The organism is Pseudomonas sp. H3_E07 (genome assembly GCF_054668895.1).
In genome coordinates this window covers 4,251,988-4,366,308 of the sequence record NZ_CP162795.1, presented here as the reverse complement: position 1 = coordinate 4,366,308, position 114,321 = coordinate 4,251,988, and the positions used below count along the sequence as shown (strand labels likewise).

Sequence of the window (114,321 nt, the reverse complement as noted above, 5' to 3'; positions counted from 1 at the left end):
GTCGAGACGAATATCGGCCTGCTGGCCTTCTTCATGGTCATCGCCGTGAGTATCGGCGGCCTGACCCAGATCGTTCCGCTGTTCTTCCAGGACGTGACCAACAAGCCGGTCGAAGGCATGAAGCCGCGCACCGCCCTTGAACTGGAAGGCCGCGACGTCTACATCGCCAACGGGTGTGTCGGCTGCCACTCGCAGATGATCCGCCCGTTCCGCGCCGAAACCGAACGCTACGGCCACTACTCGGTCGCCGGCGAAAGCGTGTGGGACCACCCGTTCCTGTGGGGTTCCAAGCGCACCGGCCCGGACCTGGCCCGTGTCGGTGGGCGTTACTCCGATGACTGGCAGCGCGCGCACTTGTACAACCCGCGCAACGTGGTGCCTGAATCGAAAATGCCGGCGTACCCGTTCCTCGTGGAAAACAAGCTCGACGGCAAGGACACCGCGAAGAAGATGGAAGTCTTGCGCACCCTGGGCGTGCCCTACACCGACGAAGACATCGCCGGTGCAGCCGCAGCCGTAAAGGGCAAGACCGAAATGGACGCACTGGTGGCCTACCTGCAAGGCCTGGGCACCATCATCAAAAGCAAACGGTGATTCTTCATGGATATCGGGATGATTCGTGGCCTGGGCACCGTTGTGGTGATGGTGGCCTTTATCGGCCTGGCGTTGTGGGTGTTCAGCCCCAAGCGCAAGTCGGAGTTTGAAGACGCGACCTTGCTGCCCTTTGCGGATGATCCCGAAGCCATCAAGCACGTCGAGCAAGCTTCTAGGAGTAACAAAGAATGACTACGTTCTGGAGTCTGTACGTCACAGTCCTCAGCCTGGGTACCATCTTCGCCCTGACCTGGCTGCTGCTGTCGACCCGCAAGGGCCAGCGCGCCGAGCAAACCGACGAGACCGTCGGCCACTCGTTCGACGGCATCGAGGAGTACGACAACCCCCTGCCCAAGTGGTGGTTCATGCTGTTCGTCGGCACCATCATCTTCGCCCTCGGCTACCTGGCGCTGTACCCCGGCCTGGGTAACTGGAAGGGCCTGCTGCCGGGCTACAGCTACCTCGACAACGACAAGCAAACCCCCTTCGCCAACGGCCAGACCGGCTGGACCGGCGTGCACGAATGGGAAAAGGAAATGGCCAAGTCGGACGCCAAGTTCGGCCCGATCTTCGCCAAATTCGCGTCGATGCCGATTGAAGAAGTCGCCAAGGACCCACAAGCCTTGAAGATGGGCGGCCGCCTGTTCGCCTCCAACTGCTCGGTGTGCCACGGTTCCGACGCCAAGGGTGCCTATGGCTTCCCCAACCTGACCGATGCCGACTGGCGCTGGGGGGGCGAGCCGGCCACCATCAAGGAAACCATCATGAAAGGCCGCCATGCGGTGATGCCGGCCTGGCTGGATATCCTCAAGGAGCAAGGCGTCAGTGATGTGGCGGCATTCGTCGTCACCAACCTCGACGGCCGCAAGCTGCCCGAAGGCGTGAAAGCCGATGTGGCCAACGGCGAGAAACTCTTCGCCGCCAACTGCGTGGCCTGCCACGGTCCTGCCGGCAAAGGCACCCCTGCCATGGGCGCGCCCGACCTGACCCATCCGGGCGCGTTCATCTACGGTTCGAGCTTTGCTCAACTGCAACAAACCATCCGCTGGGGCCGCCAGGGCCAGATGCCTGCTCAGGAGCAACTGCAAGGCAACGACAAAGTGCACTTGCTGGCAGCGTATGTGTACAGCTTGTCCCATGGGGATAAGAAGGCTGAAGAGCAGTAACCACTCGAAAAGACCAAAGCCCCGTGCAGCGCAAGCTGGCGGGGCTTTGGTCTTTCTGGCTCCCAGAAGCTGTCCAAATTGGAGCACATGACCGTTTGTAGCCTCCGACTTGCCGCCGTCGACTTCCAAGTAGTAACGTAACTACATGAAGTCTGACGGAGGGGGCCACCTCATGACCATCACAACCATTTCCAGCCGCGAATTCAACCAAGACACAAGTGGTGCCAAAAAAGCCGCCCGCCAGGGGCCGGTTTTTATCACCGATCGCGGCAAGCCTGCCCATGTACTGCTAAGTATTGAGGACTACCAGAAACTGACAGGGCTCAATGCCGATATCGTTGATCTGCTAGTGATGCCGGAAGCGGCCGATATCGACTTCGAAACCGAACGTGCCGTGATCACTCATCGACCCGTGGACCTCTCTTGATGTATCTGCTCGACACCAACGTTATCTCCGAACTGCGTAAACCCCACGCCGATGCAAAGGTGGTCGCCTGGGCCAAAAGTGTGATCGCTCCACGCATGTTTATTTCAGCGATTACGCTGAAAGAATTGGAAACCGGGGTCTTGCGTGTTGAGCGCCGAGACCCGGCACAAGGGAAGGTGCTGAGAACCTGGCTCAAGCGCCATGTAATGCCCGCTTTTGATGCCAGGATTCTGCCGGTGGATGCTGCGGTTGCACTGCGCTGTGCACATCTGCAGGTTCCTGACCGGGCCAATGAAAGCGATGCACTGATCGCCGCTACTGCTCTAGTACATGGGTTAACCGTCGTTACGCGCAATGTCAGTGATTTCAAATCCAGCGGCGTTTCACTGATTAACCCATGGGACGAATGACCGCCCTACCCGCAAAAACCGTCCATACTTGCCAAGTCAATTGATCCAGATCACGTACACCATCAATTGATTTTCCCCAACGCGACCAAAGGTCGCACCCCTGACATACCCTCAGGGGCGTATCATCAGGCCACTGCAACACCCTTAATTTGACCCCGGTTGGCACGTACTGGCCGAGGCAAATCTCCACCGCCGTGGGATGCAATGATGAGCAACCAGATACCGGTACATGACGTTACCCCGCCTGCCAAACACACAAACGGTTCCGACAGTAAAACCGTCGACCTCTACGCCTCGCGAGAGAAAATCTACACCCGTGCCTTCACCGGCCTGTTCCGCAATCTGCGCATGCTCGGTGGTGCCGGTCTTTTCCTGCTCTACTTCGGCACCGTGTGGCTGAACTGGGGTGGCCACCAGGCCGTGTGGTGGAACCTGCCGGAGCGTAAGTTCTTTATTTTTGGCGCGACCTTCTGGCCCCAGGACTTCATCCTGCTCTCGGGCATTCTTATCGTCGCGGCGTTTGGCCTGTTCTTTATCACGGTGTATGCCGGTCGTGTATGGTGCGGCTACACCTGTCCGCAAAGCGTGTGGACGTGGATCTTCATGTGGTGTGAAAAGGTCACCGAAGGCGACCGCAACCAGCGCATCAAGCTCGATAAAGCACCGATGGGTGCCAACAAATTCCTGCGCAAGTTCAGCAAACACACGCTGTGGCTGCTGATCGGTTTTGTCACCGGCATGACCTTTGTCGGCTATTTCTCGCCGATCCGCGAACTGGTGTTCGACTTCTTTACCGGCCAGGCCGATGGCTGGTCGTATTTCTGGGTGGGGTTCTTCACCCTCGCCACCTATGGCAACGCCGGCTGGCTGCGCGAACAGGTGTGCATCTACATGTGCCCGTATGCACGCTTCCAGAGCGTGATGTTCGACAAGGACACCCTGATCGTTTCCTACGATCCACGCCGTGGCGAACTGCGTGGCCCGCGCAAAAAAGGCGTCGACTACAAGGCCCAGGGCCTCGGCGATTGCATCGATTGCACGATGTGCGTGCAGGTGTGCCCCACCGGCATCGACATTCGCGACGGGCTGCAGATCGAGTGCATCGGCTGCGCCGCGTGTATCGACGCCTGCGACAACATCATGGATAAGATGGAGTACCCGCGCGGCCTGATCAGCTACACCACCGAGCACAACCTGTCGGGGCAGAAAACCCACAAGCTGCGCCCGCGCCTGATCGGTTATGCGCTGGTGCTGCTGGCGATGATCAGCCTGTTGGTGGCGGCGTTCTTCATGCGCTCTTTGGTGGGTTTCGACGTGAGCAAGGACCGTGTGCTGTATCGCGAAAACGCCGAAGGCCGCATCGAAAACGTCTACAGCCTGAAGATCATGAACAAGGATCAGCGCGACCACACCTACGTGCTCGACGCCGCCGGCCTGCCGGACCTCAAGCTGCAAGGCCGCCGCGAAATCAAGGTGGCTGCCGGTGATATCGTCAGCATGCCGGTCGAGCTGTCGAGTGCGCCGGAACAATTGCCGTCGAGCACCAACGAGGTGAAATTCATCCTCACCGATGCCGATGACGCCAGCGTCCACATTGAAGCCAAGAGCCGATTCATCGGCCCGCAAGTTCGTTAATCAAGAGAACCGAACAATGTCCGTAGCAACTGCCGCAAGCCCCTGGTACAAGCACCTCTGGCCCTGGATCATCATTGCCATCCTGGCCTGCTCGGTGACGCTGACCCTGTCCATGGTGACCATCGCAGTGAACAACCCGGACAACCTGGTCAACGACAACTACTACGAGGCCGGCAAAGGCATCAACCGCTCCCTGGACCGCGAACTGCTGGCCCAGACCCTGCAACTGCGCGCCAAGGTGCACCTGGATGAGCTGACCGGTGAAGTCGAGGTGAACCTCACCGGCAACAGCAACCCGACTACCCTGGAATTGAACCTGATTTCTCCGACCCAGCCGGAGAAGGATCGCAAGATCAACCTGGCCCGCAGCGCCAGCGAGCCTGGCCGCTACATCGGCCAAGTCACCGACAAGGTCGAAGGCCGTCGCTTCGTCGAGTTGCTCGGCGTGGAAGGCGACCGCACCTGGCGCATGTTCGAAGAAGAACAGGTCAGCCACGACAAGGACTTGCTGTTGGGCGATGAACCGTTGCAGGGTGCCGAAGACCTGAAGAAGTAACGAACCTGCGCTTCGCGCATCGCGGGCAAGCCCGCTCCCACATTGGATCGCGGTCCCCTGTGGGCGCCGGGCTTGCCCGCGATGAGGCCCTCACAGCCGACTAAGATCCATAACCATGACCAGCCCGATCCCCTGCTACCACTGCGCCCTGCCCGTCCCGCCCGGCAGCCGCTTCACCGCAGTGATCCTCGGCGAACGCCGCGAACTCTGCTGCCCCGGCTGCCAGGCAGTGGCCGAAGCGATTGTCGCCGGCGGCCTGGAAAGCTACTACCAGCACCGTAGCGAAGCCTCGGCCAACCCTGAGGCATTGCCGGTGCAACTGGTGGACGAGCTGGCGCTGTATGACCGCGCCGATGTGCAAAAACCTTTCGTGCGCCACGAAGGCGAACTGGCCGAAGCCACCTTGTTGATGGAAGGCATCAGCTGCGCGGCCTGCGGCTGGCTGATCGAAAAACACCTGCGCAGCCTGCCCGCCGTGGCCGAGGCGCGATTGAACCTGTCCAACCATCGACTGCAGGTGCGCTGGGCCGACGGGCAACTGCCGCTGAGCCAGCTGCTCAGCGAATTGCGCCATATCGGCTACGCTGCCCACCCCTATCAGCCGGACCGCGCCGCCGAGCAACTGGCCAGCGAAAACCGCCTGGCCCTGCGCCAATTGGGCGTGGCGGGTCTGCTGTGGTTCCAGGCGATGATGGCAACCATGGCCACCTGGCCGGAATTCAATATAGACCTCAGCCCGGAGCTGCACGTGATCCTGCGTTGGGTGGCGATGTTTCTTACAACACCCATCGTGTTCTACAGCTGCGCACCGTTTTTCAAGGGTGCTATGCGCGACTTGCGCACCCGCCACCTGACCATGGACGTTTCGGTGTCACTGGCCATCGGCGGTGCTTATCTGGCGGGGATCTGGACCGCGATCACCGGTGTGGGTGAGTTGTACTTCGACGCGGTGGGCATGTTCGCGCTGTTTCTGCTGGCCGGTCGCTACCTTGAGCGCCGCGCCCGTGAACGCACGGCCGCGGCCACCGCGCAGTTGGTCAACTTGCTGCCCGCGTCGTGCCTGCGGCTCAAGGCCGACGGCCAGAGCGAACGCATCCTGCTGCCCGAACTGGCGCTGGGCGATCGTGTGTTGGTGCATCCGGGCGCCGTGCTGCCAGCGGATGGCGTGATTCTGGAAGGCCAATCGAGCATTGATGAATCCCTGCTTACCGGCGAGTACCTGCCGCAACCCCGCCAGGCTGGCGACGCGGTCACGGCAGGCACGCTCAATGTCGAAGGCGCGCTGACCGTCGAAGTGCGCGCCTTGGGCCACGACACCCGCCTGTCCGCCATCGTGCGCCTGCTGGAACGGGCCCAGGCGGAGAAACCGCGCCTGGCGCAAATCGCCGACCGCGCCGCGCAGTGGTTCCTGTTGTGTTCGCTGATGGCCGCCGCGCTGATCGGCCTGCTGTGGTGGGAGCTGGACGCGTCGCGGGCGTTCTGGATTGTGCTGGCAATGCTGGTGGCGACCTGCCCTTGCGCGCTGTCCCTGGCCACCCCCACCGCCCTCACCGCCGCCACCGGCACCTTGCACAAACTCGGCCTGCTGTTGACCCGAGGCCATGTGCTGGAAGGGTTGAACCAGATCGACACGGTGATTTTCGACAAGACCGGCACCCTGACCGAAGGGCGCCTGGCATTAAGGGCGATCCGGCCCCTCGGCCCCCTGAGCACCGACCTGTGCCTGAGCCTCGCCGCCGCCCTGGAAAACCGTTCCGAACACCCGATTGCCCGCGCCTTTGGGCGAGCGCCACTGGCCGCTGATGAGGTCATCAGTTCGCCAGGGCTGGGCCTGGAAGGGCACGTCGGCGAGCGCGTATTGCGCATCGGCCAACCCGGTTTTGTGTGTGAACTCAGTGGCTGCCCGATTCCTGCCGAACCGCAAGTGTCGGGCCAGTGGCTACTGCTGGGCGATCGCGAAGGCGCCCTGGCCTGGTTCGTACTCGACGACCGCCTGCGCAGCGACGCCCCTGCATTGCTGGCCGCGTGCAAGGCACGCGGCTGGCGCACACTGTTGTTGTCCGGAGACAGCTCGCCGATGGTCGCCAGTGTCGCGGCTGAGCTGGGTATCGATGAAGCCCACGGCGGCCTGCGCCCCGATGACAAGCTGCAAGTCCTGCAACAACTGCACAAGGAAGGCCGCAAGGTGCTGATGCTCGGCGATGGGGTCAACGATGTACCGGTGCTTGCCGCCGCCGACATCAGCGTGGCAATGGGCACGGCCACCGACCTGGCCAAGACCAGCGCCGATGCCGTGCTGCTGTCCAACCGCCTGGACGCCTTGGTACAAGCCTTTACCCTGGCGCGGCGCACCCGTAGGGTGATCATTGAAAACCTGCTGTGGGCCGGGCTGTACAATGGCCTTATGCTGCCGTTTGCCGCCCTGGGTTGGATCACCCCGATCTGGGCCGCCGTGGGCATGTCCCTCAGTTCGTTGACCGTGGTGCTCAACGCCCTGCGCCTGACTCGCCTGCCGAGCGCGCCGGCGACCCGAGCCCCCTCAGTAACCCGCCCGCTGCCGGTGTGAGCCGCAGGGACATGGAGTGCAGATGCCAGCTTTATACGTGATGATTCCGGCGGCGCTGCTGTTAGTGGGCGTGGCCATCTACATCTTCTTCTGGGCGGTGGACAGCGGCCAGTACGACGACCTCGACGGCCCCGCCCATAGCGTGCTGTTCGACGATCAGGACCCGAACCACCTGGCCGGCGTCGAAGAAGCCAACCACCCCGAGCAACCGCCTAAAGACCCGCCCCATGCTTGAACTGGCGCCCCTGCTGGTCTCCGCACTGATCCTCGGCCTGCTGGGCGGCGGCCATTGCCTGGGCATGTGCGGCGGGCTGATGGGTGCGCTGACCCTGGCGATCCCCAAGGAACAGCGCGGTCGCAGGTTTCAACTGCTGCTGGCCTACAATCTGGGCCGCATCTTCAGCTATGCCGCGGCCGGGGTGTTGATCGGCCTGGCGGGTTGGGCAGTCGCCAACAGCCCGGCCGCCCTGTTCATGCGTGTACTGGCCGGGTTGTTGTTGATCTGCATGGGCTTGTACCTGGCCGGCTGGTGGAGTGGCCTCACCCGTATCGAAAGCCTCGGACGCGGCCTGTGGCGCTACATACAGCCCGTCGCCAACCGTTTGCTGCCCGTGTCCAGCGTGCCGCGCGCATTGCTGTTGGGCGCGCTGTGGGGTTGGTTGCCGTGTGGGTTGGTCTACAGCACCCTGCTGTGGGCGGCGAGCCAAGGCAATGCCTGGGACAGCGGGCTGCTGATGCTCGCATTTGGCCTGGGCACCTGGCCGGTCTTGCTGGCGACGGGGTTGGCCGCTGAACGGGTGACGGCGTTATTGCGAAAGCGCAGCGTGCGGATGGCGGGTGGTTTGCTGGTCATGCTTTTCGGTATCTGGACGTTACCCGGCCCACACCAGCACTGGCTAATGGGCCATTAAATCGCCATGTGGCATAGCGCCGCTCCCCGTTGATGCAAGTCAAGATGCCATCCCCGCCACGCCCCTAGACTCGGCCCACTAGCCTATCCGGGGGAACGCCCGCATGCTCGACGCCATTCGTTGGGACGCCAATCTGATTCACCGCTACGACTTGGCGGGACCGCGCTACACGTCCTACCCCACCGCCGTACAATTCGACAGCCAGGTCGGCACCTTCGACCTGCTCCACGCCCTGCGCGACAGCCGCAAGGCCGCGCGGCCGTTGTCGTTGTATGTGCATGTGCCATTCTGCGCGAACATCTGCTACTACTGCGCCTGCAACAAGGTCATCACCAAGGACCGGGGTCGCGCCCAGGCCTACCTGCAACGCCTGGAGCAGGAAATCCAGCTGATGGCCTGCCACCTCGACCCGAAACAGCGGGTTGAGCAACTGCACTTCGGCGGCGGCACCCCGACCTTTCTCAGTCACGACGAACTGCGCCAGGTCATGGGCTGCCTGCGCCAGCACTTCAATCTGCTGGATGACGACTCGGGCGACTACGGCATCGAAATCGACCCTCGCGAAGCCGACTGGGCCACCATGGGCCTGCTGCGTGAGCTGGGTTTCAACCGCGTGAGCATCGGCCTGCAAGACCTCGATCCCGAGGTGCAACGGGCGGTCAATCGCCTGCAAAGCCTGGAAGAAACCCGCGCGGTGATCGATGCGGCGCGCACGCTGCAATTTCGCTCGATCAATATCGACCTGATCTACGGCCTGCCCAAGCAAACGCCGATCAATTTTGCGCGTACCGTGGAAGAAGTCATCAAGCTGCAACCCGACCGGTTGTCGGTGTTCAACTACGCGCACCTGCCGGAGCGTTTCATGCCCCAGCGGCGCATCAACACCGAGGACCTGCCCTCCCCGGCCTCAAAGCTCTTGATGCTGCAAACCACTATCGAGCAACTGACCCAGGCCGGTTACCGTTACATCGGCATGGACCATTTCGCGCTGCCCGACGACGAGCTGGCCATCGCTCAGGAAGAAGGCACCCTGCAACGCAACTTCCAGGGCTACACCACCCACGGGCACTGCGACTTGATCGGGCTCGGGGTGTCGGCGATCAGCCAGATCGGCAACCTGTACTGCCAGAACAGCAGCGACCTCAACGGCTACCAGAACGCATTGGCCGGCGCACAGCTGGCTACCAGCCGTGGGCTGGTGTGCACCACGGATGATCGATTGCGGCGGGAGGTAATTCAGCAGTTGATCTGCAATTTCAGCCTGGCATTCGAAGCGATCGAGCAGGCCTTCAATATTGATTTTCGCGGGTATTTCGACGAACTATGGCCGCAGCTGGAGACGATGGCCGAGGATGGCCTGATCGAACTCGACGCCCAGGGCATTCGCGTACTGCCGGCGGGGCGCTTGTTGGTGCGCTCGGTGTGCATGGTGTTCGATGCCTATCTGGAACACCAGAACAGGCAACGATTTTCACGGGTGATCTGATTTACATCGACAGCGAGGCGGCTTTCATCGAGTCCTCGGCACTCATGCCTTTCATCGCCTTGGCCAACGAAGCCTGAGCTGACATCAGGCCCGCCTGCAGAGAGCTTATCTCGCTCTGCAAAGCACTGGTCTTGGCTCGGGCCTCTTCGGGGGAGAGGTTATTGGCCGCTGCAACGGCCGCCAGCTCGGCCTGTTTTTCGGCAATCTGTTGTTTCAACTGACGGATCATTTTCAGCACCTGCTTGACGTTGTCGTCCAGGCCACTGTCATCGATATCCGCATTGGAACTCTTGGCCGCACCTGCGGCCTTGAATGCATCGGCGGAAATAGTCACGGTCACACCTTCAACCACTTTGGTTTCAGTGGCAGCTTCAATGACCGGTGTTGTTGCCTTGGTCTCGGTAATCGGCTTTGCGTCCGGCACAGTCGGGATACGAATGGCAGGGTTGTAGGCCGCAATAACAGACATGATCCGAGCTCCGACGAATAGGTATGCCCGTTGTATCGGCCCCGATACAAAAAGCTTTATACCGCTGGCGGTTTTTTGTACACGCTGGCCTGATTGGCCCCCAGTGCGTTACCCTTACGTCTTATGTGTGTTTTCCCACAAGGATTTAAGAAATGTCCGAGCCAGTTAAACTGCGCGCTCACGGCCAGGCCCACTGCAAGGATTGCAGCCTGGCCCCCCTCTGCTTGCCACTTTCGTTGAATTTGGAAGACATGGATGCGCTGGACGACATCGTTAAACGTGGCCGCCCGTTGAAGAAAGGCGAGTTTTTGTTTCGCCAGGGCGACAAGTTCGATTCCGTTTATGCAGTACGTTCGGGTGCATTGAAGACGTTCAGCCTGAGCGACAGCGGCGAAGAGCAGATCACCGGCTTCCACCTGCCCAGCGAACTGGTCGGCTTGTCGGGCATGGACACCGAGATTCACCCGGTGTCGGCCCAGGCCCTTGAGACCACATCGGTGTGCGAAATCCCCTTCGAACGCTTGGATGAACTGGCCCTGCAATTGCCGCAACTGCGTCGCCAGTTGATGCGCGTGATGAGCCGCGAGATTCGCGACGACCAGCAAATGATGCTGCTGTTGTCCAAGAAAACTGCCGACGAGCGCATCGCCACCTTCCTGGTCAACCTGTCGGCGCGTTTCCGTGCCCGTGGTTTCTCGGCCAACCAGTTCCGACTGAGCATGTCGCGCAACGAAATCGGCAACTACCTGGGCCTCGCGGTGGAAACCGTGTCCCGTGTGTTTACGCGCTTTCAGCAGAACTCACTGCTGGCCGCCGAAGGCAAGGAAGTGCATATCCTCGACCCGATCCAGCTGTGTGCGCTGGCGGGTGGTTCGCTGGAGGGTTGATCCAGACACTTGCGGCCGCGCCAACCGGCGAGGCCGCAGGTATACTTCGAGTCCGTTTCCAGCCCCAGGACTCTTCGACGATGACCTTCGATTCGTTCGACATCAAATCCCTGATCCGCCCCGTCATCGACTTCCCCAAGCCTGGGGTGATCTTCCGTGACATTACGCCCCTGTTCCAATCGCCGCGCGCGCTGCGCCTGGTCGCGGACAGCTTTGCCCAGCGTTATGTCGAAGCCGATTTCACCCATATCGGCGCGATGGATGCCCGGGGTTTCCTGATCGGTTCGATCATCGCCTACCAGTTGAACAAGCCGCTGATCCTGTTCCGCAAGCAGGGCAAGCTGCCCGCAGACGTTTTGGCCGAGGGTTATCAAACCGAGTACGGCGAAGCGTTCCTGGAAGTGCATGCCGACAGCCTGTGCGAGGGCGATTCAGTGTTGATGTTCGATGACCTGATCGCCACCGGCGGCACCCTGATCGCGGCAGCGAACCTGGTACGACGCATGGGGGCGACGATCTTCGAAGCGGCGGCGATCATTGATCTGCCGGAGCTGGGCGGGTCGCAACGCCTGGAAGACATGGGGATTCCGACGTTTTGTTTGACGCAGTTTGCATTGACTGAACGTTAAGGTTGCCAGGGCCGGCCTCTTCGCGGGCAAGCCCGGCTCCCACATTTGATTGGGTTCACACATTCATATCTGTGAACGCTATCAGATGTGGGAGCCGGGCTTGCCCGCGATGAGGCCCACAAGAACAGCGCAGATCACAACCCCATCTGCTTGCTGATGATTTCATTCATCACCTCGCGGGTGCCACCACCGATGGACAGGATACGGTTGTCGCGATACAGCCGTTCCACCAGGCTACCGCGCATGTAACCCTGGCCCCCGAGGATCTGCACGGCGTCGTAGGTGACGCGGTCGGCGGTGTCGGTGGCGAGGTTCTTGGCCATCGAGATCTCTTTGATCACGCTGATGCCCACGGCCATCTTGGCCGCCTGGCGGTAGGTGAATTCCCGTGAAACCTCTACGGCGGTGGCCATCTCCGCCAGGCGATGCTTGATCACCTGGAATCTGCCGATGGGTTTGCCGAAGGCTTCGCGCTGAGCAGCCCATTTGAGGCTTTCCTCCAACGCCATCTGCGCCGTCATGTTGGCCATCAAGGCCAGGGCCAGGCGCTCGCTCTGGAAGTTGCCCATGATGCAGGCAAAGCCCATGTTCTCGGCGCCAATCAAATTGCCTACGGGTACTCGGCAATCATCGAAAAACAATTCAGCCGTATCCGACGCCCACCAGCCCATTTTCTTCAGGGGCTGGCCGACAGTAAAACCGGGGGTGCCTTTTTCGATCAGCAGCAGGCTGATGCCGGCAAAGCCCGGCGCGCCGGTGCGCACGGCCACGGTATAGAAATCGGCGCGGATGCCGCTGGTGATGAACGTCTTGCTGCCGCTGACGCGGTAATGCTCGCCGTCGCGAATGGCACGGGTCCGCAGACTGGCCACATCGGAGCCGCCGCCCGGTTCGGTGATCGCCAGGGCGATGATCTTTTCACCCGACAGCACCTGCGGCACCACACGCTCGCGCACTTCAAGCCGCGCCCATTTGACGACGGGCGGCAAGCCGATATCCAACGACCCCAACCCCGCCACGACGCCACCGGAGCCGCAACGCATCAGTGCTTCGCTGGCTGCCACCTTGGCGAACAGATCGCCCTCGTGGCTGCCGCCCAGCGCTTCGGGGTAACCGATGCCGAGGATTCCCGCCGCGCCGGCCTTGAGGTACAGCTCACGGGGGAAGCTTTCCGCCTCCTCCCACTGCTCGATGCCCGGCAACAGCTCGCGCTCGACGAAGCGAAGCACGCTGTCGCGGACCAATTGGTGGCTGGGGTCGAAGTAGTCCTGATAGGCAGACATCGGCAAGCTCCATGGCGAGATGGAGCGAACTTACCAAGCGCTTGCTTGGTTATCAAGCAAGACAAAACACTGAACACCCTACAAAATACAGTGGGAGCTGGTTTGCTCCCCCATTTGTATGGCGGTGTTCTTTAGAGTGCGATGGGTTTGCGGCCAGCGAAGGAATGCGCCAGCGTGCCGCCATCCACCAGCTCCAACTCGCCCCCCAGCGGCACGCCATGGGCGATGCGCGAGGTGATCAGGCCTTTATTGGTCAGCAGTTGGGCGATGTAGTGTGCGGTCGCCTCGCCTTCCACCGTCGGATTGGTGGCCAGGATCACTTCGGTAAAAGTGCCCTGTGCTTCGATGCGCGCCACCAGTTGCGGAATGCCGATGGCTTCCGGGCCCAGGCCGTCCAGCGGCGACAGATGGCCCTTGAGCACGAAGTAGCGGCCGCGGTAGCCGGTCTGCTCCACCGCGTACACATCCATCGGCCCTTCCACCACGCACAGCAGCGTGTCGTCGCGGCGCGGGTCGGCGCATTGCGGGCAGAGTTCTTCTTCGGTCAGCGTGCGGCACTGGCGGCAGTGACCCACACCGGTCATGGCCTGGCTCAGGGCCTGGGCCAACCGGGTGCCGCCGCTACGATCACGCTCCAGCAGTTGCAGCGCCATACGCTGGGCGGTTTTCTGGCCGACACCTGGCAAAGTGCGCAGGGCGTCGATCAGTTGGCGAATCAGGGGGCTGAAGCTCATGGGCGAAGGGTCCGACAAAACAACGAGACGCGGTTTATACCCGCGCCCCGGATTAGCGTCAAATGCGCACGACCAACTTGCCGAAGTTGCGTCCTTCCAGTAGACCGATAAAGGCCTCCGGCGCCTGCTCCAGGCCCTCGACCACATCCTCGCGGAACTTGATCTTGCCGTCTCGCACCCACGGCGCCATGGCGCTCAGGAACTCGGGCTGGCGATCGCCGTAGTCATCGAACACGATAAAGCCCTGGATGCGCACGCGCTTGGTCAGCAGCGTTCGCTGCAAGGCTGGCAGGCGATCAGGACCACTGGGGGCTTCATGGGCGTTGTAACCGGCGATCAACCCGCACAGTGGGATGCGCGCCTTGGGATTGAGCAGCGGCACCACGGCATCGAACACCTTGCCTCCGACGTTTTCAAAATAGATATCAACGCCCTTGAAGCACGCCAGGGCCAGGTCATTGGCAAAGGTCGCGCTCTTGTGATCGACGCAGACATCAAAGCCCAACTCATCTACCACGTAGCGGCACTTGTCTGCGCCCCCAGCGATCCCGACCACGCGCAAGCCCTTGAGCTTGGCCACCTGCCCCACCACCGAACCCACCGCGCCAGACGCTGCGGCGACTACCAGGGTTTCCCCGGCCTTGGGCTGGCCGATGTCCATCAAGCCCATGTAGGCGGTCATGCCCGGCATGCCCAGCACACCCAAGGCCATGGACGGGCTGGCCAGTCCCTTGGGCACTGGCATCAGGTTACGGCCATCGGAGATGCAGTGGCTCTGCCACCCCGTGGCACCCACCACCAGATCGCCCACTTCGAATTTCGGATTACGCGATTGTTCGATACGGCTGACAGCCCCACCGGTCATTACTTCGTCGATTTCCACCGGTGCTGCGTAGGACGGCGCGTCACTCATGCGCCCGCGCATGTAGGGGTCCAGGGACAGGTACAACGTCTTCAGCAGGACTTGGCCGTCCGCCAACTCCGGCAGATTCACGCGTTCCAAACGAAAGTTTTCCGGGGTCGGTGCGCCCTGCGGGCGTGAGACCAGGACAATGCGCTGGTTCAGGGTCGGTTCTTGAGGCATGAAGGGGCTCCTTTATCGAATCCATCGGTATAGGGTGCAGACCATGCGTGCTGTGCCAGGGTTCGATCAGATTTGGCACAAACAAAAATGCCAGGCACGAGGCCTGGCATTGGAGTCTAGCTAAAGCGACAGGATCAGAACGGCAGCTTCATGCCCGGAGGCAATTGCATGCCAGCGGTCACGCCGCCCATTTTTTCCTGGCTGTTGGCTTCGATTTTGCGCACGGCGTCGTTGACGGCCGCAGCGAACAAGGCCTCAAGCATTTCCAGATCATCTTCGCCGACGCCTGGCAGCACGCTTGGGTCGATGCTCACACGTTTGATGTCGTGACGACCGGTCATCACCACACTGACCATATCGCCACCGGCTTTACCGGTGACTTCGGCGTTGGCCAGTTCTTCCTGCATCTTGGCCATCTTTTCCTGCATCTGCTGCGCCTGCTTCATCAGGCCGGCCATGCCACCTTTCATCATGGGAATCACCTCAAAGTACGTGGATCAAATTAGTAGCCCGGTATCAGGACGCCTGAGGCACCGGAGCTTCGACAGGTTCAATAGTATCGTGACGGACGACCGCACCGAACTGTTGCATCATTTGCTGGATAAGCGGATCACCATGGATCGAGTCCTCGGCCTCACGCTGACGGTTGATGCGCCGGCGGGTCGCGGCCTGGGCCGGGGTTTCCTGCTCGGGCTTGATCAGCTCGATGGTAATGCTCAGCGTGCGCTCATGGTACTGGTTCAGCGCGTCATTCAAGCGGCGTTGCTGGGTCGCATTGAACAGGGCGCTGTGGGCCGGATCCAGGTGCAACAACCAGTGATCGCCGTCGATGGAAATCAGGGTGCAGTTGGCGGCGATGCTGCCGGTCATGCCGGAAATCGGCAGTTTCGGAAACAATTCCAGCCATTGCAGGGCCAGGCCGGTCGCCGGTGCGGCAGCGGGTTCCGCCTCGGGCTCGGGGGCCGGCTCGGCGGTGTGTTCGCTGGCCAAGTCGTCCAGGTAGCTGTAGGCCGAATCCATGTCCGGCTCGATGTAGTCTTCGTCCAGCGGCGGCTCGTCGTCGAGGTCGATACCCGGCGTCGCCGCTTCCACCTGGGCCACGGTCGGCTCGGGAACCGGCGCGCTGACCCATTCAGGGGCGTCAGGCACCACGCTGTCCGGGGTCGGGATAGGCATCGGAGTCAACTCGGGCTGCTCGCCGGTGGTATCCAGCACGGGCTCCACGGCGGGCAATTGCTCAGCTTCGACTTCAGCGTCAACCGGATCATTCCAGGGCAGGTCGACGACCGACTCAGGCACGACAACCGGTTCCGGCTCGACCACGGGTGCAGCGACCACAGGCTCAGGCTCTGGCACAGGTGCTACGGGCGCAGGCGCAGCAACCACTGGCGCTACCACCGCCGCGCCAGCCACTGGTTTGGCGGAATCAACTGTGGCCTGGCTGATCCCCACTGGCTTTAGCGGCTGTCTCGGCGCATCGGCCGAATCGGCGGGCCGGAACGCCAGCATCCGCAGCAGCACCATTTCAAAGCCACCACGCGGGTCGGGTGCCAGGGGCAGGTCGCGGCGGCCGATCAAACCCATCTGGTAATAGAACTGCACGTCTTCGGCCGGCAACGCCTGGGCCAGTGCCAACACGCGATCGCGGTCGCCATGGCCGTTGTCGACACCCTCAGGCAGGGCCTGGGCGATGGCGACGCGGTGCAGCACATTGAGGATTTCCGAAAGCACACCGTTCCAGTCAGGGCCTTGTTCCGACAGATGGCGCACGGCTTCGAGCAGCGCCTTGGCGTCGCCTTCGATCAGCGCGTGCAGCACGTCGAAAACCTGGCCGTGGTCGAGGGTGCCGAGCATGGCGCGCACGTCGGCGGCCATGACCTTGCCTTCACCAAAGGCGATGGCCTGGTCGGTGAGGCTCATGGCGTCACGCATCGAGCCATCGGCGGCGCGGCCGAGCAGCCACAATGCGTCGTCTTCGAACGGTACGTTCTCGACACCCAGCACGTGGGTCAAATGCTCCACCACGCGCTCGGGGGTCATGTTTTTCAGGGAGAACTGCAGGCACCGCGACAGAATCGTTGCAGGAAGTTTCTGCGGGTCGGTGGTGGCCAGGATGAATTTGACGTAGGGCGGCGGCTCTTCCAGGGTTTTCAACAGGGCGTTGAAGGAGTGGCTGGAGAGCATGTGCACTTCGTCGATCAGGTAAACCTTGAAGCGGCCACGGCTCGGCGCGTACTGCACGTTGTCGAGCAGCTCGCGGGTGTCTTCAACTTTGGTGCGGCTCGCGGCGTCGATTTCGATCAGGTCGACAAAACGTCCTTCGTCGATTTCCTTGCACACCGAACAGGTGCCGCAGGGCGTCGACGTGATCCCGGTTTCACAGTTCAGGCATTTGGCGATGATGCGCGCAATGGTGGTCTTGCCCACCCCCCGCGTACCGGTGAACAGGTACGCGTGGTGCAGCCGTTGGCTGTCCAAGGCATTGATCAGAGCCTTGAGCACATGGGTCTGGCCGACCATTTCGCGGAACGAGCGCGGACGCCATTTACGTGCAAGAACCTGATAACTCATCGAAAACCGTCGCAACTGGGAAACAGAAGCCGGTAATGCTAGCGGAGCAAGGGGGAAATTGCATCCGGCACGCTTGCCTATTCTGACTAAGCCCTTGTGACTGACCCCGAAAAGGCCTGAACCCGGAGAGCTTAGGCGCACACTTCTGGGCGTTTTATGGATGATGGCCACGGGCAGCCTTGCAGCGCCCCCACCGCTATGAAGATGTCGGGCGAGATCGAGCAAATCATCCAGCTCCACACCGATGAGACTCCTGACAGGAACTGACAGCACCGCCTTATAGACTCGGCCCCTCACAACACGCGCTTCCAAGGAGCCAACATGCACACCGTCGCCCATTACTTTTTGCTGTACGTCGACAGTCCGGCCACCAGCGCCAACTTCTATAGTCGCCTGTTGGACAAGCCGCCCGTGGAACTCAACCCGACCTTCGCCCTGTTCATGCTCGACAATGGCGTGAAGCTGGGATTGTGGTCACGTCATACCGTGCAGCCGGCGGCGCAGCTCACGGGCGGTGGGGGTGAAGTGGGCCTGTCTCTGGCCGACAAGGCCGCTGTGGACGCGTTGCACGACCAGTGGGTAGCGCGCGGCGCGACGATCATCCAGTCACCGACCACCCTGGATTTCGGCTACACCTTCGTCGCTCAGGACCTCGACGGCCACCGGCTGCGCGCGTTTTGCCTGAGCGACTGAGCGCCAGCGCCCTTCCAGGCTGATGGCGGCCACGCTGGCCAACACGATCACACCGCCCAGCACCACTTGCAGGGTGATGTGTTCACCCAACAGCGTCGCCGCCATCATCATGGCCACGGGCGGGATCAGGTACATCGCTACCGACGCACGGCTGACCTCGACATGTTTCAACACATAACCCCAGGCCAGGTACGCCAAGGCGCTGGGGAAAATCCCAAGCACCAGCACCGCAAGGTTTTCCGGCAACGGCGCCTGCACCACGGCAGACGACAGGCCCGGCAGGTTCACGCAAAGCATCAGGGTGCCGCCCCAGACCATGTAGCACGCCATCGTCAGCGGGCTGTAGCGGTGGGCGTAGTGCTTCTGGATGGCGAAGTACAGGCTCCACGACACCGCCGCCAACAGCAGCAGCAAGCCGCGCGGGTCGATATTCCCCACCCCGTGATCGCCCCAGATCACCACCAGCACACCGAGCAACCCCAGCAGCACACAGCTCCAGCGCCAGAGGCTGACCCGTTCCTTCAAGCAGAAAAACGCAATCAACACACTGAACAGCGGCGCCGATTGCGCAAGCACGCTGGACGCCCCCGCCGTCACGAATTGCTGTCCGTAATTGAGGCTGGTGTGGTGCAGGAATACCCCGAAAAAACTCAACACCAGCAGCCACGGTAGATCCCACAGGCGTGGCCGACCGATGCCCATCACCAGCGCCACACCGGCCATGAACACCGAAGCGATCAAGAACCGCAACAGCGCCAGCTGACCAGGGCCGTAGCTGAGCAGCCCCATGTGTACGCCAATCGGCGAATAGGCCCAACAAAGGATGACGCTGGCGATGACTAGCGTAAGCTTCAGGGGGGACGGGGTGTTCATCGACGGCATCCGAATACTGAGAAGGAATGCTGTCAGTCTTGGCCCGAGCAACGCGTAGGACAATTAACCGTTTCTGACTTCTGAAATCACTGGAACTGAGCAATGGAACTGGCCCAACTGAAAATGGTGCGAGCCGTGGCGCAAACCGGCAGCGTGGCCCAAGCCGCCGTGCAATTGCACTGCGTGCCGTCCAACATCACCACGCGGATCAAGCAGCTGGAGAGCGAGTTGGGCACGCCACTGTTCATCCGTGCCGGGCGCGGGTTGGCGATCAGTGCGGCGGGTGAGATTTTCCTGGAGTACTGCGAGCGTATCCTGGCCCTGGTGGACGAATCCAAACGCGCCGTGGACGCCAATGCCATTCCTCGTGGCACCCTGCGCATCGGCGCAGTGGAGTCCAGCGCCAGTGGCCGCCTGCCGCCGCTGCTGGCGGAGTATCACCGGCGCTACCCGGATGTCAGCCTGGAACTGGTGACCGGTGCCTGGGGCGAGCTGCTCGATGACCTGCAGCACCATCGCCTGGATGTGGCGCTGGTGGCCGCCGGCAACAAACGCGCAAAGCTCGAACACAGCGTGGTCTACAGCGAACGCCTGGTACTGATCGCCAGCGCCTCCAGCGAGCCGATCCGCAGCGCCGAAGACCTGGCCGGGCGCACCCTCCTGGTGTGGCCACCCGGCTGTCCCTATCGGGCGGCGCTGGAAAACTGGGTCAAGCCCCATGCCTTCAAACCGGCCATCGCCAGCTATGCCAGCTGGGGCACGATCATTGGTTGTGTGAGTGCAGGGATTGGTGTGGCGCTGGCACCGGAAGGCATCCTGGCCCGCTATGAGCAGGCCAACCAGCTGGCGTCGTACCGGTTCGAGGAACTGCAGGCGGTGGAAAACCTGCTGTTCTGGCACAAGGACACGCAGCGGCACCTGGCACGGGATGCGTTTGCCGGATTACTGCGCGAAACATTCGGTTAATGAAGATCCAACATGTGGGGACTGCCCCCACACTTAGATTGTTATCGTTGTCGAGATCAGCTCTGGGGGGCCGCTAACCGCGCGTACTGATCCTGGCTGATCCACCCCGTAAACGAGCGATCATCGGCATTGATGAACTCGACCTGGGCCCAGCCATCCTTGAATGCCAGGACACCGACCACGTCGTTCTTGACGATGTACGGGCGTTTAGCAGGCTTGGCATTTGGGTTTTTCAGCAGGTAAGCCTTGTCGGCGGAGACCTTCACCAAGCCAATCCATTTTTTGCTTGCGGTCTGGGTCAGGTCCAGGCCGGTGGCAATCTCCGGCATCAGCACGTTGAGGCAACCGGGATGCTGGCGGCCTTGCGCCACGGTCAGGGTCACGCCGTCGGAGGAAGGCGCCACGCTGCCGGGATAAGCGTCATCGAGCCAAGTGGTCAGCGCGGCGGGCTTGCCTTGCAGGTAGAAACTGCAGCTGCGGGTCACGCCCTCGCCCATTTCTTCCGAGTAGTAACCTTCCACCTGGTGCTCGGGCGTCACCGCGAGCATCAGCCCTTCGTACTTGCCGGAATGCAATGCAGGCGAGCCGGCGAAGACGGGGGCTACGGCGCACAACGACAACACACCCACTGCTAGATAACGCATCATTTTACTTTTTCCCTTCCAGTTTCTCGTAGGCTTTCTGCATAAGGACGTCATAGTTGCCGTAGTCCTCGCCGTTATAGTTACGTGCCATGCTGGTGAAATCTTTGCTTTTCATGGCCTTCATCAACGCCGGGCTCTTGCTGCAAAAACCAAGGAACGCCTTTAGTTGGTTGCCGGCATTCACTTTTAATGCCGCCGAGAATTCAAACACTGTCTTGTAACCACATGAGGCGTAATTGAAGCCCATGATCTGAAACATGCCCCAGGACGCCGACATCAACGCGGCTTCCTGATCCAGCGCAAAGGCAGTGGCCATGGTTTCCCAGGCCTTGGCCTGGTCCTTGTTATTGGTCTGCCACTGCGGCCCGGCCTTTTTCTTGTAGGGGTAGGACAGCAGCGGGTGCGCCTGGTCGTAGATGTGCTTGGTGTACTTGCGAAACAGGTGCCCTTCAAACGCGATCACCGGCAATTTGGCCGGACCGAACCCCGAACGTCCGCCGGACTCCACGGTGGCGAAGGCCTTGATGATGTTCACCGAAATACCGCCACCCAACTGCGTGGCGGCGTTCTGGAAGTCGGTCTCGCTGAGGGTCATCCCCCCGTCACACGTGGCCTGGAGCATCAATTGGCGGTTGCGTTTCTCGGCCTCGATCATCGCGCGCATGCGGTCCAGGTACACATTGACCGTGGCCTGCACCGCATCTGCCTGGTTATTGCCGAACACATTCAGGAAGGTCGGGATACGCATGCTCGGGAACGCCTTCACCGGTACCTTCACCGCTTCTTCGATGAGGCTGTTGAAGGTTTTACCGGTCGGGTCGATCACACCATCGGGGTGCGCATATTTGAGGTGACGGAACTGATACTGGCTGATGCACTGCACCAACTGACCGTCGCACTTACCGTTTTCAGCCAGTGGGAAGCCCAGTTTGGGAATGATCAGATTGAATAAATACTGAATGCACTGCACATCGGCGGGCAAGTTGCGGGCTTTACCGGGCGCGCCTACCGAAGCACTGATAAGACGGGGCAACCCTTGCAGGCTTTTCATCACAGACATCCTTGTTAGTTAAAGAAGTGATGGCACTTCAATATCAACTCCGCACCCTTGTCACACTCTGAAACAAGTGGCTGGCGGAAACTAACAAGGTGGTTTTAGGTTGTCCAGAGCGACCGCCGAAAGTTGTGAAACAGCCGAATTAATTAAATCAGTAACCGTGGAATTCACGGGTTTTCTGATAGGTGTGGAAATCAATCCACTCGACCACATCGTAAGGCAGGTAAAGCTGCATCCGCGCCCGGGAAATGGCGATGTATACCGCACACAGCCGCTGGTCGAACGCGTAGGCGTCCTTGAATTTCACGTTGGTCAGCAGTTCGGGCGTCAGCAGTACACGGTCGAACTCCATGCCGCCCGCCTCCTCCGCCAGCATCAGCAGGCAGCGTTTGCCAGGGACGCCGCTCAGGCGGTTCAAACGCGTGATATCGGCGACGTTGAAGCCTTTTTCCAGCTCGCTCTCGACCCACAGGAACGACTCGTCGTACTGGCTGGCATCGCGCACCTGTTGCCAATCGTCCATGTCACTGAAGTAAGCATGGGCGCCATTGTCGTTGTGCTCGTTGCTGTAGAACTCCGGCTTGAACAGCGCGATCACGCTGATCATGAAGCGCTGGAGATCCTGCTGCGCTGCACTGTCGAAGAAACCGAACGGGCAGTTGGCCTGCTGCAATTGAATCGCCCATTTCATGGTGTCCCAATGGGACGCGGTCAATACCGCGCAGCCTTCCGGCGGTACGAAGCCCTGAGGGTAATGCTCAATGCCAACGTCGGCATCCCGCGCGCCTTCGAAGGGCGTCTTGCCCTTCTGCGAGTGCACGCTGATCAACGGGTTGACCAGGCGCTCGACGTTGCGGCCCGAGCGCACGGAGTAATTGATGTCGGTGTGCCGGACTTCGCGCTTGCGCCTGACCATCACACCGCTGGCCAGCTGGTACTCATCGCCGAGGGTGATCAGCACCTGGCGGCCGCGTTCGATGATCTGCAACAACGAAGGTGGAATGTCCTGGGCTTCATCGATCAGCACATGAGTGTACCGGGGCGGCACCTCGCAGCCATCGAGGCTCGCACGCTTGATCAGCAACAGCGCTGCGAAGGCCGTCTGACCGGCCCATTGCGGATTGGCGTCCAGATACGTCCACAACCGGCTGGAGTACTCCAGCAACGCCTGGGCATCCACGTTGGACAAGGGTTGCTTGAAATGCGGCAAGTGCCGGGCCGACAGGCTGTGATGGTTGGAATGGCAATAGCTGTCGAGCACCTTCAGGCAGATATCGAGCGTCGCCGCGCCATCGTGACCGCGCCAGCCATGGATATTGAGGGTCTGCGACACTTCGTGTTTGCCGGGCAACCGGGCCGGCGAGGCCTGCACGGACGGTCGTTGCCCCTGTAACAGCGCTTTGGCGAAGGCGGCAAAGGTCGAGCCGGTCTTGCTGTCCCTGGCCAAACCCATGCGTTCACGCAAGGTGGCGAGCTTCGCCCCGGTACGCGCCAGTATCAAGGTCTGGGCGGGCCGCAGGCACTCCATCAAGGCGCCCAGCAGGTGGCTCTTACCGATGCCGGCGTAACCTTGGACATGCAGGTCTTCGTTGAGGTTGGCGCGGAAGGTCCGCACCAGCTTGTCCTGGGCCGGGCTGAGCCAGCGCTCGCGGTGCCGGGGCGTGACCATCTGCTGGCTGAACGGATCGTTGCTGCGCAGATGACGGACCTTGTAGCCAATATCCCATTTGCCGGTGGGCAGCAGGTAATCCCGCGCTGCGACTTCTTCAGGCGAGAGCAGGCGCAGATTGACCGTTTTAAGGGCGTTGAAACCGAAGTACAGCTTGCGGGGATCGAACAACCGCTGGGCTTCGGACAACAACGTCGCGGCGCCCTCTGCCCGGTTGTCCACCGCCCAGTCGAGCAGCTTGGCCAAAATGCGCTCGGCGCCAGCGCAGGTCAGGTCTTTTTCCGCCGCCTGGGCCAGGTTCTGGATGACCAGCACGGCAGCCAGCTCAGGGTCTGTCAGGCTCATCAGCGTCTTGGCGCCGTCCGCCCCGAGCAGGCCTGTGCAGGTTTCATCCGTGACGGGCAGGAAGACAGGACTGGATAAATCAAAATGTTCCGGTTGCATAGTGCCTCGCCGCCAGGGAATCAGGCATTGCCCTGACCGCCCAGTTCAAACCGATACTCCCCCAGGGAGCCTGACATACCGCCGCAATGGGGACCCGCGTCAGCCTTAGCGGCCATCGTATTGACCTGCTGCTGGAGTTCGAAGACCGCCATATCCAGCAACCGGCGCAGGTCCTCGGCACTTTGCGCGGCCACATTCAACTGCAGCGTGTAGGCGCCCGTGAGGGGCGGCGGCACGGCCTCGGCGGGCGGTGCGGGCTCGTGGGCCGCGTCCGCAGACCGGATCATTTCCGCCTGGCTGAGGATTTCCGCGTGCTCGTCGTCCATGAGGTCCAGCACCCTCGACAATTCCAGGGTCTGTTCAGGATGCGATTGAATGCGGTCCTTGATCTCCAGGCGCCGCATCTGCCACTCCCGCAGTTTTTCGCGAGTGAGGTCGTCGACTTTTTCCACGTGTGTTGTCTCCGGATGCCAGGCACTGGAGTATGCCGCCATGGACTGCCCGATGGCAGATGGCTTGAAAGCATTTTTTTGACTTGAATTTGAGGAGATGTTGCAAGGAAGAGCGTTATGGAGGCAACCCCACCAGCCACACCCCGGCACACAATGTTCCCGCTGTGGCTGCTGCCTTCCGGCTCTGACCAGGTTCACGGGTAATCGTTGCGGGGGGACCGATGGGGTCACCATAACGACGCCTGCCTCTCGGCAAGCGGGGCCATTGTACCGATCTCATCGGAAGTTACAACCGTTGGCGGCGGATTAAAAATATTCGATGGTTCAAGCACTTGCCTGGTGGATTCACATAATTCTCTGTAGGAGCGAGCTTGCTCGCGAAAAACTTGAGAGCGCCTCGATAAACCAGGAACACTGCGTCATCGTTGACGCTCTTCGCGAGCAAGCTCGCGCCTACAAAAGAACGGCTTCGTCGGCCCTGCCGCCTTCTTCCTGAATGACCAAGTGAATAAAGTGCAGTTTGGCAATCACCGCCGGTGGCAGCACGAAGGGATAGAAGTCCGGTTGGCCCATGCTGCGTGACAGTTCATTGAGCATGCCGGCCAGTTCGATCCAGGCGTTGACGAACGACAGGAAGGCCACGCCGCCGGGGTGTTCGGGGTCGTACAGGGTGGTGAGCGGGAATGGCTGGTAATCCAGGTCCATCTCACGGGCGCTCATGCCAAAGCCAAGGGCGGTGTCTACGGCGTCCATCATGTGCAGGTAGTGCGCCCAGGTTTCGGCCCAGTCTTCCCAGGGGTGCATGGTGGCGTAGGCGCTGACGCAGGTTTGCTGCCAGTCTGGGCGTGGGCCGTTTTGGTAATGCTGGTCGAGGGCGTCGGCGTAACTGGCGCGTTCGTCGCCGAACAGGTGGCGAAACGGTTCAAGCCAGTGGGTATTGGCGATCAGGCGATCCCAGTAGTAGTGGCCGACCTCATGGCGAAAGTGCCCGAGCAACGTTCGGTAGGGTTCGCGCATTTGTACGCGGACTTTCTCGCGGTGGGCGTCGTCGGCCTCCTTGATGTCCAGGGTTATCAGGCCGTTGGCGTGGCCGGTCATGGGCGCGTTGCCTTCCAGGTCGATGCCGACGAAGTCGAAGGCCAGGCCCGTGTCTTCGTCGACGCTTTTGGGGACCACTTGCAAACCCAGGCTGATGAGCTGTGCTACCAGGCGGCGCTTGGCGGTTTCGACTTTGCGCCAGCGTTCGTGGTTTTGCGCGATCGACAAGTCAGGAATGGTGCGGTTCAGGCTGCACGCCACGCACAGCGGCGCGGTGCTATGGGCCGGGATCAGCCAGTTGCAAGCGGCCGGTGTATCGAGGTTGGCGCAGCGGCGGAAAGCACCGGCGTCGAGGTTGCCGTCCTGCAGCCAGGTGCCTTCGACGGGGCCGGGTTGCAGGGAGGCGAGACGACTTTGTTGGGCTTGGTAGCCGAGCAGCGCCTGGCAGGCCAGGCATTGACTGTTGCGAAAGAACAGCGATTGGCCGCAACGGCACTGCCACACTTTGCTGTCGCGGGATGTGCCGGCTACGAACGGTGCAGCGATGCGCGAACTGAGTTGCTCGAAGTAGCGGAACATGGCGATCTCTCCCTGGGTGACTGAGACTAGATCATTTCTCGCTACCGATCGTTCAACATGGCTTCTGTGGGAGCGAGCTTGCTCGCGAAGAACGTCAACGATGACGCAGCGTTCCTGGTTTATCGAGACGCTCTCAAGTTTTTCGCGAGCAAGCTCGCTCCTACAGTGGGATCGGTTCAGACCTTGATGTTGTTCCTGGCGAGGAAGGCGACGAAGGCTTCTTCATCCAGCACCTTCAAGCCCAATTCGCTGGCCTTGGCCAGCTTGGAACCGGCGCCCGGCCCAGCCACCACGCAGTGGGTCTTCGCCGACACGGACCCCGCCACCTTAGCGCCCAGGCTTTCGAGCTTCTCCTTGGCCACGTCGCGGCTCATCAACTCCAGCGAACCGGTGAGTACCCAGGTGTGCCCGGCTTCGGGCAAGCCTTCGACCACCTTCTTCTCGCTGTCCCAATGCATACCGAAGTCTTTGAGCTGCTGCTCGATGGCCAGGGCGCGGTGGGCGTTGTCGGCATTATCGAAGAACTCGCGCACGGCCTTGGCCTGTTTCTCCGGCAGGGCCTGGCGCATGTCCAGCCAGTCGGCCTTGATTACGCCTTCGAGGGTGACGAACTTGTCCGCCAGCTTTTGCGCGGCGCCCGGGCCGACGCTCGGTACGTGCAGCTTGTCGAGCAACCCGCCCAAGGTGGTGCTGGCGGCGAATTCGGCACTCAGGTCACCCTGATCCTGCAATTGCAGGCCGCACTCTTCCGGCGACAGCAGCGCGCCGATCACGTCCTGGTTATGGCTGTCTTCAAAGAAACTGTGGATCTCATGCGCCACTTCCAGGCCCACGTCCGGCAAGTACGTCAGCACTTCGGGCAAGGCCTTCTGCACGCGCTCCAGGGAGGCCAGGGAGCGCGCCAGCACCTTGGCGGTCTCCTCGCCTACATCAGGAATGCCCAGCGCATAGATAAAGCGCGCCAGGGTCGGGGATTTGCTGTTTTCGATGGCGGTGATCAGCTTCTTGCTGGAAATGTCGGCAAAGCCTTCCAGGTCGATGATGTGTTCGTACTTGAGTTTGTAGAGGTCGGCCGGCGAGCCGATGAGGTTTTCATCCACCAGTTGTTCGATGGTTTTGTCGCCCAGGCCGTCAATGTCCATGGCGCGGCGTGAGACGAAATGGATAATCGCCTGCTTGAGCTGCGCGCCACAGGCCAGACGCCCGACGCAACGGTACACCGCGCCCTCGCTGACGGTTTCCTTGCCCTTGCTGCGTTTGACCAGTTGCGTACGCTCCACGTGGGAACCACACACCGGGCAGCTCTGCGGGATCGGCACCGCACGGGCGTTTTCCGGACGACGCTCAAGCACCACCGAGACCACCTGCGGGATCACATCCCCGGCGCGGCGGATGATCACGGTATCGCCGATCATCACGCCCAGGCGCGCCACTTCATCCATGTTGTGCAGGGTCGCGTTGGACACGGTGACACCCGCGACCTTGACCGGCTTGAGGCGTGCCACCGGCGTGACGGCGCCAGTACGGCCAACCTGGAATTCCACGTCTAGCAGCTCAGTCAGCTCCTCCATGGCCGGGAATTTATGCGCGATGGCCCAGCGCGGTTCACGGGCGCGGAAGCCCAGTTCTCGCTGGGAAGCGATGCTGTTGACCTTGAACACCACGCCGTCGATCTCATATGGCAGGCTGTTACGCCGCTCGCCGATATCGCGGTAGTACTCCAGGCAATCCTGGATGCCCTTTGCCAGCTTCAACTCACGGCTGATGGGCATGCCCCATTTCTGCAACTGTTGCAGGTTGCCGATATGGGTGTCGCTGATATCAGTGGTCACACCGTAGCAGCAGAATTCCAGCGGACGGCTGGCGGTGATCTTCGAATCCAGCTGACGCAAACTACCGGCAGCGGCGTTGCGCGGGTTGGCGAAGGTCTTGCCGCCGACTTCCAGCTGCGAGGCGTTGAGCCGTTCGAAACCGGCCTTGGACATGAACACTTCACCGCGCACTTCCAGGTTCGCCGGCCAACCGCTGCCGTGCAGCTTCAACGGAATATTGCGCACGGTGCGCACGTTGACGCTGATGTCTTCGCCGGTGGTGCCGTCGCCACGGGTGGCGCCGCGAACCAGTTCGCCGTCCTGATACAGCAGGCTGACCGCCAGGCCATCCAGCTTCGGTTCGCAGCTGTACTCCACCGCCGCGCCACCGCCAAACAGATCGCCGGCCGGCAGGTCGAGGCCTTCGGTGACCCGGCGATCGAATTCCAGCATGGTGGTTTCGTCAAAAGCGTTGCCAAGGCTGAGCATGGGGATCTCATGCTTGACCTGGGTGAACGCCGACAACGCCGCACTGCCGACCCGCTGCGTCGGAGAATCGCGCGTGACCAGGTCCGGATGCTCGGCTTCCAGGGCCTTGAGCTCATGGAACAGACGGTCGTACTCGGCGTCCGGAATGCTCGGCTCGTCGAGGACGTGGTAACGGTAGTTGTGCTGATCCAGTTCAGCGCGCAGTTCGAGGATGCGGGTGTGGGCGGCGGTCATGGGTGTTCTCTCATAAAGCAAAAGAGCAGCCGAAGCTGCTCAATATGTTAGTGCACGGATTCTACAGACAACGCTTAAGATCGAACCTCAGCGTTTCTGTGTCAGGGCGCGACGCTCGAACTCGACGATGCGCTGACGGTAATGCTCGATGGTCTGGGCGGTGAGGACGCTGCGTTGGTCGTCCTTGAGTTCGCCGTTCAGTTCCTGGGACAGCTTGCGGGCTGCGGCCACCATCACGTCGAAAGCCTGTTTCGGGTGACGCGGACCTGGCAGGCCGAGGAAGAAGCTCACCGCCGGGGTGCTGAACAGGTCGATATCGTCCAGATCGAAGGTGCCTGGCTTGACCGCGTTGGCCATGGAGAACAGCACTTCGCCGTTACCCGCCATGCTTTCGTGACGATGGAAAATATCCATCTCGCCGAAGCGCAGGCCGCTTTCCAGAATATTTTGCAACAAAGCCGGGCCCTTGAAGCCGGCGGCGTCGCGGCAGATCACGCTGATCACCAACACTTCTTCGGCGGCAGGCTGGTCGTTCACGGATTGGCGCGGGGCGTTCTTGCCAGCGTTTTCGTCCGGGAAATCATCGTCGCGGCTGCTGAAGCTCGGGCCGTCATCGACGTCCAGGTCCAAATCAGCCTGACGTGACTCTGCCACCACCGGCGCGGCGCGCTTGCCGCGTTTGGAAGACGGCTCGCGCGCTTCTCGCACCGGCGCGCTCATGGACGGCAAGTCGTGCTCGTCCAGCTGCGGTTCTTTATGGGTATCCAGCACACGGGGCGGCCCCAGCAGCTCGGCGCTGCCGTCGTCGTCAGGCAAGTTGGACAGGTTGCGGTCCAGACGGAATTTGAGCTTGCCCTTGCCACCGCGCATGCGGCGCCAGCCATCAAAAAGAATACCGGCAATGACAATAATGCCGATGACGATCAGCCACTCGCGCAGACCGATTTCCATGTAATCCCGTGCCTCTAATAAAAAATGCTGAAAAATAAGGGGTTTAGCAACGTGCAAACCGCTTTAAAACGTGGCGCCAACTCTATGTTCTGACTGACGTTTTGCCCACGCATACGAAAATTTGACATTAAACTAGCACGACCAAAGATAACTTTACACCGTCTGTCAAAAAGCCTTGAACAAATATGTCCATTTGCCACTTTCGCCAGACCGGTAAAGCGTCTTACCGCGCGCTATAAAAATTCTGTCCCAACAAGGATCAAGACTCCACCATCGCCATCGCTTCTTCCACATCCACCGCGACCAAACGCGAACAGCCCGGCTCGTGCATCGTTACCCCCATCAATTGGTCAGCCATCTCCATGGCGATCTTGTTGTGGGTGATATAGATGAACTGCACGGTCTGGGACATCTCTTTGACCAACCGCGCATACCGTCCAACGTTAGCGTCATCCAACGGGGCGTCAACTTCGTCGAGCATGCAGAACGGTGCCGGGTTCAACTTGAAGATGGCAAATACCAGAGCCAATGCGGTCAGGGCTTTCTCGCCGCCGGACAACAAATGGATGGTGCTGTTCTTCTTGCCCGGAGGCCGCGCCATGATCGTTACCCCTGTATCGAGTAGATCTTCGCCCGTCAGTTCCAAGTAAGCGCTGCCACCGCCGAAAACTTTTGGGAATAACGCCTGTAAACCGCTATTAATCTGATCAAAGGTATCTTTGAAGCGGTTTCGGGTTTCCTTGTCGATCTTGCGGATCACGTTTTCCAGGGTGTCCAGGGCTTCGACCAAATCAGCGTCCTGGGCATCCAGATAACGTTTACGCTCGGATTGTTGCTGGTATTCGTCGATGGCCGCCAAGTTGATCGCGCCGAGGCGTTGGATACGCGCAGCAATTCGCTCAAGCTCTTCTTCGGCTTCTTTCTCGTTGGCCTGGGCGGTCAGGGTATTGAGCACGCCGTGCAAGTCGTAGCCGTCTTCCAGCAATTGGTCTTGCAGGGTCTTGCGGCGCACGGTCAGGGCTTGCCATTCCATGCGCTGTTGTTCGAGCTGACCGCGGATCAGCTGGGATTGCTGCTCGGCCTGGGTCCGACGTTTTTCGGCGTCGCGTAATTCGCGGTCGGCGTCTTCCAGAGCGATTTGCGCGGTCTTGAGTTCTTCGTCGACGGTCATGCGCTTGTCGAGCAGTTCTTCCAGCTTGAGACGCAACTCCTCCAGCGGCGCTTCGCCCTCTTCCAGGTTGAGGCTCAGTTGCTCGCGCTTTTCAGTGAGGCGTTCGGACTGCATCTCCAGGCGTTCAAGGGCCTGGGCCGTGGACGCGTGCTGGGCCTTGAGCGAACCCAGGCGCACCGCCAACTGGTGGGCATGATCCTTGTGCTGACGGGCTTCCTGGCGCACGCGGTCGAGGCGTTCGCGCAGGCTGTCGCGCTGGGCCAGCAGCAATTCACGCTGCTCGGTGTCGAGCGCCATGCTGTCGAGGGCTTCCTGCAGGTGCAGACGCGCTTCGCCGATCTGTTCGTGTTCCAGGGCGCGCTGCTCGCCCATCTCGGCGACTTCTTCGTCGAGGCGGGTGCGGCGCAAGGTCAATTGCTCGACCTTGGCTTTGCTCGCGGAGAGTTGGGCTTTCAATTCGCCTTGCTGGCGCGCTTCGTCCTGCAACAGGCGGCGCAGGTGTTCGCGGCCGGTCTCTTGCTGACGCTGGGTGGCGCGCAGGGTTTGCAGTTCGGTTTCCAGGCTTTCGAGGGTGGCTTCGCGCTCTTCGCGTTCGGCGATCAGATTGACGATTTCCTGGCCACGGGCCAGGACGCCACTTTCGGCTTCACTGGCGCGGCGTACGCGCAGGAAATGGCGGCCGACCCAGTAGCCGTCGCGGCTGATCAGGCTTTCGCCGGCCGCCAGTTGGCCGCGCTGGGCCAGGGCCTGCTCAAGTGATTCAACCGGTTTGACCTGGCCCAGCCACGGCGACAGATCAATCGCCGCCTCAACCTTATCCAGCAAACTGCCTGGCACCCGCGTGCCATCCGCCGCAGGGCTGAGCAAACGCAAATCGCCCTGGGCAAAACCGGCCAGGTCGAAGCCGCCAAAATCATCCACCAAGACGGCTTGGAGATCGGCACCCAGGACAGTTTCAACCGCCAACTCCCAACCCGCCTCGACCTTCAAGCCTTCCGCCAGGCGCGGGCGCTCGGCCAAATGCTGGTCACGCAGCCATTCAGCGGTGCCGGTGCCGGGGTCCAAGGCGGCTTGCTGCAAGGCTTCCAGGGACGCCAGGCGGCCATTAAGCCGCTGCAAATCACCCTGGGCCTGTTGCTGTGCCTGGGTCGCCTGTTGCAGTTGCTGACGCAATTGCTCCAGGCGCTCCACTTGTTGCTCTTCACTGGCTTCCAGCTCTTCCAGCGTCATTTCGCTTTCAGCCAGCTGCTCGCTCAATTCCATGATCGCCGCGTCTTCCGGGTCGGCGGCAAGCAACACACGCTCTTCCTGCAGACGACGCTGGCGCTCGGCCAGGCGCTCCATACTGGTTTCCAGCTGCTGGATACGCGACTGCTGCACCTCGGCCTGGCGCCGTGGTTCGGCAGACTTCAGGTTGAAGGTGTCCCATTGCTCCTGCCAGCCGTGCATGGTGGTTTCGGATTCTTCCAGCGCGGCAGCGGCTTCTTCGGCGGCGGCGCTGGTGATTTCCTGTTCGGGGGTGAGCATGTCCAGCTCTTCACCGAGGGTCAGCAGCAAGGTGCGGTCGTGGCCCAGGTGCGATTCAGTTTCCAGCCGCGCGCGTTCGGCTTCCTTCAAGTCATCCTGCAACTGACGCAGGCGCTGCTGGCCGTGCTGGATGCTTTGCTCGACGCGGGCAATGTCGCCGCCCACCGAATAGAAGCGACCCTGCACCAGATTGAAGCGTTCGGACAGGTCATGGTGGCCGTCACGCAAGCGTTCGATGCTGGCGTCGGCGTTGCGCTGCTCGGCCACCAGGGCTTCAAAGCTGATTTCCTGGGTGCCGATGATCGCTTCGCGCTGCCCCACCTGGTCATTCAACGCCTGCCAACGCAAAGCCGACAATTGCGCCTTGAGCTGGCGCTCCTCGCCCTTGTACTCCTGGTACTTCTCGGCAGCCTGGGCCTGGCGGTGCAGGCGCTCCAACTGGCGCTCCAGCTCTTCGCGCAGGTCGGTCAGGCGAGCGAGGTTCTCATGGGTGCGGCGGATACGGTTTTCGGTCTCGCGGCGGCGCTCCTTGTACTTGGAGATGCCGGCCGCCTCCTCGATAAAGTTACGCAGGTCTTCGGGCTTGGCTTCGATCAGCTTGGAGATCATGCCCTGCTCGATGATCGAGTAGCTGCGCGGGCCGAGGCCGGTGCCGAGGAAAATATCCGTGATGTCGCGGCGTCGGCACTTGGTGCCGTTGAGGAAGTAGCTGTTCTGGCTGTCGCGGGTCACTTTGCGGCGGATCGAGATTTCCGCGTAGGCCGCGTACTCGCCGATCAAGGTGCCGTCGGAGTTGTCGAACACCAGTTCGATACTGGCCTGGCTCACCGGCTTGCGGCTGGTGGAGCCATTGAAGATGACGTCGGTCATCGACTCGCCACGCAGGTTTTTGGCCGAGCTCTCGCCCATCACCCAGCGGACGGCGTCGATGATGTTCGACTTGCCGCAACCGTTGGGCCCGACCACCGCCGCCATGTTACTGGGGAAGTTCACCGTGGTCGGGTCGACGAAGGATTTGAACCCCGCCAGTTTGATGCACTTGAGCCGCACGCTTAGGCGTCCGCCAACGCAGCGATGACCAGCGCGCAACTGCGCTCGCCGTAGGTCGACAGCACTTGACGAATGTGCGGCAGGTCACGGGCCAGTACCGCGGCGAGCAGTTGCTCGAACAGCGCCAGGTACTCGCTCATGGACGCCTTGCGCTGATCCAGCGCCAGGTAATAGGCGCGGTTCATCGCCGGTTGCAGGTTCTCGACGGTTTCCTGCAGGTACGGGTTGTTAGCGAAAGGATAGGCGGCGCGCATTACATTGAAGCTTTCTTCAACGAAGGCGCGGATGTCCTGACGCTCGAAATTGGTGACCAGGCGCTGCTGGATCTGCACGAACGGCGCCATGTCGGCCTGCGTCTGCCAGCCTTGGGCAACCGCATTGCCGAGCAGGATGTACAGCTCGCCCATCAAGGTGCACAGGCTCTGCACCTTGTGCGCAGTGAGCTCTGTGACGTGGGCGCCACGGCGCGGCAGGATCGCGATCAGGTGGCGGCGTTCGAGAATCAGCAAGGCTTCGCGCACGGAGCCACGGCTGACATTGAGCGCCAGCGTGACCTTTTGCTCCTGGATCCGCTCTCCAGGCTTGAGATCGCCGCGAATGATGCGTTCGGCGAGGTGGTGAGCAATTTGCTCGGCGAGACTGTCCGGCGCCTTGAACGTCATGTTTTACCTTCAAAATCTTCTATCGGTACAAGCGCGGCAGTGTAGCGCATTGGCTGGCTGATGGCGCTACGCCCACCTTTCAGAATTTGGCACGGAATAAGCACAGATGAACACCCAGAAGCCCCTAAAAACGCCGGTTCCAGAAGACTGGACCATAATTGAAAGTGTTGCGACCGCATTTTCTTGACCTTCTGGTCAGAAAATCGTTGACCGAAAAGTCAGACATGACTAGATTCGGCGCAAAGCGGTTAACAACAATAATGAGTCTGCGAGGCCTTCCGTGATCCAGTTTTTACTTAACCAGGAACTCCGTAGCGAGCACGCCCTGGACCCCAACCTGACTGTGCTCAACTATTTGCGTGAGCACCTGGGCAAATCCGGTACCAAGGAAGGCTGCGCCAGCGGCGATTGCGGTGCCTGCACTGTGGTGGTGGGCGAGCTGCACACGGATGACACCGGCGCCGAGCAGATTCGTTATCGCAGTCTCAATTCGTGCCTGACCTTTGTGTCGTCGTTGCACGGCAAGCAACTGATCAGCGTCGAAGACCTCAAGCACCAGGGTCAACTGCACAGCGTCCAGAAGGCCATGGTCGAATGCCACGGTTCGCAGTGCGGCTTTTGCACCCCCGGTTTCGTGATGTCGTTGTTCGCCCTGCAAAAGAACAGCGACGCCCCCGACAACCAAAAGGCGCATGAAGCCCTGGCCGGCAACCTGTGCCGCTGCACCGGTTATCGCCCGATTCTCGCCGCCGCCGAACAGGCCTGCTGCAACAAACCCCAGGATCAGTTCGACAGCCGCCAAGCCGAGACCATCGCCCGCCTCAAGGCCATTGCGCCGACGCAAACCGGTGAACTCAACAGCGGCGACAAGCGCTGCCTGGTGCCGCTGACCGTCGCCGACCTCGCCGATCTCTACGACGCCTACCCGCAAGCCCGGCTGCTGGCCGGCGGCACCGACCTGGCGCTGGAAGTCACTCAGTTCCACCGCACGCTGCCGGTGATGATCTACGTCGGCAATATTGAAGAAATGAAGCGTATCGACGACTTCGACGACCGCCTGGAAATCGGCGCTGCCGCCGCCCTCTCCGATTGCTACACCGCGCTGCACCACGCATACCCGGACTTCGGTGAACTGCTGCACCGTTTCGCTTCCCTGCAGATCCGTAACCAGGGCACCCTGGGCGGCAACATCGGCAACGCCTCGCCGATCGGTGACTCGCCGCCGCTGCTGATTGCCCTCGGCGCGCAGATCGTACTGTGCAAGGGCGAAACCCGCCGCACCTTGGCGCTGGAGGATTACTTCATCGACTACCGCGTCACGGCGCGCCAGGACAGCGAGTTCATCGAGAAGATCATCGTTCCGAAGGGCCACGCCTTGTTCCGTGCCTACAAGGTCTCCAAGCGCCTGGACGATGATATTTCCGCCGTCTGCGCCGCGTTCAACCTGAAGATCGATAACGGTGTGATCGGCGAGGCTCGCGTCGCGTTCGGCGGTATGGCCGCCACGCCAAAACGCGCCAAGAACTGCGAGGCGGCGTTGGTCGGCGCCACCTGGAACTGCGCCACCGTGGAAAAGGCCTGCGCCGCCCTCGCCGAGGATTTCACCCCGCTGTCGGACTTCCGCGCCAGCAAGGAATACCGACTGCTCAGCGCCCAGAACCTGCTGCGCAAATACTTCATCGAACTGCAAACGCCGCACATCGAGACTCGGGTGACCGCTTATGTCTAACCATCACGCCGTCGTTAAAACCCAGGCCGAACTCGCCGAGCTGTTCGCACAGGACCTCACCTCTGGCGTGGGCCGCAGCGTCAAGCACGACAGCGCCGCCAAACATGTGTGCGGCGAAGCGCAGTACATCGATGACCGCCTGGAATTCCCCAACCAATTGCACCTGTATGCGCGCATGTCCGACCGTGCCCATGCCCGGATCATCAGCATCGACACCGCGCCCTGCTACGCCTTTGAAGGCGTGCGGATTGTCATCACCCATGAAGACGTGCCGGGCCTGAAGGACATCGGCCCATTGATGCCGGGCGATCCATTGTTGGCGATCGATACGGTGCAGTTCGTCGGCCAGGTCGTGCTGGCGGTAGCCGCCCGCGATCTGGAAACCGCGCGTAAAGCCGCGATGGCCGCCGTGATCGAATACGAAGACCTGGAACCCGTGCTGGACGTGGTCGAGGCGTTTCGCAAGAAGCATTTCGTGCTCGACAGCCACACCCATCAGCGCGGTGATTCGGCAGGCGCACTGGCGACCGCGAAAAACCGCATCCAAGGCACCCTGCATATCGGCGGCCAGGAACACTTCTACCTGGAAACCCAGATTTCTTCGGTAATGCCCACCGAAGACGGCGGCATGATCGTCTATTGCTCCACGCAGAACCCCACCGAAGTGCAGAAACTGGTGGCCGAAGTGCTGGACGTGTCGATGAACAAAATCGTCGTGGACATGCGTCGCATGGGGGGTGGTTTCGGCGGCAAGGAAACCCAGGCCGCAAGCCCGGCGTGCCTGTGCGCGGTGGTCGCGCGCCTCACCGGCCAGCCGACCAAGATGCGCCTGCCGCGCGTCGAAGACATGTTGATGACCGGCAAGCGCCACCCCTTCTACATCGAATACGACGTGGGCTTCGACGACACGGGCCGCCTGCACGGAATCAACCTGGAATTGGCGGGCAACTGCGGCTGTTCGCCGGACCTGTCCAACTCGATTGTCGACCGCGCGATGTTCCACTCCGACAACTCGTATTACCTGGGCGATGCCACGGTCAACGGCCATCGCTGCAAGACCAACACGGCGTCCAACACCGCCTATCGCGGTTTCGGCGGCCCGCAAGGCATGGTCGCCATCGAGGAAGTGATGGACGCCATCGCCCGCCATCTGGGCCTCGACCCGCTGGCGGTGCGCAAGATCAATTACTACGGCAAGAACGAGCGCAACGTCACGCACTACTACCAGACCGTCGAGCACAACATGCTCGAAGAGATGACCGCCGAGCTTGAAGCCAGCAGCCAATACGCCGAGCGTCGCGAAGCGATCCGCCTGTACAACGCCCACAGCCCGATCCTGAAAAAAGGCTTGGCGCTGACCCCGGTGAAATTCGGCATTTCGTTTACGGCCAGCTTTCTCAACCAGGCCGGTGCGCTGATCCATATCTACACCGACGGCAGCATCCACCTGAACCACGGCGGCACCGAGATGGGCCAGGGCTTGAACACCAAGGTCGCGCAGGTTGTGGCCGAAGTGTTCCAAGTGGAAATCGACCGCGTTCAAATCACCGCCACCAACACCGACAAGGTACCCAACACCTCGCCGACCGCCGCTTCCAGCGGTGCCGACTTGAACGGCAAGGCTGCGCAGAATGCCGCCGAAACCATCAAGCAGCGCCTGGTGGAGTTCGCCGCACGCAAATACGACGTGAGCGAAGCGGATGTGGCGTTCCACAACGGTCATGTGCGCGTGCGCGATCAGATCCTCACCTTCGAGGCGTTGATCCAGCAGGCGTATTTCGCCCAGGTCTCGCTGTCGAGCACCGGCTTCTACAAGACCCCGAAAATCTACTACGACCGCAGCCAGTCGCGCGGTCGGCCGTTCTACTACTTCGCGTTCGGCGCGGCGTGCTGCGAAGTGATCGTCGACACCCTGACCGGCGAATACAAGATGCTGCGCACCGACATCCTGCACGACGTCGGCGCCTCGCTGAACCCGGCCATCGACATCGGCCAGGTGGAGGGCGGCTTTATCCAGGGCATGGGGTGGCTGACCATGGAAGAACTGGTGTGGAACGACAAAGGCAAGCTGGTGACCAACGGCCCGGCCAGCTACAAGATCCCGGCCGTGGCCGACATGCCGCTGGACCTGCGGGTGAAGCTGGTGGAAAACCGCAAGAACCCGGAAGACACGGTGTTCCATTCCAAGGCCGTGGGCGAACCGCCGTTCATGCTCGGCATCGCGTCGTGGTGCGCGATCAAGGATGCGGTGGCGAGCCTGGGTGACTATCGCCATCAGCCCAAGATCGATGCGCCGGCGACACCGGAGCGGGTGTTGTGGGGGTGTGAGCAGATGCGGCAGTTGAATGCGGCCAGGGCCGTTGAGATTGAAACCGAGATGGCTTCGCTCTAGACCGAGGCGCTGCCATCGCGGGCAAGCCCGGCGCCCACATTTTGATGTGTGCCCCCATGGGAGCTGGCTTGCCTGCGAAGACGGCCGAACTGACAACAGAAAGGTTGAGGTAGACATGAACAACTGGATCAGCGCCCTCGCCGACCTGCAAAACAGGGGCGAACCCTGCGTCCTGGTAACCATCATCGAAGAGCTCGGCTCCACGCCACGCAATGCCGGTTCCAAAATGGTGATCAGCGCCGCGCAGAGTTTCGACACCATCGGTGGCGGGCACTTGGAATACAAGGCAATGCAGATCGCCCGCGACATGCTCGTACGCGGTCAGCAGAACACTCATCTGGAGCGCTTCAGCCTGGGCGCCAGCCTGGGTCAGTGCTGCGGTGGCGTGACCGTGCTGCTCTTCGAACCCATGGGCCAAGTGCAGGCGCAGATCGCGGTATTTGGCGCTGGCCATGTCGGCCGTGCACTGGTGCCGTTGCTGGCCAGCCTGCCGTGCCGGGTGCGCTGGATCGATTCCCGTGACCAGGAGTTTCCGGCACATATACCCCAGGGCGTGCGTAAAATCGTCAGCGAAGAGCCGGTCGACGAAATTGCTGACCTGCCAGTGGGCAGTTACTGCATCGTCATGACCCACAATCATGCGCTGGACTTGGAACTCACCGCCGCCCTGCTCAAACGCAATGACTTTGCCTACTTCGGCCTGATCGGTTCGAAGACCAAACGCGTCAAGTTCGAACACCGCCTGCGAGATCGCGGCTTCGACACCGCGCACTTGCAACGGATGCGCTGCCCCATGGGCCTCACCGAGGTGAAGGGCAAGTTGCCGGTGGAAATCGCCATCTCCATCGCCGGCGAAATCATCGCCACCTATAACGCCAATTTCGGCCAGCACACCGCCAGCGCCGAACCTATTGCCAAACTGCTGCCGGCTTCACGCCGCAGCCAAGCCATTTGAATTGAGATCGCCATGCCTTTAACGCGTAAAGCCTACCGTGCCGCCCTCCTGCACAGCATCGCCGACCCTGCTGAAGTGGGGATCGAAGCCTCCTATGAGTATTTCGAAGACGGCCTGCTGGTGATCGAAAACGGCCAGATCAGCGCTGTCGGCCATGCCAGCGACTTGCTGCCGACCCTGCCTGCCGATATCGACATCACCCACTACCAGGACGCGCTGATCACCCCCGGCCTGATCGACACCCACATCCACCTGCCGCAAACCGGCATGGTCGGCGCCTATGGCGAGCAGTTGCTGGATTGGCTCAACACCTACACCTTCCCGTGCGAAAGCCAGTTCGCCGACAAGGCCCACGCCGAAGAAGTCGCGGATATTTTCATCAAGGAACTGCTGCGCAACGGCACCACCACCGCGCTGGTGTTTGGCAGCGTGCATCCGCAATCGGTGAACGCGTTCTTTGAAGCCGCTGAGAAACTCGATCTGCGCATGATCGCCGGCAAGGTGATGATGGATCGCAACGCGCCGGACTACCTGACCGACACCGCCGAATCCGGCTACCAGGAAAGCAAGGCGCTGATCGAGCGCTGGCACGGCAAGGGCCGCCTGCATTACGCGGTGACGCCGCGCTTTGCGCCGACCAGCACGCCGGAACAACTGGCACTGGCCGGGCAACTGCTGGGCGAATACCCAGACCTGTACATGCAGACGCACATCAGCGAGAACAAGCAGGAAGTGGAATGGGTGAAGGAACTGTTCCCGGAGCGCAACGGCTACCTGGATGTGTATGACCATTACAAATTGCTCGGCGAACGCTCGGTGTTTGCCCATGGCGTGCACCTGTGCGATGACGAGTGCGCGCGGTTGGCGGAGACCGGCTCGGCGGTCGCATTCTGCCCGACCTCGAACTTCTTCCTCGGCAGCGGCTTGTTCAACCTGCCGATGGCCGAGAAGCACAAACTGAATGTGGGCCTGGGCACCGACGTGGGCGGCGGCACCAGCTTCTCGCTGCTGCAGACCCTGAACGAAGCCTACAAGGTCATGCAACTGCAGGGTGCGCGCTTGAGCCCGTTCAAGTCGCTGTACCTGGCCACCCTGGGCGGTGCGCGGGCGCTGCGGTTGGAAGACAAGATCGGCACGCTGCAACCGGGCACCGATGCGGACTTCCTAGTGCTGGATTACAACGCGACACCGCTGCTGAGCTATCGCTTGAAGCAGGCGAAGACCATCGCCGAGACGTTGTTCGTGCTGATGACGCTGGGGGATGATCGGACGGTGTTGCAGACCTATGCGGCCGGCCAGTTGGTGCATCAGCGCTGATCTGAAGCACGCCGGAACCAAATGTGGGAGCGGGCTTGCTCGCGAATGCGCTGGATCAGTCAATACATCGGGTGACTGACACTCAGCATTCGCGAGCAAGCCCGCTCCCACATTTTTAGTCCCAGGTGAACCAGGGTAACTACAGTTTTACCGAGGAGCGCCCCGGCTTCTTGGTCTGCAACAGGTGCGAGAACACCGCATGCAGATCATCCGACGCGCTCTCTTCGTCGAGGTTGAGCTTGCTGTCGATATGATCCATGTGATGCATCATCAAGTTCACCGCCAACGCCGCGTCCCGTGCTTCGATCGCGTCGATCAACTGGGTGTGCTCATCGTAGGAACAGTGCGAGCGGTTGCCGCTTTCGTACTGGGCGATGATCAATGAAGTCTGGGACACCAGGCTACGCTGGAAACTGATCAGCGGCGCGTTCTTCGCCGCTTCGGCCAGCTTGAGGTGGAATTCACCGGAGAGGCGGATACCCGCGCCGCGGTCGCCACGGGAAAAGCTGTCGCGCTCGTCGTTGACCATCTGACGCAACTCGGCCAATTGTTCGGCCGTGGCGTGCTGGACTGCCAACTCGGTAATTGCCCGCTCCACCAGACGCCGCGCGAGAAATACCTGGCGTGCTTCCTCGACGCTCGGGCTGGCCACGACCGCGCCGCGATTGGGCCGCAGCAGCACCACACCTTCATGGGCCAGGCGCGACAGGGCGCGGCGGATGATGGTGCGGCTGACGCCGAAGATTTCGCCCAGTGCCTCTTCACTCAATTTGGTACCGGGTGCCAGGCGTTGTTCGAGGATCGCTTCGAAGATATGCGCGTAGACGATATCGTCCTGGGTTCCGCTGCGACCGGCCTTGCCGGCTCGCGGTTGTTTCTTGAGAGGTTGCAACTGTTCGTTCATGGGCACTCGGGTTTGGAGAACGGCGGCGAATTAACGGTAATACGGCAACAGCGGGTCGCTGGCAAGTATCACCTAAAAACAGGGCACATTGTACACAACCCAGTGCGCCAACACACTGTACGGCTGTTTGCGCCGTCGGCTGTATTGCAATGAGTCGTTACGTTTGAGTTTAGGCTTGAATCCGCGCCGTCACCGGCTAAAACCCAGGTAAAAGGAACACCTCTCCATGAACGACGCCACCCAAGCGCCTTTGCGCCCGCTGGCCGACACGTCTGCGTCGGCCGTTGTCGCTGGCTTCATCGCCATGATGACCGGCTACACCAGCTCCCTGGTCCTGATGTTCCAGGCCGGGCAAGCCGCCGGTTTGACCACGGCGCAGATTTCGTCATGGATCTGGGCGATTTCCATCGGCATGGCAGTGTGCAGCATCGGCCTGTCGCTGCGCTATCGCACCCCCATCACCATTGCCTGGTCGACACCGGGTGCCGCGCTGCTGATCACCAGCCTGGGCGGTGTGAGTTATGGCGAGGCCATCGGTGCCTATATCACCTGCGCCGTACTGGTGACGATTTGCGGGATGACCGGCAGCTTTGAAAAATTGGTCAAGCGCATCCCGGCATCGTTGGCGGCCGCCTTGCTGGCGGGGATTCTGTTCAAGATCGGCAGCGAAATCTTCGTCGCCGCGCAGCATCGCACCGGGCTGGTGCTGGGGATGTTCTTCACGTACCTGGTGATCAAGCGCCTGTCGCCGCGTTATGCGGTGCTGGCCGCGCTGCTGATCGGCACCACATTGTCGGGGTTGATGGGGCTGCTGGACTTCAGCGGTTTTCACCTGGAAGTCGCAACGCCCGTGTGGACCACGCCGCACTTCTCGTTGGCGGCGACCATCAGCATCGGCATTCCGCTGTTCGTGGTCGCGATGACCTCGCAGAACATGCCCGGCGTCGCCGTGCTCAGGGCCGACGGTTACAACGTGCCCGCCTCCCCCTTGATCACCGCCACCGGCCTGGCGTCCCTGGTGCTGGCGCCGTTCGGCTCCCACGGCATCAACCTGGCAGCGATCAGTGCGGCCATCTGCACCGGGCCGCATGCCCATGAAGACCGTAACAAGCGCTACACGGCAGCGGTGTGGTGTGGGGTGTTCTACGGGATTGCCGGGGTGTTCGGCGCGACCTTGGCGGCGTTGTTCGCAGCCTTGCCCAAAGAGCTGGTGCTGTCGATTGCGGCCCTGGCGTTGTTTGGCTCGATCATCAATGGGCTGAGCGTCGCCATGAATGAGCCGAAGGAGCGGGAAGCGGCGCTGATCACCTTTATGGTCACGGCGTCTGGTTTGACGCTGTTTTCCATCGGGTCGGCGTTCTGGGGGATTGTGGCGGGGGTGTTGACGCTGCTGATTCTGAATTGGCGCAAGGCATAAAAAAACGGCGACCCTCAGGTCGCCGTTTTATTTAGTATCACTTAGCCGCGTTGATCGGCTTTTCCGGATACCACACGTCCAGCAGCGGGCTGACTTCAGCCTTGGTCAGCTCGGAACGGGTTTTCAGCCAGGCTTCAACAGCAGCACGTTGCTCTTCGGAGACCGAGCCACGCTTCTGCAGGCAGACCAGACCGTAGTCATCACCGCCAACATAGCCCAGGCCGTTGGCTTCCATGGCTTCTTTGATGAATGCTTCGAGGAAAGCGTCGATAGCTTCTTCACTCAGGCCTTCTTTGAAGTCCAGGTTCAGTTCGAAACCCAGCTCTTGAAATTCATCAACGCACAGTTTTTTGCGCAGACGCTGGGAACGGTTAGTCGCCATTGGAACAATCCTCATAAGTAATAACGGGCGGCACTTTAGCAGTTTAAGGCGACGATTGCCCGACTCTCTGGGACAGGCGGCACAATGCCTGTAAAAAAAACGCCGAATACCCGCTATGGTTCAGCTACAAGTGACTCTACCTTGGGGCATAATGCCGACACTTTCATGACCATTGAGGGATTTTTCTTATTTCCCCCTCAACTTTTTCACCCTCCTCAGCAGTAGGGTTTTACTTCTTATGATCAAATCGTTGCGTTCAATCTTTTTTGCCGGCCTTATTCTGCCAGTGGCCTTTTCCGTCTCCGCTGCCCCCGTCAACACCACCCTGCCGCCGAGTGTTCAACAGGCGCTGACCAAAGCCAAAATGCAAAACACAGCGCTGTCCCTGGTGATGATCCCCCTGAACGGCCCGGGTACGCCTACCGTCTTCAATGCCGACGTCTCGGTGAACCCCGCCTCTACCATGAAGCTGGTCACCACCTACGCGGCCCTGGAAATGCTCGGCCCCAACCACCAGTGGAAAACCGAGTTCTATACCGACGGCACCCTCAGCGGTGGCGTGCTGCACGGCAACCTGTACCTCAAGGGCGGCGGCGACCCCAAGCTGAACATGGAAAAACTCTGGCTGCTGATGCGCGACCTGCGCGCCAACGGCGTGCAGCAAGTTACCGGCGACCTGGTGCTGGACCGCAGTTTCTTCAACCAGCCGCTGTTGCCGGAATTCAATGACGACGGCAACGATGAGAACAAACCGTTCCTGGTCAAGCCGGACGCGCTGCTGGTCAACCTCAAAGCCCTGCGTTTTGTGACCCGCAATGATTCCGGCCGGGTGCTGGTGTCGGTCGAGCCGCCGATTGCCAGCATCCGCATCGACAACCAGGTCAAGGTCTCCAACGCCAAGCAGTGCACCGGCGACGTGCGCTACAACCCGGTCACCGCCGCCGATGGCAGCGTGACGGTCACGGTCAGCGGCCAATTGGCCGATGGCTGCAGTTCGCAGACCTACCTGTCGTTGCTGGACCACGCCACCTACACCGCTGGCGCCGTGCGCGCGATCTGGAAGGAACTGGGCGGCACCATCCAGGGCCGGGATATCCAGGCGCCAGTGCCCAAGGATGCCAAGGTGCTGGCCCGGGCGTTCTCGCCGGACCTGGCTGAAATCATCCGCGACATCAATAAATACAGTAACAACACCATGGCCCAGCAGTTGTTCCTGAGCCTGGGTGCGCAGTTCCGCAACGATGCCGATGGCGACGACGCCAAGGCTGCACAACGCGTCGTGCGCCAGTGGCTGGCGAAGAAAGGCATCACCGCGCCGCACCTGGTGATGGAGAACGGTTCCGGCCTGTCCCGTGCCGAACGCGTCAGCGCCCGCGAAATGGCGACGATGCTGCAAGCCGCGTGGAAAAGCCCTTACGCCGCGGAATACATCAGCTCGATGCCGATCACCGGCACCGACGGCACCATGCGCAAACGCCTGAAAACCACCGCCATGCGCGGCGAAGCCCACGTCAAGACAGGTACGTTGAACACCGTACGTGCCATCGCCGGGTTCAGCCGTGACAACAATGGCAATACCTGGGCCGTGGTGGCGATCCTCAACGATCCAAAGCCATGGGGCGCTTCGTCGGTGCTGGATCAGGTGCTGCTGGATTTGTATCGCCAGCCTAAGGCAGTGGCGACCGCTCCCGTCCTTTAAGACGGTAACGCAGTCCCCCTGTGGGAGCGGGCTTGCTCGCGAATGCCGCGTATCAGTCGCCAAATGGAGTGGCTGGTCTACCGCATTCGCGAGCAAGCCCGCTCCCACATTGGCCTGCGGCGGTCTCAAGCACGCAAGCGCTCGGCTTCCACCCGGTCCCTGCCCGCCAGCTTGGCGACGTACACGGCCGAGTCGGCGCGCAACAAAAGCCCGTCGATGCCTTCATCGACCCGCCAACTGGCCACGCCAAAGCTGGCAGTGACGATACCGACTGGGTCCATCGGCGCACTGCGCAGCGACGCCCATAATTCCATGGCCAGGCTGTAGGCCTGTTCGCCATCGGTGTGCGGGCACAGCACCATGAATTCCTCGCCGCCCAGGCGACAGAACACGTCGGTGCGGCGCAGGCGCTGGCTGATGCGCCTGCACAGTTCCTGCAATACGCCATCGCCGACGGCGTGCCCGTGCTGGTCGTTGATGCGTTTGAAGTGATCGATATCAAGCATGATCACCGACAAGTTTCCCGAAGTGCGGTTGAGCCTCACCATCTCCGCCTTGAGACGATCCTGGAAATAGCGTCGGTTATGGATTCCGGTCAGGGAGTCGGTGATGGAGAGCGCACGCAGTTCTTCTTCCACCCGCTTAAGATCGGAAATATCCGACACGTACCCATGCCACAACGTACCGCCTGCTGGTAACTCTTCCGGAGTCGCTTCACCCCGAATCCAACGCAGGCCCCGTTGCGGCAACACCACGCGGTATTCCTCGCGCCAATGGCTCAACTGCAACGCTGACAAGCGAATCGAAGCACGCACCCGCTCCGCATCCAACGGGTGGATACGCTCGAAGACCCGCTTCGCATCCTGCTGCAATATATTGGGTTCGATTTCATAGATGTCGCGCATGCCGTCGCTGGCATAGATGAATTTCCAGTTGTCCTGGGGTTCCAGGGTGAACTGGAAGATCCCTCCGGGCACATGGGCGCTGAGTTTTTTGAGCAGGCGGTCGCGGGCCGCCAATGCCTCGTAGGCACGTTTCTGTTCGGTGATGTCCAGGTAAATCGCCAGGTGGCCGATCCATAAACCATGGTCGTCCAGCAACACCGTGGCCAGCATATTGACGGTCAACTGGCTGCCATCTTCGCGGATCAGGGTCCACTCGTGGGCTTCATGCAGGTTGTCAGGGCTTTCCACCAGCATGGCTTGGCTCGCCGGGATGCGCTTGCCCAACGCCATACTCAGGCTCGCCGAGCGCGCTTCCAGCTCCGCCGCCACGTGCAGGCTTTCCAGGGTGTGCGTGCCCACCACTTGCTCGGCCTTGAAGCCCAGCATCTGCTCGGCACCGGCGTTGAAGGTATTGATGACGCCGCGCAGGTCGGTGGCAATGATCGCCACCTGGGTCGCGGCATTCAGCACGCTGCGCAATTGGCCATGGGCGCCGCGCAACTCCTGCTCGCGCAGGCGCAACTGGGCAGTGCGCTGCTCCACCAGCTTCAATGCGCGCTGACGCTGGCTCACCAGCACATAGAGCAAAGCACTGAGGAGCAGGCTCAGCAGGCCGCCCATGAACAGGATCGTGTTCAGCGAGGAGTGGTTGGCATGGTCGAATACCTGGCTCGGGCGCAGATTCAAGGCATACACGTGGTCACCCAGCGTCAGACGACGTGCGCCGACAAGGTCGCTGTCGCCCACCACATTGCTGGACTCGAAGAGCACGCGCTTCTGCAGGTCGGACGTGTCGATGATCTGCATCACCAGGTTGTCCCGGTCCGGCTTGGGCAAACCGTCGGCCACTAGCTGGCGTATGCTGATCACGGCCATCACATAACCAAAGGGCTCGTGCTGGGACTGATCAGAAGTGCCCAGGTGGCTGACCGGCGCCACCAGTAAAACCCCAGTGGCATAGACCGGCTCCACCCCCACCAATTGCATGGGCTGGGACACCGCCAGCCTGCCGGTCTTTTGTGCACGCTCAAGGGTTGAACGCCGCAGGGGCTGGGCCAGAAGATCAAAGCCGAAGGGCGCGCCCAACAAGCTTTGAGTCTGGCTGTACAACACCGGTACGTATTCGTCGCGCTCGGGCGCTGGGGCCAGCTCACCGGCCGAATTCAACTCACGGATGACAAAGGGTGTGCCGAGCTGGCTGGATACGTCTTGCTCGAACTGGCTGCGCTGTTCGCGATACACCCGTGGCGCCCAGGAGTAAGCGCGGGCACGCAGCGACAGGGGCTGGGCAAACCCGTCGAATTCTTCGCGGGACACAGTGTCGGAGTTGACGAAGAAGCGCCGCAGGCTGTTCAGCCGTTGCTCCTGGTCTTCGAAACGTTCCTGCAGGCGGGTGTAGCGCTCATTGACCAGCAACTGAAAGCGCTGGCGCACCTGCTGCTGATAGAGGTCGGAAGCTGCCCAGGCGACAATCGCCGTCAAGGTAAACCCTGCCAGTAACACCACTATTGCCACCAGCCAAGCCGACGCCTGCTCACTGATAAAGCCTAGGATTTTCGGGCGGACGGCTTGCAACGGCATAGGCAACACTCACAACGCCAGCGTGCGGGGGTGTCACTTTGGCTGGACCTTAAGTTATAGCCATCAGCCCCGTATTTGACCAGCCAAAAGAACTGTAGGAGCGAGCTTGCTCGCGAATAACTTGAAGACGCCGCGTTTATTCATGAAAACGCGTCGACAGTGAGTTTTTCGCGAGCAAGCTCGCTCCTACAGGGGGCGATCAGCGTGCGGTGATTTTCCATGCCCGATGGATCTTCGCATTGCGCGCAAAATCCGGGTCGATGGTCTTGTCGCTGATTTCCTCGACCGCATAACGTTCGCTGAGGTTGTCCTCCAGCGCGAACTTGCGGAAGTTGTTCGAGAAATACAGCACGCCGCCCGGTGCCAGGCGGGCCATGGCCAGGTCGAGCAACTGCACGTGGTCTCGTTGCACGTCGAAGATGCCTTCCATGCGCTTGGAGTTGGAGAAGGTCGGCGGGTCGATGAAGATCAGGTCGAACTCATCGCGGCTGGTCTCCAGCCACGCCATCACGTCACCCTGCTCCAGGCGGTTCTTGTCGGAGAAACCGTTGAGAGAGAAGTTGCGACGCGCCCAGTCCAGGTAGGTCTTGGACAGGTCGACACTGGTGGTGCTGCGTGCACCGCCCTTGGCCGCGTGCACACTGGCGGTCGCGGTGTAGCAGTACAGGTTGAGGAAACGCTTGCCGGCCGCTTCTTTCTGGATGCGCAGGCGCATCGGACGGTGGTCGAGGAACAGGCCGGTGTCCAGGTAGTCGGTGAGGTTGACCAGCAACTTCACGCCGCCTTCGCTGACTTCAGTGAACTTGCCCTGCGCACTCTGACGCTCGTACTGCTTGGTGCCGCTCTGACGCTCGCGACGCTTGACCACCACGCGGCTCTTGTCGATGTTCAGCGCTTGGGGAATCGCCGCCAAGGCATCGAACATGCGTGCGGAGGCTTTTTCCGGATCGATGGATTTCGGCGCCGCGTATTCCTGCACGTGCACCCAATCGTGATACAGGTCGATCGCCATGGAGTATTCCGGCATGTCGGCGTCGTACACACGGTAGCAATCCACACCTTCGCGCTTGGCCCACTTGCCTAGCAGCTTCAGATTTTTTTGCAGGCGGTTGGCAAACATCTGCCCGCCCTCGCTCAGGCGCGCCTGCTCGACGACAGGGGCCGGTGCGGGTTTGATCGGGTTGCCGTTCTTGTTGTACTGGCGCTCCTGCGGCTCAGCCGGGGCTTGGTCGTAAGCGGCTTGCTCACGCTCAGCCTGGCGCTGCTCCGGGGTGCGACGCTCGCCGGTGACGAATTGGTCCGGATTGACCTTGATCAGCAGCAGCTTGCACGGCAACGCGCCGTTCCAGAACGAATACTGTTTGTGGCTGCGGATGCCCATGCGCTTGCCCAGGTCCGGCGCGCCAGTGAACACCGCCGCCTCCCAGCCCATGCACGCCTGGCGCAGACGCTCGCCGAGGTTCTGGTAGAGGTACAACAGGCTGGCTTCGTCACCCAGACGCTCGCCATAAGGCGGGTTACAGATGACCAGGCCTTTCTGGTTCTGGTCCGGGCGTGGCTCGAAGGTGCCGACTTCGCCCTGGTACACCTTGATCCAATGGCTTAAGCCTGCGCGCTCGATGTTGTTGCGCGCGGGTTGGATCAGCCGTGGGTCGGCTTCGTAGCCACGGATCCACAGCGGCGGCTTGTTCATGCCGACGGCGGCGCGTTCAGCCGCTTCCGCGTGCAGTTTCTTCCACAGCGCCGGGACGTGCCCAAGCCAGGTGGTGAAGCCCCACAGTTCACGATTCAGGTTGGGCGCCATGTCGGCGGCGATCATTGCGCCTTCCACCAGGAAGGTGCCCACGCCGCACATCGGGTCGCTCAGCGCGCCGCCTTCAGCAGCAATGCGCGGCCAGCCGGCACGGATCAGGATCGCGGCCGCCAGGTTTTCCTTCAACGGTGCAGCACCCTGCTGCAAACGATAACCACGCTGGTGCAGGCTGTGGCCGGACAGGTCGAGGGACAGGATCGCTTCGCCACGGTCCAGGCGCAGGTGGATGCGCAGGTCCGGGTTGATCTTGTCGATGGACGGGCGTTCGCCGGTCGGCGTACGCAGCTTGTCGACGATCGCATCCTTGACCTTCAGCGCGCCGAAGTGGGTGTTGTCGATGCCCGAGCCGTGGCCGCTGAATTCAACCGCCAGGGTACCGTCCGGCACCATATGGTCGGCCCACTCGATGTCCAGGACGCCGTGGTAGAGGTCTTCGGCGTCCTTCATCGGGAAGCGCTTGAGTACCAGCAGCACGCGGTTGGCCAGGCGCGACCAGAGGCACAGGCGGTAGGCGGTTTCCATGTCGGCCATGCCGCGCACGGCCGAGGTGTGCTCACGGGCTTCCTCAAGGCCAAGCCCGACGGCTTCCTCGATCAGCAGGCCTTCGAGGCCCTTGGGGCAGGTGAGGAAGAGTTCAAAACGGTCCGACATGGGGCATTCCAGGCTTTTCAGCAATAAATGAACGGGCGACGCATCGCCGGCTCGGTTTTCAATCAAGCACTTTTCTTGAAGAGTGCTCGCGTGGCACGAATGTGCCGTCCCACCCCTTTCCAACAGGCGCTTGGGCCTTTATTGACGGGGCAGATAAACAATTAGCCGTAACAAAAAGAAATATTCCGACCCTTCGTCGAATAATAACCGACTGCAACGGGCGGGTATTCTCACTAAAGGATTAAACCCATCCTCTATGCAGGGTGCATCATAGCTGGCTTTGCCCAACAAATGGGGCGAAAAGCCATCCCAGCTTATGGCTATAGCATCGTTATCGTTACGTGCTTATGACAAAACGATCATTGAATCCATGTGACCTATTGGTTAGAACTCAACACAGGTTGGCGCCGTAACGACGCCGACACTCAGGCTCGCCACGCCGGCAGCGAGCCCACCAACGGCAGAAAAACTCTGCCCGGCCTCAGACGAGACCGAAGGATATCAAGACAGTCAACAAGTGAGGGAAACACCCTATGAGAAGACTTAAGCGTGATCCGTTGGAAAGAGCATTTTTACGCGGATATCAATATGGCGTTCATGGCAAATCCCGTGAGCTTTGCCCATTTACTCTACCGTCGGTACGCCAAGCCTGGATCAACGGCTGGCGAGAAGGACGCGGCGACAACTGGGACGGTATGACTGGCACTGCGGGCATCCACAGACTCAACGAACTTCACGCCGTCGGCTAATCAAGGGCAATTAATTCCGACATCACCACTTCTGAATATGTAACGACTTACCATGCACGCCCCATCCGGGCGGCGGGCTTCGGCCCAGGGGGCTCCTTAATGGAGCCCTTTTTATTGGCTGGAGAATAATCTGTGTGGGAGCGGGCTCACGAAAGCGGTGGGTCAGCCAGCCTATCTGTTACTGAAACACCGCTTTCGCGAACACGACCGCTCCTACATGAGAGGCATCAGCGCAGGGCGGCAATCGCATCCACCGACTGGCGGATCAGGGCCGGCCCTTTGTAAATGAAACCGGAGTACAACTGCACCAGGCTGGCACCCGCGGCGATCTTCTCGGCCGCGTGCTTACCTTCGGTGATGCCACCGGCGGCGATGATCGGCAAGCGTCCAGCCAGTTCGGCGGCCAGCACCTTGACGATATGAGTGCTTTGCTCGCGCACCGGAGCACCCGACAGACCGCCCGCCTCGTCACCATGGGCCAGGCCTTCGACACCTACGCGGCTGAGGGTAGTGTTGGTCGCAATCACCGCGTCCATGCCCGAATCCACCAGGGCCTGGGCGACCAATACGGTTTCTTCGTCGCTCATGTCCGGGGCAATCTTGATGGCCAGCGGCACGCGCTTGCCATGGCGCACGGCCAGGTCTTCCTGGCGCTGACGCAGGGCTTCGAGCAGTTGCTTGAGCGAGTCCCCGAACTGCAGGCTGCGCAGGCCCGGGGTGTTGGGCGAGCTGACGTTGACCGTGACGTAGCTGGCGTGCGCGTAGACTTTGTCCAGGCAGATCAGGTAATCGTCGACGGCACGCTCGACCGGCGTATCGAAGTTCTTGCCGATATTGATACCGAGGATGCCCTTGTACTTCGCCGCCTGAACCCGCGACAGCAGATGATCAACGCCCAGGTTGTTGAAGCCCATGCGGTTGATGATCGCCTCGGCTTCCGGCAGGCGGAAAATGCGCGGCTTGGGGTTGCCCGGCTGCGGTCGCGGGGTCACGGTGCCGATTTCGACGAAACCGAAACCCAGCTGTGCAAAGCCATCGATGGCCGCGCCGTTTTTATCCAGGCCAGCCGCCAACCCGACCGGGTTGGGGAAATCGAGCCCCATCACCGAGACCGGCATTTTCGCCGGTGCCTTGCATACCAGGCCATTGAGCCCCAGGCGTCCACCGGCACCGATCAGGTCCAGGGACAGATCGTGGGAAGTTTCCGGGGAGAGTTTGAACAACAGCTGGCGGGCCAGGGTATACATGGGTGGGCTAGACTCGAAGGCGGCGAAAGGTGGCGGCGATTATAGCCGGGGTGAGAGGGCACGCGCGAGGCGTGAACCTCAATGTCAGTAACGGTGCGCGACCAACTGCTCGTAATACGCCCAGATTTTCTGTGCATATTGCAGGCGCAGCGCCTCACGCTCGGGCCCGCCGCCTGTTCCCACGTTATAGGAACCCACAGCTGTCCAGTTGTAACCAAAACGCTGAATGAACTCGGCCAGGATCGAAGCCCCCACCTCAACCGACAAGCATGGCTCATTGATCAAGCGGTCCTCGGTAATACCTTGCTTGAGCAGACGTGGCAGATGAATGCTGTTGATCTGCATCAGCCCGATGTCCCGGGTGCCGTTACGGTTGGCATGATTCATCGCTTGCGCACGATTACCCGACTCCACGACGGCGATTGCTTGCAGCAACTCCGGCTCGATTTGGTAGTGGCTGGCGGCCTCCTCCCAGCAGTAGGCCAACGCCTGATTACTGACCATCACAGCGCCCAGCAACAAGCCCTTCCTCCAGAACCTAGCCACGTTTCAACACACCCTGGCTGACGTGGCCGCAGGCCGAACACACTTGTTCCGCACAACCCGACACTGTGCTCACCGGACAGATAAAGCGATACCCCCGGCCGTAGATCGTCTTGATAAACCCCTTGTCGGCACCGAGGTACTTGCGCAGCGAATAAATGCAGCGCGTCAACGACTCCTCGGCAACCTCCCCCTGCGGCCAGCCCAGTTCCAGCAAGCGATCCTTGGTCATCAAGGCACCACCAGACACCAACAATAGCCGCAACACCTGCCATTCCTTAGGAGGTAACTGCACATCCGACCCTTCACCCGTCAGGCGACCGTGGTCATGCAGCTTCCAACGCGCAAAAACCAGGGTAGTCGTCGCCCCTCCATCATCCTTGACAGCCATTGCTACCCCGACCTCCGACTAATGACATTGACGTCCTCATTCCAATCACTGGCCCATGTGCCCATGTCACCACTATAAAAACCTGCCTCATGGCTCGCCCTAGGAAAAAACCCATACATCAGGCGGCGTTTGAAAAAGCACTGTAGGAGGTTTCGCTACCCTGCTCCTCCAGGCAGCCACGCCTGATACACCTCATGCAGTTCAACCCCTAGCCGGTCCTCTAACTGCACCAACTCGCCCAACGCCAGCAATTGCCCATTCACCCGAACCTCCACGCAGTGGATGATCTCTGGCATCAACGGCAACACCTTTCCGGGCGCAAAGGCTGCCAGGCGCCTGCGGCTGATCAGTTGTTCCTGTAGAAGAATTTCCAGATGCATGGGTTAACACCTTGTTTACGGTGAGACATCGCGCTGCGGCCTTACAAACGCACGCTGGACACGCTCATATTGCGCCGCAGTCATGGGCGGTGGTCCTCCCGCCTCTTCCAGCCCCTTCGACTCACTACCCACCGCCGTGGCCTGGATCACAAACAGGCGCGCCTGGGCCGGACGACCAGCCCCCAGCCCTTCTGATTCCCGTTGAAACGCCCCCAGCCACAGGCGCCTGGCCTGAGGCACTCGGACCACGCTGTTGATGCCGACTTGCCTCACCGCCGCGTTTTTCTCACGCTGGCTCGCCTCACTCATCAGGCGCCCTTCTTCCACCTCAAGACGCATCTCGATCTGGTTAGCCTCGACAAAACGCGGCAGTACGCTGACCTGGGTGCCATAACGCAGCGGTTTCCAGTCAGCGCGATCATCTCCGCGGGGTGGCAGGTAAAACGTATGGTTGTCCTGGAACACCGCCGGCACATTCTCCTGAGTGAGGATCACCGGCAATGTCGTTACCTTCGCTCGTCGACGGCGCTCCAATGCACCGACCTTTGCCATAAGGTGGCTATCGTCCAAAGGAGCCAGGACTCGCGTGGTCGACGCCTTCGTTTCTTCGTCCCAGGCCAGGCCCAGCTTCTTCAATTCTTCGCGCTCAACATCCACCAGCCACAGCGAGACCTCGATCGCTCGCTTGGGGATGTCGAGTTCCGCCACCAGTTTCTGGATGAAGTTCACCTGGGCCGGCTTGCCCTTGATCAACAGACTGTTGCTATCCGGGTAAGCGATCACGCCGAGGCTCTTGTCCGAGAGCAACCCCTTGTGTTCGCCGGCCAGGAAGGTTTCGATCATCGACGCCATCCCCGGCACGGTGACCGGGTTAGCGCGCGTACCGTACTGCCGGTCTGCCACATCGGTGTTGAGCACCTGGACGACGGCAAAGGACTGAGCGCCTACCCGCAACTCCGCTCTTTGCCGGTCCATCAACTGGGCCAGACGCAACACCTGATCGACATAATTCGGTGGACCGGACACATAGAACGTGCGCGCTCCGCTTTCCCGCAACGGATAGCGTGACTCATCGAGGCCCGAGCGGCGCATGAGGCTACGCAGCCTGTCGACGGAAATGTGTCGCAAGGTGACCGCAGAGTTTTTGGCTTCGCCCGCGTCATAGACGTACAGCGCCTGCCCGTCGCTGTACCAGATCAACCCTTGTTGAAGTGCAAGCGCCTCCAGGGTCTGTTGTGGCGCATTGAAATCCAGGGCGGCGCTGAGACGTTTGCGTGCGACTTCGCGACTGACGACGATGGGTAACCCCAGTGGCTCCGAGAGTGCGGTGAGCACCGTGTACAGACTTTCGTCCTGAGCCTGGTAAAGCGTGCCCCAGGCCAGCGCACTTCCCAGCAACAGCGCAGAAAACAGCATCCAACGGCAGTACCGGCGGAAGGAAATCGTCGCGAGAAAGTCGGCGTGCACCGTGGGGAGTTCCTGGGTGATCGGGCATTGAAGGTGTGGCCATACTGAGAGCCCGCCCGCTTTCAATCTTGATGAAAAGTTGATGACTTTCCAGGCCCACTCACCCGTGGCATGTGCCTTGCTATGAACTCTGTATCAGAGCACGCGCCAATGGCGGAGCGAGCTTACGGACAAAGGCGTCGTTACCCGCATTGGCTTACACCGCCATCTGAGGGAACGACGCTTTTTTTTGAAAGAAAAGGTAGGTGTTGATGAACGATTCGGATGGCAACAGCCCGATGAACGACCCGCTGGCCTGGGTCAACGGCAGTGATGCACCGGAAAAAAGCAGTCTCGACCTGGGCTTCATGGCTTTGAGCGACTGCGCCTCAATGGTGGTGGCAGCCACCCAGGGCTTCGCTCAACCCTACGGCCTGACCTTGAACCTCAAGCGCCAAACGTCCTGGGCCAACCTGCGCGACAAACTGGTCAGCGGCGAGCTGGACGCCGCCCACAGCCTGTACGGGCTGATCTACGCCGTGCACTTGGGCATCGGCGGTGTCGCCCCCACCGACATGGCCGTGCTGATGGGGCTCAACCAGAACGGCCAGAGCATCAACCTGTCCCGCGGCTTGCAGCAACAAGGGGTGATCACTCCTGAGGCACTGGATCGCCACGTGCACCAAAGCCGAACAAAACTGACCTTCGCCCAGACGTTTCCCACAGGCACCCACGCCATGTGGTTGTATTACTGGCTGGCGAGCCAGGGCATTCACCCGTTGCAGGACGTGGACAGCGTGGTGGTCCCGCCGCCGCAAATGGTTGCGCACTTGCAAGCCGGACGCATCGATGGTTTTTGTGTCGGCGAGCCCTGGTGCGCCAGCGCGGTAAAGCAGAACCAAGGGTTTACCCTGGCGACGACCCAGGCGATCTGGCCGGATCATCCGGAAAAGGTGCTCGGCTGCACTCAGGCTTTCGTGGACCAGTATCCCAACACTGCACGCGTGCTGGTGATGGCGATCCTGGAGGCCAGCCGCTTTATCGAAGAAAGCAGCGAAAACCGCCGCTCCACCGCACAATTGCTCAGTGGCCGCGAATACCTCGACGCCCCGCTTGACTGCATCGAGCCGCGCCTGCTGGGGGCCTATGACGACGGCCTGGGCAATCACTGGCAGGATCCCCACGCGCTGCGATTTTTTGCCGACGGTGAAGTGAACCTGCCCTACCTCTCTGACGGCATGTGGTTCATGACCCAGTTCCGGCGGTGGGGTCTATTGCGCGAAGACCCCGACTACCTCGGCGTTGCGCGCCAGGTGCAGCAACTGCCGCTGTATCGCCAGGCCGCCGCTGCGCTGGGTATCGCCACAAAACACCCGGACATGCGCAGCAGCCAACTGATCGACGGCAAAGTCTGGGACGGCTCCGACCCCGCCGACTATGCCCGCAGTTTCCGCCTGCACGCCCTGGCCGATACCACCCACCGCCAAGCCTTGCGCTGACAGGAGGACGTCCATGCTGCGAATCCTGCTGATCAACGACACGCCGCGCAAAGTAGGCCGACTCAGGACTGCGCTGATCGAAGCCGGTTTTGACGTCATCGATGAGTCGGGCCTGACCATCGACCTGCCCGCGCGCGTCGAAACGGTGCGCCCGGATGTGATCCTGATCGATACCGAGTCACCGGGCCGCGATGTAATGGAGCAAGTGGTGCTGGTCAGTCGTGACCAACCCCGGCCTATCGTGATGTTCACCGACGAACACGACCCGAACGTGATGCGCCAGGCGATCAAGTCCGGCGTCAGCGCCTATATCGTCGAAGGCATCCAGGCCCAGCGCCTGCAGCCGATCCTTGACGTGGCCATGGCCCGATTCGAAAGCGATCAGGCCTTGCGCGCGCAGCTCCAGGCGCGGGACCAACAGTTGGCCGAGCGCAAGCGCATCGAGTTGGCCAAGGGCATGCTGATGAAAATGAAGGACTGCAATGAGGAAGAGGCCTACACCCTGATGCGCCGCCAAGCCATGAGCCGCCAGCAGAAACTGATTCAGGTGGCAGAGCAGATTATCGCCATGAGTGAGCTGCTTGGCTGATGTGGCGCAGCTCTTGCTAAGGATTGATCACAGGTAGCCAACGGCGGTTGCCCCTCCACGACAAAGACGTCGCACACCCGGTTTGCTCACGCGAACCCGGTGGCGGCGTTTTTTCGTTTTGGCCTTCTTACAAGACTCCCAACCGTTGAGGTGCGTGATGAAATCAAGCTTCTGGAAATCCGGGCACACCCCGACCCTGTTTGCCGCGTTCCTGTATTTCGACCTGAGCTTTATGGTCTGGTACCTGCTGGGCCCACTGGCCGTGCAGATTGCCGCCGACCTGCACCTGACCACTCAACAACGCGGCCTGGTGGTCGCTACACCGATTCTCGCGGGCGCGGTGTTGCGCTTTCTGATGGGCATGCTGGCGGATAAGCTGTCGCCGAAGACGGCCGGCCTGATTGGCCAGGTGATTGTCATCTGCGCCCTGTTCGGCGCCTGGAAACTTGGGATCCACAGCTACGAACAAGCGCTGTTGCTGGGCTTGTTTCTCGGCATGGCCGGTGCATCGTTTGCGGTCGCACTGCCGCTGGCCTCCCAATGGTATCCAGCGGAACACCAGGGCAAAGCCATGGGCATCGCGGGCGCGGGCAACTCCGGCACGGTGTTCGCCGCGTTGCTGGCACCGGTATTGGCGGCCGCCTTTGGCTGGAGCAACGTGTTCGGCTTCGCGCTGATCCCCTTGGTGCTGACCCTGATTGTCTTTGCCTGGCTGGCGCGCAATGCACCAGAACGGCCGAAGGCGAAGTCCATGGCCGACTACTTCAAGGCCCTGGGCGACCGTGACAGCTGGTGGTTCATGTTTTTCTACAGCGTTACCTTTGGGGGCTTTATCGGCCTGGCCAGCGCCCTGCCCGGTTATTTCAACGACCAATACGGCCTGAGCCCGGTGACCGCTGGTTACTACACCGCCGCCTGTGTCTTTGGCGGTAGCCTGATGCGCCCACTGGGCGGCGCGCTGGCGGACCGCTTCGGCGGGATCCGTACGCTGCTGGGCATGTACAGCGTGGCGGCGATCTGTATCGCAGCGGTGGGTTTCAACCTACCGAGTCCCGTTGCGGCGCTCGCGCTCTTCGTCTGCACCATGCTGGGTCTCGGCGCAGGAAACGGCGCAGTGTTCCAACTCGTGCCGCAGCGTTTCCGCCGTGAAATCGGCGTGATGACCGGCCTGATCGGCATGGCCGGCGGTATCGGCGGCTTTGCCTTGGCGGCGGGCATGGGTGCGATCAAGCAAAGCACCGGCAGCTATCAGCTGGCGTTGTGGTTGTTCGCCAGCCTGGGCGTGCTGGCCTGGTTCGGCCTGCACGGCGTGAAGCGTCGCTGGAGAACCACCTGGGGCTCGGCTGCCGTCACGGCTGCGCGGGTCTGATGAGCCTGCAACTGAGCGTCGCCCAGGCCAGTGCCATCGGGCCACGGACGGAAAATCAGGACGCACTGCGGGTGGTCACGCCTGTGGCCGAACTGGCGGCGAGCAAAGGCTACTTATGTGCCATCGCCGATGGGGTGAGCCAGTGCGCCGACGGCGGCCTGGCTGCGCGCTCGACCTTGCAGGCGCTGGCCCTGGACTACTACGCCACGCCGCAAACCTGGGGCGTGGCCCAGGCCCTGGAGCGGTTGCTACTGGCACAGAATCGCTGGCTGCAAGCCAATGGCGGTGGCCAGCCTCTGTTGACCACCCTGAGTGCGCTGGTGTTTCGCGGCCAGCGTTTTACCCTGGCGCATGTCGGCGATTGTCGGGCGTATCGTTGGTTCGCTGGCCAATTACAGCGCATCACCGAGGATCACGTGTGGGAGCAACCGGGCATGCAGCACGTGCTCAAGCGCGCCCTTGGCCTGGATCAGCATCTGGTGGTGGATTTTCTCGACGGTCAGCTGCGTGAAGGCGAATGTTTCCTGTTGGTCAGTGATGGCGTGTGGGCAACCCTGGGTGATCCCAGTATCCAGACGATTTTGCGCGAACAAACAGACATGGAATTGGCGGTCAACACCCTGGTGAATGCCGCGCACCTGGCAGGCAGCCAGGACAATGCCAGCGCGCTGCTCGTGCGTATCGACGCCCTCGGCGCAGCCACCCTCGGCGATGCGCTGGTGCAGTTGCAGCAATGGCCACTGCCGCCCTTGTTGAAAGCCGGGCAACACTTTGAAGGCTGGCAGGTGGAAAGCGTATTGGCGCAAAGCCGGCAGTCATTGCTCTACCGGGTGCGCGATGCCCAGCAGCAACCCTGGCTGCTGAAAACCCTGCCCTTGAGCCGCGACGATGATCACGACGCCGGCCAGGCCTTACTGTCGGAGGAATGGTTTCTGCGGCGGGTTGCGGGGCGGGCGTTCCCTGAGGTCCATGCCGGTAGCGCGCGTCAGCATTTGTATTATGTGATGCGTGAGTATTCGGGCCAGACCCTGGCCGAACTGTTCCAGCGTCAAGGCCCACTGCCCTTGGCACAATGGCAGGCAATAGCCGAACGTCTGCTGCGGGCCGTGGGCATTTTGCACCGTCGGCAGATCCTGCATCGCGACCTCAAGCCCGAAAACCTGCTGCTGGGGGAAGACGGCGAATTACGTGTGTTGGATTTCGGCCTGGCGTATTGCCCAGGCCTGTCTGAAGACCACGTCCATGCGCTGCCGGGCACGCCTAGCTTTATTGCACCTGAAGCCTTCAACGGCGAGCGCCCTACGACTCAACAGGACTTATACAGCGTAGGCGTAACCTTGTATTACCTGCTGACCGGACATTACCCCTACGGCGAAATCGAGGCCTTCCAACGGCCCCGGTTCACTCAGCCTGTCAGCGCCAGCCGCTACCGCCCCGACCTGCCGGATTGGCTTCCCCTCAGCCTGGAACGGGCCGTGGCCGCCCATCCAGCCCATCGCTATGAAACCGCCGAAGAGTGGTTGCGCGTGCTGGAACAGGCTGACCGGCAGGAACTGAGTGTCCGCCCCAAGCCATTGCTGGAGCGTGAACCCTTGAAGGTCTGGCGCACGCTGGCGCTGCTTTCGCTGTTGATCAATCTGGTGCTGTTGTACTCACTCTTTCACCGCTGATGTCATCCCTGGACGAGGAACACCCTATGAATGCAAAAGTCTGGCTGGTGGGCGCGGGTCCGGGTGACCCGGAGTTGCTGACCCTCAAGGCGGTACGCGCCCTGCGTGAGGCCGATGTGGTGCTGATCGATGACTTGGTCAACCCGGCCGTGCTGGAACATTGCACGAACGCGCGGGTGGTCACCGTGGGGAAACGCGGTGGCTGCCGGTCGACCCCGCAAGATTTCATCCACCGGCTGATGCTGCGCTATACGCGCCAGGGCAAGTGCGTGGTACGCCTCAAAGGCGGCGACCCGTGCATTTTCGGACGCGGCGGTGAAGAGGCGATGTGGTTGCGTGAACGGGGCGTCGAGGTGGAGTTGGTCAACGGCATTACCGCAGGGTTGGCAGGCGCGACGAATTGCGCGGTGCCACTGACCTTGCGCGGCGTGAGTCGGGGCGTGACGCTGGTCACGGCGCATACCCAGGACGACAGCAGCCTGAATTGGCGTGCGCTGGCAGAAGGTGGGACAACCCTGGTGGTGTACATGGGCGTGGCGAAGCTGGAGGAAATTTGCCAGCAACTGCTGGACGGCGGGATGGCGGCGGATATGCCAGTGGCGATGATCGAGAACGCATCGCTGCCCCAGCAAAGGGAATGTCGCAGCGCGCTGTGGCGTATGCACGAAGATGCACAGGCATTTGCCTTGAAAAGCCCGGCCATCCTGGTGATTGGCCGTGTTGCAGCCCCAGGCCAGGCCGCTTGCCTCGCTCAGGCCGTGAGCGCCTGAGGCAAATCACAGGCGAAAAAAAGCCCGGCCTAAGCCGGGCTTTTTTCTACCACTCAGTAATTACTGAGCTTGAGCTTCAACCGACGCTTCTACGCGACGGTTAACAGCGCGACCAGCTTCAGTTGCGTTGTCAGCAACTGGGCGGGACTCACCGTAACCTACTGCGGTGATACGGCTAGGAGCAACGCCGTCTTTAACCAGGACTTGCTTAACAGCGTCAGCACGACGCTGGGACAGCTTCTGGTTGTAAGCGTCTGGACCTACGGAGTCAGTGTGACCAGCAACTTCTACGTTGGTAGCTGGGTACTGAGCCATGAAGTCGGCCAGGTTTTTCACGTCGCCGTAGCTGTTAGGCTTAACAACGGATTTGTCGAAGTCGAACTTGACGTCCAGCTCAACACGAACAACCTGAGCAACTGGAGCTTCTGGCTCTGGAGTTGGCTCTGGAGCTGGTGCTGGGGTAGGAGCTGGAGCAACTGCGCCAGCGTTACCGCCGAAGTTCACGCCCAGGCCGACCAGTGCGGAGTAGTCCCACTTGCCGTTGTCCAGACCGTAGTCAGCTTCAACACCGGCACGAGCGTACAGGTTGTTGGTGAAGTAGTACTTCACGCCAGTACCAACGGTAGCGAAGGTAGTCTGGTCGCGACCGCTGTGGCCGTCAGCTTGAACGTTGGTACGGCTCTGGTGGCCGAAACCGCCCTCTACGTATGGACGCAGGCTGTCTACGCCAGCTTGACCGAAGTGATACTGGGCAACCAGGCTGCCGGTATCGCCTTTGATCTTCTGGTTACCAGTACCGTCGTTCGAACGGGTGTGGTTGGTCTTGTCGTAGGACAGGTTCAAGGACAGGTCGTCGGTCAGGAAGTAACCGATGCGAGCGCCAGGATTGAAGCCGTCTTCGATGTGCTTGACGCTATCGTTGTACTGCTTCTTGTAGAACAGCTCGCCTTCAACTGCGCCTTGGCCTTGTGCCAGAACGCCGAAAGAAGTAGCGGCAATAAGAGAACCAATGGCCAAGCCCAAGGTGTTTTTCAGTTTCATCCGTTAAATCCCCATCTGGTGATTGTAAAGCAGTCCCACAAACCGGGGGACAACTCGGCGACAAGTCTAACAGAACTTGCCTACACGTAAGAGATATTTGCCACGCACTAAGTTTCAGTCTCGCCCGCAAATTTCTCACGTAATTTATCAAGAGCACGTTTGTAACGCATTTTTGTAGCACTCAAACCCATGTGCATGATGTCAGCGATTTCCTGGAATTCTAGCTCTGCGACAAATCGTAGCACCAGAATTTCCCGGTCAATCGGGTTCACATACACCAACCAGCGATCAAGTCCACCCTTCTCCTCGGGTGCCGGCGCCTTTTCTTCAGACGCCTCCTCAAGGGGGTCAAGACTCAACGCGTCCATCAAGCGACGCTTTCGCCGTTCCTTCCGATACTGCGTGATGCACTCGTTGTACGTGATGCTGTATAGCCATGTCTTGAACTTCGATTTGCCCTCGAAGTTCTTCAGGCCGTACAGCACCTTGAGCATCACTTCCTGACAGACATCATCCGCATCTCTATCGTTCCCTAAATACCTTGAACAAACGTTGAACAAAGTGCGTTGATATCTGCGCATCAATTCTTCGTACGCGCGAGTTACGTGAAACAGCTCCGTGTGCGAGCGCGCGACCAACTCCTCATCAGAGAGCTCACGGGGGTCATAGCGCGTGGACAACGTTTGGGCTTTATTCAAAACAAGTCGTGCCGACAGTCAGGTCAATGTCCGCCACAACCCGGTCAGCCGGGCCAGCGGCGGCGTACATTAGCAGGGTTTGCCGGTTTAGCGGCTACTGACCTGCTGCTCCAGGAGAATCCGATTGGACAGCGACACCAGGTCTCCGTCATCGGTCAGCACCGTCGTCTTGACCGTACCGATCTCCTCAATTTGCCCTTCGACCTCGCCCACACGCACCTGTTGCCCAACCTGATATAACTCACGCACATAGATTCCCGCAAGAATCTGACCGGCAATTTCCCGGCTTCCCAAGCCCATGGCCAGCGCAACGGCCAGACCAACGGTAATCAAAACGATCACAATCACATGGTTGAGCAGGTCAGTCTTGACCTCCAACTGGCTGATCGCGACCGAAATACTGATGATGATCACCAGTCCCTGGGCGATTCGTCCCAGGCCGGCAGCATAATCCAAACCCACGCCTTCGGCAGCGCCGCGCACCAGCCCATTGGCCAGTTGCGCCAGCAAAACACCTACCAGCAATACCAGCGCGCCGCCGAAAACCTTCGGCAAATACAGCGCCAGCATGTCGAGCGTAGCTGAAACTCGCTCAAGTCCAAGCGATTGAGCCGCAGAAACCAGAAAAATCAGCAAAACAAACCAATAAACGATCTTGCCGATCAAGGTGGAGATCGGCACCTGCAACCCTGCGCGACCCAGCAGCTTGGTCAGGCCGGTGCCTGCCATCAAGCGATCCAGGCCCAGTTTTGCGAGCAATTTGGACAGCAGGGTGTCGAGCAACTTGGCCACAACAAAGCCCAGCAACACCAGCACCAGGGCACCAAACAGGTTGGGAATGAAATTCGCCACCTTGGTCCACAATGCGGTCATCGCGGTGACCAGGCTCTGGGTCCAGAGATCAAGTTCCATATTCAATCAGCCTTATCAGCAGTGCGAGCAAGAGATTTACGACGGGACACGGGCGATACATGGGCCGAACCATTGTTCAGGGCCATCATCAGTGCCGGCACCCAACGGCCGAGCAGACCGAACAGGTCACCCGCCCCCACCTGACGGTTGGCGGTTTTCAACACGCGGCCCAGGCAAGCATCGTCGTCGCGGTTGGACGGCGAGGCATTGAGCATGTCACGCAAAGACTGTTCGAACGGATCGTGCATAAAAACCTCTCGCAAGTGTTTTAAAAGACGAGGGTAAAATTATTGGGGTCACATACGCCCCTTCCTACGTTCAGGTCATATTCAGCTCAAACCCAGCGCAGTCGTCGAAAAAGCCACCATTGTCCGAGCGCCACCGAGACCATTAACAGGCACGCAACCATGAATCCATAGGGGCTGGAGGAGAACGGAATCCCCCCCACATTGATCCCCAGCAGACCGGTCAAAAAACTCATCGGCAGAAAGATCCCGGTGATGATCCCGAAGCGGTACATGGTGCGATTCATGCGCACGCTCAAACGCCGGTCTTCAGCCTCCAGCACAAGCCCCACGCGCTCTCGGGTCAATTCGAGCTCTTCCAGATAGCGGGTCAGGCTGTTGTTCAATTCGTTCCAGTAGTCGGCATCGTCGTCACAGAACCACGGCAATTTGATCCGCGTGAGCTGGGCAAAAATATCCCGTTGCGGCGCCAAAAATCGCTTCAGCCCTGCGGCTCGTCGACGGATCTGCAGAACGCTGCCATGTTCCGGGGTATACCGTTCGTCGGTATCGAGTTTTTCTTCCTCTGCGTCGACGATTTCAGACAGGTCGGAGACCAAATCCTGCACTTTATTGGTCAGGTACTGCGCCATATAAAGGATGAGTTCCGACGCGGTCTTAGGCCCCTTGCCGTCCGCCAATTGCACCAACAGCTCATCAGTGGCGCGCAACGGCCGCAGGCGCAGGGAAATAACGCGGCTGGCGGCAGCAAAGATGCGCACCGAGACCATGTCTTCCGGCTCTGCACCGGGGTTGAGGTTGACCCCGCGCAGGAACAGCAGCAATTCGGAGTCCGGCAGCGCCAACAGGCGCGGGCGGGTGTTCTCCTCCAGCAACAAGTCACAGGCAAATTCGCTCAAGCCGCTGGATTTGCGCAGCCAGGTCTGGGTTTGCGGGTGACTGCGATCCCAATGCAGCCACAGGCTTTCCTGGGGCTGCAGTTGCAATTCGTCGAGCTCAGTCCGGGCAATCGAACGCGCACCGCCTTTACCGTCCAGCACCAGGGCATGCACCAGGCCCCATTGCGCGTTTTCTTCCTCGAACATCCTTACTCCTGTCTTATTCAGGCATTTTCAGCGGGCTGGGGGAAACGATCACGCCATTGTTATCGGCGTAGATGTATTCACCCGGACGAAAGGTCACACCTGCGAACGTGACGACCACGTTCAGGTCGCCAATACCGCGCTTGTCAGTCTTCATCGGATGGCTGGCGAGGGCCTGTACGCCCAGATCTGTCTGGGCAATGACGTCAACATCACGGATGCAACCGTAGATCACCAGCCCTTCCCAGCCGTTCTTCGCCGCTTTCTCGGCAATCATATCGCCCAGCAGCGCGCGACGCAGGGAACCACCGCCGTCGACCACCAGCACCTTGCCGGCACCCGCCTGATCGGCTTGTTCCTTGACCAGGGAATTATCTTCGAAGCACTTGATGGTGACGATCTCGCCGCCGAAGGAGTCCCGGCCGCCGAAATTGCTGAACATCGGTTCGAGCACCTGCACCAGGTCTGGGTAGGCGTCGCACAGGTCGGGGGTCACGTAATGGTTCATTGAAAAATTCCTTTCTGTCAAAGAAGTGTCTTTCGAAAGAAGCGCCAGCCCAAGCAGGTGCGAAACATCCCATCCGCCTCGCCGCAACGCAATAGCCACTGCGCGACTGAATATGACCAGAAGCGTTTAACGCGTCATATCTTAGCCGCAACCACACACAAGCGAAACGCCCTTGGCAGCGCACCGCCTCAAACCGCGGCCCGCACCTCGGCCTGTGCGCCTGACAGCGGTGTGAGCGGATCTTTCAGCCACTGCGCCACCAACGGCCACACTTCGGACTGGGCAGCTTTGCTGACGAGCATCTCCACATGCCCGAAATCCCCGGTAAAGCCTTGTTGTCGGCCCAGGCACAGGTACTGACGGTGCTCGGAGCCCATTTGCTCGAACAGCTTGCGACAGGCCCAGTCGGGGTCTTGATGATCCCCGGCTGCGCTGACGGCCAACAGCGGCACATCGACCTCGGCCAAGCCTTTCCACCAATCATTCTTGCCTTCGCCAAAGCGGCCAAACAGGCCATTCCAGCGCATAGCTTCGATCATCACGCCCGCCGGTTCGTCCTCGGGGCCCCGCTTCAGGCGCGAGCCAGAGACTTCGCCGAAGCGTTTCAACAGCAAGCGGCCTGTCCACTCCACCGGTGGCAGTTTCAACGGCCAATGAGTGCGACTGACCTGGCAGCCAAACAGCGCCACCGACGCCACTGCCGGCGCACCAAGGTGCTGCCCGCCAAGAGCGGCCGCCAAGCTGGTACCGCCCAGCGAATGGCCGATCCAATGGGGAACCTGCCCGCTTTGCTCACGCACGAATGCACCGATGGCCGGCAAATCGTAACGCGCATAGTCAGCGACGCGGTTGCGCGCGTAGTCATGATTGCGCTTGGACAGACCATGGCCGCGCATTTCCGGGATCCAGACATCAAACCCCTCGCGCGCCAAGTAAGCGCCCAGGCCGATACCCTTGGGCGAGTACCAGAACCGCCGATTGGAAAAACTGCCATGCAACAAAATGACCGGGATGCCCCGGTTTTCCGGGACATCGGCCAGGCCCAAACGGGTAACCGCCAGCTCGACGGTACCGTCGGGACTGTTACCGGGTTTGAGCCGGTACACGTCTTCACTCAGGTCGCCACGACGTTCAGCGCTGATCAGGGCGACGGGAAACAGGTTGCTGCTGCTTTGCATAATGCTCTTGCACAAAAAAGGGCGGCGTCCGGAAGGAATTCCGCCCTGCACAGATAAGAATGCCGGTCACCCACAACGGGTGACCGGCACTTTTGACGTGACGGTCTTAGACGGACGCTTGGCCTTCCGCCAGGAAGAACCAGGTTTCCAGCACGGAATCGGGGTTCAGCGAAACGCTTTCGATGCCCTGCTCCATCAACCATTTGGCCAGGTCAGGGTGATCGGAAGGGCCTTGGCCGCAGATACCGATGTACTTGCCGGCCTTGTTGCAGGCCTGGATGGCATTGGCCAGCAGCTTCTTGACCGCAGGATTTCGCTCGTCGAACAGGTGCGCAATGATCCCGGAGTCACGGTCCAGGCCCAGGGTGAGCTGGGTCAGGTCGTTGGAGCCGATGGAGAAACCGTCGAAGAATTCCAGGAACTCCTCGGCCAGGATGGCGTTGGACGGCAGTTCACACATCATGATTACGCGCAGGCCGTTTTCGCCACGGGACAGGCCGTTTTCAGCCAGCAAGTCGACCACTTGGCTCGCCTCGCCCAGGGTACGCACGAACGGCACCATGATCTCGACGTTGGTCAGGCCCATCTCGTTGCGCACACGCTTGAGGGCGCGGCATTCCAGTTCGAAGCAGTCGCGGAACGCTTCGCTGATGTAACGCGAGGCGCCACGGAAACCCAGCATCGGGTTTTCTTCTTCCGGCTCATAGAGCTTGCCGCCGATCAGGTTGGCGTATTCGTTGGACTTGAAGTCCGACAGGCGCACGATGACCTTTTTCGGGTAGAACGCCGCCGCGAGGGTGCTGATGCCTTCCACCAGTTTCTCGACGTAGAAACCTACCGGGTCGTTGTAGCCGGCGATGCGCTTGTCGACGCTTTCCTTGATGTCCAGCGGCAGGCCGTCGTAGTTCAACAGGGCCTTGGGGTGCACGCCGATCATGCGATTGATGATGAACTCCAGGCGGGCCAGGCCCACACCGGCGTTCGGCAACTGCGCGAAGTCAAAGGCGCGGTCCGGGTTGCCGACGTTCATCATGATTTTGAACGGCAGGTCCGGCATGGCGTCGATGGAGTTTTGCTTGATATCGAAGCCCAGCTCGCCTTCGAAGATGAAACCGGTGTCGCCTTCGGCACAGGAAACGGTGACGCCCTGGCCATCTTTGAGCAGTTGGGTCGCGTTGCCGCAGCCCACGACCGCAGGAATCCCAAGTTCACGGGCGATGATCGCCGCATGGCAGGTACGCCCGCCACGGTTGGTGACGATGGCGCTGGCGCGCTTCATCACCGGTTCCCAGTCCGGGTCGGTCATGTCGGAGACCAGTACGTCGCCTGGCTGGACTTTGTCCATCTCGGACACGTCCTTGATGATCCGCACCTTGCCGGCACCGATACGCTGGCCGATGGCACGGCCTTCCACCAGCACAGTGCCGGTTTCTTTGAGCAGGTAGCGCTCCATGACATTGGCCGAGGTACGGCTTTTCACGGTTTCCGGACGGGCCTGCACGATGTACAGCTTGCCGTCGTCACCGTCTTTGGCCCACTCGATGTCCATCGGGCACTTGTAGTGCTTTTCGATGATCATCGCTTGTTTGGCCAATTCGCTGACTTCAGCGTCGGTCAGGCAGAAACGCGCGCGTTCAGCCTTGTCGACTTCAACGGTTTTCACCGAGCGACCGGCCTTGGCCTCGTCGCCGTAGATCATTTTGATGGCTTTGCTGCCCAGGTTGCGGCGCAGGATGGCCGGGCGGCCCGCTTCGAGGGTGCCCTTGTGTACGTAGAATTCGTCGGGGTTGACCGCGCCTTGTACGACGGTTTCGCCCAGGCCGTAGGCGCCGGTGATGAACACCACATCACGGAAGCCCGATTCGGTATCGAGGGTGAACATCACGCCGGCGGTGCCGGTTTCCGAACGCACCATGCGCTGCACACCGGCAGACAGGGCCACCAGCTTGTGGTCGAAACCCTGGTGTACGCGGTAGGAAATGGCGCGATCGTTGAACAGCGAAGCGAATACTTCCTTGGCCGCGCGGATCACGTTTTCCACGCCGCGGATGTTCAGGAAAGTTTCTTGCTGGCCGGCGAAGGAGGCGTCCGGCAAGTCTTCGGCGGTGGCCGAGGAGCGCACGGCAACGGCGACGTCCGGGTTACCGGCCGACAGCGTGGCGAAGGCGGTGCGGATTTCTTCGTTGAGCTTCTCTGGGAACTCGGCTTCCATGATCCATTGGCGGATCTGGGCACCGGTCTTGGCCAGGGCATTGACGTCATCGACGTCCAGGGCGTCCAGCGCGGCGTGGATCTGAGCATTGAGGCCGCTCAGTTCGAGGAAATCGCGGTAAGCCTGGGCCGTGGTGGCGAAACCACCGGGCACCGACACACCAGCGCCTGCAAGATTACTGATCATCTCGCCGAGGGATGCGTTCTTGCCCCCCACGTGCTCTACATCATGGACGCCGAGCTTATCGAGGGAAACTACGTACTCTACCAAGGTGATCTCTCCACTAACTGTGTTGGAAAAGCTCAGGACGCCGGCTGCTCAGTAGGAGCGAGTACCAGCGCTTGTGGCCTGGACCTGGAAAATAAGTGAGAATGCGGCCCACTGCGGGACGGCAAAATCGCGCCTATCATATCCAAGATTCGCCATCAGCTTAAGGCCCAGGGCTCAAATGAAACGATCTGCTTTCTTTATCTCCGACGGCACGGGCATCACAGCCGAAACATTGGGTCAAAGCCTGCTCGCGCAGTTCGAAAACATTACCTTCGCCAAATTTACGCGGCCGTACATCGACAGCGTGGATAAAGCGCGGGCCATGGTACAACAAATCAATCTGGCGGCTGAAAAAGACGGTTTTCGTCCGATCATTTTCGACACCATCGTCAATCAAGACATTCGTGAGATTCTCGCAACGTCGAATGGTTTCATGATCGACATTTTCTCGACATTCCTGGCGCCACTGGAACAAGAGCTGAGTGAGCATTCGTCGTACTCGGTAGGAAAGTCCCATTCCATTGGGCACAACTCCAACTATATGGAGCGTATCGAGGCGGTGAACTTCGCCCTCGACAACGACGACGGCGCCCGCACCCACTACTACGACAAGGCCGACCTGATCCTGGTGGGCGTGTCCCGCTGCGGCAAAACGCCCACCTGTCTGTACATGGCCATGCAATTCGGCATCCGCGCGGCAAACTACCCGCTGACCGAAGACGACATGGAGCATTTGACGCTGCCGGCCGCCCTGCGTGCGCATTCGCATAAGCTGTTTGGGCTGACCATCGACCCGGACCGGCTGACGGCGATCCGCAATGAGCGCAAGCCCAACAGCCGGTATTCCAGCTATGCACAGTGCGAGTTCGAAGTCCGCGAAGTAGAAAATCTGTTCCGCCGCGAGAATATTGCGCATATCAATTCCACGCATTTTTCGGTGGAAGAGATTTCCGCGAAGATTCTGGTGGAGAAAGGCGTGGAGCGTAGATTCAAATAGTTGTGTCGTCCGGACCGGCCCTTCGCAGGCAAGCCAGCTCCCACATTTGACCGTACTCCAGCCTACAACGCAGTCGAATGTGGGCGGGTTTGCTCGCGAAGAACGATCACGCAGTTATAGGTGAAACCTTCCACCGCCCTGCCCCAACGCGGTCGCCAGCGCATCAAACCCCGCCCTCAGCAACTGATCATCCCCCGACGTATTGCAGATACTCGCCCGAATGAACTGCGGCACCGCCGTCTGTCCCACGGCGAACGCCTCGGCGGTGGCGATCAGGTAATTATTCTGCTTGAGCTCCGCCTCAATTTCCGACGCCCGCCATGGCTCCGGCACTTCAATCCAGAAATGTGGGCTGTTGAGGTGGGTGCGGTATTCCAGCCCGGTCAGCAAGTCGCGCACCAAGGCTTTGCGTCGGCTGATCTCGTTGATTTGTTGGCGCAGCAGGTATTCCGCCGTGCCGTTTTCGATCCACTGGGTAGCCAGTTCCAGGGTGACGGGCGTGGCCATCCAGCAAGTCGAACGCAGCGCCGCCGAAATACGGCTGACCAACGCCGGTGGCGCATGCACATAGCCCACACGCAGCCCGGCTGACACGGCTTTGCTGAGGCTGCTGATCAAAATCGTCCGTTCCGGGGCGAAATGACTGAGGGGCGGCGGCCGGTCTTCGACCAGTACACCGTGGGCTTCGTCTTCAAGAATCAGCAGATTGTGCTCGCGACACACTTTGACCAATGCTTCGCGGCGCGCCACCGAAAGTACCGCCGTGGTGGGGTTCTGAATAGTCGGGGTGCAGTACAGCGCTGAAACCCGGTGATTTCGACAGACTTCGTCCAGCGCACTCGGCAGCACGCCTTCTTCGTCCATCTCCAGGCCGATCAACCGGATACCCAGCATCCGCGCAGCGGTGATCAGGCCCGGATACGTCAGTTGCTCGGTGACCACCGTATCGCCGGCCCGCAACAGCGCCATCATCGAGCACAGCAAGCCGTGCTGGCCGCCATTGACGCAAATAACTTGTTCGGGGATCGGGTGAAAATCACGCTGCACCAGCCATTGCGCGCCCGCTTCACGGTAGCGCGGCAGGCCGGCATCCGGGGTGTAGGCACTGATGTCCTGGAGGAATTTGGTGTTGGTCGACAGGGTCTGGAAGCTCTGGGCCAGGAAAACGGTCTCTTGACCCGGAATGTGCATATTGCGGCTCATGTCGAAGTACTGGCGCGGCTCTTCGCTGAAATTGCGAAAGCCTTCGTCGCGCTGGCGCTCCATTCCACGCTTGCGCACGAAGGTGCCGTCACCGACGCGCGCCACAACCAGCCCCAGGCGTTCCAGTTCGCCGTAGGCTCGGCTGATGGTGCCGATCGTCACACCCAGGTTGTCGGACAGCACCCGATGGGGCGGCAGTTTTCGTCCTGGTTCAATCAAGCCTTCAAGGATGCCCCGTTCCATGACATCGGACAGGCGCTTGTACTTCACGCCCTGACCGTTGGACAACCCCTCACGCATAATTGACACCATGTCAATATTTGTTTTGACAGCCATCTTTCGCCCTAATAGTGTGCTTTTACGGGTTCAATCGCCGAATTTTACAACTCATTACAAGCTCAATATAGAGTTCAATTCCGGCTCAGGGAAGCAATAAACGATGCCAATGTCCGCCGTTCTCGAAAACACCGCCAAGACCAAAACCCAAAAACAGTGGTTGGCCGGGCTGATCACCAGCGTGATGTTCCTGATCGTGTGCCTGAGTTGGGGCACCACGTGGCTGGGGATCAAGATCGCGGTGGAGAGCGTGCCGCCACTGACGTCCGCCGGTCTGCGCTTCCTGATCGCCTTCCCGTTGTTCCTGTGTTTTGCCATGGTGCGTCGCGAGCCGATCCTGTTCCCCCGTGAAAGCCGCTGGTTCTTCGTGTTCGTGACCCTGTCCTACTTCAGCGTGCCCTACTACCTGCTCAACTACGGCGAGATGCACGTGTCGTCCGGCCTTACGGCGCTGCTGTTCAGCTGCATGCCGGTGTTCATCCTGATCTTCTCCGCATTGTTCCTGCGCGAGCGCATCTACCTTTCCCAGGTGGTTGGCATCGGCATCGGTTTCGGCAGCCTCTACATGATCATCAAGAGCCAGGGCCTGCACCTGGACCATGCGGAGTTCTTCGGCGTACTGGCAATCCTCACCGCCGCGATCATGCATGCCCTGTGCTACGTGATTACCAAGCAGAAAGGCAGCGCGATCAGTGTGATCACCTACAACACCCTGCCCATCGGCATTGCCGGGCTGATGCTGTTCGTCGCCGGACTGTGGTTTGAAACGCCGACCTTCGAAGCCATCACTCTCCGTTCCTGGGGCGCGCTGTTCTACCTGGGCCTGGTGGCTTCGGTGGGCGGCTTCATCGTTTACTTCATGCTGCTCAAGCGCTTGAGCCCGATCATCCTGTCGTTTGTGTTCATCATCTTTCCGGTGTTCGCGGTCATCATCGGCGCCTGGTACGAAGGCGTATCGATTTCCCGCGACCTGATGCTGTATTCGGCCATCCTGCTGGCCGGTTTTGCGATCACCAAATTGCCGGTAGAAAAACTCCTGGCCAAGAAAAATTGACCCTTCTACAACCCTGCGAGAGAAACATGGACGTCCTCCGCCCAAAAGCCCTGGAACAGATCTACGCCCACGCCAGCCGCAGCTACCCCGAAGAATGCTGTGGCTTCGTCTTCGCCGACGGCAGCGTGTACCTGGGCAGCAATATCCAGAATGAGCTGCACCGCAAGCACCCCGAGATGTACCCGCGCAGCGCGGCCAACGGCTACACGTTTTCGGTGGCCGACACCCTGCTGATGAACAAGGCGTTTCGCAGCGACAACCCAGTGGTGGTGATCTACCACTCGCACCCGGATGTGGGTGCCTATTTCAGCGACGAAGACCAAGACAAGGCGCTGTTCATGGGTGAGCCGATCTACCCCGTCAGCTACCTGGTGGTCGACGTTCGCCGGGGCCAGGCGCTGGGCTCCAAGCTGTTTGCCTGGGATGGCAAGCATTTCGCTCTTCAACCTTTCAACGACCTGCACACGGAGTTGTCCATGAACGCTGTCTCTTTCCCCGACATTCTGGTTCGCGTGGCCAAGCTGCCGGAATCGACCCTTGAGGGCTCCGGATCGACATTGCGCGAAGTCATTGAAAACCTCTGCAGCAGTCACCCGCAGCTGCGCCCCCACCTGTTTCACGAAAAAAACCACCAGCTCAAGGAGCACTTCCTGTTCACTGCCGAGGAAGCATTGATCGGTGCTGATGACCCACTGCCGGAAAAAGCCAAAATCGAAGTGCTCCTGGCCACGTCCGGCGGCATGGACGTCGACGCGCTGAGTAATGAAGAAGTACAACGCTATGTGCGCCACATCACCCTGCCAGGCGTGGGTCGCGAAGGTCAGTTGAACCTCAAGAAAGCCAAGGTGCTGATCATCGGCACCGGCGGTCTGGGTTCGCCCATCAGCCTTTACCTTGCGGCTGCCGGCGTAGGCACCCTGGGACTGGTGGACTTCGATGTGGTCGAAAGCAGCAACCTGCAACGCCAGATCGTCCACGGCAACAGCACCCTCGGCATGCCCAAGGTGGAATCCGCCAGGCAGCGCTTGCAGGACCTGAACCGCCATATTCAGATCAACGCCCACGACACCGCCCTGAACGCCGACAACGCGCTGGAGCTGGTGGGCGCCTACGACCTGGTGATCGACGGCACCGACAATTTCGATACCCGCTACTTGGTCAACGACGCATGCGTGCAACTGGGTAAGCCCTTGGTGTACGGCGCGATCTACCGCTTCGACGGGCAGATCAGCGTGCTCAACTACAAAGGCGGGCCGTGCTACCGCTGCCTGTTCCCCAGCGCACCGCCTGCAGAACTCGCGCCCAATTGCAGTGCCGGTGGGGTGATCGGCGTGCTGCCCGGTGTGGTCGGGATGATCCAGGCCACCGAGGCCATCAAGCTACTGATCGGTATTGGTGAACCGTTATCCGGTCGTCTGATGCGCTTCGACGCGCTGGCGATGAAATTCAGTGAAATCCGCTTCAAGCGCCGCGCCGACTGCCCGTGCTGCTCAGAGCTGCGCCACAGCGAGACCCGGGCACCGGCCGCCTGCGCAGATACCATGCCCAGCCCACCGTCGCTGGCCGAAGAGCGCTATATCAAGCCGCAGGTACTCAAACAAGTACTCGAACACCACAGCAGCGCCGATGTGCTGTTGGATGTGCGCGACGCCAGCGAACTGGAAGTGTGCAAATTGCCGGGCGTGGTGCATATCCCGTTGGCCGAGCTGGACGGCCACCTGGACCGCCTCAGCCGGGACAACACCCACTACCTGATTTGCTACGCCGGCACCCGCGCGGAGCAAGCCGCAAGTACCTTGCTGGCAGCCGGTTTCGCCAATACCAAAGTCCTGCAGGGCGGCATGAAGCACTGGGTTCGCGATGTCGAACCCGACATGCCGTTGTATTGAGGCGAGGGCTGAATGATGTTGCATAACTCCATTCTCGACGTGATCGGCCAAACGCCGATCGTGCGCCTGGCGCAGTTTTCCGAAGACCTCGGCATCGAGGTCTACGCCAAGCTTGAGTCCCTTAACCCCGGTGGCAGCCACAAGGCGCGCATCGCCCTGGGCATGATCCTCGACGCCGAGCGCCGGGGCGTGCTGATCCGCGATTCCGGGCAGACCATCATCGAACCCAGTGGTGGCAACACCGGCATCGGCCTGGTGATGGCCGGCAATGTACTGGGCTACAAAGTGGTGTTGGTGATCCCCGATAACTACAGCCCCGAAAAGCAGAAGCTGCTGCGTTTATATGGGGCCAAGGTGGTGCTGTCGGACAGTCGCCTGGGTAACAATTCCCATGGCGAAAAGTGCATGGAACTGCAGCTGGAAAACCCCAGCTACGTGATGCTCAACCAGCAACGCAATGGCGCAAACCCACAGACCCATCGCGACACCACCGCACCGGAAATCCTGCGTGCCTTTGGCGAGAAACGCGCCGACTACTTTGTCTGCGGCATCGGCACTGGGGGGCATATCACCGGCATCGGCGAAACCCTGAAAACCGCCTGGCCGGAGCTGCGCGTCATGGGCGTGGAACCGGAAGAGTGCGACCTGCTGAAAAACCAGCACGCGCCGCATCACATCCAGGGCCTGTCGATCGGTTTGATCCCGAGCATCCTCAACCTGGACGTGATCGACGGCATGCTCAAGGTCTCGCGCCAGGACTGCATCGACATGATGAAACGCATCATGCGCACCGACGCCATCAGCCTGGGCCTGTCGTCCGCCGCCAACATGGTGGCCATCGCCAGGCTCGCCCCCGAACTACCACCCGAAACGGTGGTGCTGACCATGGTCTACGACAATGCCGACAGCTACCTGCCCAGTTTCGAATAAACGGGTGTCCAGCCAACCAGAATGCGGGGGTGCCCCCATGGGCGGTTTTATCGACATGCAACAGCTGCACGATGAGTTGCTCACCCACCTCATCAAGACCCTCACACCCGCCCAAATGAAACAACTGGAACCGCACCTGGCCCCGCTGATCCAGAACGCCGCCCAGGCGGTGGCTGAGGACCTGATCGCCTATGCCTACCGTGATCCGGCCTCACGCGGGCGTGGCGATTTAATCCTGGAGTCCTACGCCTCGTTCAAGGCGGTACTGTATTACCGCCTGGCGCACCTGGTATGGCATTTCCCGAACCAGACCAATAGCGTGTTTTCGCGCATTGCCCTCAAGCTGAGCAACCAGGGCAAGGTGCTTTCCGGTGCCGAGATCCACCCAGCGGCACGCATCGGCCGACGCTTCGTGCTGGACCACGGCTACGGCACGGTGATCGGCGAAACCTGCGAGATCGGCAACGACTGCTACATCCTCTGCGGCGTGACCCTGGGAGCTCGAGGCATCGCCAACAACCCCGACGGCAAGCGCCACCCACGCCTGGGCAACAACGTCGAGGTAGGCTCCGGTGCCCGCGTGCTGGGCTATGTGCTGATCGGCGATAACGTGTTTATCAGCCCGTCCTGCGTGATCACCCAGGACGTCCCCGCCGGCACCAAGGTGAAGGTGGTGAACCAGATCCAGCTGCAAAAAAACGATGAATCGGACCACAGCAACTACCTCGGAGCCTTCGCCCTGGAAGAGCGATTGCATGTGGTGGGCGAGATCAACGCCAGCCATAAGGTGACAGTGCTGGACGCCGACTTCCACCCTTTGCCGGGGCTGATGCTGGAGCCCACGGTAAAGGAGCGCCACCACCTGCAATTTCGCTTGCATCGCGTCGAGTCGGGCAGCCATTTACCGCGCTTGCCGCTGAACCTGAAAGTCTGCGGCCCGGAATTTGAAATTACCCTGCTCTCCCCCCCTGGCTTGAGTGCAATGGTGCGCTCCCTGCTGCAAGCCAGCCCACTGATTGTCGGAGGTTGAACATGTCCGTGCACACCATGGAAACCCTGGCGCTGTTCGACAGCGCGCCCTACCAGAATGCCTTCAGCGCCCGGGTGATTGCCGTCAGCGAACACGGCATCGCCCTGGAGCACACGTTGTTCTACCCCACTGGCGGCGGACAGCCAGGCGACACGGGCCATTTCACACTGGCGGACGGTACGCGAGTCGAGGTCACCGGCACTGTGCGCGATCCGGTACTGCGCTCGATCATCTGGCACCAGGTGGAACACTGCCCCACGCAGTTGACTGCAGGCGTACAAGTAGATGCCGGCCTCGATTGGGACCGGCGCTACCAGCACATGAAGATGCACACCTGCCTGCACCTGCTGTGCTCGATCATCGACGCACCGGTCACCGGCTGCAGCATCAGTGCGGACAAGGGCCGACTGGATTTCGACCTGCCGGAAATGACCCTCGATAAAGACAGCATCACCCGCGACCTCAATGCGCTGATCGAACAGGCCCACCCGGTGAAAACCCTGTCGATGCCGGCTTCCGAATACTCGACTCTGCTACAGATCACCCGCACACAGGCCGTGGCCCCGCCGGTGATTCAGGGGTCGGTAAGGGTGATTGAAATCGCCGGCATTGATATCCAGCCGTGTGGGGGCACCCATGTGATCAACACCGAAGAAATCGGCCGGGTGTTCTGCGAGAAGATCGAGAAGAAGAGCAAGCATAACCGCCGGGTAATCCTGCGATTCGAGTGAACACGGTCAACTGTGGGAGGGGGCTTGCCCCCGATTGCAGTCTGTCAGTTGAGGCAGCGGGCACTGCCCCACTGCTATCGGGGGCAGGCCCCCTCCCACATTCATAGGGTTTACACAGATGAATACGGGGTGTCTGCTAGATCACGAACAGGTCCACGAAGCGGTTCACTGGCGTTGCTTCAAGCCGTGCCTGGTCCTTGCACAGTGCAAAAATCTCGGCACTGCGCTGCCCGGTGAACCGCGTCGCCAGGTTGGCCTTGAACTTGTCTTCCAGCAACGGAATGCCCTCCACCCGACGACGGCGATGGCCAATCGGGTATTCCACCGCCACCTGTTCCGTGCAGCTACCGTCCTTGAAAAACACCTGCACCGCATTGGCGATGGAACGCTTGTCGGCCTCCAGGTATTCGCGGCTGTAGCGTGGGTCTTCGACGATGACCATTTTGTCGCGCAACTGATCGATGATCGGATGGGCGGCGTGGAATTCGTCTTCGTACTGCTCGGCCACCAGGTTGCCGAACGCCAACGGCACGGCGGTCATGTATTGCAGGCAATGATCGCGGTCAGCGGCGTTGGCCAGTTGGCCGACCTTGGAGATGATGCGAATCGCCGATTCATGGGTGGTAATCACGATGCGGTCGATTTCATGCAGACGATCTTTCACCCATGGATGCAATGTCACCGCTGCTTCGCAGGCCGTTTGCGCATGGAATTCGGCGGGGAAGCTGATTTTGAACAGTACGTTTTCCATCACATAAGTGCCGTAAGGCTGGGACAGGCTGAACGCGCGTCTATCCTCCGGCTTGAGTGCCAGGTCCTTGTTGGTGTGGCTGAACAGCACGTCGTAGAACCCCCACTGCGGCGCGCTCAGTACGCCAGGAATCCCCATCTCGCCACGCATGGCGATATCCGCCAGACGTACGCCGCGACTCGACGCATCCCCCGCCGCCCAGGATTTTCGCGAGCCGGCATTCGGCGCATGCCGGTAAGTTCGCAATGCCTGCCCATCGACAAACGCATGGGACAAGGCTGCCAGCAATTGCTCACGGTTGGCGCCCATCAGCTTGGCGGTGACAGCCGTGGAGGCGACTTTCACCAGAAGTACATGGTCGAGGCCTACGCGGTTAAAAGAGTTTTCCAGGGCAATTACGCCCTGGATTTCGTGAGCCATGATCATCGCTTCCAGCACCGCGCGCACGGTCAACGGCACGTCGCCATTGGCCACGCGCTTTTGCGACAGATGATCAGCCACAGCGAGGATGCCGCCGAGGTTGTCCGAGGGGTGACCCCATTCGGCAGCGAGCCAGGTGTCGTTGTAGTCAAGCCAACGCACGATGCAGCCGATGTCCCACGCGGCCTTGACCGGATCCAACCGAAACGACGTGCCCGGCACCCGCGCGCCAAACGGCACCACCGTGCCCTCGACGATGGGCCCCAGGTGCTTGGTGCACTCGGGAAAGCGCAGGGCCAACAGGCCACAGCCCAGGGTGTCCATCAGGCAGTTGCGGGCGGTGTCCAGCGCATCCCGGGAGTCGATGCGGTAGTTGAGGACATAGTCAGCAATATCCTGCAGAAGCTGGTCGTAGTCCGGGCGGTTGTTCTGGTCGACGTTGGCGCTCATGGCAGTTCTCCAAAAGGTAGGTGGGGTGACAGTCCTCGGGCTAACGGTTGATGGGGTCATGGCCGGTCTGATCGCCAGCCTTGGGATAGAAGCCCCCACTGTGGGAGCAGTGTCGAACCTTAGAAAGCGTCGCCGGGAACGCGGACGAAACCTTCCATCAATACGCGCGCGCTGCGGCTCATGATGGCTTTCTTCACCACCCATTCGCCGTTGACCTGAGTGGCTTCAGCGCCCACGCGCAAGGTGCCGGACGGATGCCCGAACCGCACCGCGTTGCGCTCCACACCTCCGGCAGCCAGGTTGACCAAAGTCCCGGAAATCGCCGCCGCTGTGCCAATCGCCACCGCCGCCGTGCCCATCATCGCGTGGTGCAGCTTGCCCATGGACAGTGCGCGCACCAGCAGGTCGACATCCCCGGCATTGATTGCCTTGCCGCTGGACGCCACGTAGTCCGCAGGCTTGGCCACGAACGCCACCTTGGGGGTGTGCTGACGCTGGGCGGCTTCGTCCAGGTGTTTGATCAGGCCCATGCGCAAGGCGCCATACGCCCGCACGGTTTCAAACATGGCCAGGGCTTTCGGGTCGCTGTTGATCGCGCCTTGCAGCTCGGTGCCGGTGTAGCCGAGGTCTTCGGCGTTGATGAAGATCGTCGGGATACCAGCGTTGATCAGCGTGGCCTTGAAGGTGCCGACGCCGGGCACTTCCAGGTCGTCGATCAGATTGCCGGTGGGGAACATCGAACCACCGCCGCCCTCTTCTTCCGCCGCCGGGTCCATGAACTCCAACTGCACTTCGGCGGCCGGGAAGGTCACGCCGTCCAGTTCGAAATCACCGGTTTCCTGCACCGCGCCGTCGGTGATTGGCACGTGGGCGATGATGGTCTTGCCGATATTGGCCTGCCACACCCGCACCACCGCCACGCCGTTGTGGGGGACGCGGGCCGGGTCGACCAGGCCGGCGCTGATGGCAAAGGAACCGACCGCCGCCGACAAGTTGCCGCAGTTGCCGCTCCAGTCCACGAAGGGCTTGTCGATGGAGACCTGGCCGAACAGGTAGTCCACGTCATGATCGGCGCGGGTACTTTTGGCCAGGATCACCGTCTTGCTGGTGCTCGATGTCGCGCCGCCCATGCCGTCGATCTGTTTGTCGTAGGGATCGGGGCTGCCGATCACCCGCAACAGCAAGGCGTCGCGCGCAGCACCCGGCACCTGCGCCGATTCGGGCAGGTCCTGGAGGCTGAAAAACACGCCCTTGCTGGTGCCACCACGCATGTAGGTGGCGGGTATCTTGATTTGCGCTACGTGTGCCATGGTGTCCTCTCAGGCCGTCGCTGCCGATTCCAGGAAGTCCTGGGCAAAACGTTGCAACACGCCGCCCGCTTCGTAGATCGACACTTCTTCGGCGGTGTCCAGGCGGCAGGTCACCGGCACTTCGACACGTTCGCCATTCTTGCGGTTGATTACCAGGGTCAACTGCGCACGCGGAGTGCGTGCCCCCACCACGTCATAGGTTTCGCTGCCGTCGATCTTCAGGGTGTGGCGATCCGTGCCTGGCAGGAACTCCAGCGGCAGCACGCCCATGCCCACCAGGTTGGTGCGGTGGATGCGCTCGAAACCTTCGGCGGCAATCGCTTCCACACCCGCCAGGCGCACGCCCTTGGCCGCCCAGTCACGGGACGAGCCTTGGCCGTAGTCGGCGCCGGCGATGATGATCAGTGGCTGCTTGCGCTCCATGTAGGTTTCGATGGCTTCCCACATCCGCGTGACCTGGCCTTCCGGCTCGATCCGCGCCAGGGAACCCTGCTTGACCTTGCCGTTCTCAACCACCATTTCGTTGAACAGTTTCGGGTTGGCGAAGGTCGCGCGCTGCGCGGTCAAATGGTCGCCACGGTGCGTCGCGTAAGAGTTGAAGTCGACTTCCGGCAGGCCCATTTTCGCCAGGTATTCGCCGGCGGCGCTGTCGAGCATGATCGCATTCGACGGCGACAGATGGTCAGTGGTGATGTTGTCCGGCAGCACCGCCAGCGGGCGCATGCCCTTGAGCGGACGGGCACCGGCCAGCGCGCCTTCCCAGTAAGGCGGGCGACGGATGTAGGTGCTTTGCGGGCGCCAGTCATACAGCGGCGCGACTTTCGGGCCGGTGTCTTCGTGGATGGCAAACATCGGGATATACACCGCGCGGAACTGCTCCGGCTTGACCGAGGCCTTGACCACCGCGTCGATCTCTTCGTCGCTCGGCCAGATATCCTGCAGGCGGATTTCCTTGCCGTTGGCGTCGAGGCCGAGCACGTCTTTTTCGATGTCGAAACGGATGGTGCCGGCAATCGCATAGGCCACTACCAGCGGCGGCGAGGCGAGAAAGGCTTGCTTGGCATAGGGGTGGATACGCCCGTCGAAGTTGCGGTTACCCGAAAGCACGGCGGTGGCGTACAGGTCGCGGTCGATGATTTCCTGCTGGATCACGGGGTCGAGCGCACCGGACATGCCGTTGCAGGTGGTGCAGGCAAATGCGACGACACCGAAACCGAGTTTTTCCAGCTCATGACCCAGGCCCGCTTCTTCCAGGTACATGGCCACGGTTTTCGAGCCGGGTGCCAGAGACGATTTGACCCACGGCTTGCGCGTCAGCCCCAGCTTGTTGGCATTGCGCGCCAGCAGGCCGGCGGCAATCACGTTGCGTGGGTTGCTGGTGTTGGTGCAACTGGTGATGGCTGCGATGATCACCGCGCCGTCGGGCATTTGGCCCGGCACTTCATCCCACTGACCGGAAATGCCCTTGGACGCCAGGTCGCTGGTGGCAACGCGGGCATGCGGGTTGCTTGGACCGGCCATGTTGCGCACGACGCTGGACAGGTCGAAAGTGAGGCCGCGCTCGTATTGCGCACCTTTCAGATCATCGGCCCACAGGCCGGTGTGGCGAGCGTATTGCTCCACCAAGGTGACTTGTTCGTCTTCACGGCCAGTGAGCTTGAGGTAGGCGATAGTCTGCTGGTCGATGTAGAACATCGCCGCAGTGGCGCCGTACTCCGGGGCCATGTTGGAAATGGTTGCGCGGTCGCCCAGGGTCAGTGCCGAAGCACCTTCGCCGAAGAACTCCAGCCAGGCACCGACCACTTTCTGTTTACGCAAGAACTCAGTCAGCGCCAGCACCATGTCAGTCGCGGTGATACCCGGCAACAGCTTGCCGGTGAGCTCCACACCAACGCTTTCCGGCAGGCGCATCCATGAGGCGCGGCCGAGCATCACACTTTCCGCTTCCAGGCCGCCGACGCCAATGGCGATCACGCCCAGCGCGTCTACGTGAGGCGTGTGGCTGTCAGTGCCGACGCAGGTGTCCGGGAACGCCACGCCGTCGCGCACCTGGATCACCGGGGACATTTTCTCCAGGTTGATCTGGTGCATGATGCCGTTGCCGGGCGGGATCACGTCGACGTTCTTGAACGCCTTCTTGGTCCACTCGATAAAGTGGAAACGGTCTTCGTTGCGACGGTCTTCAATGGCGCGGTTTTTTTCGAACGCGTCCGGGTCAAAACCACCGGCTTCGACGGCCAGGGAGTGGTCGACGATCAGTTGGGTTGGCACCACCGGGTTCACCTGCGCCGGGTCACCGCCTTGCAGGGCAATGGCATCGCGCAGACCGGCGAGGTCGACCAGGGCGGTCTGGCCGAGGATGTCGTGGCACACCACACGCGCCGGGAACCACGGGAAGTCGAGGTCGCGCTTGCGCTCGATCAGTTGGCTCAGGGACGCGTTGAGGGTGGCCGGGTCGCAGCGACGCACCAGGTTTTCCGCGAGCACGCGGGAGGTGTAAGGCAACGTGGCGTAGGCGCCGGGACTGATTGCATCAACTGCCGCGCGGGCGTCGAAGTAATCCAGGCGGCTGCCGGGAAGCGGTTTGCGGAATTCAGTGTTCATCGTCAGGACTCGGTCACGGTGGTTGCAAAAGGAGCCCACGGATCCTGGGAGGCAATGCGATCAAAAGGTGGGAGCGGGCTTGCTCGCGAAAGCGGTTTAACAGTCGCCATGTGTGTTGAATGACACACCGCTTTCGCGAGCAAGCCCGCTCCCACATTTTTGATCCGGTTTCACCCCGGGATCAGCGGTTTCTCCATTCAGCGACGTTCGATTGGCACGAACTTGCGCTGCTCTACGCCGGTGTATTCGGCGCTTGGACGGATGATGCGGTTGTTGGCGCGCTGTTCAAATACATGCGCGGCCCAGCCGGTGAGGCGTGAGCAGACGAAGATCGGGGTGAAAAGCTTGGTCGGGATACCCATGAAGTGGTATGCCGAGGCATGGTAGAAGTCGGCATTGGGGAACAGTTTTTTCTGTTCCCACATGGTCTTGTCGATGGCTTCAGAGACCGGGAACAGCACCTTGTCACCCACCTCGTCAGCGAGTTTTTTCGACCAGCCTTTGATCACTTCATTACGCGGGTCGCTGTCTTTGTAGATCGCGTGGCCGAAGCCCATGATCTTGTCCTTGCGCGCCAGCATGCCGAGAGTGCCTTCGACCGCTTCTTCAGCGGATGAGAAGCGCTCGATCATCTCCATCGCCGCTTCGTTGGCGCCGCCGTGCAGCGGGCCACGCAGGGAGCCGATAGCGGCAGTGACGCAGGAATACAGGTCGGACAGGGTCGAAGCACACACCCGCGCGGTAAAGGTCGAGGCGTTGAATTCGTGTTCCGCGTAGAGGATCAACGACACGTTCATGACCTTGACGTGCAACTCGCTCGGCTTCTTGCCGTGCAGCAGGTGCAGGAAGTGGCCGCCGATGGAAGGCTCGTCGGTCACGCAGTCGATGCGTTTGCCGTCGTGGCTGAAGCGGTACCAGTAGCACATGATCGCCGGGAAAGCGGCCAGCAGGCGGTCGGTGACGTCGCGCTGCACACTGAAGTCTTTCTCAGGTTCGATGTTGCCCAGGAACGAACAACCGGTGCGCATCACGTCCATCGGGTGGGCGTCGGCGGGGATGCGTTCCAGGACTTCCTTCAGCGCTTGCGGCAGGTCGCGCAGCTTGCTCAGCTTGGCGCTGTAGGCGGCCAGTTCGGTCTGGGTCGGCAATTCGCCGTACAGCAGCAAGTAGGCGACTTCCTCAAACTGCGCATCGGCGGCCAGTTCGCGCACGTCATAGCCGCGATAGGTCAGGCCGGCACCGGCCTGGCCCACGGTGGACAATGCGGTCTGCCCGGCCACCTGGCCGCGCAGGCCGGCCCCACTCAATACTTTTGCTTCAGCCATGTCGGTTCTCCAATCTTGAATTTATTAGGGAGGCTGTTTGTTACTTCTTGGCTGCAAACAGCGCGTCGAGCTTTTGCTCGAAGGTGTGGTAATCGATGCGATCGTAAAGCTCCATGCGGGTTTGCATGGTGTCGATCACATTCTGTTGGGTGCCGTCGCGACGGATCGCGGTGTAGACGTTTTCGGCGGCCTTGTTCATGGCGCGGAAGGCCGAAAGCGGGTACAGCACGATGGAAACATCGGCAGATTTCAACTGTTCGGTGGTGTACAGCGGCGTGGCGCCGAACTCGGTGATGTTGGCCAGTATCGGCGCTTTCACACGGGACGCGAACAGCTTGTACATCTCAAGTTCAGTGATGGCTTCCGGGAATACCATGTCGGCGCCGGCCTCGATGCAAGCGGCGGCGCGCTCCAGGGCTGACTCCAAACCTTCGACGGCCAGGGCATCGGTGCGCGCCATGATCACGAAGCTGTCATCGGTGCGCGCATCCACGGCGGCCTTAATGCGGTCGACCATTTCCTGCTGGGACACGATTTCCTTGTTCGGACGGTGACCGCAGCGCTTGGCGCCCACCTGATCTTCGATATGGATCGCAGCCGCGCCGAACTTGATCATCGACTTGACGGTGCGCGCCACGTTGAACGCCGAGGAGCCGAAGCCGGTGTCGACGTCCACCAGCAGCGGCAGGTCGCACACGTCGGTGATGCGGCGTACGTCGGTCAGCACGTCATCCAGGCCGGTAATGCCCAGGTCCGGCACGCCGAGGGAACCGGCAGCTACGCCGCCACCCGACAGGTAGATCGCCTTGAACCCGGCGCGCTTGGCCAGCAGAGCGTGGTTGGCGTTGATCGCACCGACCACCTGCAAAGGATGCTCGCTGGCGACCGCGTCACGAAAACGCTGGCCTGGAGTCGTCTTATTATTGGAACTCATCATTCACCTCGTGATTGGGCAGTACCGTCCGGGAAGTGACGGGCAATGTTGCGTTTTGACGCGCCGATATGCCGGCGCATCAACAGTTCGGCCAGTTCACCGTCGCGATCGGCAATCGCGTCAAGAATGCGGTGGTGCTCGGCAAAGGCCTGGCGTGGACGATTGGGGGTGGCGGAAAACTGGATGCGGTACATGCGCACCAATTGGTACAGCTCGCCGCAGAGCATTTGGGTCAGAGTACGGTTACCGGCGCCTTGAATGATCCGGTAATGAAAGTCGAAGTCACCTTCCTGCTGGTAATAACCGAGGCCGGCCTGGAAGGCTTTGTCGCGTTCGTGGGTGTGCAGCACCTGGCGCAGCTCTTCGATTTCCGCGTCGGTCATGCGCTCGGCGGCCAGGCGACAGGCCATGCCTTCGAGGGATTCGCGGATTTCATAGAGTTCGACCAGCTCGGCATGGCTTAACGAAACCACGCGCGCGCCGACATGCGGCACGCGCACCAGCAGGCGCTGGCCTTCCAGGCGGTGAATCGCCTCGCGCAGCGGCCCACGGCTGATGCCGTAGGTGCGCGCCAGTTCCGGCTCGGAAATCTTGCTGCCGGGCGCGATCTCACCCTTGACGATGGCGGCCTGGATACGCCGGAAGACGTTCTCGGACATGGTCTGGGAATCGTCTTGCGCCACTACTGGGGATTCCAGCTGATCCAGCATATTGTCGACACCTTTAAAAGCAATGCCGCAAAAACTAGCCAATCAGCCCTGGATAGTCAAAGAATAAATGCACATTGTCGACAATCGTCTAATAACCGCTGTTGCACTCTTCCAGAGCATGGCCGCCTGCCAGCGCTGGCGCCAAAAAAGCATCATGTTAGAATGCACGCCACTTTTGCCTGACATCGCGAGATGAAACGGCGCACGAGGGAGCTTGCGCAGTAATGCCAGTCGCCTTGAATTGAACATCGCACTGCACCGCCTCGGGATTTATGAGACTCAAGCCCTTCCTTTTATTGACTTGCCTCCTGACCGCACCGGGCCTTGGCGTCGCCGCCGAGAAGACCGTGTATGGCCTCAACGAATATGCCCAACTGGCCGGGATCGACCTGGAAGTCGCCGCCAAACTGGACACCGGTGCCAAGACCGCCTCCCTCAGTGCCCGTGATATCAAGCGCTTCAAGCGCAACGGCGAATCCTGGGTGCGCTTCTACCTGGCCATCGACACCGCCCATTCCCACCCCATCGAACGCCCCCTGGCCCGCGTCAGCAAGATCAAGCGCCGCGCCGGTGACTACGACCCCGATGAGGACAAGAACTACACCGCCCGTCCGGTGATTGCCCTGGATATCTGCATGGGCACTGCTTTACGCAGCATCGAAGTGAACTTGACTGACCGCAGCGCTTTCCAATACCCGCTGCTGATCGGCTCCGAAGCGCTGAAACGCTTTGATGCGCTGGTCGACCCCAGTCTTAAATACGCAGCAGGCAAACCCGCCTGCGCCGCCGACGCTCATACCGCCGAGTAAACCGAATGCGCTCTCTGACCCTGCACCTGAAAATCCTGATCGCCATCCTGGTGGTGCTGGGTATTTCGGTCACCGCTTACCAGATCTTCGTGCTGGGGATCCCCGTCACCGAGGACGCCACCGACGACTTGTGGAACATCGACGCCAAGGTCGAGTTCGTCGCCAGCCCGAAAGACCCGGTGAAGATCCAGATGTTCGTGCCGCCCCTGAGCCGCGACTTCGTCAGCCTCAACGAGAGCTTCATCTCGAATAACTACGGCGTGAGCGTCAACCGCACCGATGGCAACCGCAAGGTGACCTGGTCGGCCCGCCGCGCCAAGGGCAACCAGACCCTGTATTACCGCTTGGTCCTCACCAAGCGTTACAGCGGTGAAAAGGTCAAGATCAAGGGCCCGACCTTCCGCGACAGCATTGCCGTGGAAGGCCCGGAAAAGATCGCTGCCGAAGCCCTGCTGGCGCCGATCCGCCAGCACTCGGCCGACGTCGAGACGTTTATCAGCGAAGCCATCAAGCGCACCAACAACCTCAACGATGACAACGTGAAGCTGTTGCTGGCGGGCGATCCGTCTACGCCGCACAAGGCCAAGATCGTCGAGTTGCTGCTGTCCATCGCCCACGTGCCGGTGGAAAAGGTCCACACCATCCGCCTGGTCGCCGACCAGCCGCAAACCCCGGAACTGTGGCTGCGCAGCTTCAACGGCAATGACTGGCTGTACTTCAACCCGGAAACCGGCGAACAAGGCCTGCCCGCCGACCGCCTGCTGTGGTGGACCGGCGATGAAAACCTGATCACCGTCGATGGCGGCAAGAAAGCCACGGTAACCTTCAGCCTGAACAACAGCGAGATGAACGCCATTCGCCTGGCCAAGCTGACCGACGAGAACACCGACGCCAACTTCCTCGAATACTCGCTGTATGGCCTGCCGCTGCAAACCCAGCAGACCTTCATGATTATGGTGATGATCCCGATCGGCGTGCTGGTGATCCTGGTCCTGCGCAACCTGATCGGCTTGCAGACGCTGGGCACGTTCACGCCGGTGCTGATCGCCCTGGCGTTCCGGGAGACGCAGTTGGGCTTCGGGATTGTGCTGTTTACGATTATCACGGCGCTGGGGCTGTCCCTCAGGTCGTACCTGGAACACTTGAAGCTGCAGATGCTGCCAAGACTGTCGGTGGTGCTGACGTTCGTGGTAGTGCTGATCGCGGCCATCAGCCTGTTCAGCCATAAACTGGGGCTGGAGCGCGGGCTGTCGGTGGCGCTGTTCCCGATGGTGATCTTGACCATGACCATCGAACGCCTGTCGATCACCTGGGAAGAGCGTGGCGCCAACCATGCACTGAAGGTGGCGATTGGCACGCTGTTCGCCGCGTCCCTGGCGCACCTGATCATGAGCGTGCCGGAGCTGATCTACTTTGTATTCACCTTCCCGGCGATCCTGCTGATTTTGGTGGGCTTCATGCTGGCCATGGGTCGTTATCGCGGCTACCGCTTGACCGAGCTGGTGCGTTTCAAGGCCTTCTTGAAGGCTGACCAGTAATGTTCGGTTTCTGGAAGACCTGGAAGGCGCTGGAAGCGCGGGGAATCATGGGCATCAACCGGCGTAATGCCGACTATGTGCTCAAGTACAACAAGCGCAGCCTGTACCCCATCGTGGATGACAAGATCATCACCAAGGAACGCGCACTGGCCGCCGGCATCCATGTGCCGGAAATGTACGGGGTGATTTCCACCGAGAAGGAAATCGACAAGCTCGACGAGATCATCGGCGGGCGCAGCGATTTCGTGATCAAACCAGCGCAAGGTGCCGGCGGTGACGGCATCCTGGTGGTGGCGGACCGCTTTGAAGGGCGCTATCGCACGGTGTCCGGCAAGATCATCAGCCACGAAGAGATCGAACATCAGATATCCAGCATCCTCACCGGCCTGTATTCACTCGGCGGCCACCGCGACCGCGCGTTGATTGAGTACCGCGTGGTGCCTGACCAGATCTTCAAGAGCATCAGCTATGAAGGCGTGCCGGACATCCGCATTATCGTGCTGATGGGCTACCCGGTGATGGCCATGCTGCGCTTGCCGACCCGTCAATCGGGCGGCAAGGCCAACCTGCACCAAGGCGCCATCGGCGTGGGTGTGGACCTCGCCACGGGCCTGACCCTGCGCGGCACCTGGCTCAACAACATCATCACCAAACACCCCGACACCACCAACGCGGTGGATGGCGTGCAACTGCCCAACTGGGACGGGTTCATGAAGCTTGCGGCGGGTTGCTATGAGTTGTGCGGGCTGGGGTACATCGGCGTGGACATGGTGCTGGACCAGGAAAAAGGTCCGCTGATTCTTGAGCTGAATGCGCGGCCGGGGCTGAATATCCAGATCGCCAACGACTGCGGTTTGACCCTGCGAACTCATGCAGTAGAGGCGCGGCTGGAAGAGCTGAACGCCGCTGGCGTGACGGAAACGCCGGAGGAGCGGGTGAAGTTTGCGCAGGAAATGTTTGGGCATATTCCGCCCGTAGAAGGTTAACGCGACTTTTCATCGCCTTATCCCCGACATCCCCTCTAGGAGCAAATCCTACGGGGGACTACAATCCCCTCCCCCGCGCCATTAGCTGATCCACCCCGCATGTCGACCTGCTCCGTATATACGCTGCCCTATCGGGCTAACCCCGCCGAGTATTTTGCGGCGATTCGCCATGCGCCTGGCGCGGTGCTGCTGGATAGCGGGCGACCGGCAGCCGAGCGTGGGCGGTATGACGTGCTGAGTGCCTGGCCACGCGCAACCTTGACGGTTTCACCTGACGAAAGTGGTAGTGATTTCCTGCAACGCTTGCGGAAAAGCCTTACCCAGTTGGGGAAAGCAGACCTGCCCACCGGGTGTGAACTGCCGTTTGCCGGCGGCCTGATCGGCTATTTGAGCTATGACTTCGGCCGGCACCTTGAGCAAATGCCACACCTTGCCGTGGACGATCTGCACCTGCCGGATGCGCGTTTCGGGCTGTATGCCTGGGCGCTGATCAGTGATCATCAGGCCCGGACCAGCCAGCTTGTGTTTCATCCCGCACTGGCGGAGACAGAGCGGCAACGCTTGATCACCCTGTTCGGCCGGCCGGTAGCCGACAACACGGCGACCTTCAAACTTAACGGCCCCATGGCCCCGGACCTCACCGGTGAGGCCTACCGCCAGGCAATCGTGCGCATCCAGGACTACATCCAGGCCGGCGACTGCTACCAGGTCAACTTTGCCCAGCGCTTCCGTGCGTCGTGTGTCGGCGATCCCTGGGTCGCCTACTGCGCCCTGCGCGAAGCCTGCCCAACGCCGTTCTCCGGGTTCCAGAGCCTGCCGGACGACGGCGCGGTGCTGAGCCTGTCGCCCGAGCGTTTCGTGCATGTCAGCGAGCGCCGCGTCGAGACCCGCCCCATCAAAGGCACTCGCCCACGCGGTCTGACGCCCGAAGAGGACGCCGCCAACGCCGCCGAACTGCTGGCCAGTCCCAAAGACCGCGCCGAAAACCTGATGATCGTCGACCTGCTGCGCAACGACCTCGGCCGTACCTGCCGCACCGGCTCGGTGAGCGTGCCGGAACTGTTCAACCTGGAAAGCTACCCCAACGTGCACCACCTGGTGAGCAGCGTTATCGGCGAATTGGCCGACGGCAAAGACGCCCTCGACCTCATCGCCGGCAGCTTTCCCGGCGGCTCCATCACCGGCGCGCCGAAGATCCGCGCGATGCAGATCATCGACGAGCTGGAGCCGACGCGACGCGGGTTGTACTGCGGTTCGCTGGTGTACCTGGACGTGCGTGGCGAGATGGACAGCTCCATCGCCATCCGCAGCCTGCTGGTCAAGGATGGGCAGGTATGTTGCTGGGGGGGCGGCGGGATTGTCGCGGACTCGCAGTGGGAAGCGGAGTACCAGGAGTCGCTGACCAAGGTGAAGGTGTTGTTACACACTTTGGAAAACCTGTAGTCGCCAAGCCCCTCCTGGCTCTCGGACGCAAAGCCGCCCGGCAGGAAAAAACCTGAATCAGAACGTCTATGGACGACATTCGAGCTGGACGATAGCGTCCGGCTCGGACCGTCCACTAGCCGTCTGTGAGGGATCACATGAACCGACTGCTTACTCTTAAGAAATTGTTTCCGAGATTGCATCTCGATCCAACCGCGCCTATATTCTCCCAAATTGGGAGGATGAAGCGATGCGCATAATCGCTCTCTCAACCCTACGAATATTCTGGGAAAGCCACTCAGCTTGTTCCGACGCCAAAACACCGCTGGTCGAACTGTACCGTCATTTGGAGAAAGCCACTTACCCAACGCCGCAAGCACTCAAAGCAGAGCTTAGAGCGGCAAGTATCCTGAAAGGTGGCAGGGTTGCCTTCAACGTGGGCGGCAACAAATATCGAGTGATCATGGCGATCGATTATCAGCGCCAGCTTGGGTTCATACGTTTCGTGGGGACGCATGCGCAGTACGACCAGATCAACGCGGAGACCGTGTGATGAACATCAAACCTATACATTCCCAGGAAGACCTGACCGCGGCACTCACGCGCGTCGAGCAGCTATGGGGAGCCGAAGTCGGCTCACCGGAAGGTGACGAGCTCGAAATTCTTGCAGTCCTCATAGAGAAATACGAGGCAGAACATTATCCGATGCCACCTTCGGATCCAGTGGAAGCGATTAAATTTCGCATGGAGCAGTTGGGCATGACCGCTCGGGATCTTGAGCCTTTCATCGGGACAAGCGGGCGTGTGTCCGAAGTATTGAATCACAAGCGCAAGCTGAGCTTGTCGATGATCAAGCGCCTGCATGAAGGCTTAAGTATTCCTTATGAGCGCTTGCTGGCTGGCGTCTGAGATTTACGGTGTTTGTAAGGACCTCATCGCGGGCAAGCCCGGCTCCCACATTTTGACGTGTAGACCCGTTCACGTGTGGGCGCTGGCTTGCCTGTGAAGGGGCCACCAGCCTTGGCGAAAACCTACAGGCTCAACGGCCGATTCGACGCCTTGATGAACGCCTGCTTCAGATCCTCGAACGTATGCACCGCCGGGAATTGCGGGAATTCGCGGATCACGTTCTCCGGCGCATGGAACAGAATCCCACAGTCGGCTTCGCCCAGCATGGTGGTGTCGTTGTAAGAGTCGCCGGCGGCGATCACCCGGTAGTACAGACTCTTGAAGGCCAGCACGGATTGGCGCTTCGGATCTTTCTGGCGCAGTTGGTAACTGACCACGCGATCGGTGTCGTCGGTAATCAGCCGATGGCACAGCAGGGTCGGGAAACCCAGTTGGCGCATCAGGGGTTGGGAAAATTCATAGAAGGTGTCGGACAGGATCACCACCTGGAAGCGCTCGCGCAGCCAGTTGACGAATTCGATGGCGCCGTCCAACGGCTTGAGAGTGGCGATCACTGCCTGGATGTCGGCGAGCTTGAGCCCGTGTTCGTCGAGGATGCGCAGGCGTTGCTTCATCAGCACGTCATAGTCGGGAATGTCCCGGGTAGTCGCCCGCAGGGATTCAATACCGGTTTTTTCGGCGAAGGCGATCCAGATTTCCGGAACCAGCACCCCTTCCAGGTCGAGACAGGCAATTTCCACAAGACACTCCCATTTGTAGTTTGTTGGTTGAGCGAGCAAAAGGACTGCCGAACTCTAGCGATTCAAGCTCACCGCCGCAACGCAGAGCGGATTTTGATACCATCGCTCCCCTATAGAGCGCTCAGCGCCACTGACCTGTAGGAACCGTCCTGATGAACCAAGCCTTCGACGTCGCTGAACTCGCCGCGACTTACGCCAACAAATCCGCCCAGGATATTCTCAAGCTGGCGTTCAGCCAGTTCGGTGATGACCTGTGGATTTCCTTCAGCGGTGCCGAGGACGTGGTGCTGGTCGACATGGCCTGGAAGCTGAACAAGAACGTCAAGGTATTCAGCCTCGACACCGGCCGCCTGCACCCGGAAACCTACCGGTTCATCGAGCAGGTACGCGAGTTCTACAAAATCGACATCGAGTTGATCTCGCCGGACCAGAGCAAGCTGGAACCCTTCGTCAAAGAGAAGGGCCTGTTCAGCTTCTATAAGGACGGCCATGGCGAATGCTGCGGCGTGCGCAAGATCGAGCCGCTGCGCCGCAAACTCGCAGGCGTGAATGCCTGGGCCACCGGCCAGCGCCGTGACCAGAGTCCCGGTACCCGCAGCCAAGTGGCGGCGCTGGAAATTGACACAGCCTTCTCCACCCCGGAACGCACGCTGTACAAGTTCAACCCGCTGGCGCAGATGACCAGTGAGGAAGTCTGGGGTTACATCCGCATGCTGGAGCTGCCGTACAACAGCCTGCATGAGCGCGGCTTTATCAGCATCGGCTGCGAGCCCTGCACCCGGCCGGTGCTGCCGAACCAGCATGAACGCGAAGGTCGCTGGTGGTGGGAAGAAGCCACGCAGAAGGAATGCGGTCTGCATGCCGGGAACATCATCAGCAAGGCCTAAGGGCTTCGCGATCAAATAATCAATGTGGGAGCGGGCTTGCCCGCGATCGCGGTGGATCAGTCGCTGTTGTCGTGACTGATACTCTGTCATCGCGGGCAAGCCCGCTCCCACATTTGTTATGTGTTTAACACTGAAGGTGTACACACAGATGTAACCATAGGTGGCATTTATGTGTGCAATTTTCTGTGATCCGCCCCCTAACGTAACACCTCTATCCACCCGCAGTTTCCCACCGTGCATCGCACGCTTCCCACAGCAAAATAAATAGCTGTTCAAACGGTCAATTTTTATCGTTTGTAATTCAGATAGTTATTTCAAGAACATGCAAATAGGAAATTACCTCCAGCTTTCATAGATCAAAAACTGGCACGTAAGTGGCTTAAGGTGAAATGCGCTTTGTATACAATAAATACAAAACATACATACACTTTGCCATCTGCGGCCTGGCTGCCGATGCGCTGGAGCCTGCCGGAATGCGTCCAAGCCTCTCGAACAATATCGCACTGGATCTGCCCTCCTCGCCCCTCAACCCCGAAGCGACAAGCCCCGGCCCCCTGGTGCTGAGCCCACGGCTGCACAACAAAGACCTGGCCCCGACCAAGGTCGAAGGCCGACGCTGGGGGCGCTACAGCATTTTTGCACTGTGGACCAACGACGTGCACAACATCGCCAACTATTCCTTCGCCATTGGCTTGTATGCCTTGGGTCTGGGCGGTTGGCAGATTCTGTTGTCCCTGGGTATCGGCGCGGCGCTGGTGTACTTCTTCATGAACCTGTCGGGTTATATGGGGCAGAAGACCGGTGTGCCGTTCCCAGTGATGAGTCGAATCAGCTTCGGCATCCATGGCGCGCAGATTCCGGCGTTGATCCGCGCAGTGATTGCGATTGCCTGGTTCGGTATCCAGACCTACCTGGCCTCGGTGGTTTTCCGCGTGTTGCTGACGGCAATTCATCCAGGTTTTGCCGACTATGACCACAACTCGATCCTGGGCCTGTCGTCCCTCGGCTGGGCCTGTTTTGTGACGATCTGGCTGGTGCAGCTGGTGATCCTGGCCTACGGCATGGAGATGGTGCGCCGCTACGAAGGCTTCGCCGGACCGGTGATTCTGCTGACGGTAGCGTCACTGGCCGGCTGGATGTACTTCCAGACGGGCGGGAACATCGCCTGGTCGATCCGCGACCCGCTGAGCGGCGGCGAGATGTGGCGCAATATCTTTGCCGGTGGCGCGCTGTGGCTGGCGATCTACGGCACGCTGATCCTCAATTTCTGCGACTTCGCCCGCTCTTCGCCGTGCCGCAAGACCATCCAGGTCGGCAATTTCTGGGGCCTGCCGGTGAATATCCTGGTGTTTGCCGCGATCACCGTGCTGCTGTGCGGCGGGCAATTCCAGCTTAACGGCCGGGTGATCGAAAGCCCCACTGAAATCATCGCGGCCATTCCCAGCACCTTTTTCCTGGTGCTCGGTTGCCTGGCGTTCCTGATCGTTACCGTGGCAGTGAACATCATGGCCAACTTCGTCGCACCAGCCTTTGTGCTGAGCAACCTGGCGCCCAAGTACCTGAACTTCCGCCGCGCCGGTTTGATCAGTGCCACCGTGGCGGTGCTGATCTTGCCGTGGAACCTCTACAACAGCCCGTTGGTGATCGTGTATTTCCTCTCCGGCCTGGGTGCCCTGCTGGGGCCGTTGTATGGGGTGATCATGGTTGATTACTGGCTGATCCGTAAAAGCCGGGTGGACGTGTTGCAGCTGTATAGCGAAGACCCAAATGGCGTTTATTACTACAGCCGTGGGGTCAATTTACGCGCGGTGGCAGCATTCATTCCCGCAGCCGTGATCGCCATTCTCCTGGCGCTGCTGCCCGGTTTCGCCAGTGTTTCACCGTTTTCCTGGATGTTTGGCGCTGGTATTGCAGGGTTGCTCTACCTGCTGATCGCCAAGCGTCAGCCGTTCTACGCCGATGTCAGCGGCGAAAGCATTGCAGTCGATAACGTCAGTCATTAATCAAGGACACTCCATGCGTATCCTCGTGGTCAACGTCAACACCACCGAATCCATCACTGAAACCATCGCCCAGCAGGCACGGGCTGTGGCTGCGCCGGGCACTGAGATTGTCGGGCTCACGCCCTACTTCGGCGCGGAGTCGGTGGAAGGCAACTTTGAAAGCTACCTGGCGGCCATCGCCGTGATGGACCGCGTGATGGCCTACGACCAGCCGTTCGACGCGGTGATCCAGGCCGGTTACGGTGAGCACGGCCGCGAAGGCTTGCAGGAGTTGCTCAACGTGCCGGTGGTGGACATCACCGAAGCGGCCGCCAGTACCGCGATGTTTCTGGGCCATGCCTATTCGGTGGTGACCACGCTGGACCGCACCGTGCCGCTGATCGAAGACCGCCTGAAACTGGCCGGCTTGTATCAACGCTGTGCCTCGGTACGGGCCAGCGGCATGGCAGTGCTGGAGTTGGAAGAGAACCCGCGGGCGGCGATGGAAGCCATCGTGCGCCAGGCGGAACTCGCCATCAGCGAAGACAAGGCTGAAGTGATCTGCCTGGGCTGCGGCGGCATGGCCGGGCTGGACGAGCAGATCCGCCAGCGCACCGGCGTGCCAGTGGTGGACGGCGTAACCGCCGCAGTGACCATCGCCGAATCGCTGGTGCGGTTGGGGTTGTCGACGTCGAAGATCAGGACTTATGCGACGCCAAGGCCGAAAAAAATCATCGGCTGGACGCGTTAAAACGCTGGCTCAACTGCTGTTCGGCAAACTGCTCGATGATGAAATCCACAAACGCGCGGGTCTTGCCGGGTAGCAGTTTATGTTCGGCGTAGTAAATGGAGATGTTGCCGTCGTCGACGTACCAGTCGGGCAGCACCCGCACCACCGCGCCGCTGTCCAGAAACGTCACGGCCATGGGCATGCTCACTAAGGCGATGCCCAGGCCCTGCGCGCTGGCGCAGCAGGCAGCTTCAGAGTCGCTCATGGTCATTCTCGGCTTGAGCACCAGCGGGCGGTGCTCACGCTCGGTGCTGGTCAACTGCCAGGAGCGTACGCGGCCGGTTTGGGGGGAGCGGATGAGAATCCCCGTGCAGCGCGCCAAGTCCTCTGGGGTCAATACCGGCGCGCGTCGCGCCAGGTAATCCGGCGACGCCACCAATACCCGATGTGCCGGTGTGAGTTTACGCGCCACGACCCCCTGGGGCAGTTCAAAACCGCCGCCGATGGCCGCATCGAAACCTTGGCCGATCAGGTCCACCTGACGGTTATCGAAATGCCAATCCGGGCTGATGTCTGGAAAGCGCTGCATGAACTCCCCCAGCAGTGGCACCACATAGCGATTGCCAAACACGGTGCCCATGCTGACCTTGAGCGTCCCTACCGGCCGCCCTTCAGCGCTCGCCAGGTTGGCCATGGCGTTCTGGATGGTGGTGAGGCTACCGCTGACCTCTTCCAGAAACAGTTTTCCGGCTTCGGTCAGGGTGAGACGCCGAGTGCTGCGCTGGAACAATCTCACCCCCAGGCGCGCCTCCAGCTTGGCGACACTTTTGCCGACGGCTGCCGGGGTCAGGCTCAGGTGCCGGGCAGCCTCCGCAAAGCTACCGCCTTCAGCGCTGCGCACGAAGCATTCGATACTGCCAAAGCTCTCCATATCGACTCACTCTAAACTTTTGGTTTACACAGACTATAGCAATCACGGTCTACCGGGAGGGACTGGCGAGGTCGATACTCGCCCCCAACAACAAGGCATCCTGCCTTGAACAGCTAGGAGATCGACATGACCACACAGAACCTCAGCGGCAAAGTCGCCTTGATCCAAGGCGGTTCCCGCGGCATCGGCGCCGCCATCGTCAAGCGCCTCGCAGCGCAGGGTGCAGCAGTCGCCTTTACTTACGTCAGCTCGGTCGCCAAGGCTGAAGAACTGCAGAACAGCGTGATCAGCGAGGGCGGCAAAGCCCTGGCGATCCACGCCGACAGCGCCGATGCCGGGGCGATCCGCAACGCCGTCAACGCCACCGTCGAAGCCTTTGGTCGCCTGGACATTCTGGTGAACAACGCCGGTGTACTGGCCATCGCGCCGCTGGAAGATTTCAAGCTGGAAGATTTTGACCAGACGTTAGCGATCAATGTACGCAGCGTGTTTATCGCGACCCAGGAAGCGGCCAAGCATATGGCTGACGGCGGTCGGGTGATCAACATTGGTAGCACCAATGCCGAGCGCATGCCGTTTGGCGGTGGCGGCCCGTACGCCATGAGCAAGGCGGCGCTGGTGGGGTTGACCAAGGGCCTGGCGCGAGATCTGGGGCCACGCGGCATTACCATCAACAACGTGCAGCCTGGGCCGGTGGACACCGATATGAACCCGGCGAACAGCGATTTTGCCGAAAGCTTGATCGGGCTGATGGCGGTGGGGCGTTACGGGCATGTGGAAGAGATCGCCAGCTTTGTGGCTTACCTCGCAGGGCCGGAAGCGGGTTACATCACAGGTGCCAGTTTGACCATCGATGGTGGCTTCAGCGCCTAGTACTTCTTAAACACTGCAAAACCCTGTGGGAGCGGGCTTGCTCGCGAAGGCTGAGTATCGGTCACTTAATACATCGACTGATACACCGCTTTCGCGAGCAAGACCGCTCCCACAGGGTTGACCTGTGTTTGATTCAGGGACGGGGCGGCAAGCCATAGGCCGCCAGGTCAAAGTCCGCGAGCTTGCGGATGATCTGGTCGGCATGGTGGTACTTGCTGTCGGCCATGGCTTCATCCGGCACGGCGATGGCGGTCATGTGCGCGGCCTTGGCGGCGGTGACGCCAAACGGCGAGTCTTCGAACACCAGGCAGTCCTCGGGCGCAACGCCCAGGCGGCGGGCGGCGGTGAGGAAGATGTCCGGCGCAGGCTTGGCGGCACCGACTTCCGGGTCGTCAGCGGTGACGATGGTATCGAACAGGCCAAACCATTCGCGGTGCAGCGTGGTCTTGTGGCCGAACGAATTGCGCGACGAACTGGTGCCCACCGCAATCGGGATATTGTGCGCTTTCAAGTGCCGCACCAAAGCTTCAGCGCCAGGCATGCCCAATGCCTTGGGGAAGCGCTCGCTCATCAGCGGCTCGCGTATTTCCAGGAACTGCGCCGGTGTGATCGGCAAATCCAGCGCCTTCACCACATAGTCAGCCAAGTCCTGGGCACCGCGCCCGATGATGTGCTGCTTGATGCCCCAATCGTAGGTACGGCCGTAGCGTTCGGCGATGATCTGCGTAACTTCGGTGTAGATGCCTTCGGTATCCAGCAACAACCCGTCCATATCGAAAATCACGGCCTTGATTGGACCGACTGCGGTACGCGGTGCATTCATCGCAACAGAACCTTGGGAGAGGACTAAAAGGATTCAGCACAATAACGGCCACGCTTGCCGGCAAGCAACCCTTTAGACTGTAGTCCCTTCCTTTCGAAGTACCCGCAATGCTCTTCCGTCTCGCTGCCGACAGCCTGGTGCTGTTTCACCTCACCTTTATTCTGTTCGTGCTGTTTGGCGGCTTGCTCGCGCTCAAGTGGCGCCGGGTAATCTGGCTGCATTTGCCGGCGGCCGCCTGGGGCGTGGCGGTGGAAGTGCTGCACCTGCCCTGCCCGTTGACCCGGTGGGAAAACCTGCTTCGTCACCTCGCCGGACAAGACGGTTACGGCGGTGGTTTTGTCGAGCATTACATCCTCACGCTGATCTACCCGGCGGGGCTGACCCCTGGGATTCAATTGGCGCTCGGGACGGTGGTGCTGCTGATCAATATCGCGGTGTATGCGTGCTTGATCAGGCGTGCGCAGGCAAGCAACCAAGGTTGGCCAACGTAGCTTCCACCGCGGCTTCGAGCGGCGTATGCGGCTCATGGCCCAGGGCCACCAACAGGCGTTGGTTATCCATGCGCAAGGGGGTTTGCCACAGGTAGCGCATCTCTTGCATCTCGCGCAGGGTGACGACAAAGGGTGCCGCCACTTTCAGCAACCACCACGGGAAACGATTGACGCGCGGTTGATGCCCCGTCCTACGCAGCATTACGCGCTGAATCGCTTGGACCATCTGTGTGCCATCCGCGTCCACGTGCCCGGCCATGTGGAAGCAGGCGAAGGCGTCGAGGGTTGCTCGACGCTCAATCAGCTCGACCATCGTGCGCGCTACATCGGGCAGATACGCCCACTGATGCATCACACCCGGGGCACCTGGGTAGTTGACGACCTGCACCGGCTTTCCGGGCTTGACCAAACCCTGGGCAAACCAGTTGTTAGCCACCCGCGCGCCGAAAAAGTCCCCGGCGCGCACGATCAGCGCCCGCGCCCCCTGACGGGAGGCGTCCAGCAAGCGCTGCTCCAAGTGCACGCGGATTGCGCCTTTGCGGGTCTGCGGGTGCTGAGGTGAATCCTCGTGCAACACCGGGAATGCATCCGGCCCGTAGTTATAGACCGTACCGGGCAATACGATAGTGGCGCCTTCGACGAGGGCTGCTGCGATGGTGTTGTCGATCATCGGCAGCACCTGCTCCGCCCAATTGCGATAACCGGGTGGGTTGACCCCGTGCACGATGACCGCGCAGCCACGGGCAGCCGCCAGTACCGCATCACGATTGAGCGCATCGCCTTCAACCCAGGTAAACGCTGCGTTCTGGCTGCGGGCTCTGTCGACATCACGGGTCAACGCACACACTTCCCAGCTTGCAGCACTCAGCTGTCGCGCCACTTCACCGCCTATCCCGCCGGTTGCACCCAGAACCAGAACCTTTTTCATGGCCTTCTCCCACAGAGGTTGATGTGGCCATTTTGTGTGCAGTCTCGCTATAGATAAATTGCCGAACACAATGCAGTCGCTATACATTTATGCATGGCATCGACTATTGGTTGGGAGCTTTACCGATCGTTCCTCGGTGTATTCAGGGAGGGATCGCTGTCGGGGGCCGCACGGCAGCTCGGCATTACACAGCCCACGGTCGGACGGCACATTGCCGCGCTGGAAACGGCGCTGGGCGTGGTGCTGTTTACCCGTTCACCGAACGGTTTGTTGCCCACAGCACTGGCCCGCACCCTGCGCGCCCACGCCGAAACCATGGAGCGCACGGCAGCGGCGCTTGAACGTGCGGCCTCTTCTCAAGGCGAAGAAGTGCGCGGCGTGGTGCGCGTGTCCGCCAGTGAAGTGGTCGGCGTAGAAGTGCTGCCGCCGATCCTCACGCAATTGCGCCAGACTCACCCGCACCTCAGGGTCGAACTGGTCCTGACCAACCGCCTGAGCGACCTGCTGCAACTGGAAGCCGATATCGCCGTGCGCATGGTCCGTCCCAGCCAGGAACAACTGCTGGCGCGACGCATTGGCCTGATCGAAATCGGCCTGCATGCCCGCGATGATTACCTGCTAAAACACGGCACGCCCCTGCACATGCAAGACCTGGCCAGCCACTCAGTGATCGGCTTCGATCAGGAAAATGCGTTTATCCGCAGCCTGGCCATCAAGGGCTTCGAACGCAACACCTTCGCCTGCAGCAGCGACAGCGACCTGGCGCAACTGGCCCTGATCCGCGCCGGCGCCGGCATCGGCGGCTGCCAGGTCCAACTGGCCAAGCGCGACCCACGCCTGCGCCGAGTCCTGCCGGAAGGCTTTGCACTCAGGCTGGACACCTGGGTGACGATGCACGAAGACCTGCGCAACAGCCCGCGCTGCCGCGTAATGTTCGACGCCCTGGTGGAAGGTTTGCAGCGTTACGTACAGGATTGAGACAGCTTCACTGGTGAAGAATCAGACTCCCTCAGTCCCTTCACAGACGCCACCATGTCCGAAGCCTTCGAAGTCCCCAGCCCCCACGAAAAACACCTCGAGCACACCACCGAACATGCCCACGGGCGAGGTGACAGTTTCGCCAGCCGCATCGCCGTGATGACCGCCCTCATGGCGACTCTCGGCGCCATGCTCAGCTACCAGGCCGGCTCCACCGAAAGTGAAGCGGCCATGGACAAAAACAACGCTGCCATCATCAAGACCGAAGCCGCGAACCAGTGGAACTACTACCAGGCCAAATCCAGCCGGCAGAACCTTGCGGAACTGGCCACTCACATTCCCGGCGTAGATGCAGCGCATTACAAGGACGAGATCGAACGCTACAAGCGCCAGAAGGAAGACGTGCGCAAACAAGCCGAAACGCTTGAAGCCACCTCAAAGGAATGGGATGAAAAATCGGAACAGGCGCTGCACCAGCATCACCGCTGGGCCCAGGCAATGACCGCGATTCAGATCGCGATCTCGTTGGCGGCGATTACGTTGTTGACGAGGCGGGAATGGTTGAAGCGCCTGTCGTATGCGGCAGCGGGTGTGGCAGTGGTATTGGGCAGCCTGGCGTGGCTGCATATCTGACGCGGTGCAGTCAAAAGGTGGGGGTGGCTGTGGGGTTGAGGGCTTGGGTGTACGTACAATCCTGACGCGCGGGGTGGTAGTCTTGCCCTCTCGAAAACGACAATGACAGGGAAGTACGAATGCGGAGTCTGTTTCTATTGCTGTGCTGTTTATTAATCACCGCCTGTTCAAGCAATCCGACAACACTGTTTGAAGAACAAGTCAAAAACAGCAGCACGCCGTTAGCGCGAACCCCCTCTGAGGCCATGCGTAACACTCAAGCGGTGCCCATGCCGATCGACCCAGGGTGGCGGCCGCCCCAGTGGAAGATCACGGCCGAAGAACCGCGCATCCTGATCAACGGGATCCCGTCGAACTACCGATTATTCAGCGTAGCCTTAATAAAAGATAAACCCTTCCATATCGACGTTAACTCTTGGTGCGTCAACGCGTGCCTGGGATTCAGCAAATACGCCCTGAACCCTTATTTGATCCTGATGGACGCCCAAGGCAATGTGCAGGCTGAAGGCTTTGGCAAGGCGTCTGGCATCGTGGGGGTCATCAGCCAGGTCTTGAAAGGCACGGTGAAAAACAGCGGAACCTACTACCTTATCGTCGCAGCGGATAACCGTGCGCCAGGGGAAACCATTGTCATCGACAATGTACTGCTGATGGGCGCCGCAGCGAACCCGATAGCGCCGTTGCGCATCGGGATGAGCAGTTATCCATTTGGGTCGGTTGGGCCGTTATTGAATACGGAAGAGACACCTTAGCCTGCGACGGTTGAGCGTGAAGAAAATAGGCCGGGCGTGTGTATCCACTGAATCGGCTGTACTGGCCCTGATAATTGATTTGGGCAATTTCCTACGGCCTATTCAGAAGCGCCACTCTCCCACTTCAAATTCACCCCGCCTATAGTCCAATGGTCGCTCACAGGGCGACCGGGTTTGGCGACTCGACTACAAGATGGCAAAAGCTTCCCGGCAGATTTGCGGGATGCCCCTGCACGCAATAAGCTGCTTCATGGTAGCTGTGCGTGGGAGACCTTCGGGTCTGCCGGTCTTTGTCCGTTCTTGTCCCGGTTCGCCAACCTGCGTACAGCTGCCACCTTTTGTTTGGCGACAAATGCGTGGCTCACATCCTCTAAGTGAACGGACTTAAGGCATGAACCAATACATAGCACTCACCAGCAACGACAGCGCCACACCCGCCCTTTTCGTCGACACAACCGTCCCGTTGGAAATCCTTCTTGATGCCGCGAACTATCGAATCCGCTCGGTGACGCAGGTGCTTGAGAATCTTGCGCTACGTAGTGAGATAGGCAGCGATGCGGTGGTACTCAGCGACTTTGCCTTGCTGTGCTCAATTCCAATGCGCGACGGGTGTGACTTGCTGGATGTCATAGGCCGGCGAATGGATGTTCCGCTACCCTAGAAAATACTGCAGGTCGCTTTAGAGCTTTAGCGACCAATTCCCCTGGCTTCGGAATAGCAATCCAGGGGGTTCTGGTTTACGAGGGCACACAAAAGGCCCCCGCACCTGGCTTAAGTGTGGGGGCCTTTTGAACATAAGTGGCGTTATTCGAAATATACATACTGACCCTCATCCTGCAGTTATCAAGGGCAAGTCGGACAGAACACTGTTACAAAACTTTTAGATTTGTGCACGAATACACTTTGACGGTTCTCTGCAGTCGCATGATGATGGCCCATTGCCAAAAGGAGAGAATCATGGACGACCTGATAGAAGACCAACCTGAAGAGTTAGTAACCGAGACTAAAACAAACGAGAGAACTGAAGCTGAGAAAATTCGTGTACTCTCTGCAATCGCAAGTAATAGCCCCGCTCGTCTTACTGATCGGGTTGGCTGGATATTGAATCACTATCCATCCGCACGCGACTCTGACATAAAGTGCCAATTCCTATATTGGAAAACATTTCAGTCTGACCTTTATTCGGGGGGAGCGATTCCAGAGGATAAGTATCCTGAACTGGAAAAGCTTAATTCCATTTCAAGAGCCCGGGCCACCGTCCAAAACACCCTTGGTTTATTTAAAGCTTCACCAGAAGTAAGGAAATATCGCGGAACATTAGAGGAGGAGGAAAAACAAAAGGCACTGGAGGTTCGCCCTTCTCACCCGGTGTACTGCATCTACGCAGATGAAAGCGGTAAGACTGGAAAATATCTAATGGTTGGCAGCCTATGGGTTCTGCGAAGCTACGAAACAATGAAAATAACCAGAGCAATAAACCAGAAGAAAAGCGATATAAATTTCAAAGGCGAAATGCACTTCAAGGAGATAGATAAAAACAATATAAATCAGTACCTTGCATTGCTTGGTGCAATCATAGAGAACTCAACTTCTATTTCATTTAAAGGACTAGGGGTTTTGAGATCCGGTCTTTATAGCGTAGACGACACATTAAACAAACTGTTCTACCACATGGTAATAAATGGAATTAAAGAGGAGAACGTATCCGGACGAGCTATTCTCCCAAGAAACCTTCAGTTCAGGAAAGATAGTGAAGAAGAATCCAAAGATAAATTATCCATAATGGAGATTAAGCTACAACTGCAGAATGCATCTACCGCTATATTCAACGGAAATGTCTATGTCGACGTGGTAGAGGCAGAAGACTCAGCTATATCGCCACTCATGCAAATATCTGACTTATTTGTAAGCTCGATTTCTAGAGTGCTAAATAGGGAAAAACCGAGCGATCACCCAAAAGACATTTTCGCGGATACTTTTCTCGCCTCGTTTGGCATGACATACAAAGATAAAAAGCTTGATGGACTAAGCGAGTGCGTTAGTTTCTCTTGAGCCTTCCCGCGTGTCGGACGCATTCCTCTCCCCCCGGGACTAGCCATATGCGGCGGCGTACCGAGCAGGGGCGGCCTGACACTCGCGAAACTGTCAGGACTCCAGAAATGGCTAGGGCGACAGTGCCCAAAGGGGTTGATTGCCAAGCCCCTAATGCCGAATAACAAAGCCTTCAATTTTCGCACCAAAATAGAGCACCAGTCCCATGGCGGTCCCATGGGGCTATTTTTTCGACGCAAAAAACCACAAACCCCCGACTTTCTCTAGGAAAATCAGGGGTTTGTGTTTACTTAATGTGGCGGTGAAGGAGAGATTCGAACTCTCGATACAATTTCTTGTATACACACTTTCCAGGCGTGCTCCTTAAGCCACTCGGACACTTCACCGTATCTCGGCAAACCAGTTCAGTCTGTCGAGGCGCGCTAATGTAGTCGAAAGCCTTTCTGATGGCAAAGGTTTTTTTCAGAATTTTCATGCGGTTAGCCGGTTATGCAGATCCACGCCCGGCAAGGGGCGGTGATTGTGCCATTCTCAGGCATCGGCAGGATGGGTCTGGGGCGGTGATTGCGCCCTGCCCCCGGCTTTTCAAACGCCTATATGCGGGAAAAGTCTGACTGGGCAGTCAGTCACAGCGCTTTACCGGGGCGGGCGTGGTGGGTAACGTCTGCGCATGCACGTCTATTAACTAGCCTTCTATAAAAAATCCTACAAGGAACCGCGTCATGAGTGAGTTGATTGCCTACCACCTCGAAGACGGTATCGCGACCCTGACCTTGAGCAACGGCAAGGTGAATGCCATTTCTCCGGCGGTGGTCAGTGCGTTTAATGAAGCGCTGGATCAGGCGGAGAAGGACCGGGCGGTGGTGGTGATCACCGGCACGCCGGGGATTCTGTCGGGTGGTTATGATTTGAAGGTGATGACCGCCGGCCCTAAAGAGGCGATCGGCCTGGTGACGTCCGGTTCGACCTTGGCACGCCGTCTGTTGTCGCACCCGTTCCCGGTGATTGTGGCGTGCCCTGGGCATGCGGTGGCCAAGGGTGCGTTCCTGCTGTTGTCAGCAGACTATCGGATTGGCGTGGAAGGCCCGTTCAGCATTGGCCTGAATGAAGTGGCGATCGGCATGACCATGCACCACGCCGGTATCGAGCTGGCGCGGGATCGTCTGCGTAAGTCGGCGTTCCATCGTTCGGTGATCAATGCCGAGATGTTTGACCCACAGGGCGCGTTGCAAGCCGGTTTCCTCGACAAGGTGGTGGCACCGGAAGAATTGCATGCGGCAGCCCTGGAAGCGGCGCGTCAGTTGAAGAAATTGAACATGAACGCTCACAAACACACCAAGTTGAAGGTGCGCAAAGCGCTGCTGGAAGCCCTGGACGATGCAATCATCCAGGACCAGGGGCATATCCTGAGCTAAGTCCTACCCTTGATACGCCAGAGCCCGACCTTGAGTCGGGCTTTTTCTTACAAACTAATCCGAATCCTATTGAGCCGCTCTAGCCTGCCCGTGTCGGTAGATGCTGAAACATGCTCTTAAACATCGCTTATCTCCTACCTCTACAGGGTTAATTGCCGAATACAGTGCACATCCGTACACTGCGCCACCTTTTGTCCGGATAGGCTGTGTCGATGCTTTTTCTGCTGCGTATGTTGTTGATGGGCCTGCACTTTATGCTCGCCGGTGTGCTGGGCGTGTTGGTCGGTCTGTGTCGACCGTTCAACCCGGACAACAGTCGCCTGTGTGCTCGCCTCTACGCGCTGCCGGCCATGTGGATTCTGGGGCTGAACGTAAAGGCCGATGTGGACTCGCTGCGCCACAAGCCCGGCACCTGCGTGGTTATCGCCAACCATCAGTCCAACTATGACCTGTTTGTGTTCGGTAACGTGGTGCCTTACCGCACCGTGTGTATCGCCAAGAAAAGCCTGAAATGGGTGCCGCTGTTCGGTCAGTTGTTCTGGCTGGCGGGTAACGTGCTGATCGACCGGGGCAATGCGTACAAGGCTCGCCGTGCGATGCTCACCACCACTCACACGTTGCAACATGAGGACACGTCGATCTGGGTGTTCCCGGAGGGCACGCGCAATTTGGGCAAGGGGTTGCTGCCGTTCAAGAAAGGCGCGTTCCATATGGCGATTGCGGCCGGTGTGCCGATCGTGCAGGTGTGTGTCAGCAATTACGTGACACATATGCAGCTCAATCGCTGGAACAGTGGGGATGTGCTCATACGGTCGTTGCCGCCGATTCCTACCATTGGGATGACTCCGGATGACATCCCCGCGTTGATGCAGGCGTGTCATGCGCAGATGGAGGCGTGCATAGAGGAGATGGATCGCGAATTGGCACCGGGCCCTCTTTAACGCTTTGGAGCGGTTCGCCCCCCAGCACGAGCAAGCTCGTTCACCACAAAAAAGCTTGCCGCAACGGTAGCTACAACGGAACGCCATTCAGGCTAAGCTGCCCAACACCTGTCCTCCCAATAAGAAGCGATCAGCACCATGGGTAGAGTTGTTGCGGCCGCTGTCTACAGTGCCGGTAAGAAAGTCACGGATATCACCCTCGATGAAGGGGCGGCCTGGGCCGCCAAACCCAACCACTTTGTATGGATCGGTCTGGAAGAGCCTGACGCTCAGGAGCTCTCCAACCTGCAACGCCAGTTCAACCTGCATGAATTGGCCATCGAAGACGCCCTGGAAAAACACAGCCGCCCGAAGCTGGAAACCTTCGGCGATGCGCTGTTTATCGTCACCTACTCACCGGTGCGCGAAAACGGCAAGCTGGAGTTTATCGAGACCCATATCTTTGCCGGCAACGGCTATATCATCACCGCACGCAACGGGCACTCGGCGTCCTACGGTTTTGTGCGCCAGCGTTGTGAGGCACGGCCTCTGTTGCTGGAGCATGGGGAAGATTTCGTACTCTATGCGCTGCTGGATTTCGTCACCGAGAACTACCAACCGGTGAGCGAGGCGATCCATGCCGAGATCGATGAGCTGGAGCGCAATGTGCTGTGCAGTTCGCTGAGCGAGCGGGATATCCAGAAGATTCACGGCCTGCGTCGCGATGTGTTGCGGCTCAAGCGCTATGTGGCGCCGATGGTGGAGATCAGCCAGGAGCTGCAGAAACTCAACTTCCCGTTCATCGACAAAAACATGCGCCCGTATTTCCGTGATGTGCAGATCCACGTGACACGGCAGATGGAAGATCTCACCACCCTGCGCGATATCGCCAGCCAGACCATCGAGATCGGTGTACTGCTGGAGGCGTCGCGCCAGAGTGTGGTGCAGCGCAAGTTTGCTGCATGGGCGGCGATTCTCGCGTTCCCCACCGCGGTGGCAGGGATCTACGGGATGAACTTCCAGAACATGCCCGAGCTGCAATGGCACTACGGCTATTTTGCGGTGCTCGGGTTTATCGCGGTGGGTTGCACCAGCCTGTGGGCCAGTTTCAAGCGTTCGGGCTGGCTTTAAACCTGGGCCTCGGGCTTGTGCGCCACGAAACGCATCATCCATTCCGCCACGGTTGCGCCGTGGTGGTCGCGCTCCAGGCTGGCCACGCCGTTCGTGTAGACCTTTTCGCCCAATGTGGTCTGCAGAATCTCCAGCAACTCGCGGGAATAGTCGTGGACAAACTCCGGGTGACCTTGGAAGCACAGGACCTGGTCGCCGATGTGGTACGCGGCAAACGGGCAAAAGGCGCTGGAGGCGATGACCGTGGCATTGTCCGGCAGCGTGGTGACTTGGTCCTGGTGGCTGATCAGTAGCGTCAGCTCCTCCACTTCAGGGCTCATCCACGGTGTCTTGGCATCCAGCTTGTAGTCGTGAATGCCCATGCCCCAGCCCTGGCCGGCGCGTTCAGTCTTGCCGCCGAGCAACAGTGCCAGCAGTTGGTGGCCGAAGCAGATCCCGAGCAGCTTGTCGCCGCGCTCGTAACGTTCGAGCAGGTAGGTCTTGAGGGTCTGGATCCATGGGTCGGTGCCAAAGGAATCGGCCTTGCTGCCGGTCACCAGGTAGGCATCGAACACTTCATCGTCCGACGGGTATTCGCCGTTCACCACGTTGTACACGACAAACTCAGCGGGTATGGGCTGCTTGGAGAACAGGCGCTTGAACATCTGCCCGTACCCTTGGTATTGATCGATCAAGCCTGGACGCAGGATATCGGTTTCCAGGATACAGACGCGTAGCGACATAAAAAATACCTGACACGGTGATGGGAATATTGCACACCCCAGAGCCTGCCTTGAAATGCCCCTTCAAGGCAAGCCCCTCTTAGTCACCGGAACACGTCACCTTGCGCGGCTTTCTCCAGCAACAACGCGGGCGGCATGAAGCGTTCGCCATATTGCTCGCCCAGGTAGCGGGCGCGGGCTATGAAGTCGTTCAGCCCATATTGGTTGATAAACTGCAACGCGCCACCGCTCCAGGCCGCGAAGCCAATGCCGAAGATCGACCCCACGTTGGCGTCCGCCGTGGACATCAACACCCCCTCCTCCACACACCGTACGGTCTCGATGGCTTGGATAAACAGCAGGCGGTCGCGCACATCCTGTGGCGAGATACGTTGGTCGGGCCGTTCAAAGCGGCTTTTCAGCTCCGGCCACAGGTACTTGTGCCCGCCGCTGGGATAGTCATAGAAGCCGCCGCCCGCCGCCTTGCCCATGCGCTGGTATTCGTTGACCAGCAGATCGATCACCGCTGTCGCCGGATGTGTCGGCACGGCCTTGCCTTCCGCCTGCAGATCCTTCGCCGCCTGCTGCCGGATATGGCTCATCAGGCTGAGGGAAACTTCATCCGACACCGCTAACGGCCCTACCGGCATGCCGGCTTTGCGCGCTTCAGTCTCGATCATCGGCGCCGCTACGCCTTCGCCGAGCATGGCGATACCTTCGTTGGTGAAGGTGCCGAACACCCGCGAGGTGAAGAAGCCACGGCTGTCGTTGACCACGATCGGGGTTTTCTTGATTTGCAGTACGAAATCGAAACCACGGGCCAGGGTTTCGTCGCTGGTGCGCGCACCCTTGATGATTTCCACCAGGGGCATCTTGTCCACCGGGCTGAAGAAGTGCAGGCCGATGAACCGGGTTTGATCCGGCACTGCCGTGGCCAGGCCGCTGATGGGCAAGGTGGAGGTGTTGGAGGCGATCACGGCGTCGGCACCGACCACACTTTGCGCGGCGGCTGAGACTTTGGCCTTGAGTTCGCGGTCTTCGAACACCGCTTCGATAATCAGGTCGCAACCGGCCAGGTCTTCATCGGTGGCCGTAGGATGAATCCGCGCCAAGAAGGTTTCCCGCTGTTCGGCGGTCAGTTGCCCACGGCTGACTTTCTTGTCCAGCAGCGCCGCCGAATGCGCCTTGCCCTTCTCGGCGGCCGCCAGGTTGATGTCCTTGAGCACCACCTCGATGCCTGCGCTGGCACTGACGTAGGCGATGCCTGCGCCCATCATCCCTGCGCCGAGCACGCCGACTTTGCGCGTGACGTACGGCGCAAAACCTTGCGGCCGGGAGCTACCCGCGTTGATCTCATTGAGCTGGAACCAGAACGTGCCGATCATGTTCTTCGCCACCTGCCCCGTCACCAGTTCGGTGAAATAGCGGGTTTCAATCAGGTGCGCAGTATCAAAATCCACTTGGGCACCTTCGACGGCGGCACAGAGGATCTTCTCGGGCGCGGGGAAACAGCCCTGGGTCTTACTGCGCAGAATCGACGGCGCAATCGCCAGCATCTGCGCCACTTTGGGGCTCGACGGTGTACCGCCTGGGATCTGGTAGCCCTTATTGTCCCACGGTTGCTTGGCGTCCGGATTGGCCAGGATCCAGGCGCGGGACTTGGCCAGCAGCTCGTCGCGATCCGCCGCCAGCTCATTTACCAGGCCGGCTTGCAGCGCCTGCTGCGGCCGCACTTTCTTGCCTTCGAGCAAATACGGCAAAGCCTTTTCCAACCCAAGCATGCGCACCATACGCACCACCCCGCCGCCGCCCGGCAGCAAGCCCAGGGTGACTTCCGGCAGGCCAAGCTGCACCGATTTGTCGTCCAGCGCCACGCGGTAATGACACGCCAGGCAAATCTCCCAGCCGCCCCCCAGCGCCGCGCCATTGATGGCGGCCACCACGGGTTTACCGAGGGTTTCCAGGCGGCGCAGTTGCGCTTTCAGTTCCCGTACGCTGTCGTAGAAATCCTTGGCGTGGGCCTTGTCGACCTTGATCAGTTCATTCAGGTCGCCACCGGCAAAAAATGTCTTCTTGGCCGAGGTGATTACCACGCCGGCAAGGTCATCTTTTTGCGCTTCCAGACGCTCGACCATCGCCGCCATGGCCTCGCGGTACGCGCCGTTCATGGTGTTGGCGCTTTGGCCGGGCATGTCGAGGGTCAGCACCACGATGCCGTCCTGGCCTTTTTCGTAACGAATAGCTTGGGTCATGACAAATTCCTTGGGCTCAGAGGCGTTCGATAATGGTGGCGATGCCCATGCCACCGCCGACACACAAGGTGGCCAGGCCGTAGCGCTGCTGGCGCACTTCCAGTTCGTCGAGCAAGGTGCCGAGAATCGCGCAACCGGTGGCGCCCAGTGGGTGGCCCATGGCGATGGAGCCGCCATTCACGTTGACCCGCGCCGCGTCGATGCCCATGTCCTTGATGAACTTGAGCACCACCGAGGCAAAGGCTTCATTGACCTCAAACAAGTCGATGTCTTCGATTCGCAAGCCAGCCTTGGCCAGGGCCTTGCGCGTGGCGGGCGCAGGGCCGGTGAGCATGATGGTCGGGTCGGTACTGGTGACCGCCGTGGCGACGATACGCGCGCGGGGTTGCAGGCCCAGCTCGCGCCCCTTGGCCTCGGAGCCGATCAACATCAACGCGGCACCATCGACGATACCGGAGCTGTTGCCCGGTGTGTGCACATGGTGGATGCGCTCCACATGGCTGTAGACCCTCAACGCGGTTGCATCGAAGCCCATCTGCCCCATCATTTCGAAGCTGGGCTTGAGCTTGCCCAGGCCTTCCAGGGTGGAGTCGCCGCGGATGAATTCGTCATGGTCCAGCAGCACAATACCGTTCTGGTCCTGCACCGCGATCAGCGACTTGTTGAAGGAACCGTCCGCACGGGCCCTGGCCGCTTTCTGCTGCGAATGCAGGGCAAAGGCGTCGACGTCGTCGCGGGTGAACCCTTCCAGGGTGGCGATCAGGTCCGCGCCGATGCCCTGTGGGGTGAAATGGCTGTGCATATTGGTCTGCGGGTCGAGTACCCAAGCGCCACCGTCGCTGCCCATGGGCACGCGGGACATGGACTCGACCCCACCGACCACCACCAGGTCTTCGAAGCCGGAGCGCACCTTCATCGCGCCCACGTTGACGGCTTCCAGGCCCGAGGCGCAGAAGCGGTTGACCTGCACGCCGGCGACGCTGATGTCCCAGTCCGCCACCAGGGCGGCGGTCTTGGCGATGTCGGCGCCCTGGTCGCCGATCGGGGTCACGCAGCCGAGCACGATGTCGTCCACTTGGTGGGTGTCGAGGTCACTGCGCCGGGCCAATGCCGTGAGCAGGCCGGCCACCAGGTTCACCGGTTTGACACTGTGCAAGGCACCGTCGGCCTTGCCTTTGCCACGGGGCGTGCGTATCGCATCAAAGATCAAAGCTTGGGTCATGACGTCCTCGAACCGCTGTGCATGTGTGCCTCTACCTTAGGCCCGATTGACACGGTTTCAATGACGGATGCGCTCATTGCTTTTGACCCCCTCGCTCGGACGAACGGTAGTCTCCTAAGCGAATTGCCGGGTTAATCGTTTTAGCTGTCTAGCCAAGGCATTGGCGCCAAGATGGCGATATGCCTCATGCCTTTTTAAGCAGAAATGCTTATTAGCTGATATGAAATGAGTCTAAGCCACGAAGAACGAGGGCTCTAAGGTTGAATCAGTAGGAGGCTGCTGCCGGGTTTTGCTGGAGCGGCTGTAAGAAAAGCGACACGTCATCTCGCCATACTGAAAGACACCGGCATGCATTTGACGCTCAGGAATAACAACAAAAGGCAGTCAGCCATGTTTAAACATTCGAAAGTACGTCAGGCGGGACTTATTCTGTTCGCCACCACACTGATTCTGATTTTGCCCAACCTGACCAAGGTCATTGGGTGACCCCTCAACGCCTACATTCAGTGCCTTCACAGCACCGGGTTTGCAGCTTTTGGCAGCACCTGCCGGGACATTGCGCATAGCGGTCCTGCAGGGGCTGCCTTTTTGCGCGCCGATTTCCGGTATCGTGAGCGTCATCGCCACTTCACACCGGGCCTCCCTCTTGAAATCGATCTTCGCCCTCCTCGCCTTGCTGATCGCTCTTCCCGCTTCGGCAGCACAATTGACTCTCGAACTCGACCACACCAGCAAGACGTGGCAGACCGATGACCTGCTCACGCATCCCCAGGTGCAAACGGTGCAAATCGTCGATGACGTTTCCTACAAGCGCACTATGAGCTATCGCGCAGTGCCTTTGGCGTCGCTGCTGCCGGGGTTGAAACCTGAGAGCCACCTGCAAGCCATTGCCTTGGATGGGTTCGCCGCCGAACTCACGGCCGCGCCACTGCTGGAAACCCACGGCGCACGCGCCTGGCTGGCGGTGGAAGATCCTGCGCAACCCTGGCCGGCATTGGCGGAAGGCAAACCGAGTGCGGGACCGTTCTACCTGGTATGGACCGATCCGCAAGCCGGACACATCAGCCCTGAGCAGTGGCCGTTCCAGATCTCCAGGATCAAGCAATTGAAGACCGTGGCGGAGCGCTTTCCGGCGTTATTGCCTGACCCGAAACTGGCGGCCAACGACCCGATCAATCAGGGTTTTGCAGTGTTCCAAAAGAACTGCCTGGCCTGTCATCGGCTCAATGGTGCCGGTGATGCGCAGGTGGGGCCGGATTTGAATATTCCGTATAACCCCACCGAGTATTTCGGCGCCGATTTCCTCAAGCGCTACATCCGTGACCCGCAGAGTTTGCGGCACTGGCCGCAGGCGAAGATGCCGGCGTTTGCGGCCAGTGTGTTGCCGGACAGTGAGCTGGATTTGTTGGTGGGGTATTTGAAACACATGGCAGGGCGTAAGCAGCCATAAGCTTGGCGCATTCCCTCTGTGGGAGCGGGCTTGCTTGCGAAAGCGGTGTGTCAGTCAATAAATGTGTGGCTGACCCACCGTATTCGCGAGCAAGCCCGCTCCCACTGAGGGGGGAACGCTCCGCTCTGGAGATCATTGCTGTTGGACGGCGATCACCGGGGTCGGCGCCACAAACACCTTGGCATGCATCTGCTCATGCCCACCGCCACGGCGCATGCCGCGTACCGGGCAGGCATCGAGGTAATCCAACCCCACCGCCAGTTTCAAATGCCGCTCCGGCCGTGACAGCTGGTTGGTCACATCAAAGCTGTACCAGGCGTCATCCAGCCAGGCTTCGGCCCAGGCGTGACTGGCCAGGTGCGTGCTGTCCTCACTGTACAAATACCCCGACACATACCGCGCAGGGATCCCCAGGCTGCGCGCGCACGCCAGGAATGCATGGGTGTGATCCTGGCACACCCCCGCACGACCCGCGAAGGCCTGGGCGGCACAGGTGTCGACTTCGGTGGCGCCGGGTGTGTAGACCATCGCCTGGTTGAGCGCATGCATCAGGTCGATCAACGCGGTGCGGTCACGACGTTGATGGCACTGCTGGTCGGCAAAACCGCGCAAGGCTTCGTCAGGTTCAGTCAGGCGGGTGCAACGCAGAAACGGGAACGCCGATTGGCTCTCATGTTCGGCCTCGCGCAATTCGTCGATGTCCACCTGGCCACGGGCGCCGATGATGATGGCGTCGTGGGGCTCATCCAAGGTCAGCACATGCAGGATGTTGCCGAACGGATCCACCTGGGCACGCACCGGGCGCGGCAGGTCGAGCTGCCAGCTGAGTACGCGCTGGCGCTCGCTGTCGTGGGGCGTAAGGCGCAAGTACTGGATGCTGGCACGCACCTGGTCTTCGTAGTGGTAGGTGGTTTCGTGGCTGATGGAGAGTCTCATGCCGCCTCCAGGTAGGAACTGTAGATGGCGTCGCCCAATTGGCGGACCAGGGGAATAAAGTCGGTCAGCCAGGCGTGCAGGCCTTCCTCGAGGATTTCATCGATGGCGGTGAAGCGCAGGCGCGCGTCCATCTCGGCGGCCAGGCGCTGGGCCGGCCGGCCGTTGAGGCCGGGCAGGCTGGCCAGGATCTGGTCGATCTCTTCACTGCAGGCGCGCAGCGAGCGCGGCACATCGGCGCGCAACAGCAACAACTCGGCGACTTGCCGCGCGCCGGGCGCATCGCGGTAGATCTCGGTGTAGGCCTCGAACGACGACAACGCGCGCAACAAGGCGCTCCACTGATAGTAGGCGTGCGCTGTGTCATCGGTGACGGCGTCGGCACGGTCGCCGGCCATTTCATAGCGGGCGTCCAGCAGGCGCAGCGTGTTGTCGGCACGCTCGATGAAAGTGCCCAGGCGGATGAAGCGAAATGCATCGTTACGCATGATGGTGCCGTAGGTGGCACCGCGGAACAGATGAGAACGCTCTTTTACCCACTCACAGAACCGGCTCATGCCATAGCGGCTCAAGCCCTGCTGGGCGATATCGCGAATATCCAGCCAGGTGGCGTTGATGTTTTCCCACATGTCGGCGGTAATTCGCCCACGCACCGCATGGGCGCTGGCCCGCGCGGCGCCAAGGCAGCTGTAGATGCTGGCCGGGTTAGCAGCATCCAGCGCAAAGAAGTGCAACAGGCGTTCGGCGTGCAGCTCACCGTGACGTTCGTGGTAATCCTCCAGGGTGCCGGTGATCAACAGCGGCATGGCCAGTTCGTGCAGGCCATCGCCACGCCCGTCCTGGGGCATCAGCGACAGC

General features: G+C 60.3%; 102 protein-coding genes, 1 tRNA gene, 1 other RNA gene and 1 pseudogene (2 of these 105 cut by a window edge). 53 read left to right on the top strand and 52 right to left on the bottom strand.

Translation table 11 applies throughout. From position 1 onward, the window contains the following. From ccoO to hemN, 11 genes are all read left to right on the top strand, one after another. On the top strand, positions 1–594 hold the 3' portion of the coding sequence (gene ccoO, locus AB4O08_RS20090; protein ID WP_460114302.1) for a cytochrome-c oxidase, cbb3-type subunit II. 15 nt of this gene lie to the left of the window's left edge; the window shows 594 of its 609 coding nt (coding positions 16–609); its start codon lies off the left edge, out of view; the stop codon is at positions 592–594. A 6-nt stretch (positions 595–600) separates the two neighbouring features. Further along, positions 601–786, top strand: coding sequence for a CcoQ/FixQ family Cbb3-type cytochrome c oxidase assembly chaperone (locus AB4O08_RS20085; RefSeq protein ID WP_003175465.1), 186 nt, complete (start codon positions 601–603; stop codon positions 784–786). Continuing rightward, positions 783–1,760, top strand: coding sequence for a cytochrome-c oxidase, cbb3-type subunit III (gene ccoP, locus AB4O08_RS20080; protein ID WP_010208556.1), 978 nt, complete (start codon positions 783–785; stop codon positions 1,758–1,760). The genes AB4O08_RS20085 and ccoP overlap by 4 nt, the downstream gene beginning before the upstream one ends. Positions 1,761–1,932: 172 nt before the next feature. Continuing rightward, entirely contained in the window at positions 1,933–2,187 is a 255-nt protein-coding gene (locus AB4O08_RS20075) for a type II toxin-antitoxin system Phd/YefM family antitoxin (protein ID WP_010208555.1), read from the top strand. Next, positions 2,187–2,597, top strand: a complete 411-nt coding sequence (locus AB4O08_RS20070) for a type II toxin-antitoxin system VapC family toxin (protein ID WP_252959269.1) — start codon at positions 2,187–2,189, stop codon at positions 2,595–2,597. Before AB4O08_RS20075 ends, AB4O08_RS20070 begins: the two co-directional genes overlap by 1 nt. Positions 2,598–2,804: 207 nt before the next feature. Further along, positions 2,805–4,232 carry a cytochrome c oxidase accessory protein CcoG gene (gene ccoG, locus AB4O08_RS20065; protein ID WP_010208552.1) on the top strand — a complete coding sequence of 476 codons (1,428 nt, stop codon included), beginning with the start codon at positions 2,805–2,807 and terminating at the stop codon, positions 4,230–4,232. Positions 4,233–4,248: 16 nt separating this feature from the next. Next, positions 4,249–4,788, top strand: a complete 540-nt coding sequence (locus tag AB4O08_RS20060; RefSeq protein ID WP_010208551.1) for a FixH family protein — start codon at positions 4,249–4,251, stop codon at positions 4,786–4,788. Between the two features lie 115 nt (positions 4,789–4,903). Then, positions 4,904–7,354: a heavy metal translocating P-type ATPase gene (locus AB4O08_RS20055; RefSeq protein ID WP_042571903.1), complete on the top strand. Its 2,451-nt coding sequence runs from the start codon at positions 4,904–4,906 to the stop codon at positions 7,352–7,354. Between the two features lie 22 nt (positions 7,355–7,376). Continuing rightward, positions 7,377–7,589: a cbb3-type cytochrome oxidase assembly protein CcoS gene (ccoS, locus tag AB4O08_RS20050; protein ID WP_010208549.1), complete on the top strand. Its 213-nt coding sequence runs from the start codon at positions 7,377–7,379 to the stop codon at positions 7,587–7,589. Next, on the top strand, positions 7,582–8,265 hold the full coding sequence (locus AB4O08_RS20045) for a sulfite exporter TauE/SafE family protein (protein ID WP_010208548.1): 684 nt from the start codon (positions 7,582–7,584) through the stop codon (positions 8,263–8,265). The genes ccoS and AB4O08_RS20045 overlap by 8 nt, the downstream gene beginning before the upstream one ends. Before the next feature lie 103 nt (positions 8,266–8,368). After that, entirely contained in the window at positions 8,369–9,751 is a 1,383-nt protein-coding gene (hemN, locus tag AB4O08_RS20040) for an oxygen-independent coproporphyrinogen III oxidase (protein WP_010208547.1), read from the top strand. Position 9,752: 1 nt separating this feature from the next. Here hemN and AB4O08_RS20035 read toward each other — a convergent pair whose 3' ends face one another. After that, positions 9,753–10,220 (bottom strand): FlxA-like family protein, encoded by a 468-nt coding sequence (locus tag AB4O08_RS20035; RefSeq protein WP_010208545.1) that lies wholly within the window; start codon positions 10,218–10,220, stop codon positions 9,753–9,755. Positions 10,221–10,372: 152 nt separating this feature from the next. On the opposite strand from AB4O08_RS20035, the gene fnr reads away from it, so the two are divergent. Beyond that, positions 10,373–11,107, top strand: a complete 735-nt coding sequence (gene fnr / locus AB4O08_RS20030) for a fumarate/nitrate reduction transcriptional regulator Fnr (RefSeq protein ID WP_010208544.1) — start codon at positions 10,373–10,375, stop codon at positions 11,105–11,107. A gap of 80 nt (positions 11,108–11,187) precedes the next feature. Beyond that, the gene (locus AB4O08_RS20025) at positions 11,188–11,736 is read left to right on the top strand and encodes an adenine phosphoribosyltransferase (protein ID WP_010208542.1); all 549 of its coding nucleotides are present in this window, start codon (positions 11,188–11,190) and stop codon (positions 11,734–11,736) included. A 134-nt stretch (positions 11,737–11,870) separates the two neighbouring features. Here AB4O08_RS20025 and AB4O08_RS20020 read toward each other — a convergent pair whose 3' ends face one another. From AB4O08_RS20020 to dnaX, 5 genes are all read right to left on the bottom strand, one after another. Then, positions 11,871–13,019 carry an acyl-CoA dehydrogenase family protein gene (locus AB4O08_RS20020; RefSeq protein WP_460114301.1) on the bottom strand — a complete coding sequence of 383 codons (1,149 nt, stop codon included), beginning with the start codon at positions 13,017–13,019 and terminating at the stop codon, positions 11,871–11,873. 131 nt (positions 13,020–13,150) lie between these two features. After that, complete coding sequence (gene recR, locus AB4O08_RS20015) at positions 13,151–13,753, bottom strand: recombination mediator RecR (protein ID WP_010208540.1); 603 nt, start codon at positions 13,751–13,753, stop codon at positions 13,151–13,153. Positions 13,754–13,811: 58 nt separating this feature from the next. Next, entirely contained in the window at positions 13,812–14,837 is a 1,026-nt protein-coding gene (locus AB4O08_RS20010) for an NADP-dependent oxidoreductase (protein WP_010208538.1), read from the bottom strand. A 134-nt stretch (positions 14,838–14,971) separates the two neighbouring features. Further along, the gene (locus tag AB4O08_RS20005; RefSeq protein ID WP_003175481.1) at positions 14,972–15,310 is read right to left on the bottom strand and encodes a YbaB/EbfC family nucleoid-associated protein; all 339 of its coding nucleotides are present in this window, start codon (positions 15,308–15,310) and stop codon (positions 14,972–14,974) included. 43 nt (positions 15,311–15,353) lie between these two features. Next, positions 15,354–17,408: a DNA polymerase III subunit gamma/tau gene (dnaX, locus tag AB4O08_RS20000; protein ID WP_460114300.1), complete on the bottom strand. Its 2,055-nt coding sequence runs from the start codon at positions 17,406–17,408 to the stop codon at positions 15,354–15,356. 321 nt (positions 17,409–17,729) lie between these two features. Here dnaX and AB4O08_RS19995 point away from each other — a divergent pair, with 321 nt between their 5' ends. After that, positions 17,730–18,101 carry a VOC family protein gene (locus tag AB4O08_RS19995; RefSeq protein WP_021490924.1) on the top strand — a complete coding sequence of 124 codons (372 nt, stop codon included), beginning with the start codon at positions 17,730–17,732 and terminating at the stop codon, positions 18,099–18,101. Here the strand turns inward: AB4O08_RS19995 and AB4O08_RS19990 are convergent. Beyond that, positions 18,015–18,974: a DMT family transporter gene (locus tag AB4O08_RS19990; protein ID WP_187517044.1), complete on the bottom strand. Its 960-nt coding sequence runs from the start codon at positions 18,972–18,974 to the stop codon at positions 18,015–18,017. The two genes, AB4O08_RS19995 and AB4O08_RS19990, sit on opposite strands and share 87 nt — an antisense overlap. A gap of 102 nt (positions 18,975–19,076) precedes the next feature. Between AB4O08_RS19990 and AB4O08_RS19985 the strand changes: the two genes are divergently transcribed. Continuing rightward, positions 19,077–19,940: a LysR family transcriptional regulator gene (locus AB4O08_RS19985; RefSeq protein WP_010208534.1), complete on the top strand. Its 864-nt coding sequence runs from the start codon at positions 19,077–19,079 to the stop codon at positions 19,938–19,940. 56 nt (positions 19,941–19,996) lie between these two features. Here AB4O08_RS19985 and AB4O08_RS19980 read toward each other — a convergent pair whose 3' ends face one another. The 11 genes and pseudogenes from AB4O08_RS19980 to AB4O08_RS19930 all read right to left on the bottom strand — a co-directional run bounded on the left by AB4O08_RS19980 (position 19,997) and on the right by AB4O08_RS19930 (position 33,718). Further along, entirely contained in the window at positions 19,997–20,587 is a 591-nt protein-coding gene (locus AB4O08_RS19980) for a hypothetical protein (protein ID WP_045791745.1), read from the bottom strand. Between the two features lies 1 nt (position 20,588). Then, complete coding sequence (locus tag AB4O08_RS19975; RefSeq protein WP_010208531.1) at positions 20,589–21,635, bottom strand: N-acetylmuramidase family protein; 1,047 nt, start codon at positions 21,633–21,635, stop codon at positions 20,589–20,591. A gap of 157 nt (positions 21,636–21,792) precedes the next feature. Further along, complete coding sequence (locus AB4O08_RS19970; protein ID WP_069673234.1) at positions 21,793–23,754, bottom strand: DEAD/DEAH box helicase; 1,962 nt, start codon at positions 23,752–23,754, stop codon at positions 21,793–21,795. Between the two features lie 20 nt (positions 23,755–23,774). Continuing rightward, the gene (locus AB4O08_RS19965; RefSeq protein WP_069673235.1) at positions 23,775–24,206 is read right to left on the bottom strand and encodes a hypothetical protein; all 432 of its coding nucleotides are present in this window, start codon (positions 24,204–24,206) and stop codon (positions 23,775–23,777) included. A 127-nt stretch (positions 24,207–24,333) separates the two neighbouring features. Further along, an RNA gene (ffs, locus tag AB4O08_RS19960) (signal recognition particle sRNA small type) lies at positions 24,334–24,430 on the bottom strand. Between the two features lie 134 nt (positions 24,431–24,564). Further along, positions 24,565–24,651, bottom strand: a pseudogene (locus tag AB4O08_RS19955) (outer membrane lipoprotein carrier protein LolA); the annotation flags it as partial. 8 nt (positions 24,652–24,659) lie between these two features. Then, a complete protein-coding gene (locus AB4O08_RS19950) occupies positions 24,660–25,823 on the bottom strand; it encodes a zinc-binding metallopeptidase family protein (protein ID WP_010208528.1) in 1,164 nt (387 codons plus the stop codon). Positions 25,824–25,999: 176 nt separating this feature from the next. Next, positions 26,000–28,357, bottom strand: coding sequence for an NAD-dependent DNA ligase LigA (gene ligA / locus AB4O08_RS19945; protein WP_137205628.1), 2,358 nt, complete (start codon positions 28,355–28,357; stop codon positions 26,000–26,002). A gap of 87 nt (positions 28,358–28,444) precedes the next feature. Further along, positions 28,445–29,308: a cell division protein ZipA gene (gene zipA, locus AB4O08_RS19940; protein ID WP_010208526.1), complete on the bottom strand. Its 864-nt coding sequence runs from the start codon at positions 29,306–29,308 to the stop codon at positions 28,445–28,447. A 259-nt stretch (positions 29,309–29,567) separates the two neighbouring features. Continuing rightward, the gene (gene smc / locus AB4O08_RS19935; RefSeq protein WP_010208525.1) at positions 29,568–33,056 is read right to left on the bottom strand and encodes a chromosome segregation protein SMC; all 3,489 of its coding nucleotides are present in this window, start codon (positions 33,054–33,056) and stop codon (positions 29,568–29,570) included. 2 nt (positions 33,057–33,058) lie between these two features. Continuing rightward, positions 33,059–33,718 (bottom strand): GntR family transcriptional regulator, encoded by a 660-nt coding sequence (locus AB4O08_RS19930; protein ID WP_010208523.1) that lies wholly within the window; start codon positions 33,716–33,718, stop codon positions 33,059–33,061. Between the two features lie 280 nt (positions 33,719–33,998). Here AB4O08_RS19930 and xdhA point away from each other — a divergent pair, with 280 nt between their 5' ends. From xdhA to guaD, 4 genes are all read left to right on the top strand, one after another. Next, on the top strand, positions 33,999–35,447 hold the full coding sequence (gene xdhA, locus AB4O08_RS19925) for a xanthine dehydrogenase small subunit (protein ID WP_010208521.1): 1,449 nt from the start codon (positions 33,999–34,001) through the stop codon (positions 35,445–35,447). After that, entirely contained in the window at positions 35,440–37,839 is a 2,400-nt protein-coding gene (gene xdhB / locus AB4O08_RS19920) for a xanthine dehydrogenase molybdopterin binding subunit (protein WP_010208520.1), read from the top strand. The genes xdhA and xdhB overlap by 8 nt, the downstream gene beginning before the upstream one ends. Before the next feature lie 115 nt (positions 37,840–37,954). Next, positions 37,955–38,794, top strand: a complete 840-nt coding sequence (gene xdhC / locus AB4O08_RS19915; RefSeq protein ID WP_010208519.1) for a xanthine dehydrogenase accessory protein XdhC — start codon at positions 37,955–37,957, stop codon at positions 38,792–38,794. A 12-nt stretch (positions 38,795–38,806) separates the two neighbouring features. Further along, positions 38,807–40,111, top strand: coding sequence for a guanine deaminase (guaD, locus tag AB4O08_RS19910; RefSeq protein WP_010208518.1), 1,305 nt, complete (start codon positions 38,807–38,809; stop codon positions 40,109–40,111). A gap of 139 nt (positions 40,112–40,250) precedes the next feature. Here the strand turns inward: guaD and AB4O08_RS19905 are convergent, their stop codons facing one another. Continuing rightward, complete coding sequence (locus AB4O08_RS19905; protein ID WP_003175499.1) at positions 40,251–41,015, bottom strand: GntR family transcriptional regulator; 765 nt, start codon at positions 41,013–41,015, stop codon at positions 40,251–40,253. 226 nt (positions 41,016–41,241) lie between these two features. Here AB4O08_RS19905 and AB4O08_RS19900 point away from each other — a divergent pair, with 226 nt between their 5' ends. Beyond that, on the top strand, positions 41,242–42,432 hold the full coding sequence (locus AB4O08_RS19900) for a benzoate/H(+) symporter BenE family transporter (RefSeq protein ID WP_236267029.1): 1,191 nt from the start codon (positions 41,242–41,244) through the stop codon (positions 42,430–42,432). Positions 42,433–42,469: 37 nt separating this feature from the next. On the opposite strand, the gene AB4O08_RS19895 is transcribed toward AB4O08_RS19900, so the two are convergent. Continuing rightward, entirely contained in the window at positions 42,470–42,814 is a 345-nt protein-coding gene (locus AB4O08_RS19895) for a YggL family protein (RefSeq protein ID WP_010208515.1), read from the bottom strand. Between the two features lie 238 nt (positions 42,815–43,052). On the opposite strand from AB4O08_RS19895, the gene dacB reads away from it, so the two are divergent. Next, positions 43,053–44,513 carry a D-alanyl-D-alanine carboxypeptidase/D-alanyl-D-alanine endopeptidase gene (gene dacB / locus AB4O08_RS19890; RefSeq protein WP_460114299.1) on the top strand — a complete coding sequence of 487 codons (1,461 nt, stop codon included), beginning with the start codon at positions 43,053–43,055 and terminating at the stop codon, positions 44,511–44,513. A gap of 125 nt (positions 44,514–44,638) precedes the next feature. Here the strand turns inward: dacB and AB4O08_RS19885 are convergent, their stop codons facing one another. Both AB4O08_RS19885 and rlmKL read right to left on the bottom strand, forming a co-directional pair. Beyond that, complete coding sequence (locus tag AB4O08_RS19885; RefSeq protein ID WP_460114298.1) at positions 44,639–47,038, bottom strand: sensor domain-containing diguanylate cyclase; 2,400 nt, start codon at positions 47,036–47,038, stop codon at positions 44,639–44,641. Positions 47,039–47,237: 199 nt separating this feature from the next. Then, on the bottom strand, positions 47,238–49,502 hold the full coding sequence (rlmKL, locus tag AB4O08_RS19880) for a bifunctional 23S rRNA (guanine(2069)-N(7))-methyltransferase RlmK/23S rRNA (guanine(2445)-N(2))-methyltransferase RlmL (RefSeq protein ID WP_010208512.1): 2,265 nt from the start codon (positions 49,500–49,502) through the stop codon (positions 47,238–47,240). A gap of 533 nt (positions 49,503–50,035) precedes the next feature. Between rlmKL and rmf the strand changes: the two genes are divergently transcribed. Next, positions 50,036–50,251, top strand: a complete 216-nt coding sequence (gene rmf / locus AB4O08_RS19875; protein ID WP_002553055.1) for a ribosome modulation factor — start codon at positions 50,036–50,038, stop codon at positions 50,249–50,251. 227 nt (positions 50,252–50,478) lie between these two features. Here rmf and AB4O08_RS19870 read toward each other — a convergent pair whose 3' ends face one another. The 5 genes from AB4O08_RS19870 to sctC form a co-directional block, all read right to left on the bottom strand. Continuing rightward, on the bottom strand, positions 50,479–51,498 hold the full coding sequence (locus tag AB4O08_RS19870; RefSeq protein WP_021491531.1) for a quinone-dependent dihydroorotate dehydrogenase: 1,020 nt from the start codon (positions 51,496–51,498) through the stop codon (positions 50,479–50,481). An 84-nt stretch (positions 51,499–51,582) separates the two neighbouring features. Further along, positions 51,583–52,044: a transglycosylase SLT domain-containing protein gene (locus AB4O08_RS19865; protein WP_106119796.1), complete on the bottom strand. Its 462-nt coding sequence runs from the start codon at positions 52,042–52,044 to the stop codon at positions 51,583–51,585. Continuing rightward, entirely contained in the window at positions 52,037–52,432 is a 396-nt protein-coding gene (locus tag AB4O08_RS19860) for a winged helix-turn-helix domain-containing protein (RefSeq protein WP_042571955.1), read from the bottom strand. Before AB4O08_RS19860 ends, AB4O08_RS19865 begins: the two co-directional genes overlap by 8 nt. 155 nt (positions 52,433–52,587) lie before the next feature. Next, entirely contained in the window at positions 52,588–52,812 is a 225-nt protein-coding gene (locus tag AB4O08_RS19855) for a FliM/FliN family flagellar motor switch protein (RefSeq protein WP_457244135.1), read from the bottom strand. 15 nt (positions 52,813–52,827) lie between these two features. Further along, complete coding sequence (sctC, locus tag AB4O08_RS19850) at positions 52,828–54,279, bottom strand: type III secretion system outer membrane ring subunit SctC (RefSeq protein WP_460114297.1); 1,452 nt, start codon at positions 54,277–54,279, stop codon at positions 52,828–52,830. 251 nt (positions 54,280–54,530) lie between these two features. On the opposite strand from sctC, the gene AB4O08_RS19845 reads away from it, so the two are divergent. From AB4O08_RS19845 to cobA, 5 genes are all read left to right on the top strand, one after another. Further along, positions 54,531–55,757, top strand: a complete 1,227-nt coding sequence (locus tag AB4O08_RS19845; protein WP_460114296.1) for a CmpA/NrtA family ABC transporter substrate-binding protein — start codon at positions 54,531–54,533, stop codon at positions 55,755–55,757. A 13-nt stretch (positions 55,758–55,770) separates the two neighbouring features. Then, on the top strand, positions 55,771–56,346 hold the full coding sequence (locus AB4O08_RS19840) for an ANTAR domain-containing response regulator (RefSeq protein WP_010208501.1): 576 nt from the start codon (positions 55,771–55,773) through the stop codon (positions 56,344–56,346). Positions 56,347–56,503: 157 nt separating this feature from the next. Further along, positions 56,504–57,715 (top strand): nitrate/nitrite transporter, encoded by a 1,212-nt coding sequence (locus tag AB4O08_RS19835; protein WP_010208500.1) that lies wholly within the window; start codon positions 56,504–56,506, stop codon positions 57,713–57,715. Continuing rightward, entirely contained in the window at positions 57,715–59,385 is a 1,671-nt protein-coding gene (locus tag AB4O08_RS19830; protein ID WP_010208498.1) for a bifunctional protein-serine/threonine kinase/phosphatase, read from the top strand. The genes AB4O08_RS19835 and AB4O08_RS19830 overlap by 1 nt, the downstream gene beginning before the upstream one ends. Positions 59,386–59,411: 26 nt before the next feature. Continuing rightward, positions 59,412–60,155: a uroporphyrinogen-III C-methyltransferase gene (gene cobA, locus AB4O08_RS19825; RefSeq protein ID WP_010208497.1), complete on the top strand. Its 744-nt coding sequence runs from the start codon at positions 59,412–59,414 to the stop codon at positions 60,153–60,155. Between the two features lie 60 nt (positions 60,156–60,215). Here the strand turns inward: cobA and AB4O08_RS19820 are convergent, their stop codons facing one another. From AB4O08_RS19820 to ppsA, 8 genes are all read right to left on the bottom strand, one after another. Beyond that, a complete protein-coding gene (locus tag AB4O08_RS19820; protein ID WP_010208496.1) occupies positions 60,216–61,196 on the bottom strand; it encodes an OmpA family protein in 981 nt (326 codons plus the stop codon). Between the two features lie 107 nt (positions 61,197–61,303). Then, the gene (sigX, locus tag AB4O08_RS19815; protein ID WP_010208495.1) at positions 61,304–61,894 is read right to left on the bottom strand and encodes an RNA polymerase sigma factor SigX; all 591 of its coding nucleotides are present in this window, start codon (positions 61,892–61,894) and stop codon (positions 61,304–61,306) included. Positions 61,895–61,981: 87 nt separating this feature from the next. Beyond that, on the bottom strand, positions 61,982–62,806 hold the full coding sequence (locus AB4O08_RS19810; protein ID WP_003175519.1) for a mechanosensitive ion channel family protein: 825 nt from the start codon (positions 62,804–62,806) through the stop codon (positions 61,982–61,984). A 2-nt stretch (positions 62,807–62,808) separates the two neighbouring features. Continuing rightward, positions 62,809–63,054, bottom strand: coding sequence for a hypothetical protein (locus AB4O08_RS19805; protein WP_010208493.1), 246 nt, complete (start codon positions 63,052–63,054; stop codon positions 62,809–62,811). A gap of 86 nt (positions 63,055–63,140) precedes the next feature. Continuing rightward, complete coding sequence (locus AB4O08_RS19800) at positions 63,141–64,136, bottom strand: zinc transporter ZntB (RefSeq protein WP_010208492.1); 996 nt, start codon at positions 64,134–64,136, stop codon at positions 63,141–63,143. 13 nt (positions 64,137–64,149) lie between these two features. After that, entirely contained in the window at positions 64,150–64,641 is a 492-nt protein-coding gene (gene rraA / locus AB4O08_RS19795) for a ribonuclease E activity regulator RraA (RefSeq protein WP_431480428.1), read from the bottom strand. Positions 64,642–64,829: 188 nt separating this feature from the next. Next, positions 64,830–65,819 carry an alpha/beta fold hydrolase gene (locus AB4O08_RS19790; protein WP_021491525.1) on the bottom strand — a complete coding sequence of 330 codons (990 nt, stop codon included), beginning with the start codon at positions 65,817–65,819 and terminating at the stop codon, positions 64,830–64,832. A 106-nt stretch (positions 65,820–65,925) separates the two neighbouring features. Beyond that, on the bottom strand, positions 65,926–68,301 hold the full coding sequence (gene ppsA / locus AB4O08_RS19785) for a phosphoenolpyruvate synthase (RefSeq protein ID WP_010208488.1): 2,376 nt from the start codon (positions 68,299–68,301) through the stop codon (positions 65,926–65,928). Between the two features lie 178 nt (positions 68,302–68,479). Between ppsA and ppsR the strand changes: the two genes are divergently transcribed. Continuing rightward, positions 68,480–69,298: a posphoenolpyruvate synthetase regulatory kinase/phosphorylase PpsR gene (ppsR, locus tag AB4O08_RS19780; RefSeq protein ID WP_003193298.1), complete on the top strand. Its 819-nt coding sequence runs from the start codon at positions 68,480–68,482 to the stop codon at positions 69,296–69,298. Between the two features lie 114 nt (positions 69,299–69,412). Here the strand turns inward: ppsR and AB4O08_RS19775 are convergent, their stop codons facing one another. After that, positions 69,413–70,837 carry an aminotransferase-like domain-containing protein gene (locus AB4O08_RS19775; RefSeq protein WP_021491523.1) on the bottom strand — a complete coding sequence of 475 codons (1,425 nt, stop codon included), beginning with the start codon at positions 70,835–70,837 and terminating at the stop codon, positions 69,413–69,415. A 160-nt stretch (positions 70,838–70,997) separates the two neighbouring features. On the opposite strand from AB4O08_RS19775, the gene AB4O08_RS19770 reads away from it, so the two are divergent. Genes AB4O08_RS19770 through AB4O08_RS19750 form a run of 5 tightly spaced genes read left to right on the top strand, consistent with a single transcriptional unit; the run spans position 70,998 to position 76,471 of the window. Then, on the top strand, positions 70,998–71,891 hold the full coding sequence (locus AB4O08_RS19770; protein ID WP_162098521.1) for a DMT family transporter: 894 nt from the start codon (positions 70,998–71,000) through the stop codon (positions 71,889–71,891). A 26-nt stretch (positions 71,892–71,917) separates the two neighbouring features. Next, positions 71,918–73,780, top strand: a complete 1,863-nt coding sequence (gene moeB, locus AB4O08_RS19765; RefSeq protein ID WP_010208485.1) for a molybdopterin-synthase adenylyltransferase MoeB — start codon at positions 71,918–71,920, stop codon at positions 73,778–73,780. Positions 73,781–73,795: 15 nt separating this feature from the next. Next, positions 73,796–74,710, top strand: a complete 915-nt coding sequence (locus AB4O08_RS19760; protein ID WP_031290649.1) for a PLP-dependent cysteine synthase family protein — start codon at positions 73,796–73,798, stop codon at positions 74,708–74,710. A gap of 37 nt (positions 74,711–74,747) precedes the next feature. Then, the gene (locus AB4O08_RS19755) at positions 74,748–75,740 is read left to right on the top strand and encodes a serine O-acetyltransferase (RefSeq protein WP_010208483.1); all 993 of its coding nucleotides are present in this window, start codon (positions 74,748–74,750) and stop codon (positions 75,738–75,740) included. 2 nt (positions 75,741–75,742) lie between these two features. After that, positions 75,743–76,471, top strand: a complete 729-nt coding sequence (locus tag AB4O08_RS19750) for an alanyl-tRNA editing protein (RefSeq protein ID WP_010208482.1) — start codon at positions 75,743–75,745, stop codon at positions 76,469–76,471. 136 nt (positions 76,472–76,607) lie between these two features. Here AB4O08_RS19750 and prpD read toward each other — a convergent pair whose 3' ends face one another. The 6 genes from prpD to AB4O08_RS19720 form a co-directional block, all read right to left on the bottom strand. Continuing rightward, positions 76,608–78,092 carry a 2-methylcitrate dehydratase gene (gene prpD, locus AB4O08_RS19745; RefSeq protein ID WP_010208479.1) on the bottom strand — a complete coding sequence of 495 codons (1,485 nt, stop codon included), beginning with the start codon at positions 78,090–78,092 and terminating at the stop codon, positions 76,608–76,610. Positions 78,093–78,211: 119 nt separating this feature from the next. Next, positions 78,212–79,402, bottom strand: coding sequence for a 2-methylaconitate cis-trans isomerase PrpF (gene prpF / locus AB4O08_RS19740; RefSeq protein ID WP_010208477.1), 1,191 nt, complete (start codon positions 79,400–79,402; stop codon positions 78,212–78,214). Positions 79,403–79,411: 9 nt separating this feature from the next. Further along, positions 79,412–82,006, bottom strand: coding sequence for a Fe/S-dependent 2-methylisocitrate dehydratase AcnD (acnD, locus tag AB4O08_RS19735; RefSeq protein WP_010208475.1), 2,595 nt, complete (start codon positions 82,004–82,006; stop codon positions 79,412–79,414). Between the two features lie 197 nt (positions 82,007–82,203). After that, positions 82,204–83,331 (bottom strand): bifunctional 2-methylcitrate synthase/citrate synthase, encoded by a 1,128-nt coding sequence (prpC, locus tag AB4O08_RS19730; protein WP_010208473.1) that lies wholly within the window; start codon positions 83,329–83,331, stop codon positions 82,204–82,206. A gap of 40 nt (positions 83,332–83,371) precedes the next feature. Further along, on the bottom strand, positions 83,372–84,265 hold the full coding sequence (gene prpB / locus AB4O08_RS19725) for a methylisocitrate lyase (RefSeq protein WP_021491517.1): 894 nt from the start codon (positions 84,263–84,265) through the stop codon (positions 83,372–83,374). Further along, complete coding sequence (locus AB4O08_RS19720; protein ID WP_010208471.1) at positions 84,265–84,975, bottom strand: GntR family transcriptional regulator; 711 nt, start codon at positions 84,973–84,975, stop codon at positions 84,265–84,267. Before AB4O08_RS19720 ends, prpB begins: the two co-directional genes overlap by 1 nt. Before the next feature lie 272 nt (positions 84,976–85,247). Here AB4O08_RS19720 and rloA point away from each other — a divergent pair, with 272 nt between their 5' ends. The 6 genes from rloA to AB4O08_RS19690 all read left to right on the top strand — a co-directional run bounded on the left by rloA (position 85,248) and on the right by AB4O08_RS19690 (position 90,639). Beyond that, a complete protein-coding gene (rloA, locus tag AB4O08_RS19715; RefSeq protein ID WP_021491515.1) occupies positions 85,248–85,784 on the top strand; it encodes a retropepsin-like aspartic peptidase RloA in 537 nt (178 codons plus the stop codon). 5 nt (positions 85,785–85,789) lie between these two features. Further along, a complete protein-coding gene (gene rloB / locus AB4O08_RS19710) occupies positions 85,790–87,322 on the top strand; it encodes an osmotic stress tolerance membrane protein RloB (RefSeq protein WP_021491514.1) in 1,533 nt (510 codons plus the stop codon). Further along, positions 87,322–88,308 (top strand): alpha-L-glutamate ligase-like protein, encoded by a 987-nt coding sequence (locus AB4O08_RS19705; RefSeq protein ID WP_010208468.1) that lies wholly within the window; start codon positions 87,322–87,324, stop codon positions 88,306–88,308. The genes rloB and AB4O08_RS19705 overlap by 1 nt, the downstream gene beginning before the upstream one ends. A 99-nt stretch (positions 88,309–88,407) precedes the next feature. Beyond that, on the top strand, positions 88,408–89,751 hold the full coding sequence (gene pabB, locus AB4O08_RS19700) for an aminodeoxychorismate synthase component I (RefSeq protein WP_047540284.1): 1,344 nt from the start codon (positions 88,408–88,410) through the stop codon (positions 89,749–89,751). A gap of 229 nt (positions 89,752–89,980) precedes the next feature. Next, positions 89,981–90,283: a type II toxin-antitoxin system HigB family toxin gene (locus AB4O08_RS19695; RefSeq protein ID WP_047540280.1), complete on the top strand. Its 303-nt coding sequence runs from the start codon at positions 89,981–89,983 to the stop codon at positions 90,281–90,283. Next, a complete protein-coding gene (locus AB4O08_RS19690) occupies positions 90,283–90,639 on the top strand; it encodes a helix-turn-helix domain-containing protein (protein ID WP_010208463.1) in 357 nt (118 codons plus the stop codon). The genes AB4O08_RS19695 and AB4O08_RS19690 overlap by 1 nt, the downstream gene beginning before the upstream one ends. A gap of 122 nt (positions 90,640–90,761) precedes the next feature. Here the strand turns inward: AB4O08_RS19690 and thrH are convergent, their stop codons facing one another. Next, positions 90,762–91,379, bottom strand: coding sequence for a bifunctional phosphoserine phosphatase/homoserine phosphotransferase ThrH (thrH, locus tag AB4O08_RS19685; RefSeq protein ID WP_010208462.1), 618 nt, complete (start codon positions 91,377–91,379; stop codon positions 90,762–90,764). 152 nt (positions 91,380–91,531) lie between these two features. On the opposite strand from thrH, the gene AB4O08_RS19680 reads away from it, so the two are divergent. The 3 genes from AB4O08_RS19680 (at position 91,532) to AB4O08_RS19670 (ending at position 94,999) form a co-directional block, all read left to right on the top strand. Continuing rightward, entirely contained in the window at positions 91,532–92,266 is a 735-nt protein-coding gene (locus tag AB4O08_RS19680) for a phosphoadenylyl-sulfate reductase (RefSeq protein ID WP_010208461.1), read from the top strand. Between the two features lie 473 nt (positions 92,267–92,739). Then, positions 92,740–94,269, top strand: coding sequence for an NCS1 family nucleobase:cation symporter-1 (locus tag AB4O08_RS19675; protein WP_047540275.1), 1,530 nt, complete (start codon positions 92,740–92,742; stop codon positions 94,267–94,269). A gap of 13 nt (positions 94,270–94,282) precedes the next feature. Continuing rightward, positions 94,283–94,999 carry an aspartate/glutamate racemase family protein gene (locus AB4O08_RS19670; protein ID WP_460114295.1) on the top strand — a complete coding sequence of 239 codons (717 nt, stop codon included), beginning with the start codon at positions 94,283–94,285 and terminating at the stop codon, positions 94,997–94,999. Here the strand turns inward: AB4O08_RS19670 and AB4O08_RS19665 are convergent. After that, positions 94,980–95,909: a LysR family transcriptional regulator gene (locus tag AB4O08_RS19665; RefSeq protein WP_460114294.1), complete on the bottom strand. Its 930-nt coding sequence runs from the start codon at positions 95,907–95,909 to the stop codon at positions 94,980–94,982. The genes AB4O08_RS19670 and AB4O08_RS19665 overlap by 20 nt on opposite strands. A gap of 126 nt (positions 95,910–96,035) precedes the next feature. On the opposite strand from AB4O08_RS19665, the gene AB4O08_RS19660 reads away from it, so the two are divergent. Beyond that, entirely contained in the window at positions 96,036–96,782 is a 747-nt protein-coding gene (locus AB4O08_RS19660; protein WP_010208456.1) for a 3-oxoacyl-ACP reductase family protein, read from the top strand. Positions 96,783–96,915: 133 nt separating this feature from the next. Here AB4O08_RS19660 and AB4O08_RS19655 read toward each other — a convergent pair whose 3' ends face one another. Further along, positions 96,916–97,605, bottom strand: a complete 690-nt coding sequence (locus AB4O08_RS19655; RefSeq protein ID WP_010208454.1) for an HAD-IA family hydrolase — start codon at positions 97,603–97,605, stop codon at positions 96,916–96,918. Positions 97,606–97,712: 107 nt separating this feature from the next. Here AB4O08_RS19655 and AB4O08_RS19650 point away from each other — a divergent pair, with 107 nt between their 5' ends. After that, the gene (locus tag AB4O08_RS19650; RefSeq protein WP_021491507.1) at positions 97,713–98,096 is read left to right on the top strand and encodes a DUF2784 domain-containing protein; all 384 of its coding nucleotides are present in this window, start codon (positions 97,713–97,715) and stop codon (positions 98,094–98,096) included. On the opposite strand, the gene AB4O08_RS19645 is transcribed toward AB4O08_RS19650, so the two are convergent. Then, entirely contained in the window at positions 98,056–99,024 is a 969-nt protein-coding gene (locus AB4O08_RS19645; protein ID WP_460114293.1) for an NAD-dependent epimerase/dehydratase family protein, read from the bottom strand. The genes AB4O08_RS19650 and AB4O08_RS19645 overlap by 41 nt on opposite strands. A gap of 93 nt (positions 99,025–99,117) precedes the next feature. Between AB4O08_RS19645 and AB4O08_RS19640 the strand changes: the two genes are divergently transcribed. The 5 genes from AB4O08_RS19640 (at position 99,118) to AB4O08_RS19620 (ending at position 103,439) form a co-directional block, all read left to right on the top strand. Further along, complete coding sequence (locus AB4O08_RS19640) at positions 99,118–100,002, top strand: LysR family transcriptional regulator (protein WP_045791732.1); 885 nt, start codon at positions 99,118–99,120, stop codon at positions 100,000–100,002. A 54-nt stretch (positions 100,003–100,056) separates the two neighbouring features. Next, the gene (locus AB4O08_RS19635) at positions 100,057–100,635 is read left to right on the top strand and encodes a DUF4337 domain-containing protein (protein WP_106119787.1); all 579 of its coding nucleotides are present in this window, start codon (positions 100,057–100,059) and stop codon (positions 100,633–100,635) included. Between the two features lie 119 nt (positions 100,636–100,754). After that, the gene (locus AB4O08_RS19630; RefSeq protein WP_460114292.1) at positions 100,755–101,387 is read left to right on the top strand and encodes a hypothetical protein; all 633 of its coding nucleotides are present in this window, start codon (positions 100,755–100,757) and stop codon (positions 101,385–101,387) included. A 391-nt stretch (positions 101,388–101,778) separates the two neighbouring features. Beyond that, complete coding sequence (locus AB4O08_RS19625) at positions 101,779–102,048, top strand: hypothetical protein (RefSeq protein ID WP_010208447.1); 270 nt, start codon at positions 101,779–101,781, stop codon at positions 102,046–102,048. A gap of 296 nt (positions 102,049–102,344) precedes the next feature. After that, on the top strand, positions 102,345–103,439 hold the full coding sequence (locus AB4O08_RS19620; RefSeq protein ID WP_010208445.1) for a DUF3800 domain-containing protein: 1,095 nt from the start codon (positions 102,345–102,347) through the stop codon (positions 103,437–103,439). Positions 103,440–103,735: 296 nt separating this feature from the next. Here AB4O08_RS19620 and AB4O08_RS19615 read toward each other — a convergent pair. Beyond that, positions 103,736–103,825, bottom strand: a tRNA-Ser gene (locus AB4O08_RS19615). Positions 103,826–104,161: 336 nt separating this feature from the next. Here AB4O08_RS19615 and AB4O08_RS19610 point away from each other — a divergent pair. The 3 genes from AB4O08_RS19610 (at position 104,162) to AB4O08_RS19600 (ending at position 106,905) form a co-directional block, all read left to right on the top strand. After that, a complete protein-coding gene (locus AB4O08_RS19610; protein ID WP_010208444.1) occupies positions 104,162–104,854 on the top strand; it encodes a crotonase/enoyl-CoA hydratase family protein in 693 nt (230 codons plus the stop codon). Between the two features lie 212 nt (positions 104,855–105,066). Next, the gene (locus tag AB4O08_RS19605) at positions 105,067–105,795 is read left to right on the top strand and encodes a 1-acylglycerol-3-phosphate O-acyltransferase (RefSeq protein WP_038453656.1); all 729 of its coding nucleotides are present in this window, start codon (positions 105,067–105,069) and stop codon (positions 105,793–105,795) included. A gap of 138 nt (positions 105,796–105,933) precedes the next feature. Beyond that, positions 105,934–106,905 (top strand): magnesium and cobalt transport protein CorA, encoded by a 972-nt coding sequence (locus AB4O08_RS19600; RefSeq protein WP_010208441.1) that lies wholly within the window; start codon positions 105,934–105,936, stop codon positions 106,903–106,905. Here AB4O08_RS19600 and AB4O08_RS19595 read toward each other — a convergent pair. From AB4O08_RS19595 to AB4O08_RS19585, 3 genes are all read right to left on the bottom strand, one after another. Beyond that, the gene (locus tag AB4O08_RS19595; protein WP_010208438.1) at positions 106,902–107,627 is read right to left on the bottom strand and encodes an amidotransferase; all 726 of its coding nucleotides are present in this window, start codon (positions 107,625–107,627) and stop codon (positions 106,902–106,904) included. The genes AB4O08_RS19600 and AB4O08_RS19595 overlap by 4 nt on opposite strands. Before the next feature lie 83 nt (positions 107,628–107,710). After that, the gene (locus tag AB4O08_RS19590) at positions 107,711–109,858 is read right to left on the bottom strand and encodes a 3-hydroxyacyl-CoA dehydrogenase NAD-binding domain-containing protein (RefSeq protein ID WP_460114291.1); all 2,148 of its coding nucleotides are present in this window, start codon (positions 109,856–109,858) and stop codon (positions 107,711–107,713) included. Positions 109,859–109,874: 16 nt separating this feature from the next. Next, positions 109,875–111,080: an acetyl-CoA C-acetyltransferase gene (locus AB4O08_RS19585; RefSeq protein WP_176332387.1), complete on the bottom strand. Its 1,206-nt coding sequence runs from the start codon at positions 111,078–111,080 to the stop codon at positions 109,875–109,877. A 646-nt stretch (positions 111,081–111,726) separates the two neighbouring features. Here AB4O08_RS19585 and AB4O08_RS19580 point away from each other — a divergent pair. Further along, positions 111,727–112,530, top strand: a complete 804-nt coding sequence (locus AB4O08_RS19580) for a c-type cytochrome (RefSeq protein ID WP_047540250.1) — start codon at positions 111,727–111,729, stop codon at positions 112,528–112,530. Positions 112,531–112,662: 132 nt separating this feature from the next. Here the strand turns inward: AB4O08_RS19580 and AB4O08_RS19575 are convergent, their stop codons facing one another. Both AB4O08_RS19575 and AB4O08_RS19570 read right to left on the bottom strand, forming a co-directional pair. Next, positions 112,663–113,466 (bottom strand): transglutaminase family protein, encoded by an 804-nt coding sequence (locus AB4O08_RS19575; protein ID WP_010208433.1) that lies wholly within the window; start codon positions 113,464–113,466, stop codon positions 112,663–112,665. Beyond that, positions 113,463–114,321 carry the 3' portion of an alpha-E domain-containing protein gene (locus AB4O08_RS19570; RefSeq protein WP_044287701.1) on the bottom strand. It continues 92 nt past the right edge of the window, so only the last 859 of its 951 coding nucleotides appear in the window; its start codon lies off the right edge, out of view; the stop codon is at positions 113,463–113,465. The genes AB4O08_RS19575 and AB4O08_RS19570 overlap by 4 nt, the downstream gene beginning before the upstream one ends.

What these genes read in the sequence shown, in the direction of transcription:
- AB4O08_RS20005 (WP_003175481.1), bottom strand. Translation starts at nt 15,310, where the DNA reads ATGATGAAAGGTGGCATGGCCGGCCTGATGAAGCAGGCGCAGCAGATG.
- AB4O08_RS20055 (WP_042571903.1), top strand. Translation starts at nt 4,904, where the DNA reads ATGACCAGCCCGATCCCCTGCTACCACTGCGCCCTGCCCGTCCCGCCC.
- prpD (WP_010208479.1), bottom strand. Translation starts at nt 78,092, where the DNA reads ATGAGCGCCAACGTCGACCAGAACAACCGCCCGGACTACGACCAGCTT.
- AB4O08_RS20070 (WP_252959269.1), top strand. Translation starts at nt 2,187, where the DNA reads ATGTATCTGCTCGACACCAACGTTATCTCCGAACTGCGTAAACCCCAC.
- xdhC (WP_010208519.1), top strand. Translation starts at nt 37,955, where the DNA reads ATGAACAACTGGATCAGCGCCCTCGCCGACCTGCAAAACAGGGGCGAA.
- AB4O08_RS19665 (WP_460114294.1), bottom strand. Translation starts at nt 95,909, where the DNA reads ATGGAGAGCTTTGGCAGTATCGAATGCTTCGTGCGCAGCGCTGAAGGC.
- AB4O08_RS19585 (WP_176332387.1), bottom strand. Translation starts at nt 111,080, where the DNA reads ATGACCCAAGCTTTGATCTTTGATGCGATACGCACGCCCCGTGGCAAA.
- AB4O08_RS19660 (WP_010208456.1), top strand. Translation starts at nt 96,036, where the DNA reads ATGACCACACAGAACCTCAGCGGCAAAGTCGCCTTGATCCAAGGCGGT.
- fnr (WP_010208544.1), top strand. Translation starts at nt 10,373, where the DNA reads ATGTCCGAGCCAGTTAAACTGCGCGCTCACGGCCAGGCCCACTGCAAG.
- rlmKL (WP_010208512.1), bottom strand. Translation starts at nt 49,502, where the DNA reads ATGTCGGACCGTTTTGAACTCTTCCTCACCTGCCCCAAGGGCCTCGAA.
- prpC (WP_010208473.1), bottom strand. Translation starts at nt 83,331, where the DNA reads ATGGCTGAAGCAAAAGTATTGAGTGGGGCCGGCCTGCGCGGCCAGGTG.
- AB4O08_RS19595 (WP_010208438.1), bottom strand. Translation starts at nt 107,627, where the DNA reads ATGTCGCTACGCGTCTGTATCCTGGAAACCGATATCCTGCGTCCAGGC.
- guaD (WP_010208518.1), top strand. Translation starts at nt 38,807, where the DNA reads ATGCCTTTAACGCGTAAAGCCTACCGTGCCGCCCTCCTGCACAGCATC.
- AB4O08_RS20010 (WP_010208538.1), bottom strand. Translation starts at nt 14,837, where the DNA reads ATGCCTCAAGAACCGACCCTGAACCAGCGCATTGTCCTGGTCTCACGC.
- AB4O08_RS19830 (WP_010208498.1), top strand. Translation starts at nt 57,715, where the DNA reads ATGAGCCTGCAACTGAGCGTCGCCCAGGCCAGTGCCATCGGGCCACGG.
- AB4O08_RS19720 (WP_010208471.1), bottom strand. Translation starts at nt 84,975, where the DNA reads ATGCTGGATCAGCTGGAATCCCCAGTAGTGGCGCAAGACGATTCCCAG.
- AB4O08_RS19750 (WP_010208482.1), top strand. Translation starts at nt 75,743, where the DNA reads ATGTCCGTGCACACCATGGAAACCCTGGCGCTGTTCGACAGCGCGCCC.
- AB4O08_RS19885 (WP_460114298.1), bottom strand. Translation starts at nt 47,038, where the DNA reads ATGCCGTTGCAAGCCGTCCGCCCGAAAATCCTAGGCTTTATCAGTGAG.
- AB4O08_RS19810 (WP_003175519.1), bottom strand. Translation starts at nt 62,806, where the DNA reads ATGGAACTTGATCTCTGGACCCAGAGCCTGGTCACCGCGATGACCGCA.
- AB4O08_RS20020 (WP_460114301.1), bottom strand. Translation starts at nt 13,019, where the DNA reads ATGTCTGCCTATCAGGACTACTTCGACCCCAGCCACCAATTGGTCCGC.
- AB4O08_RS19605 (WP_038453656.1), top strand. Translation starts at nt 105,067, where the DNA reads ATGCTTTTTCTGCTGCGTATGTTGTTGATGGGCCTGCACTTTATGCTC.
- AB4O08_RS19650 (WP_021491507.1), top strand. Translation starts at nt 97,713, where the DNA reads ATGCTCTTCCGTCTCGCTGCCGACAGCCTGGTGCTGTTTCACCTCACC.
- prpF (WP_010208477.1), bottom strand. Translation starts at nt 79,402, where the DNA reads ATGGCACACGTAGCGCAAATCAAGATACCCGCCACCTACATGCGTGGT.
- AB4O08_RS19755 (WP_010208483.1), top strand. Translation starts at nt 74,748, where the DNA reads ATGGGCGGTTTTATCGACATGCAACAGCTGCACGATGAGTTGCTCACC.
- AB4O08_RS19995 (WP_021490924.1), top strand. Translation starts at nt 17,730, where the DNA reads ATGCACACCGTCGCCCATTACTTTTTGCTGTACGTCGACAGTCCGGCC.
- cobA (WP_010208497.1), top strand. Translation starts at nt 59,412, where the DNA reads ATGAATGCAAAAGTCTGGCTGGTGGGCGCGGGTCCGGGTGACCCGGAG.
- ppsR (WP_003193298.1), top strand. Translation starts at nt 68,480, where the DNA reads ATGAAACGATCTGCTTTCTTTATCTCCGACGGCACGGGCATCACAGCC.
- dacB (WP_460114299.1), top strand. Translation starts at nt 43,053, where the DNA reads ATGATCAAATCGTTGCGTTCAATCTTTTTTGCCGGCCTTATTCTGCCA.
- AB4O08_RS20045 (WP_010208548.1), top strand. Translation starts at nt 7,582, where the DNA reads ATGCTTGAACTGGCGCCCCTGCTGGTCTCCGCACTGATCCTCGGCCTG.
- AB4O08_RS19655 (WP_010208454.1), bottom strand. Translation starts at nt 97,605, where the DNA reads ATGAATGCACCGCGTACCGCAGTCGGTCCAATCAAGGCCGTGATTTTC.
- AB4O08_RS19840 (WP_010208501.1), top strand. Translation starts at nt 55,771, where the DNA reads ATGCTGCGAATCCTGCTGATCAACGACACGCCGCGCAAAGTAGGCCGA.
- AB4O08_RS19860 (WP_042571955.1), bottom strand. Translation starts at nt 52,432, where the DNA reads ATGGCTGTCAAGGATGATGGAGGGGCGACGACTACCCTGGTTTTTGCG.
- AB4O08_RS19855 (WP_457244135.1), bottom strand. Translation starts at nt 52,812, where the DNA reads ATGCATCTGGAAATTCTTCTACAGGAACAACTGATCAGCCGCAGGCGC.
- AB4O08_RS19620 (WP_010208445.1), top strand. Translation starts at nt 102,345, where the DNA reads ATGGACGACCTGATAGAAGACCAACCTGAAGAGTTAGTAACCGAGACT.
- AB4O08_RS20085 (WP_003175465.1), top strand. Translation starts at nt 601, where the DNA reads ATGGATATCGGGATGATTCGTGGCCTGGGCACCGTTGTGGTGATGGTG.
- AB4O08_RS19805 (WP_010208493.1), bottom strand. Translation starts at nt 63,054, where the DNA reads ATGCACGATCCGTTCGAACAGTCTTTGCGTGACATGCTCAATGCCTCG.
- prpB (WP_021491517.1), bottom strand. Translation starts at nt 84,265, where the DNA reads ATGAGTTCCAATAATAAGACGACTCCAGGCCAGCGTTTTCGTGACGCG.
- recR (WP_010208540.1), bottom strand. Translation starts at nt 13,753, where the DNA reads ATGAGCTTCAGCCCCCTGATTCGCCAACTGATCGACGCCCTGCGCACT.
- pabB (WP_047540284.1), top strand. Translation starts at nt 88,408, where the DNA reads ATGTCGACCTGCTCCGTATATACGCTGCCCTATCGGGCTAACCCCGCC.
- AB4O08_RS19900 (WP_236267029.1), top strand. Translation starts at nt 41,242, where the DNA reads ATGAACGACGCCACCCAAGCGCCTTTGCGCCCGCTGGCCGACACGTCT.
- AB4O08_RS19625 (WP_010208447.1), top strand. Translation starts at nt 101,779, where the DNA reads ATGAACCAATACATAGCACTCACCAGCAACGACAGCGCCACACCCGCC.
- rmf (WP_002553055.1), top strand. Translation starts at nt 50,036, where the DNA reads ATGAGAAGACTTAAGCGTGATCCGTTGGAAAGAGCATTTTTACGCGGA.
- AB4O08_RS19705 (WP_010208468.1), top strand. Translation starts at nt 87,322, where the DNA reads ATGTTCGGTTTCTGGAAGACCTGGAAGGCGCTGGAAGCGCGGGGAATC.
- AB4O08_RS19690 (WP_010208463.1), top strand. Translation starts at nt 90,283, where the DNA reads ATGAACATCAAACCTATACATTCCCAGGAAGACCTGACCGCGGCACTC.
- AB4O08_RS19820 (WP_010208496.1), bottom strand. Translation starts at nt 61,196, where the DNA reads ATGAAACTGAAAAACACCTTGGGCTTGGCCATTGGTTCTCTTATTGCC.
- AB4O08_RS19950 (WP_010208528.1), bottom strand. Translation starts at nt 25,823, where the DNA reads ATGTTCCGCTACTTCGAGCAACTCAGTTCGCGCATCGCTGCACCGTTC.
- AB4O08_RS19975 (WP_010208531.1), bottom strand. Translation starts at nt 21,635, where the DNA reads ATGAAAAGCCTGCAAGGGTTGCCCCGTCTTATCAGTGCTTCGGTAGGC.
- AB4O08_RS19635 (WP_106119787.1), top strand. Translation starts at nt 100,057, where the DNA reads ATGTCCGAAGCCTTCGAAGTCCCCAGCCCCCACGAAAAACACCTCGAG.
- AB4O08_RS19760 (WP_031290649.1), top strand. Translation starts at nt 73,796, where the DNA reads ATGTTGCATAACTCCATTCTCGACGTGATCGGCCAAACGCCGATCGTG.
- AB4O08_RS19695 (WP_047540280.1), top strand. Translation starts at nt 89,981, where the DNA reads ATGCGCATAATCGCTCTCTCAACCCTACGAATATTCTGGGAAAGCCAC.
- AB4O08_RS20075 (WP_010208555.1), top strand. Translation starts at nt 1,933, where the DNA reads ATGACCATCACAACCATTTCCAGCCGCGAATTCAACCAAGACACAAGT.
- AB4O08_RS19775 (WP_021491523.1), bottom strand. Translation starts at nt 70,837, where the DNA reads ATGGCTGTCAAAACAAATATTGACATGGTGTCAATTATGCGTGAGGGG.
- AB4O08_RS19930 (WP_010208523.1), bottom strand. Translation starts at nt 33,718, where the DNA reads ATGACGTTCAAGGCGCCGGACAGTCTCGCCGAGCAAATTGCTCACCAC.
- AB4O08_RS19870 (WP_021491531.1), bottom strand. Translation starts at nt 51,498, where the DNA reads ATGTATACCCTGGCCCGCCAGCTGTTGTTCAAACTCTCCCCGGAAACT.
- AB4O08_RS19645 (WP_460114293.1), bottom strand. Translation starts at nt 99,024, where the DNA reads ATGAAAAAGGTTCTGGTTCTGGGTGCAACCGGCGGGATAGGCGGTGAA.
- acnD (WP_010208475.1), bottom strand. Translation starts at nt 82,006, where the DNA reads ATGAACACTGAATTCCGCAAACCGCTTCCCGGCAGCCGCCTGGATTAC.
- AB4O08_RS19835 (WP_010208500.1), top strand. Translation starts at nt 56,504, where the DNA reads ATGAAATCAAGCTTCTGGAAATCCGGGCACACCCCGACCCTGTTTGCC.
- AB4O08_RS19575 (WP_010208433.1), bottom strand. Translation starts at nt 113,466, where the DNA reads ATGAGACTCTCCATCAGCCACGAAACCACCTACCACTACGAAGACCAG.
- AB4O08_RS19670 (WP_460114295.1), top strand. Translation starts at nt 94,283, where the DNA reads ATGCGTATCCTCGTGGTCAACGTCAACACCACCGAATCCATCACTGAA.
- AB4O08_RS20025 (WP_010208542.1), top strand. Translation starts at nt 11,188, where the DNA reads ATGACCTTCGATTCGTTCGACATCAAATCCCTGATCCGCCCCGTCATC.
- AB4O08_RS19600 (WP_010208441.1), top strand. Translation starts at nt 105,934, where the DNA reads ATGGGTAGAGTTGTTGCGGCCGCTGTCTACAGTGCCGGTAAGAAAGTC.
- AB4O08_RS19790 (WP_021491525.1), bottom strand. Translation starts at nt 65,819, where the DNA reads ATGCAAAGCAGCAGCAACCTGTTTCCCGTCGCCCTGATCAGCGCTGAA.
- AB4O08_RS20035 (WP_010208545.1), bottom strand. Translation starts at nt 10,220, where the DNA reads ATGTCTGTTATTGCGGCCTACAACCCTGCCATTCGTATCCCGACTGTG.
- AB4O08_RS19800 (WP_010208492.1), bottom strand. Translation starts at nt 64,136, where the DNA reads ATGTTCGAGGAAGAAAACGCGCAATGGGGCCTGGTGCATGCCCTGGTG.
- dnaX (WP_460114300.1), bottom strand. Translation starts at nt 17,408, where the DNA reads ATGAGTTATCAGGTTCTTGCACGTAAATGGCGTCCGCGCTCGTTCCGC.
- rloA (WP_021491515.1), top strand. Translation starts at nt 85,248, where the DNA reads ATGAGACTCAAGCCCTTCCTTTTATTGACTTGCCTCCTGACCGCACCG.
- rloB (WP_021491514.1), top strand. Translation starts at nt 85,790, where the DNA reads ATGCGCTCTCTGACCCTGCACCTGAAAATCCTGATCGCCATCCTGGTG.
- AB4O08_RS19980 (WP_045791745.1), bottom strand. Translation starts at nt 20,587, where the DNA reads ATGATGCGTTATCTAGCAGTGGGTGTGTTGTCGTTGTGCGCCGTAGCC.
- xdhB (WP_010208520.1), top strand. Translation starts at nt 35,440, where the DNA reads ATGTCTAACCATCACGCCGTCGTTAAAACCCAGGCCGAACTCGCCGAG.
- AB4O08_RS19985 (WP_010208534.1), top strand. Translation starts at nt 19,077, where the DNA reads ATGGAACTGGCCCAACTGAAAATGGTGCGAGCCGTGGCGCAAACCGGC.
- ligA (WP_137205628.1), bottom strand. Translation starts at nt 28,357, where the DNA reads ATGACCGCCGCCCACACCCGCATCCTCGAACTGCGCGCTGAACTGGAT.
- AB4O08_RS19895 (WP_010208515.1), bottom strand. Translation starts at nt 42,814, where the DNA reads ATGGCGACTAACCGTTCCCAGCGTCTGCGCAAAAAACTGTGCGTTGAT.
- hemN (WP_010208547.1), top strand. Translation starts at nt 8,369, where the DNA reads ATGCTCGACGCCATTCGTTGGGACGCCAATCTGATTCACCGCTACGAC.
- ccoG (WP_010208552.1), top strand. Translation starts at nt 2,805, where the DNA reads ATGAGCAACCAGATACCGGTACATGACGTTACCCCGCCTGCCAAACAC.
- ccoP (WP_010208556.1), top strand. Translation starts at nt 783, where the DNA reads ATGACTACGTTCTGGAGTCTGTACGTCACAGTCCTCAGCCTGGGTACC.
- AB4O08_RS19680 (WP_010208461.1), top strand. Translation starts at nt 91,532, where the DNA reads ATGAACCAAGCCTTCGACGTCGCTGAACTCGCCGCGACTTACGCCAAC.
- rraA (WP_431480428.1), bottom strand. Translation starts at nt 64,641, where the DNA reads ATGAACCATTACGTGACCCCCGACCTGTGCGACGCCTACCCAGACCTG.
- AB4O08_RS19630 (WP_460114292.1), top strand. Translation starts at nt 100,755, where the DNA reads ATGCGGAGTCTGTTTCTATTGCTGTGCTGTTTATTAATCACCGCCTGT.
- AB4O08_RS19990 (WP_187517044.1), bottom strand. Translation starts at nt 18,974, where the DNA reads ATGAACACCCCGTCCCCCCTGAAGCTTACGCTAGTCATCGCCAGCGTC.
- moeB (WP_010208485.1), top strand. Translation starts at nt 71,918, where the DNA reads ATGGACGTCCTCCGCCCAAAAGCCCTGGAACAGATCTACGCCCACGCC.
- AB4O08_RS19590 (WP_460114291.1), bottom strand. Translation starts at nt 109,858, where the DNA reads ATGACCCAAGCTATTCGTTACGAAAAAGGCCAGGACGGCATCGTGGTG.
- zipA (WP_010208526.1), bottom strand. Translation starts at nt 29,308, where the DNA reads ATGGAAATCGGTCTGCGCGAGTGGCTGATCGTCATCGGCATTATTGTC.
- AB4O08_RS19845 (WP_460114296.1), top strand. Translation starts at nt 54,531, where the DNA reads ATGAACGATTCGGATGGCAACAGCCCGATGAACGACCCGCTGGCCTGG.
- ccoS (WP_010208549.1), top strand. Translation starts at nt 7,377, where the DNA reads ATGCCAGCTTTATACGTGATGATTCCGGCGGCGCTGCTGTTAGTGGGC.
- AB4O08_RS19640 (WP_045791732.1), top strand. Translation starts at nt 99,118, where the DNA reads ATGGCATCGACTATTGGTTGGGAGCTTTACCGATCGTTCCTCGGTGTA.
- AB4O08_RS19970 (WP_069673234.1), bottom strand. Translation starts at nt 23,754, where the DNA reads ATGCAACCGGAACATTTTGATTTATCCAGTCCTGTCTTCCTGCCCGTC.
- AB4O08_RS19905 (WP_003175499.1), bottom strand. Translation starts at nt 41,015, where the DNA reads ATGAACGAACAGTTGCAACCTCTCAAGAAACAACCGCGAGCCGGCAAG.
- AB4O08_RS19675 (WP_047540275.1), top strand. Translation starts at nt 92,740, where the DNA reads ATGCGTCCAAGCCTCTCGAACAATATCGCACTGGATCTGCCCTCCTCG.
- AB4O08_RS19610 (WP_010208444.1), top strand. Translation starts at nt 104,162, where the DNA reads ATGAGTGAGTTGATTGCCTACCACCTCGAAGACGGTATCGCGACCCTG.
- AB4O08_RS20060 (WP_010208551.1), top strand. Translation starts at nt 4,249, where the DNA reads ATGTCCGTAGCAACTGCCGCAAGCCCCTGGTACAAGCACCTCTGGCCC.